This is a genomic window from Pseudoalteromonas arabiensis (assembly GCF_001550155.1).
GTDB classification, from domain to species: Bacteria; Pseudomonadota; Gammaproteobacteria; order Enterobacterales; family Alteromonadaceae; genus Pseudoalteromonas; species Pseudoalteromonas arabiensis.
The window spans coordinates 567173-682515 of record NZ_LRUF01000026.1; the positions used below are offsets into that span (position 1 = coordinate 567173).

The window sequence follows — 115343 nt, forward strand, 5'->3', positions numbered from 1 at the left end:
TAGAATACCGGCCTGTCACGCCGGGGGTCGCGGGTTCGAGTCCCGTCCACTCCGCCACTATTTAAACGCTGTTTTATTACAAAATTTGTATCGCGGAGTGGTAGTTCAGTTGGTTAGAATACCGGCCTGTCACGCCGGGGGTCGCGGGTTCGAGTCCCGTCCACTCCGCCAACAAATTAAGTAATAGCAATGATATCTCTGCGGAGTGGTAGTTCAGTTGGTTAGAATACCGGCCTGTCACGCCGGGGGTCGCGGGTTCGAGTCCCGTCCACTCCGCCATTTGATATCATAAACAAATTAAGTGCATTACCCCATGCACATACCACTGCGGAGTGGTAGTTCAGTTGGTTAGAATACCGGCCTGTCACGCCGGGGGTCGCGGGTTCGAGTCCCGTCCACTCCGCCATTTGTTTTCCTCAAGCAAATGATTAAACAAGTCTATATTTCAATGTGTTCTCTTTTATACTGACGACGTATCTCGTATCTCGTATCTCGTATCTCGTATTGAGCTAAACAAAGGCCCTGTGTGGCTTGAGTTTCTCGGTATCTTATTGGTTGTAATTGGTGCTGGTCTCATCATGTTTGAGAGTAAACTGACAAGACAGCATTAATGTGCTGTAGAACCTGACGCCTGTTAGTTGGCGTCAGATTCTCGGGGAATCAAATGAGCAAACTGTTGCTGGTGGATTTGTTCATATAAGGTTGCAGCATAACTTTGTGCATCATGTAAGCGGCGAGTGCTAATGTGCTTTCGCAAATCGTTTAGGGCTGCTGTGGCTGGTTCATAGCCTTGACTACTTGCCAGCGTTAACCACACTGCACCGTGAAAAACGCTCTGGGGCACCCCTTGCCCTTTGATAAAAAATAGCCCCATATAAAACTGCGCTCTTTGATTCGCTGCCATCGCTGCAAGGCGCATCCATTTGGCTGCTAAAGGGGGCTGATCATTTTTTAAGTAATACAAGGCTTTATTTAGTACATTTTCAACAGAGTCTGTACTTATTGCGGGCTCCCCACCAGTGTCTGGTTGAGTAATGAAGGCAAGTACATTATCGAGTTGTTGTTCTAAATCTAAGCCAACAGGTGTTTTATCAGACATAGTTTAGTTATTTTCTTGAAATAAAAGACCTTATTAGTTTAGAACATTGCAAGGTAAAATGTCCTCTAATTAAGTTAAAATATGATAAAATTAGCCAATTAATCTTAACTTAAAGTTCAACATGTTCGACAGACTCTTCAAATTAAACGATAACGACACCACTATTCGCCGCGAGACCATTGCGGGTATTACAACTTTCATCACCATGGTCTACATCGTATTTGTAAACCCTGCGATGTTAGCTGAAGCGGGTATGGATCAAGGGGCCGCGTTTGTTGCCACTTGTATTGCTGCTGCGATTGGCTGTTTTATTATGGGATTATGGGCTAATTATCCATTAGCTCTTGCGCCAGGGATGGGTCTGAATGCATTTTTCACCTATGGTGTTGTGCTAGGGATGGGCTATAGCTGGCAAGCTGCACTCGGTGCTGTTTTTATGTCAGGCTGTATTTTCCTTTTCTTAAGTTTATTCAAAGTCCGGGAGTGGATTATTGATGCGATTCCTTTAGTTTTAAAGCGTGCAATTGCAACGGGCATTGGGGCATTTTTAGCGCTTATTGCATTGAAGAATGCGGGGATTATCGTGGCAAGTCCTGCAACACTTGTACAGTTAGGGGATATAACGGCTCCGGGACCTTTACTCGCTATTTTTAGCTTTTTTGTGATTGCTGCGCTTTTATATCGCGATATGAAAAGCGGTGTACTTATCAGTATTTTATTAGTCACTGCCATTGCGCTAGGTTTAGATTTAGTTGAATACCAAGGCGTTATGTCTTTGCCTCCGTCAATCGCACCGACCTTTATGCAACTTGATTTTGCCGCTGCGTTTGAAATTTCAATGTTAACGGTTGTTTTTGCATTTTTGTTTGTAGATTTGTTCGATACATCGGGCACACTTGTTGCCGTTACACAAAAAGCGGGCCTTGCCGATGAACAAGGTAAGATGCCACGTTTAGGCCGTGCATTAAGTGCAGATAGCACTGCGACTATCGCAGGGTCAATGCTAGGCACATCAACAACCACGTCGTATATTGAATCAGTTTCAGGTGTCTCTGTTGGTGGTCGTACGGGGTTAACTGCGGTTGTTGTGGGTATTTGCTTCTTATTAATGATGTTCTTTGCGCCACTTGCTGCGATGATCCCAGCTTATGCGACCGCAGGAGCGATTTTGTATGTCGCAGTATTGATGATGCAAAATTTAAAGCTGGTTAATTGGGATGATATGACTGATGCTATTCCAGTGAGTGTTGTACTATTGATGACGCCGTTAACCTTTTCGATTGCGCACGGTATTGCGCTTGGTTTCATTGCTTACACAGCGGTTAAATTTGTATGTGGAAAAAAAGATGAGATCAGTGTGAGTGTGTGGATTTTAACTGCATTGTTTATCATTAAGTTTGCGTTTTTATCTTAAAATACGACTTAAAACTTAAAGGCACAAAGAAAAAGTGGCTTACCACTTTTTCTTTGGTGCAAACAAAACATCTAAATCGTCTTGTTCTTGTTCTGCTTTTTTCTTCAGCGACGTTGCATTTGACGCTTTTAATTCAGTGCTAATTGCTTCTAAATAACCTTCCACTTCATTACGCTTTGCGTTTGTGTATTCGTCGCTGTAAGTAATTGAAGAGAGCGTCGCAAGGGCTTTTTCGAAATATTGTCTTGCAGAGCCAATCATGTTCGCTGAGCGAGCAGAAATTCCTCGTTTGATTTGGCTTTCTACATTGATCCTCAGTTGTAATTTCTCGAGGCGTTTATCTTCAACAACAAACACTTGGCTATCAAGTTTGCCTTTGCCATGCTCAGAACGAAGTACAGAGCGTAATTTTTTTATACCTTGAATGAGTGAAATTAGCTGCTTGTCATTATCTGGTAATACTAAAGACTCTGAATTACTCGCCTCAATTGGCGCACTTAATCGTTCTTTAGATTCATTAAGGCGATTTTTTAACTCTTTTGATGTAGGTGATAATTGTACCATTGAAGCTAACGCATCGTAGACTCGACGTTGAATAATACGTAAAAGATTTTCAGACATAGGAATATTGGTACTATTGATAAGTACATCTTCAGCTTCTTCAATAATCTTTTTTTGTTTGGCTAATTCTTTTCGGCGTTCAGCTTCTTGTTTTTCTTTATGCTGTTGAACCGCACTGACCCAAAGAGCAATGACAATCAAAGCAACAATGAGCATAATGATGATAGAAACGATCATAGCTAAATCTCAGTTTTCACTATCTAATTTTTTTATCTTACATTAAAAATATTACATCTGGGTAGTTTTGCGCATACTAATGTGTAATAAAGTTATAATAACTAGTTATTTTTTACTAACTCAAGACTAAGTTAGCATGTTTATTGAGTATTTTCAGATGAATCATCTCTATCGAGTTAACGTTGGATGTGTTAGCCTTAGATGGAATTGCTATAAAAAGTCAGATTGAAAACAAAAAAATTATAATGTGAGTAAATATTACTTGGCATCCTGCTTAGCAGCCTTTATAAATAAAGAATAACAACATTTACAATGCAGCCATGAAACTACAACAACTCAGATACATCGTCGAAGTCCAAAACCATAAACTGAATGTCTCAGCGACAGCTGAAAGCTTATTTACATCCCAGCCAGGGATCTCAAAACAAGTTCGTATGCTAGAAGACGAGCTTGGTGTACAGATTTTCGGTCGAAGTGGTAAGCATTTAACGCATGTTACGAGTGCAGGTCATGAGATAATTAATATTTCCCGCGAGATACTATCGAAAGTTGAGGGGATTAAAGCGGTTGCAAATGAACATACTCTGCCTGATCAAGGAAAGTTAAATATTGCCACAACGCATACGCAAGCACGTTATGCATTACCTAATGTTATTCAAGGCTTCATGAAAAAGTACCCGGCAGTGTCTTTGCACATGCATCAAGGTACACCACAACAAATTTCGGACGCTGCGGCTCGTGGTGATGCTGATTTTGCAATTGCCACAGAAGCACTTCATTTATACTCTGATTTAGTCATGCTGCCGTGTTATCACTGGAATCGTAGTATCGTCGTGGCAAAAACACACCCCCTTGCGCAAAAAGCTGATAACCTTACGGTTGCTGATGTTGCTAAATACCCACTTATTACTTACGTATTTGGTTTTACTGGTCGCTCAGAGTTAGATAAGGCATTCAATGCCCATGGGCTTGAGCCACATATCGTATTTACTGCAACAGATGCTGATGTGATTAAAACTTATGTACGTTTAGGGTTAGGTGTGGGCGTTGTCGCGTCGATGGCGATTGATCAAGTAACAGACACTGATTTAGTGTGCATTGATGCTAGCCATTTATTTGAAGCGAGCACCACTAAAATCGGCTTTAGAAAAGGCAGTTTTTTACGCAGTTACATGTATGACTTTATCGAGCGTTTTGCACCGCATTTAACTAAAGAGTTAGTAGAGCGAGCAAGTTTATTACGTAACCAAGAAGATGTTGATAAGCTTTTCGAAAACATAGAGTTACCAGTAAAATAAACAATAAAAAAGCCGCTTTAGCGGCTTTTCTTATCGTTATTGTAAATTAACACTCAATGATATTAACCGCTAAACCGCCACGCGCGGTTTCTTTGTATTTGGTTTTCATATCATTACCTGTGTCGAGCATGGTTTTTATTACTTTATCTAGGGTCACTTTTTGCTCACCAGAACCACGCATTGCAAGGCGTGACGCGTTAATCGCTTTAATTGAACCCATCGCATTGCGTTCAATACACGGTACTTGCACTAGGCCACCTACAGGGTCACAGGTTAGACCTAGATTATGTTCCATACCGATTTCAGCGGCGTTTTCAACCTGCACAACGTTACCACCCATTATTTCAGTTAGTGCGCCAGCTGCCATAGAGCAAGCAACGCCCACTTCACCTTGGCAGCCTACTTCAGCACCCGAAATTGACGCATTCTTTTTATATAAAATACCAATTGCGGCCGCTGTTAATAAATAACGTGTTGCAATATCACGGTCTACTTCTTTGATGAAAGTGTGATAATACATTAATACCGCTGGTAAAATACCCGCAGCACCATTGGTCGGTGCAGTAACTACACGGCCACCGGCGGCGTTCTCTTCGTTTACCGCAAGAGCAAATAAATCAACCCAGTCCATCGCACGTAGTGGGTCATTGTTTACCTCAATATTTAATTTAAGGTGTAAGCTTGGTGCGCGGCGTTTTACTTTTAAACCGCCCGGTAAAATACCTTCTGTGCGCATACCACGTTCAATACAGGCTTTCATTACTTGCCAAATATTAAACAGCTCATCTTTGATGTCTTTTTCGCTGCGCAGGGTTTTCTCGTTGTGCATCATAAGAGTTGATACACTAAAGCCTGATTCACGGCACAGTTCTAGCAGCTCTTTTGCTGTATTAAACGGATAAGGCGCAGGGTTTTCTTCGCGTATTTCGAGTGCTTTTTGTTTTTCGTTTTCGAACTCTTCATCACTGACGATAAAACCACCACCGATTGAGTAATACACTTTACTAAATAACTTTTCGCCATTTTGGCTAGCAATGATTTCCATTGCATTAGAGTGCTTTGGTAGTGTTTTACGACGATGGAATACAATTGCACCTTGCTTAGGGAAATTAGCTTTATGACTTTGGTTTAAATAAATAACCTGTTCTTTTTCGATTTTCGCGAGGATATCGTCGACTAAATCTGCATCAATGGTTTCTGGATCATAACCGGCAAGACCTAAGATCACGGCTTTACCTGAGCCGTGGCCAATTCCTGTTTGACCTAATGAGCCAAACAGCTCAACTTTAATATCGGTAACGTTTGCAAGTAAGTTTTTCTCTTCTAATTCGTTTACAAATAAACGCGAAGCGCGCATTGGGCCAACAGTGTGAGATGACGATGGGCCAATACCAATACTAAACATATCGAATGCACTGATCATAATTTGCTACTCATTTTCCTTTTAACGGCATACTACCTGCCTTTGAACGGTGCCACATGATAACGTTTAAACGTGTCTGTGTAACCCTAAAAGCAGGATAATTAAACTGGTAGGGCGAGCTGTTTGATAAAGTTATTAATAATGCTGGCTGTTGCCCCCCACAGTAGACCGTGCGGAGTCATCAAGCCTTGCAACGTAATGGTTTTTCCATCTCGCTCAAAAGGTAGGGATTGCCAGTTTTGTTGATTACTCAAATAAGACAAGGGCATCAAAAAACTGGCAGCAACTTCGTTAGGGTCTGCTTGCCATGTTGTGCCTTCGCTAAGCGTACAAACAAATGGCTCAATCGTGAAACCGGTTAGGGTCGCGTATTGATGCAACTTACCATAGACAGTCACTTGATGTTTGCCAATGCTGAGCTCTTCATTAAGCTCTCGAAGGGCTGTGTGCAGCAAAGATTCATCTTGCTCCTCATACTTACCTCCGGGCAGGCAAATTTCCCCAGGGTGATGAAGTAAATAACTTGGTCGTTTGCATAGTAATAAATGCGCTTTGTCATTCACATCGAGCAGAGGCAGCATCACGGCACTGGCACGCTTTTCGGCATTAAAGCGAATGGTAGCTGGGCGCTCAGTGGTTTGACTTAAACTAAAACGGGCAATTAGTTGCTGACTATTCAAGGCTGTTACTTCAACTTTTACTTTAATAAAGGCAGTATTTTATTTACTTTATCGTAAGTTTCTTGGTACTCCAAGTCGACTTTTGAATCAGCCACAATGCCGCCGCCAGCCCAACAATAGATTGTACCTTGATGACACACTAAAGTGCGAATTGTGATACTGGTATCCATGTTGCCACAGGCACTTAAATAGCCAATTGAGCCACAATAGACACTACGGCGATGTGGTTCGAGCTCTTCTATAATTTCCATGGCGCGAATTTTTGGTGCGCCAGTAATTGAACCACCTGGGAACGCGGCATGAATTTGGTCAACGGCATCTTTGCCATCCGCTAATTCTGCGCGCACAGTACTTACTAAATGATGAACAGCCGGAAAGCTTTCAATAGCAAATAACGAGGGTACGGTGACACTACCTGGGCGAGCAACTTTGCCTAAATCGTTGCGCAAAAGGTCAACAATCATGACGTTTTCTGCACGGTCTTTTTCAGAGTGTTGTAAACGAGTTGCTTGTGCTTGGTCTTGTTCAGGGTCAGCCAAACGAGGGAGTGTTCCTTTAATGGGCTTGGTTTCTATTTGACCTTGATTTATAGAGATAAAGCGCTCAGGTGAGATAGACAAAATAGCGCCATCTGGGTGATTTATATAGCTTGAAAACGGTGCTTTATTCGCTTCTCGTAATTGTTTATAGGCTTGCCATGTTGAACCTGAAAATTCAGCTTTAAAACGCTGAGCAAGGTTAATTTGATAACAATCACCGCTTTTTAAATAAGCTTGAATTTTCTCGAACTTTTCGCTGTAGCTGGCTTTGCTCATATTTGACCGCCAGTCGCTTGTTAGCGCGAACTCTGCACTTGCTGGTGTTTCGTTTAGGTGTTGTTGGTACAGCGCTAAGCGATTTTGATTTGGCTGACAGACGTAAAACCAGCTTTGCTGTTGCTTATCATAAATAAGCGCATCTGGATAAAGGCCGACAGCCATTTGCGGCATATTAATGTCGTTTTCGGCATTATTTGGCATGGTTTCAATCACACGACCTAAATCATAGCCAAAATAGCCAAGCCAACCACCCGTAAATGGAAGCTTATTTGAGCTTGGTGTGTGATTAAACTCCCCAAGACCCGATTTCATCAAGCTAAAACAATCACTTGATTGAGCCTTGCCGTCGACAAAGCATGTATTTTCGCGCACCTCTAATTGCCTTAATGGCGCGATGGCAATGATATCGAAGCGGCTATTTATATGCTCGCTATTGGCTGAATCGAGCAATACAGCATAGGGCAAATGAGCAAAATGACTAAATAGCGCGATGCAGTCACCGCTTAATTCTAATTTAATGCACAAATTTTCATCGTTTATCATCTACATTGCCCTGAATAACTAGCCCGAAACGGGCGAGGAGGGTATCATAAGTTAAATTTGATTGGCAGCGTTATGATTTCCTTTATAGTGATGCCATGACTAACCCGTAGAGTAAATCTTCGTCACCGGTTTACTCAGGATCACGTACAGCGCTACGTGATAAAAACTTAAGGAACCCGTAATGAGCACAATTCGTCAGCAAGACTTCATTGATAGCATTGAAGATGCATTGCAATACATTTCTTTTTATCACCCTCTCGATTTCGTACAAGCCTTAGAAAAAGCTTACAACAAAGAGCAAAGTAAAGCGGCAAAAGATGCCATCGCGCAAATTTTAATTAACTCTCGTATGTCTGCTGAAGGTAAACGTCCACTGTGCCAAGATACAGGTATCATTACTTGTTTCGTGAAAGTAGGTATGGATGTTAAGTGGGATAAAACAGACATGACTGTTCAGCAAATGGTTGATGAAGGTACACGTCGCGCATACTTAAACCCAGACAACCCGTTACGTGCATCAATTGTTGCAGACCCAGCTGGTACGCGTAAAAACACCAAAGACAATACTCCTTCAGTTGTTCACATCGACTTAGTGCCAGGCGCTGAAGTTGAAGTAATGGTAGCTGCGAAGGGCGGCGGCTCAGAAAATAAAACGAAAATGGTTATGCTTAACCCATCTGATGATGTGGCTGCATGGGTTGAAAAAACATTACCAACGATGGGGGCGGGCTGGTGTCCACCTGGCATGCTAGGTATAGGTATTGGTGGTACGGCTGAAAAAGCAGCGGTACTAGCGAAAGAATCATTAATGGATCCGGTTGATATTCACGAGCTTATTGAGCGCGGCGCCGAAACAACTGAAGAAAAAATGCGTATCGATATTTTCGAACGCGCTAATAAATTAGGTATTGGTGCACAAGGCCTAGGTGGTTTAACAACTGTGGTTGATGTAAAAATCAAAACGGCACCGACTCACGCAGCATCAAAACCAGTGGTAATGATCCCTAACTGTGCAGCAACACGTCACGTTCACTTCACGTTAGATGGTTCAGGCCCTGCTGATCTTAAAGCACCGAAACTAGAAGATTGGCCTGAAGTTACGTTCGAAGTAGGTGAAGGTACACGTCGTGTTGACTTAAACACACTGACTAAAGAAGACACACAAGAATGGAAGATGGGTGAAACTGTACTTCTGTCTGGTACTATTTTAACGGGTCGTGATGCCGCGCATAAGCGTTTACAAGATATGATCCAATCAGGTGAAGGTTTACCTGAAGGCGTTGATTTCGATAACAAGTTTATCTACTACGTTGGCCCTGTAGATGCAGTGGGTGATGAAGCGGTAGGTCCTGCTGGCCCAACAACAGCAACGCGTATGGATAAATTCACTGATATGATGTTAGAAAACACAGGCATCATCGGTATGATTGGTAAAGCTGAGCGTGGCCCTGCAACGGTTGAATCAATCAAAAACAATAAGTCTATTTACTTAATGGCGGTAGGTGGTGCGGCTTACCTTGTATCTAAAGCAATCAAGAAAGCACGTGTTGTTGCATTCGAAGATTTAGGTATGGAAGCAATTTACGAGTTTGAAGTAGAAGATATGCCAGTAACGGTTGCTGTGGATAGTGAAGGTGCCAATGCGCACACGCAAGGCCCTGCTATTTGGAAAGCAAAAATTGAAGAACTTGATGGCAAATTAAAATAACCATCTTGCAACGCTTTTAATAAAAACGGCGCACCTGCGCCGTTTTTTTTCAGCTCTGACCAGTCTCAGTTATTTTCTCAACATATCTTTAAAAAGCAGATTCTTCTTGGCTTTATTGCTACATTCTTCTTGTCACTTTTTCTTTACGCTATACTTTACCTTTACGTTCACGTAATAAAGTTGCTGATGTAAATAGTTTATTTTGAATTAACAATGCTTAATATTTGCTTTGGCAGGTATATTTTTCCCTTAAAGCGTTATTTTTTGAGTGGTTGTTTCAACGTGGGAACTTTATCATCTCATTTAGTGGCAAGGGAGCATTCGAAGTGATAGAGTCTCGGCAATTTCAGCGCTCACACCCTTTGGGGTAAGAAAATTTCGGAGTATTTAACTGTGGCTGTATTTAATAAAGTCGACTTTGATAACCACGAGCAAGTGGTGTTTTGTTCAGATAAAGAATCAGGCCTTAAGGCGATTATTGCGGTTCATAATACCAAGTTAGGTCCAGCTGTTGGTGGTTGTAGAATGTGGGACTACGCAACAGATGAAGCTGCCGTAACAGATGCACTTCGTTTATCAAAAGGTATGACGTATAAAAATGCTGTGGCACGTTTACCATTTGGTGGCGGTAAGTCAGTAATTATCGGTAATGCAAAAGAAATTAAATCAGAGCAGCTTTTCCGTGCATTTGGTCGCCAATTAGAGCGTTTAAGTGGTAGCTACTATTCCGCTGAAGACGTAAACATCACCTGTGATGATGTGGCTATCATGAACAAAGAAACTAACTATGTACTAGGCCTTGAAGGCAAAAGTGGTAACCCATCACCATTCACAGCCTATGGTACGTTCTTAGGTATTAAAGCCGCTTTACAACACCAACGTGGTCATCAAGATCTTGCTGGTATCAAAGTAGCAGTGCAGGGCTTAGGTGCAGTAGCATACGGTCTTTGTAAGCATTTGCACGAAGCGGGTGCAACGTTATTTGTAACAGATATTAACGAGCAAGCTGTTGAGCGTGTTGTAAATGACTTCAATGCAACGGCTGTGGGTATTGATGAAATCTACGACTTAGATGTTGATGTGTATGCACCATGTGCACTAGGCGCAACGGTAAATGACACGACTATCCCGCGTTTAAAAGCAACAATTATTGCAGGTTGTGCGAATAACCAATTAGCAGAGTCTCGTCACGGAGAAATTATCCGTGAAAAAGGTATCTTATATGCACCAGATTACGTAATTAACGCAGGTGGTATTATCAACGTTTACTACGAAACTGCACCAGAAGGTTATAGTGCAGAAGCATCAACTAAACACGTTGAAGGCATTTTTGATACGCTAACTGAAATCTTTGCTCGCTCTGAAAAAGAGCAAAAATCGACGCATTTAATTGCCGATGAACTAGCATTAGAAATCATCGAAAACGGTTTATAATTTAGTAAATCGACTAAATTTATAGTTAAAAAAAGGTGCGCAAGTCGCACCTTTTTTGTCTCTGTTATTTATCGCATCAAGGTGACGAAGTAATGCTTGCTAGGTACACTCGGTTTTTAAATCTCGAGGACGCCTAATGAAAACTCTATCTTGTGAAGTCACCCCAATTAACCTTAATACTTGGCCTCGTAAACAGCATTTCGCTTTCTTTAAAGAATTTTCTCTGCCTTTTTTTAATGTGTGTGTGTCGCTCGACATGGCGGCTCTTTACAACAAGTGCAAAGCAGAGCCGTATTCGTTCTTTCACAGCTATGTCTACCTAACGCTTGAAGCATGTCATGACTATGCGCCAATGCGTCAACGTATAGTTGATTCTCTACCTGTGCAGTTGTCATCGGTAAGAGGAAGTGTGGTCGAGCTTGCAGAAGATGAAACATTCCGCTTTAGTTATTTTGAAAAACACGCCTCGATTGAAGACTTCTCAAAACACGCCATTGCAGTGGGTAAAACAAGTAAAGCAAAACCATTTTTCTCTGATGCATTTGCTGCAACAGAAGGGCAACCTGATCTTATCCATATATCAGTGCTACCGTGGTTAAATTTTACTGGTTTTTCTCATGCTGTGAGTGAAGGTCATGGTCTTGGCATTCCTAAATTTGTATTTGGTCAGTTTGACTTACAAACTGGCAAGATGCCGCTATCAATCGATGTGCATCACGCGTTGATGGATGGCTTACATGTCGCACGTTTTGTAAAACTACTGCAAGAAAAAATTAATGATTTTTGTAAATAATTGTTGCTAATTGTGATTAAACTGAGTAAAAATTAGCACTTAGGTAGTATTTGCTCAGTTGGTTGAATTTTCGCTTATTCTGCAAAACTATACACAGTAATAATGATAATAAATATCAAGGTTTTATTTTATGGCGCGGGTAATCTGCTGTGTGTTGTTATTTTTAAGTTTTGGGCTTATAGCCAAACCGGCACGGCTGTCATTAACAGATTACTTCACTGAAACATGGAGCACTCGCTCTGGCCTACCGCATAACAGTATCAATAGTGTTAGCCAAACAAAAGATGGTTATATTTGGGTGGCAACGTGGGAAGGCTTAGCACGTTTTAACGGACGAGAATTTAAACTTTTTACCCGCACAGAACTTCCAGGTTTACCTGACTCAGGTCTACGCAGTTTGATTGCCACAGAGAACGGAGATTTGTACATAGTCGGTGCTCGTGGAGGAATTGCGAAAAGGTCGCAAGGTCATTGGCAGGCACTCCCAGCTTCATCAACAATGGTAAATCATGCCCTTATTACAAAAAGTGGAGAGCTTTGGCTCGCTTTAGAGGGGCAAGGTATACTTTACCGCTCATCTGAACAAGCGCCTGAACAACAGCTACTAGATAAGCTAAGTGTGTATCGATTATTACAAGATAATGATGGTGTTATCTGGGCAGCAACAAGTGATGGCTTATATAAAATTATCAATAAAAAAGTCAGTAAAGTTAGCTCAAATTCAGGTTTACCTGATACATCCGTTTTTACTTTATTACTTACCCAATCAGGTGATTTAGTTGTAGGAACTGAGAGTGGAGCCTGGAAAAAGCAACACGATGTATTTGTTTCCATAAATGATATTTTAAACAATGAATCAATATCGAGTTTGCTTGAAGATGCAAAAGGGGACTTATGGTTTGGCACCATTAATAAAGGTGTTTTTAGGTTAAGTGAGCGAGGGCTCGAGAACCTAGATGCGGATGATGGATTGCCTAACAACCGGATCTTATCTCTTTGGCAAGATCGTGAAAAAAGTATCTGGGTTGGTACTAATGCAGGACTGTTTAGATTACGAGAAGCGCCATTTACCAACTGGAGTCAAAGTCGGGGGTTGGCATCTGATTATGTCAGAACAGTTCTTTCCCACTCCGATGGCAGTGTATGGGTTGGAAGCAGTAATGGGCTCAACCGCATTGAGAAGGGTGAAATTAGCACTTTAAGACAAGCTTATGAACGTGATCCTTTATCGGTGTTGAGTTTAACCGAAGATAAAAAAGGTGATGTTTGGTTAGGCACGTATACAGCCGGCTTAATGAAAGTCGTTAATAATAAAATTTACCCTGTAAAAAATAGAAAAAACGGTTTAATCAGCAATGAAGTTCGTTCGTTACTTTTTGATTCTGAAAATAATTTATGGATAGGTACTGCCAGTGGATTAACAAAGTTAAGCGAAGATGGGCAAGTGTATTCTTATACATCAGAAAATGGTTTAGCGGGTGACTTTATTATAGCCTTGGCGGAGGACACTCAAGGTCGATTATGGATTGGTACCGGAGTCGGTGTGTCAATTTATACACCGTCTGAGGACCGTTTTGCCACTATCACTTTTCCAGAATACTTTAGCACTGAATACGCGTTTGGCTTTTATGTAGACGATACCGATATGTGGTTAGCCACTGACAGAGGGTTGGTTCGTTATAATATGCTAAACGACACAATGGCACTATTTGGTCGTCAAGAAGGGCTACCTGTCGATAAATTATTTCAGATAGTTGAGCAAGGTGGCTCACTTTGGTTGACAAGTAATAGAGGTATTATTCAGGTAAACAAGGCGCAATTAGTCGCATTTTTAGATGAGCCTGACCGCGTTAATCCACTTACTGTGTCCATGCAGCTCTATGATGAAGGTGATGGCATGCTGAGCGCTCAAGCTAATGGAGGCTCAACACCTGCAGCAACACTTCACTCTGATGGGCAAATATGGATTGCTACCGCCCGTGGTGTTGCTGTCGCGACGCCTGAGCGGCTAAAAGAAGCCAGTACACGTCAATTATCCACCGTCATTGAAAGCTTTGATGTGGATGGCAGAGCGGTTACATTGCCACCAAGTAATGAAGTGCTTAACCTGTCGCCAGGTATTTCTCGGGTGTCTTTTAATTATGCGGGGCTGAGCTTTATTATGCCTCAGCGACTTAACTATCAGACCCAACTGAGCGGTTACAATGAACAGTGGGTTGATAGAGGGCGCTTGGCTATTACTGAATACACGAATTTAGCGCCAGGTGAGTATACCTTTAAAGTGCGTGCCGGCTATCCCAACAGCGATTGGCAAGATAACGAGCAAGTTTTACGCTTTAGAATAGCCCCTTATTTTTGGCAGAAGACAAGCTTCAAACTTTTAATCGTTTTTGCCTTTATTCTAATAGCTTACAGTATTTATAAATTTCGTTTATACCACTATAAACGGATTGAAATAGAGTTAACCGAAAAAGTAGAGCAACAAATGCATGACTTGAAAAAGCAAGCGGATGCATTTGCACATTTGGCTAATCATGATCAGTTAACTCAGTTGCCTAATCGACGCGCTTTCGATGTTTGTTTGTCACAAAGTTTTGATAAATTCAGAAAAGAGAATAAATTCTTCTCTATTGCGATCATGGATATTGATCATTTCAAGTCAATTAACGACAATTTTTCTCATCTAATAGGTGATAAAGTAATTTGTGAAATAGCACGCTTACTCACTTTAAATTGTACCCATATAGGTCAAGCTGCTCGCTGGGGTGGCGAGGAATTTACGCTCTTATTCCCAGAAAAAACAGCAAAAGAGGCGGCACGAGTATGTGATGTGATTCGCCTTGAGATTGCAAACTATGATTTCTCGCATATCGCCAGTGGTTTGTCTGTTACGGTTAGCTTTGGTTTAGCTGACAGCCAAAGTGCAAGTGATTACGATCGGCTTTTAGCACAAGCTGATAAGGCATTATATTGCGCCAAATCCGCAGGACGAAATCAGGTTGTTATTTACCGCAATGAATAATTAGTTCCTCAATCAGTTATTGATTACAAAATAAAATGTTTTATTTTTGTACACGTTTTCGGCTTCAAGGTGGTGTTATTAAAGGTACATTACTTACGTTAATGTTTACATAAAAATATAAAATTAACAATTCATTCACTTTTGATCTACATTTTTGTTCCCCGTATGGGGTTTTATAAAAGGGAACAAAAAGATGAATAAACATTTACTAACACTTGCGGTTACGACTGGACTTGGTTTTTCTTCTATAGCGTTTGCCGGTGTGCATAACCATGAAACGTTTGAATTTTCAGACCAAGCAGTAGAACAACTGAATCTTAATTCATTATTAATTATGGATGACCAAACATTTGTATTTAATAATGACCTATTAAATGAAGACTGGGATAACTACTTCGCGTCGTATGCCCCTGAACTTCAAAGTAAACAAGCTTTTATACTACACTGGGCTGGCTATTATAGTATTAACCCAAAAGTGATTTTGGCACTGATTGAACAGCAAAGTGAGGGACTCTCTGATCCTTCGGTTGAATTAGAAAGCGTGTTTAAAAATATCTCTGACAAGCAAGGATTTGAGGAGCAGGTTAAAGACGTTGCATTTAAATTAAGTCAACGTTTCTATGCCTTTAAACACTGGCAAGAGCAAGCCGTAAAGCATGATAAAAACTCAAACTCCATAAAGCATTTAATTAGGCCTTCACAAGTGAGTACTGCCGCTACAGCTGCGCTTGCCAGCATGATGAGTAAGCAGCACAATCTGCATGCTCAGGCAAATGATTCTTTAACTCGCTTCTTAGATATATTCGAGCAACTATCACCCGATCAGTCTCTTATTTTGAACACAGACCAAGTTACGTTTTCAGGGGAAGAGCAGTCGGTTCAAGCCACATTTACTATGAACTTACCTTGGTCTCAAGGGTATTATTGGTATAGTGGTGGAGCGCATTCAAACACTGGCTCAGGTTATCCTTATTCTTCATTAGACTTTAACAATGGTTCTGGTGGATGGGGAAGCAATACGCCTTGGGTTCAAGCCGCACATGGTGGGGTCATCACTCGTTTTTCGTCATGTAATATACGGGTAACGCACTCAAGTGGCTTTGCAACTAATTATTACCACATGTCTAACTTACAATATAATAATGGTGACACTGTGCAGCCAGGAACGTTGCTAGGTCGTTATGCGAATAGTTATAACCAAGCACTGTGCGAAGGCGGACAATCGTCTGGTCCACACGTACACTTCACTTTATTACAAAATGGTCAGCAAGTTTCATTACATAACCGTTATATCAGTAATTACCGTATTGATGTTGGTAATAGTAACTATGATTCAAATTGTAATAACTTTTATTTTGAGCGCAATGGACGTAGAACCTGTGCTTGGCAACCCTTATACCGTTAATGATGGTAAAAGCCGTGTTTAACACGGCTTTTAATGTTCAATTAATTTATCAAGTATTGATCTTTTCTTGTTTGCACACATTTAACTACTAAGACCGTTTTTTAGGCGATGGTAATGCTTAACCTATTTTTGTTACTTTCCTTAGTTATTTTTATTGTGTGTTATTGGCGCTGGGATGATATTAGAAATCATTTTTGGCAAAAAAAATACCATCGTTTTGCTCTTAACTCACAGCAAAAGAATTTGTTGCTAAAGTACATGCCCATCTACCAAAGAATGACCGACGCCGATCGTGAAAAGCTGGAACGACATATCGTTTGGTTTTTAAATGAAAAACGTTTTATTGGTTGTGATGGCTTAAAACTTAACGAATCTATGAAGCTGATAGTTGCTGCTGATGCGTGTTTGTTAGTGCTCAATAAACCCTGGCCTTTGTACCGTAATGTAAGAGAAGTTTTATTGTACCCTAGTGCTTATTATGCGCCCGAGACTTCGCGAGATGGTGCAGGTTTAGTAAGTTATCACAACGCTGTTCGTCAAGGAGAGTCATGGCCTGGAGGTACATTAGTGCTTAGCTGGCATGATGTACTAGAGGGGAATCGCCTGCCAAGCGATGGTCATAATTTAGTGTTTCATGAATTTGCCCATCAACTAGACCAAGAAACGGGTAAAACCACAGGTACACCGCTGCTTGCCAGTAATGAAGATTACCAAAAATGGGCAAAAGTATTTAGTCGCGCGTTTAATCAACTCAAAACCCATTTAGCTTACGGTATGCCACATGTTATTCATAGTTATGGCGCGACCAATGAAGCTGAGTTTTTTGCTGTCATCACCGAAACCTTTTTAGAAAAACCCGCTGAACTGAGACAATTTGATCCTGAGATTTATCGCTTGCTAGTTGGCTATTATCAGTTTGATCCCATTGCGTGGCATTAGTCGACTATTTACGTCTGTTTAACACGAATCACTGGAATCTTGCTATGCTATTTGGTGCAATCTTAAAAGTGTGCAAAAACAATAAAAAGTGAGATTTCAATGAAGAAAATGCTTCATACAGCCCTAGCTGTATCGATTTCACTTGCTCTAACTGGGCAAGTAGTGGCGGCAGAGCAATCAAATGATGACAAATGGCAGGTGGACGCACCAAAAGGCCAATTCCTAGACGCTAAAATTAGTGTTGAGCAGGGCACGTGGATGAATGTGGATATTAGCCCTGATGGTAAAACTCTGGTGTTTGACCTACTTGGCGATATTTATACCATGCCAATGTCGGGTGGTACTGCAACGCAATTAACCAGTGATATTGCATGGCAAATGCAACCACGCTTTAGCCCTGATGGTAAGCACATTGCGTTTACTTCAGACCAAGGTGGTGGCGATAACATATGGGTTATGGATTTAAACGGTGAAAACCAGAAAGCAGTAACGAACGAAACATTTCGTTTGTTAAATAGCCCTGCTTGGAGCCCTGATGGTGACTACTTAGTTGCGCGTAAGCATTTTACTGCAAGCCGCTCTTTAGGGGCTGGTGAAGTATGGCTTTACCACAAAGCGGGTGGTAAAGGTGTACAGCTAACTGCACGCGAAAATGACCAAAAAGACTTAGGTGAACCAATGTTCTCACCGGATGGTCGTTATGTGTATTTCTCGCATGATGCAACGCCGGGTAAAACATTCCATTACTCTAAAGACTCTGTAGCGGGTATTTATAAAATTAAACGCTATGACCGTGAAACCGGTGAGATTGAAACAATTATTGATGGTATGGGTGGGGCTATTCGACCTACACCTTCACCAGATGGTAAAAAGCTTGCGTATATCAAGCGTGATGACTTCCAAACTAGCTTGTATTTATATGATCTGCACACCGGTGAGCATACAAAGCTTTATGGTGAGCTTGAGCGTGATATGCAAGAGACATGGGCTATTCATGGCGTATACCCAACAATTGCTTGGACACCAGATAACGAACAACTGGTCTTTTGGGCGGGTGGGTCAATCCATAAACTAGATGTCGATGATAAGTCTGTCTCGGCTATTCCATTTAAAGTTGAAACTAATAAGCAAATTCAAAAAGCCGTGCGCTTTACACAAAATATTGATAGCGACAATTTTGATGTGAAAATGCTGCGCAATGTACAAATCTCACCGGATGGTGAAACGGCTATTTTTGAAGCGCTAGGTCATATTTATAAACGTGATTTAGAGTCTGGCAAAGTGAAGCGCTTGACTAAGCAAGACGATCACTTTGAATTATTTCCGCAGTTCTCACGTGATGGTAAGAAGATTGTTTACACCACATGGGATGATAACGAACAGGGCTCAATCCGTGTTGTATCTGCGCGCAGTGGCCGTGGCGATACGATTACTAAAGAACCAGGTAAATATGTAGAGCCAACATTTAGCCCAGATGGTAAAACGGTTGTTTATCGTAAAGCGTCTGGCGGCAGTATCCTTAACCCGACATGGTCATTAGAGCCTGGTATTTACTCAGTAAGTGCTAAAGGCGGTGATTCAACACTTATCACTAAATCAGGTTATCAGCCGCAATTTGGTGCAGCGAACGACCGTATATATGTGATGAGTCCTTGGCCAAAGCCAACATTAAGTGTTGTTGAACTTGAATCAAAGCAAGTTCGTAAACTTTATGAATCAGAGCATGCAACAGAGTTTAGAGTATCACCGAATGGTCAATACTTAGCGTTTGCAGAGCGTTTTAAAGTATTTGTTACGCCATTTGTTGAGCGCGGCAAAACCATTAATATTGGCCCGAAAGATAGCCAATTCCCAATTGAGCAGCTTTCTGTTCGCGCGGGTGAGAACATCAGCTGGAGTGGCACAAGCGATAAACTTTATTGGAGCTTAGGCCCTGAGTTATATCATGCAAGTCTAGCGGGTTTATTTGATATTAACCAAAATGAAGAGACTGATTTTAAAGTTAAAAGCGGCGACAACATCGGTTTTACAAAAACCATGGCGGAGCCTAACTCAGTCTTTGCGTTCACTGGCGCGCGCATTATCACCATGAACGGTGAGCAGGTTATTGAAAACGGCGTTATTGTAACTGATGGTAAGCATATTAAAGCGGTTGGCAGTAAAGACAGTGTTGCTATTCCTAAAGGTGCTGAGGTAATTGATGTAACCGGCAAGACGATTATGCCAGGGATTGTTGATGCGCATGCGCATGGCTCGCAAGGTAGCGATGAGATCATTCCACAGCAAAACTGGAAGAACTTAGCAGGTTTAGCGTTAGGTGTAACAACGATTCACGATCCATCAAACGACACCACTGAGATTTTTGCTGCAAGCGAAATGCAAAAAGCAGGCATGATTGTCGGCCCTCGTATTTTCTCCACGGGTACCATTTTATATGGTGCGAATATGCCAGGTTACACGTCGCATATTGATTCGTTAGAAGATGCCAAATTCCACCTTGAGCGCTTAAAGAAAGTGGGCGCGTTTAGTGTTAAATCCTATAACCAACCACGCCGTGAACAGCGCCAGCAAGTGATTGAGGCAGGTCGTGAACTTGAAATGATGGTTGTGCCAGAGGGCGGTTCACTACTGCAGCACAACTTAACCATGGTGGTTGATGGTCATACGGGTATTGAACACTCAATTCCTGTTGCCAATATCTATGATGATATTCGCCAGCTTTGGTCACAAAGTGATGTAGGTTACACACCGACACTGGGTGTCGCATACGGTGGTATTTGGGGTGAAAATTATTGGTACGATAAGACCGATGTGTGGAATCACCCACGCTTAAGTAAGTTTGTGCCAAAGAATCAGCTTTTACCTCGCTCAATGCGTCGTGTTAAGGCGCCCGATCATCACTATAACCACTTTAACAATGCCCGTGTTGCCAAAGAGCTGCAAGACTTAGGTGTTTTAGTGAACCTAGGTGCTCACGGCCAACGTGAAGGTTTAGCCGCACATTGGGAAATTTGGATGTTTGCGCAAGGTGGTATGACACCACTTGAAGCAATTCGTGCAGCAACCTTAGATCCTGCTAAATACATTGGCCTTGATAACAACATCGGTTCACTTGAGGCGGGTAAGCTTGCCGATTTAATCGTTATTGACGGTAACCCGCTAACGAATATTCGTGATACAGATAAAATCGATTACACCATGATTAATGGTCGTTTATTTGATGCAGCAACCATGAACGAAGTGGGTGAAAAAAAACGCGAAAAGTTATATTTTGAAAAAATCTAACATAGCGAAAATCTAAACTGAAAGCGGCCATAGTGCCGCTTTTTTATTGTTTATTCATTGTTTTAAATGAGGAAACTGTTTAATTCCTACCAGTTTTGCTTGGCAGATCATACCCTCAACGAGTGTCATCAAATAGTGGCTGTACGAGCCCAACTGCGAACTTTCCATGTTATTACACGCTGATAAACGCTGTTTTATTAACTGCTGCACTGCCATTTTATGCTCTTTGCAGGCTTGATTAATTGGGTTGGCAGGATCAGCAAATTCGGCTGCAGTGTTAATAAATAAACAGCCATTAAAATCACCTAATTCAGTCACTTTAGAATTAAACCACGCTTCATGGCAGCTGATCAAAGCGACTTTAAATTCTTCAATAGTTGTTTGCTTGCTGGTGGCTTGCGTTAACCAATTTAAAAACCTGTTATGTCGCTCACTAAGGCACGCTAGTAATAGTTCATCTTTACTTACGAAATGGTGGTACATGGTTTTTTTAGCGACACCCGCGACACTAATAATCTCGTTTATTCCCACACTATGAATGCCTTTTTGATAAAAAAGTGACAGGGCGGTCAAAATAATATGTGTTCGTTTATCCATAACAAGATCTCAATTGGCGACTAATGATAGCTTGACAGAAGTAGACCGACTTGTCTACCATTTGCCGAGTAGACAAATCGGTCTACTTTTAGGAGGCGTTATGGAAAATAAGGTGAGTAAAGCGGCTATCGCAGGTGTAATTGCTTGTATGGCAATTTTTGTGTTGGCCTATTTACAGCAATTAGGAAATTACGGTATTTGGTTGATGGCACCATTTGGTGCAACTGCGGTGTTGGTATTTGGTGTACCACACAGCCCGCTTGCGAAAGCGAAAAATGTCATCGGAGGGCACCTTTTGACTGCATTAATTGGCGTTGTATTTGTAAATTATGTCGGTGTAGGGCCTGTTGAAATTGCTATCGCCACAGGGCTGGCAATCAGTCTCATGATGTTGACAGACACAATACATCCCGCGGCAGGGGCAAATCCAATTTTGATTATGCAATCTTTGCAAAGTTGGGATTTCTTAGTAATGCCCGTACTGATTGGCACTATTTTTATTGTGCTATTTGGTTATTTTAGTCAATGGCTATTAAATATTCAGCTGGATGAATATAAAAAAACCACTAACGAGTAGTGGTTTTTAAAATTATTAAGTGTAAGTAAATTACACAACACCACGTGGTAAACGACAATCGTGGTCTTTTTCAGCTAGGTTAACGATCCAAAGTTCTTCAGCTTTGTAACCATCATCGTTTGCTTTAACAACAGTGAATGATGCTTTTTTTGCTGTTTTAGCTGGCGCAGCGGTTTTAGTTTTGGTTTTTTTCGCTGGGGCTTTTGGTGCTTCTTCTGCCTTAGGCTCAGCTGTTTTACCAGAAGTAAGCTCTTCAGTCAGCGCTGCAACATCGGCTAGGCGCAAGTTTTTGCCACCATCGATGCTATACCAACCAGGTTTTGTAGTAATTTCAGGTTTCTTACCATTCGCTGCTTCGTATGCTGCTTCGAAGGCATTTAACACTTCTGTTTTGTCTAGTTTGCTCATCAGAGACCCTATACGTTGTAAACACAGATTAAGAATATATATTTATACCTATTTTCAGCTTACTTTTCAATTTTTTGCGATTTTCCTTCCATTTTTCGCTCATAACCGCCAAAATTTGCACAAAATAGAGGGTTGGAGAACGGTTTTATATGCAACGCAAACAATTTACTCAATTACTAAATGACATTCTTAAGCCTGAATTAATCGCTGATTTCTGCCCCAACGGTTTACAAGTTGAAGGCGCGAGTGAGGTAAAAAAAATAGTAACGGGTGTAACAGCAAGCCAAGCATTGATTGATGCAGCGATAGCCGAAAATGCAGATACAATTTTGGTACATCACGGCTACTTTTGGAAAGGGGAGTCGCAGTCAATTACGGGTATGAAAAAACGCCGTATTGCAGCGCTTTTAAAGAATGATATTAATTTATATGGCTATCATTTGCCGCTAGATATACACCCCGACATTGGTAATAACGCGCAATTGGCAAAGTTACTCGATATTGAGTTTACTGCTGGGCTTGAATCCGGTCCTAATAGTGTGCCGGTAAAAGGGCGTTTAAAAACACCATTAACGGGTGAAGAATTTGCCGACAAAATTGCCCAAGTACTCAATCGCGCACCGTTAACAAGCTTAGTTAGAGAAGAGAAAATTGACACTATTGCTTGGTGTACTGGTGGTGGGCAAGGGTATATTGATTTAGCTGCCTCGCAGGATATTGATGCTTATTTGACAGGTGAAGCATCTGAACAAACGATTCACAGCTCACGTGAACAAGGTATCGATTTTTTTGCAGCAGGTCACCATGCGACAGAGCGCTACGGCATTAAAGCTCTGGGTGAGTTATTAGCTGAGCAGCATGGTTTTGATGTCACCTTTATTGATATCGATAACCCTGTCTGATTCTATGGAGACTACTGCGCCTTTGCATCAAAGCAGTGGCGCATATTTCACGGGCCAATGGACTGAACCAGCAAGGGAGCATAAAAGCCCATGTAACCATGTCAGTTACATGAGCTTTTATTAACGGCCGTTATTTTGTTTACAGGTATTTAAAAAGTGGCGATAAACAGGGTTATCTTTCATATTTTTTTTCATTGCTAAATACATCGGGCGTGTTAACCCTAACGCACCTAACGGAATCGATTTAATAAGCCCTTGGCTTTCATAAGGGGTCACTAACCAATCGGGCAAAGCCGCAACCCCCATACCAGCACTCACCAACTGGAAAATCAATAAGCCTTGGTCAACCGTTTTCAGCGTGCCATCGAATCGTGCATTTTGGATAAAATGTTTAAAGATATCTTGGCGTTCACGTGGAATGGGGTAAGAAATTATCGTTTCGTTTTTTAAATCCAGTGCGGTGACATAGGCTTTTTTGGCCAGTTCATGATCAGGTGAAACAATCAGTTTTAACTTAAAGTCGAATAAGTGTGCGTATTCTAATTTGTCTGGCTCACGGATATCAGAGGTGAGTACTAAGTCCAGTTCATCATTGATTAGATCAGGAATAGCGTCATAACTAAAGCCTCTTTCATAATCGACTTTAATATCTGGCCAAAAGTTGTTGAACTCTTTTATAGTCGGTAATAGCCAGTGAAAGCAAGCATGGCATTCGACACTTAAGCGCAGGTTTGAAATTGGCTGATTAAGGCTTTCTTTTAAACGGCATTTTGTCGCTTCAACACGCGGTAAAACTTCGTTTGCTAACTCCAGTAACAGCATACCTTGTGGCGTGAAGCGCACAGGCTGCGTTTTACGCTCGAAAAGTTGACAGTCTAATTTATTCTCAAGATCTTTAATTTGATGCGATAAAGCCGATTGCGTTAGAAACAACTCTCGGGCTGTATTGACCAAAGATCCTGTTTCTTTAAGGGTTGCTATGGTTTTTAAGTGTTTAATATCGATCATCTTTAAAAAATCTCATGAAAAATGTGAGTCAAACTCAGATTATGGACATAGTACGCCTACAATTATGTTTTTTCAACGTCTAGACGTCTAAAGTTTCAGAGGAATTTTACCTCATATTTACAATATACTTTTATTAATCAAATTGACAGCGTTGTCATTTATATTTTACTTAAATTATTTTTTAAATCCATGAAATTACCTCAAGTTGAAACTGAGAAAGCATCAGTTGAATTAGCTTTATCTCATCGCTAATGTTTTAGACATCTAAACAGCTAAATGGAATGGGTATGGCACAATTACATAATTTAGGCTTTCCTCGAATAGGAAAGAAACGTGAGTTAAAGTTCGCAATAGAATCTTATTGGGCAGGAAAAATAAACCAGCAAGTATTACTCGAACGAGGTAAGTCTATTCGGCAAGAAAACTGGGCACTACAAGCTAATGCCGGTATTGACTTACTGCCTGTAGGTGACTTTGCTTGGTATGATCATGTTTTGAATACATCACTTTTGGTGGGAGCAATTCCAAAGCGCCACTGTAGTGAGGAAGGTAACGTTGACTTAGATACACTTTTTAGAATTGCTAGAGGGCAAGCGCCTACTGGATGTCAATGTGCGGCAAGTGAGATGACAAAATGGTTTAATACAAATTATCACTATATTGTTCCTGAGTTATCGGAAGATCAAACATTCGCACTGACTTGGACTGAACTATTTGAGCATGTGCAAGAAGCTCATCAATTAGGCCACAAGGTGAAGCCTGTGTTGGTTGGCCCTGTGACTTATTTACATTTGGCTAAGCCTGCAGGAAAGCCGTTTGATACGTTATCATTACTAGAAAAGCTTTTACCTGTCTATCAACAGGTATTAGCTAAGCTTGCGAAGCTGGGTGTTGAGTGGGTTCAAATAGATGAACCTGTTCTTGCCTTAGAATTAAACTCTGGCCAGCAAAAAGCACTTAAAACAAGTTTTGCGACGCTTTCAGGACAAGGTGTGAAGTTACTAGTTGCCAGTTATTTTGACTCAGTAAATGATTATGTTGCCGATATAGCTAATTACCCTGTAGACGGTGTGCATTTTGATTGTGTTGCAGGAAATGTCGATATATCAAAGCTTGATACCTTAATCACACAGCAACAGGTACTTTCACTGGGTATTATTGACGGTCGTAATATATGGCGCAGTGATTTAACGCAAAAGTATTCTGTATTGCACGCGTTAGCTAAAAAAAGAGGCGATAACCTGTGGCTTGCGCCATCTTGTTCGTTGCTTCATACACCTGTCGATTTAGACCAAGAGCAGCAATTAGAGGGGGAAATAAAATCGTGGCTTGCTTTTGCCAAACAAAAAGGCGAAGAGTTACAACTATTGCGTAATGCGCTTAACACAGGGCAAACACAGTTGCTGTATGATTACAGTGAGCCAGTTAAGAAACGTTTAATATCAGCGAGAGTTAATAATCAAGATGTGCAAAACCGTCTGAGTACACTAACTAACAAAGATGCTAAACGGTCTAGTCCATTCTCAGTTCGAATAGCCAAACAGCAAAGCGCACTTGGGCTACCTTTACTACCGACCACCACGATAGGATCTTTCCCGCAAACTCAATCGATACGTAAAGCACGTAAAGAATTTAAAGCGGGGGTTTTGCCTGCTGCTGAGTACCGTCAGCAGATGGAAGCAGAAATTCGCTATGCTGTTGAAGAGCAAGAAGCGTTACAGCTCGATGTTTTGGTGCATGGTGAGGCAGAGCGTAACGATATGGTTGAGTACTTTGCGGAGTTTTTGCAAGGCTTTGCATTCACCCAATTTGGGTGGGTACAAAGTTATGGAACGCGTTGTGTAAAACCCCCGATTATTTGGGGCGATGTGTCGAGAGAGCAATCTATGACAGTTGAATGGACGCGCTATGCACAATCTCTAACAACGAAGAAAATGAAAGGCATGCTAACGGGTCCAGTGACTATTCTATTTTGGTCATTTATCCGTGATGATTTAGATAAATCTACCATTGCTAAGCAAATAGCATTAGCGCTTCGTGATGAAGTTGTCGATTTAGAGCAAGCTGGTATAAAGATAATTCAAATTGATGAGCCCGCTTTTAGAGAAGGTATGCCATTAAAATCAAGTGACTGGCAATCGTACTTGGACTGGGCTGCTTATGCGTTTCGTGTTTGTGCATCGAAAGTGGCAGATGAAACACAAATTCATACTCATATGTGTTATGCGGAGTTTAACGACATCATAGCGGGTATTGCAGACACGGATGCAGATGTCATCACGATAGAAACATCTCGTTCAAATATGGAGCTATTAAAAGCATTTGAGGATTTTGATTATCCGAATGATATCGGGCCAGGGGTGTATGATATTCACAGCCCAAATATCCCCGATATTGCTTGGATTAAGAACTTAATTCACAAAGCGGCTAAAAAAGTGCCAGTAGAGAGGCTCTGGGTCAACCCTGACTGCGGTCTAAAAACCCGCGGTTGGGAAGAAACACGCTTAGCATTACAAAATATGGTTACTGCCGCTAAAGAGTTACGCCGAGAGTTAGGCTAACCTCATAAACATACTAAGCCTAAGTAACTCTTAGGCTTTAAAGACCATTTAGAATTATTTTTTCAGCTTCACTGGCTGGCATAGGTTTGGCCTTTAAAAAGCCTTGGCCAAACTTACATTGTGTTTGTTTTAAAATGTTTAATTGTTGCTCTGTTTCAATTCCCTCTGCCACTACATCCAGTTTTAATGATTGGGCTAATGAAAGAATAGCGTCAACAAGTGGGTTATGCTCTTTTCTTAAATGATCAATAAAGCTTTTATCAATTTTTAAAATATGAATGGGCAGTTGATGTAAATAACCAAGTGCAGAGTAACCTGTACCAAAATCATCTAAACATAGTTTGACTTCAAGCGGAGCAAGGCCTTCTATTATTTTTGTTGCCAACTCTAGGTTACCAATTAAGCCTGATTCTGTTATTTCTAAACATAAAGAGCCCAGTGGTAATTGATACTTTTTATATAAGTCATGTATCTGACTCACAAAGTCGAGGCTTGCAAAATGCCTAGATGACACATTGACAGTGACACGTAAAAAAGGTGTTCCTTGTTTATGCCAAGCGAATATCTGCTTTGCGGCAAGTTCTAATAAGTGCAAATCAAGATTAATAATCTGCCCTGTGTCCTCAGCGATCGGAATAAAATCATTGGGGGCCACTAAACCTTTGCTAGGGTGATGCCATCTAACAAGCGCTTCAAAACCAACAACTTCATTACTTTGAATAGTAAAAATAGGCTGGTAGTAAAGTTCAAAGTCGTTATGCTCAATGCCATGTTGTAAGTCATTTTCAATATCTGCATGTGACTTTAATTTTTTGCGCATTGTGTTATTGAAAAATTTGACTTGTCCGCGACCTGAAGATTTTGCTTCGTACATAGCTGCATCAGCATGTTGCAGTAACTTATAAGCCTTGTCTTTTTCACTTGTACAAAATGCAACACCGATACTCGTTGAAGCTTGCAATAGGTGACCATCGATATTGAGAGGCTCTGCAAGTGCCAGTTGGATACGTGCAAGTGCATCATCAATTTGTTGTTTGTCAGTGATGTTTTCCATAAAAATAGCAAATTCGTCACCACCCAAGCGTGCGAATGTATCTGTATTTCTAATTGTTCCTTGTATTAGCTCACAAATTTTGACTAAAAAATGATCGCCAACCTCATGACCGAGCGAATCGTTAATACTCTTAAAGCGATCGAAGTCTAAATAAAGTAGGGCATGTTGACTTTGTTCATCAGAACGAGCCAAGCGTAAGATCCCGTGTTTAACTCGTTCGATAAGTAATGAGCGGTTTGCCAAGCCTGTGAGCTCGTCGTGCAGCGCTTTATGTTCCAGTTCTTGGCGCGAAAGTTGACGGTCAATTGCCATACTTATTTGTCGGCTTACATAAGTCAGAAGAGCACGATCATGTTCACTGTAATGGTAATATTCACTATAGCTTTGAACTGCAATTACGCCACTGATACGCTCATTAACCTTAAAAGGCACACCGAGCCAAGATTCTGCTTGTCTGCCGACCATTTTAAAATGGCCTGCCTTTATATGCTTTGCAAATTCTTCTTTATTAAATAACAGAGACTGGTCTGTTGTTAAAAGGTAATACGAGGCGGTGTCCTTGAGTAATTCTTTGGAAATCTTTTTATGTGCGTTTGAACGAACACCTTCTTCAATAATATAGACTAAATCAAGTACATCTAGTTGTTTGTCATACAGGCCAATAAAGAAGTTATCAGCTCGCAGTAAAGAGGTAATAATACAGTGGAGCGATTCAAAAAAGCTGTCTAGCTCGCTTGATTGATAGGTTAAATTTGCAATTTGCAACATACTATTTTCAAGCTTTTGAGCATCATTTAGCTGTTTTACTGTTTGTTGTAAATTTTCAACGGTGCGAACTTGATTTATTTTTGCACTCAGTAAATGAGCAACAGTTGAGAGCACCTCTAAATGTGCATCTGTATAGTAATGTTTTTGTGGGTGCTCGCAATCAATCACCCCTAAGACCTTTTCTTTATAAACAAGGGGCACACATAACTCAGAAAGAGCAGGGCGGGCATCCGCTATATAACGACTATCTTGAGTGACATCGCCAACCATTAGAGGGAGTCCTGACGATGCGACATAACCGGTGATCCCTTGATCAAAATCGATTTCAGTTCTGTCTATGTGGTAGGTATCTGAAGAACTTGCTGTTCCCATTGAAGCAACTTCTTTTAATGTACGTGTTTCATCATCAGCTAAATAGATAACACACTCAATAAAGCCAAGACGTTTTACAACCTGAGATGTTACGTAATCCAGTAATTCTTCAAGTGTATCAAGCTGCATCAATGAGGATGAAAACTGATTTATTATACGTAGTTGGTCTGTTTTGACCTCAAGTGCAAAAGCGGTATCTAACCTGTTAGACATAAAAAGAAAACTGACTCAAATTAGCTGTTAATTTATTAACTTAACCTACTATTTATATATCCACAAAGTTATTTTTAAAAAAAACCTTAACTGGTGTAAACTAGTCACCTGAATATGCGCTTGAGTAAATAAGCGAGGTTATTTACTCATAGTTTACGCTATCCCTCTAACTTTAGCCGTGGAAACCAGCAATGTCAGATTTAAATTCGATGCAAACTTTAACAATCACTCGCCCAGACGATTGGCACATACACTTGCGTGATGGTGATCAACTTACCGACACCGTTCGTGATGCTAGCCGTTATATGGGGCGTGCGATTATTATGCCTAATCTTGTTCCTCCGGCAACCTGTACAGACAGTGCATTATCTTATTATGAGCGAATTAAAGCCGCTGGTCCGCAAGGTAATTTTGAGCCTTTAATGGTGCTTTACCTTACAGATAAAACAACCCCTGAAGAAATTAAAAAAGCCAAAGCGACAGGTAAAATTGTTGCGGCTAAATTATACCCTGCAGGCGCGACAACAAACTCAGATTCAGGTGTGACCTCTATTAAAAATATTTATCCGGTGCTTGAAGCTATGCAAGAAGTGGGCATGTTGCTACTTATACATGGCGAAGTAACCGATTCATCAATTGATATTTTTGACCGTGAAAAAGTATTTCTAGAAACAATCTTAGCTGATGTAGTCACTGACTTTCCAACACTTAGAATTGTTCTTGAACATATCACTACAAAAGATGCTGTCGAGTTTGTTAACAATGCCCCTGAGAATGTAGCTGCAACAATTACAGCGCATCATTTGCTTTATAACCGTAATCATATGTTAGCCGGTGGTATCCGCCCACATTACTATTGCTTACCAATTTTAAAGCGAAATATTCATCAGCAGGCGCTAATTGAAGCTGCTACAAGTGGAAGTAAAAAATTCTTTTTAGGCACAGACTCTGCACCGCACTATAAAGACAAAAAAGAAGCGGCGTGTGGCTGTGCGGGCGCATATACAGCTCATGCTGCCATTGAATTATATGCTGAAGCGTTTGAAGAGGCGGGCGCTTTGGACAAGCTTGAAGGCTTTGCGAGCCATTTTGGTCCGGATTTTTACGGGCTGGAGCGAAATAAAGACACCATTACACTAGTAAGAGAAAGTTGGACGGTGCCTGCAAGCTATAAGCTAGGTGATTCACAAGTGGTACCAATCAAAGCCGAAGCGCAAATGGATTGGCTAGTTAAGTAGCTTATAAAGCAACCTGCTTCAAAGCCCACTTTTTTTAGTGGGCTTTTTCATTATATTTTAATTGCTTATAAATACTATCGTCATATATTTTTGCTGTGGCAGTTGACCTCAAAATAATTTTCGATTAATAGAGCTAAAATAAAATTAATGTGTTAGTCTGTAGTTGCTTTGAGTTTTTGCGTATTGAATTTACGGATAATGTGCGGCTTGTACGGTTACCGGTTTGGTTATTGGTTCTTCCTGTACTTTACCCCAAGTTTATTGGGCATTCACTCAGGGAGGATAGAGCCATTACGGCTGAATTTTTAATTATTGACTTACAGGAAAATTTAGTATGTCAAACACGGTTACTGGTAAAGTTAAGTTCTTTAACGAAGCTAAAGGCTTTGGTTTCATTGAACAAGAAAATGGTCCTGATGTATTTGTACACTTCAGCGCTATTACAGGTACAGGCTTCCGCACGCTTAGCGAAGGCCAACAAGTATCTTTCGGCATCAAACAAGGTCAAAAAGGCCCTGAAGCTGAGAATGTAGAAGTAGCATAAGTAATTATGTGAACCTGAATATATTTTGGTGAGGCAGTTTCTGTTTCACCAAAATTCCTTCTCCATTTAAGACTAAAGAAACGTCCCGAATTAGATTTCCTCCTAAAGGCTTATTGAAGTAAGTTTTCCTCAGTATTTATCCTGTAACTAGCTAACTATTCCTTAAAAACCTACTTTCTATAATTAAAGTATTATATGCTGTATTGGCAGTTTTTATAAAAATACATTTACTGTTGTATTGGGAATAATAGTGCGATGCGTGAAACGTTCTACGTTTGATTGCATTTATTTCACCAATCGTAAAATAACCCGCTAAACTTAGTTAAACTTAAAACAGAAAAAATCTGAGTTTAGTGACAGTTGTTTGATGAATTATAATGAAGGTTTACTAATTGATGAGCATAGGAAATGATATTTTGCTAGTAGATGATCACCCAATGGTGGCTACTGCAATTAAAATGGTGCTAGCAAAATCAACTCTCGTAAACGAAGTTCAGGCTGTTGCAAGTCAAAAGGAAGCGTTACAGTTTCTAAAAACCAATAATATTGCACTCGCAATTTTGGATATTGAACTTGAAGACTCAGATGGATTTAGCCTCTACAAGCGTGCTGTAAGTAATGGCTTTGCCGGTAAAGTGCTCTTTTTATCCGCAAAACACGATAAGCATATTATTCGCACAGCTGCTAAATTGGGGGCTCAAGGGTTTGTAAACAAGGCTGAAAGCCTTGAGGATATATCCGCTGCAGTAGAAATGATTTTACGAGGTTATACATTTTTCCCGCAAGAGCATCTAATTGCTTCTGAGAAAGATATCGATGAACTACTGACAGAACGAGAGTTGGCTGTCATGAACTATCTATTGCAAGGATTGTCGAACAAAGATATAGGGGAAAAGCTTTTCATAAGCAACAAAACGGTAAGTACTTATAAAGCAAAAATATTTGAAAAGCTTGAAGTTGACTCAATTATTTCATTAGCAAAGCTTGTAAAAGACCGCGCAATTTTTTAGCCATCCAACCTAAATTATGAAGTTTAATCAATACACCCACCCAAGTGGATAGCCTGATATTGTTCGCAAGCTGTCCAGTTTTGCTCACTGAGTGCATAAAAATTCTTCAAAAGAGATTTTTTAGACGATTTAAAAGATTTTTTTTTTCAAGTTAAACAGCCCTTTTCTGTTTTTACAAAATGTTACATTTATGTTTAAGTAAAAATACAAACAAGACCCAATGTTTACCAGTAAAGGGCTATAGAACTTTACTACGAACACCTCTGTTATTTTTTTGTTAATTCGTTGTTTTGGCTATTTTCCCTTCAACGACGAGTAACCAATTTTTTCCGATGAAACCCGAACATCAAGTTGACAGAGCTAGATGCATTTAGCATTATTGGAGGGTTGATATCTATTAAAAGATATCAGGGTTGTCCTCTTCGGAGGATAATTAAATTATAAAAGTAACATTACTTAATTGGTTGGGAACTATGTCTGTTAAAATCAGAAAGAGTCTTGTAGCATCTGCGTTGGTTGGCGCATTTGCATTTGCAAGCAGCAATGTGATTGCAGATCCTTTGAAAGATGTGCAAGATGCAGGTCAACAAATTCAAAAGGCTGCTGTTAAGTCTCAAACTAAAATTGACAATATCTATGGTCAAACTCAAGAGCTAATCGCTGAGTACCGTAGCATTGTTGATGAAACTGAGCTTATGAAAGTGTACAACGATCACGTAGCACGTTTGGTCGCTGACCAAAACGCATCTATCGAATCGTTTGACCGTCAAATCGCGACAATCGATAACACGAAACAAAACGTTGTGCCTTTGATGTATCGCATGATCGATACGCTTGAGCAATTCATCAAAGCGGACGTTCCGTTCAATCTTGAAAACCGTCTTGCACGTGTTGAAAGACTTCGTGACATCATGGCATCAGCGTCAGTGACTACATCTGAAAAATTCCGCCAAGTGCTAGAAGCATACACAGTTGAAGCTGCATACAGCTCAGCAGTAACTGCTTCTCAAGGTACACTTGAAGTTGATGGCAAAAGCATCAACGTTGACTTTGGTCGTTTAGGTCGTATCACATACGTAGCTCAGTCTTTTGACCTTAAGCATGCGTGGGTGTGGGATAACAATACAAAACAGTGGAAAGAATTAGGTGAAGAATACCTTAAACCTGTTAAAGAAGTTATCCGTATGGCGCGTAAACAAGCGACATTAGAACTTGTTAAACTACCAATCTTTGGCGCGGAGTAATCAATAATGAAGAAACTATTTAAAGGTTTTGCTGTTGCAGCAGTACTATCTGTTTCTGCAGGTACCGCGCTTAATGCACACGCAAACACTGGTGCTTTAGACAAAATTCTTGAGCAAGTAAAGCAAGAACGTATCTCTGAAGGTAAATTAAATAAGCAACGTGAACAAGAGTTCCTTTCAGCTCGTGCTGACAAGCAAGCGTTACTTAATAAAGCGAAAAGCGAGCTAGCTGCTGAAAAAGCACGTGGCGACCGCTTATCTAAAGAATATGCGCAAAACGAAAATACTTTAGCAGAAAAAGAGCAAGAGCTTCTTAATGCACAAGGTACGTTGGGCGAAATGTTCGGTGTTGTACGCCGTTCAGCTGCAGATGCAATTGGTACTATCGAAGCATCACTTGTTTCTGCTGAAAAACCAGGACGTGCTGAAGTACTTCGTTCACTTGCAGCAGCTAAAGAGCTACCAACTGTTCGTGAATTAGAAGAGCTTTGGATTGCACTTCAAACTGAAATGACAGAATCAGCTAAAGTTTCAACTTTCGAAACTGAAGTTGCTGGTCTTGACGGTTCAGCTACAGTGAAAAAAGTAACACGTATCGGTAACTTTAACTTAGTAACTGACGACGGTTATTTAATTTACTCTCCAGAAACTAAATCAATTCAACCACTAGGTAAGCAACCTGATAGCTACATCCTTTCTGGTATTTCTGATTTAGAAAACACTTCTGCTGATAACTACACAGGCGTATTTGTTGACCCTACACGCGGCGCAATCTTACGTATCAACACGCAGAAAAAATCGCTTATGGAATACTACGAGCAAGGTGCTGAAGTAGGTTACATCATCACAGTATTATTACTTGTTGGTCTACTAATCTTCGTAGTACGTTTCATTGATCTTGCGCTTACTAGCACTAAGATTAAGAGCCAGCTTAAAAACCTTTCTACGCCGAATACAAACAATCCACTGGGTCGTATTCTTAAGGTTTATGCTGACAACAAGAATCAAGACGTTGAAAACCTTGAGCTTAAACTTGACGAAGCAATCTTACGTGAAACGCCTCGCATCGAAGCGGGTATCAACATCATCAAGATCTTGGCAGCAATCGCTCCATTACTAGGTCTACTAGGTACGGTAATCGGTATGATCCTTACGTTCCAAACAATCACATTGTTCGGTACAGGTGATCCGAAGATCATGGCTGGTAATATCTCTCTAGCACTTGTTACTACAGCGTTAGGTCTAATTGCAGCTCTACCACTTATTCTACTTCACTCAATTGTTGCGGGTCGTAGTAAGTCGGTTCTACATGTCCTTGATGAGCAAAGCGCTGGTATCATCGCAGCTCACGCGGAGAAGGAGAAAGCCTAATGCTAGTCCTGATGGAGATCTGGGAATCTATCAGGGATTTTGTTGGCACAGGCGGCCAGGTTTTATACGTGGTCGCGATAGCACTCTTTCTTATGTGGGTTTTAATGATTGAGCGCTATTGGTTCCTACTAGCTGAGTTTCCTCGTATGACGAAGAACATTGTAGCTCAGTGGGATGCCCGCCAAGACACTACGTCTTGGTACGCACACAGAATCCGTGAAGCATGGATTTCTGAAGCGTCTGAAAAATTAGATCAGCGTATGTTGTTGATTAAGACATTGGTAGCTATTTGTCCTTTAATCGGCTTATTAGGTACTGTAACGGGTATGATCGCGGTTTTCGAAACCATGGCTACCCAAGGTACTGGTAACGCACGTTTAATGGCATCAGGTATTTCAATGGCAACGATCCCAACAATGGCTGGAATGGTTGCGGCACTATCTGGAGTATTCTTCAGCTCACGCCTTGAGGCAAGAGCGAGAATGGCGAAAGCTAAACTTGTAGATAGCATGCCTCATCACTAGAGAGAGAATTAAATATGGCACGTAAACAACGTTTTCGTGAAGAAGAAGAAGCAGCGGTTGATATGACGCCAATGCTTGACATCGTATTTATCATGCTTATTTTCTTTATCGTAACTACATCGTTCGTTAAAGAGGCTGGTATCGAAGTCAATAAACCTAAAGCGGCCCAAGCTACGAAGCAGAAAAATGCTAACATTTTTGTTGCTATTCGTGCTGACGGTGCAATCTGGATTGATAAACAACAAGTTGATGTTGAACGTGTTTCAGCAAAGATTGAAAGTTTATTAGCAGAACAACCTACAGAAGTTGTAATTTTGCAAGCTGATAAAGAAGCAAAACACGGCGTAGTGGTTAAAGTTATGGACCAGATTAAAGCGACGGGTGATAACCTAAGAATTTCAATAGCTGGAGATCAGTAATGATTCGTTTTCTGTTTTCACTGATTGCAGGTGGGGCAGTTACTTTCGGCTTGTTCTACTTCATGGCGTACCTCATCTCCGGTGGAGCTGACCGTGCGACTGAACAAAAAGAGCAGATCGTAGTCGAAATTATGACGAATCCGCCTGAATCTAAGGTGCAGGAGAGGAAGCGTGTTCCGCCTCCGCCTCCACCACCGCCAAAGCAGCCGCCTAAACCGCAGCCGCCTCAGCCGGAAAACAGCAACCCTAACACTGGTGCATTGTCATTTAATATGCCAAGTATCGATGTGGGTGGCACGGCCGGTGGCCTAAGTGGTCCAGGTGCATTTGGACGTGACGGTGATGCGACACCTATCGTTCGTATTGAACCAAAATACCCAACGCAAGCAGCGCGTGATGGTAAAGAAGGTTGGGTTCAACTTTCATTCACTATCAATGAAGTGGGTGGGGTAGAAGACGTTGAGGTAATCGATGCCGATCCTAAACGTATCTTCGACCGCGAAGCTAAGCGTGCACTGCGTAAGTGGAAGTACCGTCCTAAAGTTATTGACGGAAAACCACAAAAGCAATTTGGTCTTCAAGTACAATTAGACTTTAAACTTAACCAAGGCAATTAAGGAGGCGAGTAATGAGAAATTTATCTAAAGTAACTGCACTTGCAATTCTTATGTCACTATCGGGTGCAGCTTTCACTGCACCGGCTTTAGCTGCGCCAGATTACGCGAAAATTGAAGCGCGTAAAAAAGCAAAAACTAAAGTGATGGGTGAGCGCGTTGGTAAAAAAGTTATTAAAGCGTTTGACTTGTACAATGAAGAAAAGCTTGATGAAGCGATTGCACTTCTTAAAGAAATTGATCCTTCGGATGAATTCGATAAGGCAACAGTCGACCGCTACTTAGGTCAAATGTATGCTCAGAAAGAGCAATACGACCTAGCGATCAAGCATATTTCAGCGGCAGTAAAGCCTGATGTTTTAAACTTTGCTGATCAAGAGCAAGGTCTTAAGCTACTAGGTGATATGTACGCGGGTACTGAGCAATACGCAAAAGCAAAAGATGCGTATTATGCTTGGATGGACTTCACAGGTGAGGAAGACGACAAAGTTTATACACGTATTGCACAAGCAAATTACGAGTTAAAACAGTATAAAGACGTACTTCCTGCTGCAGACAAAGCAATCAAATTGGCAAAAGAACCTGCTAAAGCTTCTTACCAATTAAAGTTAGCGGCCTATTTTGAACTTAAACAGTACAAAAATATGGTTGGTGTAGCTGAAGAGATTGTTCGTGTTTGGCCTGAAGACAAAAAAGCTTGGGTTGGTTTAGGTAAATATTACCTACAAACCGAAGACTTCCAAAAAGGTCTAGCGACCATGGAAGTTGCCTATAAAAATGGCTATTTTGAAAATGAAGTCGAATACAAAGTACTTTCAAACTTTTATTCGTTAACAGAAATTCCTTATAAAGCAGCTGTGGTGCTTGAAAAGGCAATTAATGAAGAAAAAGTTAAGCGTACTAAGCAAAATATCAGTGCTGTGGCGTCAAATTACCACCGTTCAAAAGATATTGAAAAAGCAGCTAAATACTATGAAGAAGCAGCTAAATTTGACGACGATGCAGAGCTTTACCGCAAAGCTGGTTCGTTACTTTTACAGTCGCAAAATTATAGTGCAGCCGTTATTCGTTTGAATAAGGCATTAGAGTTAGGTTCTGATAAAAAAGGAACAATCTACTCTGACTTAGCTGAAGCTTACTACTACCAAGAAAAGTACAAGCAAGCTTACAACGCTATTGTTAAAGCAATGGATGATCCGCGCACGCGTAAATTCGCGAAGAGCTGGTCAACTTTCATCAAAGATAAAGCCGCTCGTAACGGTGTAAAAATCTAATTGATGTTGTTTTAAACTAAAAAGCCCCTCTGGGGCTTTTTTTATGGAATTTTAAAATGCTAAGACAGATCGTATTGTTACTTGTTGCGAGTGTAATGTTGGTAGCTTGCTCTGAGCAATCTACAAAATTCCACACGTTTCAAGAAGGGCAACAAGAACTTCGTAATATTAATTATTTATTACTGAACACAGCAAACTCCTCAAAAGCAAGTGTTTGGCCTTTTTCTGAGCACTATTTAGAAGCGCGTCATCTTGCTTATCAAGGTTTAAAAAACACCCAATTAAACGAATCGCAGCAGGCCCAATTAAACTATTTAATCATTGCTGAGCGATATCCTGAGCGTTATTTTGTATGGCCTGTGCAACGGGATGTTGTGAGCCAAGCTAGCTCGCAAGGTGATTACTCAGCGCAGTCATTAGCTAGTTGGTTAGAGCTTGTAGAAACCCAGCTTATTACAGCAGAACAAAGTAATCTAAAGCTTAATAAAATCGAATTAAAGTTTTTACATAAAATGGTAAAATCTCATCTTGGTAATAATGATGAGAGTGTACAAACCGCGCTAAATAAGCTGGATCAATACTTAACTCAATATCAGCCGCGCAGCAAACTTGGTTTAGTTGGCTTAGCAAATGGTAAAGATTGGTATCAAAGTAAATTGAACTATTTTAGTGGTGAGACTAAAGCTCCATTAAATTGGCTTAGTGAGATACAAATGTCACTCAAACAACAGGTAAGTACTGATTTTGTATTACCAGTGTCAGACTCGCATTCGACGCCATTAGTCATGAATTATTTTTCAGATAATCATCAACATAACGGTCTTGACTGGCAGTTAGAATTTGTCGACCCGCGACAAAGTAAACGCGAACTAACTCTCGCTGAGCAGTACTTTTGGCAGGTAATGATGGAAACAGATCTGGGCATTCATTATCACACGTGGAGTGAGCAGCAAGCGCGCGTGAATTTAATGAAGCGTTTAGGTGTCGAGCAAGCACAAGCTGAGTGGCTGATTGAGGATATTGTATTATATCCGGGTATGAGCTTTATTTTCGTAAGTAAAGAAGAAGGCACCGCGCTCTAAGGAGCGCAGCGTCTGCAGCGTTGAGTGGCAGGATCAGTAAGTAATCGCTCATCATCAATTTTTTCCTCACAATCACAGCAATAGCCATATTGACCAATGTCTATTTGACACAAGGCGGCTTCTAATTTTTCCAGTCGTGAGATGAGTATCTGATATTCAGGTCCTAAGTTATTTGCTGTAAGTTCAAGCCAATCTGAGGGAGGGGTATCCTTGAGTTGCGATAGCAGTTGCTGATGATAGCCTTGATCAGAATCTGCCAGCATATCAAGTAAACGTTGTCTTACCTGCGCAAGTTCAGCAGATAGCTTTGTTTGTATTTCAGTATTGTTCATCGCGGTATCTTCCAAGTGGGCAATACTGGCATTATCAAACAAAATGCGTTCGTTAATTATGATTTGTATCAATACTCGGCGCTTTGGCATACTTTCTTAGTACATCAGCGACTTCATCCTTGGCTTTTAAGCGTCTAATTTCATCAAAAAGGGCATTTGCTTGTGGGTACTGACGTTTCAAGTAACCTAGCCATTGCTTAGTACGTGAAGCAAAATATTTTTCACATTTGCTCTCATCTTGGTGCATGGAAGAGTGAATAATATGGTAAATAACATGCTCCCATTGCATTGGAGTATAGGTTTCACCATTCACATGGGCTTTAATTTGCTTTGCCAAGTCAGGCATAGCCAATGCGCCACGGCCTATCATTAAATCATTACACTGACTTCTGGTTTGACATAAGAGAGCATCTTCAATCTGCCAAATTTCGCCATTGGCGACAACCGAAATTGCTTTACCTTTTATTAAAGGTGGGATTTTCTCCCAATAGGCAGGCGGGTTATAGCCATCTCGTTTGGTTCTTGCGTGAATAGCTAAGCTTGAGGCGCCCGCGCTCACAACGGCATCAACAATTTCTTGGCTATTGCTATCATCATCAAAGCCTAGCCTTATTTTAGCACTCACCTGATGAGCGGGATCGACGGCCTCTCTAACCGCTTTAATAATGTTATGCATGTGCTCAGGATCTTTTAAAAGTACCGCGCCGCCTTTACTTTTATTTACCGTTTTTGCCGGACACCCAAAGTTCAAGTCTATCCCGTGCGAGCCAAGGCGGATCGCTTTGACTGCATTATCAGCTAAAGCATTCGCGACTTGCCCCAATAGTTGAATTCTGACCGGTGTGCCAGCACGTGTATAACCACCTGTTTTTAGCTCAGGGCAGTAGCGATGAAATACACGCTCTGGTAGTGTTGCGTCAACGACACGTACAAACTCTGTGACGCATAAATCGAATCCACCTAAGTCTGTTAGGAGTTGTCGCATCTTAAAATCGACAACGCCTTCCATCGGTGCTAAAACTAATTGCATGGATAAATTTTACTTAACAAAAAATGGATGCGTATTCTACCTGTTATTGCCACTATGATAAATCGTAATTTGTATTTGTAGAATGTCGATTAAATTGGAAAAGTATGAAAGTAATTTTTATTTGTCGGGTCTAATCTAATAACCGTTATGAAAAAGAGAGTCATCATATGAACACAATTAAGCAAAATTCAATCGCCTTAACACTAGGTGCCGTTGTTATTGGTGCGTCAAGCTTCGCAGCAAGTGACGCACACGCAAATCCATTTGAGTTTCAGCAAATGCAAGCAGGTTATCAGTTAGATGCTGCTGAGGGGAAGTGTGGCGAAGGGAAATGTGGCGGCGATAAAAAAGCTGGCAAAGAGGGTAAATGCGGCGAAGGCAAGTGTGGCGGCGATAAAAAAGCTGGCAAAGAAGGCAAATGCGGCGAAGGCAAATGTGGCGGCGATAAAAAAGCTGGTAAAGAAGGCAAATGCGGCGAAGGTAAATGTGGCGGCGATAAAAAAGCTGGCAAAGAAGGTAAGTGCGGCGAAGGCAAATGTGGCGGTGATAAAAAAGCTGGCAAAGAAGGTAAGTGCGGCGAAGGTAAATGTGGCGGCGATAAAAAAGCTGCAAAAGAAGGTAAGTGTGGCGAAGGTAAATGTGGTTCAAACCACTAAGCGTTCACTTAGCTTTTAAAAGGGCCATTTAGGCCCTTTTTAGTAGGAGGTAGTATGTCATTTGAAACAACATCTGTATTTGGGCAAATAGGATTAGGCCTGCGCCGAGAAATGCTTGATGAAATGTTAAAAGGTGTCCCTAAACCAATTGATTTTCTGGAGGTAGCACCTGAAAATTGGTTAAAGTTGGGTGGTCGGTTTGGAAAACAGTTTAAGCAATTAACTGAACGCAACGCGTTTGTTTGTCATGGTTTATCTTTGTCTATAGGTTCACCTGCTGAACTTGATGTAGAATTTGTGAAATCACTAAAGGCTTTTTTTAAAGAGCATAATATTCGCTTTTTTAGTGAGCATTTAAGTTATTGTTCAGGTGAAGGGCATATGTATGATTTAATGCCTATTCCATTTACAGAAGAAGCTATCAAACACGTTGTTGCGCGTATTAAACAAGTTCAGGATATCCTTGAGCAGCAGATTGCAATAGAAAATGTTTCATATTACGCTGCGCCAGGTCAAGAAATGACAGAGCTGGAGTTTACTAACGCCGTATTAGCAGAGTCTGATTGTAAGCTTTTAATTGATGTAAATAATATTTATGTTAACTCAATTAATCATGGTTATGATGCGGAGCAATTTTTAAAAGGTTTACCAAGTCAGCGAATTGCTTATGGGCACGTGGCAGGACATTACACAGAAGCTGAAGACTTGCTGGTTGATACACATGGTTCCCCTGTCATTGATCCTGTTTGGCAGCTGCTTGAAAAAGCGTATTCTTTTCACGGGGTGTTTCCAACTCTTCTTGAGCGGGATTTTAATATTCCACCGATGGCGGAGTTGCTAACAGAGCTAAGCACCATTGAAAAATTACAACTTTCAGCAAGTAAGGTGAAATACAGTGCCTAGTCATTTTATAGAAGTTCAGCAACAATTTATGGCCTATATTCGTGACCCAAAACACAATAAAAAGCCAATAAATATTGAAGGGCGTAGAATGGCGATTTATCGTGATCTGTTTTTCAATAATGTTGAAGGTTTTGTAAGCTCTGCCTTTCCCGTTCTAAAGAGCCTGTATACACCAAGTGATTGGCAAAATATAATTCGCCTCTTTTTTAGTCAGCATAATTGTAAGTCTCCATATTTTCTTGATATTGCTGGTGAGTTTTTAGAGTTTATTGCTACAAGTTACTCAAAGCAGCCTACAGACCCTGATTTTATGTTAGAGTTGGCACATTATGAGTGGGTTGAATTGGATGTATCTGTTGCACAACCGCAGGAACACGAAACAGCTTTACAAACAAATCAGGTTACAAATGCGGGTTTGTTTTTAAGTAGTTTGGCACGTAATTTAAGTTATACGTACCCCGTTCATACAATCAGTGTAGACTACCAACCACAAAGCCCGCTTACGGAGCCATGTTATTTCGTTGTTTATCGAGATAGTGATGATGAGGTACAGTTTTTATCAACAAATGCGATGACAGCATTGTTATTAAGTATCATTGAAACGAAACCGGGTATAAATTTAAATTCGCTCTGCCAAGAAGTTGCTAAACACGCTCCTCAATTTAGTCAAGAACAGTTATACCAAGGCGCACTTAATACCTTAAGTGCAATGGCTGAACGTGGTGTGATCGTTACTAAATCATTGCTCTAAAATACCGCAAAAAGCCTTTATTGATAGGGATACATCGACTATCATGTGCGCCTTATTGTGTCGTGCTTAAATAAAGGTAGTAACTATGTCGAATGATAAAGACTTTAAAGATCCGTTCAATGCAACTTATTTTATTGCGTTTTTAGCCGTATTTGCTGGCATTGGCTGTCTAAACGCTATCCTTGGTTGGATCACTGCTTTATCTTAATTTGCGCAAGTAAATTTAAGACACTAGGCTGCATTATGCAGCCTTTTTTATTACTGTTGATACAGTTCAAGGATTAATTTTGGATCTTGCTACCGACTTTCTACGAAGGTGATGTTATACTCTCGAGCTTTGTTAGATAAAATTTTTGAGCAGTATAATTATGACTCAAGCAACTTCAACGCTCATTAAACAGAGCATTGCAACAATTGCTGATTACCCTAAACCGGGTATTATGTTTCGTGACGTAACAACCCTAATGGCAAACGCAGACGCGTTTAAAGCAACCATTGACAGCTTTATTTCAGCGTATAAAGATCAAGGTTTTACAAAAATAATTGGTACAGAATCTCGTGGTTTTATTTTTGGTGCACCACTTTCATATGCACTAGGTATTCCATTTATTCCAGTTCGTAAGCCAGGTAAACTTCCTCGTGAAGTCATTTCACAAAACTATCAATTAGAGTATGGTGAAGATACATTAGAGCTTCATACCGATGCTATAGTTGCTGGTGATAAAGTGTTATTAGTTGATGATTTACTTGCTACAGGTGGCACAATTGAAGCAACAGCAAAACTAGTTGCTAAACTGGGTGGTCATGCAACCGATGCTGCGTTTGTTGTATCTTTACCAGAGCTGGGTGGTGAGCAACGTGTTGCTGATATGGGCATCAAAATTTTAAAGTTGGTTGAATTCGAAGGCGAATAATTAATGAGTTATCAGGTTCTAGCAAGGAAATGGCGACCACAAACCTTTCACGAGTTAGTGGGGCAGTCTCATGTTAAGCAAGCATTGGTTAATGCATTAACACAAAATAGACTCCATCATGCTTATCTCTTTACTGGAACCCGTGGGGTGGGTAAAACAACCATCGCACGTATATTCGCAAAAAGCCTCAACTGCGATAAGGGTATCTCTGCAGAGCCGTGCGGGCAATGTTCAAGTTGTACTGACATTGAAGCCGGCCGTTATATTGATTTATTAGAAATCGATGCGGCTTCACGCACAAAGGTAGAAGATACCCGCGAAATTCTTGATAACGTGCAATACGCACCAACCCGAGGTCGGTATAAAGTTTACCTAATCGATGAAGTTCACATGCTGTCAAAGCATAGTTTCAATGCTTTGCTAAAAACACTGGAAGAGCCACCAGAGCATGTGAAGTTTTTATTAGCAACGACCGATCCGCAAAAATTACCAGTGACGATTTTATCGCGTTGTTTACAGTTTAATTTAAATGCGTTGTCGCAATCAGAAATTCATGAGCAGCTTGCCCATGTTTTACAACAAGAGCAACTCAGCTTTGATGATAAATCATTACAAGCACTTGCGAAAGCCGCTGATGGCAGCATGCGCGATGCGCTCAGCTTAACTGACCAAGCGGTGGCACAAACGAATGGCAATATAAGTTATCAAGCCGTACAGAGTATGCTTGGTTTAATGGATATACACTATAGCCAAACGATGTTAGCCGCAGTACTTTGCCAAGATGGGGATGCGCTGTTAGCTGAGATAAAAAACTTAGTCAGCCGTAATCCTAATTTTGTTGCTTTGCTTGATGATCTGATTGCACTTACTCATTTAATTCAGCTAGTACAGCTGGTGCCCAGCGCAGCAGCACTTGATGAGAGTAATCGTGAGTTTATAGAACAGGTTGCGCAAACAACGGATGCGCAGCAGATACAAGTTTATTACCAGCTACTTTTGAATGGTAAAAAAGATCTGCAATGGGCGCCGGATGCCAAACTAGGTTTTGAAATGATCATGCTGCGTTTGCTCGCATTCCAACCAACGCAATTTGCGCAAAGTCAAACACCAACAAATAGCCAACAGCAGGTTAAACCTAGCGGTGCAGGCGCATTGCGTGATATTTTGAAAAGATCATCGACGCAACGTGAACAAGCAGCTTCAGAGCAAGCACTTTTAGCACAAAGCTCTGCTAAGACAACGGCTGTACCTTCAGAGCCTCAGCCAACACAAGCTGAACCTGTTGAAGCAGAGCCTATTCAAGCTGCTACAGCAGAAATGGCGCAAAGCCCTAAGTCTGCTCAGAAAATTGAAGCAACAGCAGTAGAACAGCTAGATGCTAACCAGCAGCCCCAGCAATCCGCTACAACTGGATTGACCGCAGAAGTTAAAGCTGCGCCACAACAGCAAGAGCAAAGCTTCTCAGAGCAAGTACCTGCAGCTGAATACTCATCACCAGAGTATTCTTCGCAAGATTACATGATTGATCATGATGCGCAAATGGACCCATCACTTGCTGCGCAATACGATGATGTGATGAATAGCGCCTATGATCAGGGCTTTACTGCCAATGAAGTACCTGCGCCTCAGCAACAGCAAACAGCACCAGCACAATTACAACAGCAGCAAAGTCATGCGCAGTCGGCCATTGCTCGTATTTTACAAGACCGCAATATTTCAGGTGCAGGGCGTTTAAGTGGTGCAGCAACGCAAACTAATGCTAAAGCAGAACCACAGCCTGAAGCGAAGCCCAAAGCAGAGCCGCCAGCGCAACAAAGCGCAGTTGCTACGAATCATCAACCTCAGCAGCGACAAGTGGCTGTTGAAGTAAAAAAGCCCAGCCCCCAGCTGACGGGGGAGAGTCATAATAAAGTAAAAAAAGTCGACTTTAGAGAAAAGCATCAAACAATCACCGAAAACTTAGCGCCTGAGTTGCTTGAGCAAATCAACCCACAAAAAGCGCCAGAGCCTGTGATTGAAGAAGCCAGTATTCCTGTACCTGATGATTTTGAAAGCCCGATCAGCAGTATTAAATTTGCACACGAACAAGATGAATGGGCGTATTTAATAAAACGTATGGGGCTAGGTGGTCGAATGCGACAATTTGCATTGCACTCGATTTTCACAAAGAATAATAATCAAATGCACATTGAAGTTGACTCATCACAGCGTCACTTAGACAGTGCAGTACTAAGGCAAAAGCTCAATGCTGCATTAAGTGAAATTTACGGTCATAATGTAGAACTGAGTATCGAGTTTGCTGATGGTGTTATTGACTCTCCGTATTTGATCCAACAAAAGATTGATGCAGGTCGTCATCAACAAGCCATTGATGTAATAAATAGTGATGAAAACATAGTGCAATTTCAGCAGTTATTTAGCGCTATAATCGATGAAAACAGTATTCAGGCATTGTAATTAGTTACAATAGCCCTTATCTTCATGCCAATTAAAGTAGTTTTAGAAAGAGAGACAGTTATGTTTAAAGGTGGAATGGGTAACATGATGAAGCAAGCGCAGCAAATGCAAGAGCGCATGCAAAAAGCCCAAGACGAAATCGCTAACCTAGAAGTAGTAGGTGAAGCTGGTGCAGGCCTAGTGAAAGTAACTATGCTTGGTAACCACAATGTACGTCGTGTTGAATTAGATGAAAGCCTAATGGAAGACGACAAAGACATGATCGAAGATTTGCTTGCGGCAGCGTGTAATGATGCTGTACGCCGTGTTGCAGAAGAAACACAAGAGCGCATGAGCAAAGTAACTGGCGGTATGCAATTACCACCAGGTATGAAAATGCCTTTCTAAGTGACTCTATATGCAACTATCGCCTAGTTTAACACAGCTGATTGAAGCATTGAGATGCCAACCTGGCATTGGTCCTAAGTCGGCACAGCGCATTGCTTTTCATTTGCTTGAACGAGACCGTCAAGGTGGCAAGCAGCTTGGTCATGCATTGACTAAAGCTATGGATGAAGTAGGACATTGTCAGTCGTGTCGTACTTTTACAGAGCAACCCGTGTGCGATATCTGTTTAAGTGTTAAACGTCAAGATAGTGGTTTATTGTGTGTGGTAGAATCACCAACCGATGTGCTGGCTATTGAGCAAACCGGTCAATACCAAGGGCTTTACTTTGTATTAATGGGTCACTTGTCGCCAATTGATGGCATAGGACCAAAAGAGATTGGCCTTGATATTCTTGAAAGCAGGTTGCAACAAGGTGGCATTAATGAGGTGATCCTCGCAACCAACCCAAGTGTTGAAGGTGAAACCACAGCCCATTACATTGCAGAGCTTTGTCATAAGTACCAAGTAGGTGCATCTCGTATTGCTCATGGTGTCCCTGTTGGTGGTGAGCTCGACTTACTTGATGGTATGACACTGATGCATGCATTTAGTGGGCGACGCGCCGTAAACCAAAACTAAGCATTTAGCGCTAACCTGATTTTTCATTAGTTTGTATCTTCAAATAAGGTTAACTGTTTGGTTTTTAGAAGGATATAAAATAACAAACATGAGCAATTTAATTGTTCCTCTACCTAAAGCATTTGATGCGAAGGTAAAAGATGGGAAGGTTTATGTAGAAAGTCCTAAAGTTATGTGTGTCTATAGTGCTGAAAGTGCATATATGACTTATGAATTTTTGAGTCTTATTGAAAGTTATGTTTTTGATTACAATGTTGGAGTGACTATAAGCTTTGAAAATTTAGAGTATTTCTCAGCTGCAGCTTCATTACTAATTTTCGCAACAGTTAGTAAGTGTCAGATTGGCGTTAAAGATCACTCTAAAATTGAAGTGTTATTTCCTAAGAATGATGCAGTGTTAAAGTTGATGGCAAGTTCAGGCCTGAAGCTTGCACTCAAGCAGGGAGGAATTGCTAAAGTTAGAAAGCTGATTGATAGCAATAATCAATATTTGAGCGGAAGTGAAGTAAGTATTGAAAATTATCAAAAGGTGTTGACAGCGACATTGCTAAACTTGGATAAGCACGGTGTAAATTTTTCTAATACAAAATCACAAATTTTTGTTAAAGGTATGCAGGAAGCTATACTCAATGTTAAATATCATGCATATAATGATGAATTTATACGCGACTTTTTATTAACAAAACAGGTGAAGTCTAAATTTTCGTTTCATGAAGAAACAGGCCGAGGGCGATGGTGGCAATGCTGTTGGCATGATGTGTCAAATAATAAGTTGATTTTTATAATTTATGATGATGGAGAAGGAATTGTAAATTCGATAAAACGCTATTATAGGAATAGTCCAGAACATTCTGATAAATTGAATTTACCAGATTCTACTCTATTAGGAAATGCAATGAAGCTAGGTGTTTCGCGGACTGGAATCAAAGAGAGGGGGAAAGGTTCTGCTGATATTATTAACACAGCTTGTACATTCCCTAGTTCGCACTTGATAGTTATGAGTGGTTTAGGGCACTATAGGCATGATTCAGCTGGAATTAATACCACTCAGCTACCATTTGAAATAAAAGGAACCTTAGTTCAATGGGTGATAAATTATGTTGAAGAGAACCAAGATGATATATGACTTAAGAGACTTTTCAAAAGCTCCATTTGGCCGTTATAAGTCAGATGGTGAGTTTAGTGGAGAAGCGTTTAGAGAAATTTTGGCAAATAAGCTTAAATATTCTCAGGAGCATAATGAACCACTAATCATAAAGTTGGATAATGTTTATGGTTTAGGTTCATCATTTTTAGAAGAGTCATTTGGCGGGCTAGTCAGGAAGGGACTTTTTACCAAAGAAGAGCTTTTAGAAAGTAGTCCTAGGCTCCTTCAGATTGAGACAGAGTTTGACTTTTACGCAATAGAAATTGAAAGCTATATTCGCGAAGCTCAAAGCTGATGTTGATATTTTTGCGAGAGTGGCAACCGCTGATAACTCCCGTACTAATTTTTGTTGGGTGGCTAGTAATTAGAAAGAATGGACTTCACTTTGCGAAGCGGAGCGAAGTCAATGGAATAGTGAAAGATATTCAATTAACCTTAGACTCAATTTTAAATGAATGTAAGGACTATTGGTTGGAAGATGATTGCTTTTTAGTCGAGCAATCTTTTCAGGTTCACATAACCCAAAAGCTCCAAAAACTAGATGAAAAAAATAAGTCTTTAGAAGCTTATGATGTTTTTGTTTCCACAGATCTAGTAGTTTCTCTTCGAAAATCAATATCATTAGATTTCAAGAACACTTTACTAGATAAACAAAATGGATATAACATAGATACTAAAAGAAAAATAAGACTACAGAAGTACATAGAGATAAGTACATCTGTTTCTGAATTTTATATCCATCTTGATAAGCTTCTTTGTGATATTAATCAGAGGAAGAAGTATAATATATATCAGCCTTTTAACGGATTTCTTTTCGGCTTTTTAATTTTTTTACTTTTCTACTGGCTTTCCTGATACTAGTCCGTTTATTAATTTTTATGTATCGTAAATACACAAATTTGAGATAGCTTTTAAAAATTACTCTCCGTTTTACCCGTAAATTTAATTTTTTGCCTTGAAGTTCAAAAAGCCTGCCCCATATAAAGAGTCATAGTGCAGATAAGACACTTTGTTAATTGGAGATTTACACAATGACTGCAGCACAAAAAGAAACATTAGGCTTTCAAACAGAAGTCAAACAATTATTAAACCTGATGATTCACTCTCTTTACTCTAATAAAGAGATTTTCCTACGTGAGCTGGTATCAAACGCGTCAGATGCGGCAGATAAATTGCGTTTTCTAGCGCTTTCAAATGGCGATTTATACGAAAATGATGCGGATTTAAAAGTACGTATCAGTGCCGATAAAGACGCAAACACGGTAACCATTACTGATAACGGTATTGGTATGAGCCGTGAAGATGTGATCAATTCATTAGGTACGATTGCAAAATCTGGCACCGCAGAATTTTTCCAAAACCTAACAGGTGACCAAAGCAAAGATTCACAATTGATTGGTCAATTCGGCGTCGGTTTTTACTCAGCATTTATCGTGGCTGATAAAGTAACAGTGCGCACGCGTAAAGCGGGTGAAAGCCAAGGTATTGAATGGCAGTCAGCGGGCGAGGGCGAGTACACGTTACAAGAGATTGATAAGCCTGCGCGTGGTACGGAAATCATCCTTCATCTTCGTGAAGACGAAACAGAGTTTGCTGATGAATTCCGTTTACGTAGCATCGTAACTAAATACTCAGACCACATTTCTATTCCAGTTGAAATGTATAAAGCAGAAGTACCTGAATCTGAAGGGCCTGATGGTGAGAAAATTCCAGCACAGCCAGGTGAGTGGGAAGGTATTAACCGCGCGACTGCACTGTGGACTCGTGACAAGTCAGAAGTCACAGACGAAGAGTACAAAGAGTTTTATAAACACATTGGTCATGATTGGGAAGAGCCACTAAGCTGGGCACATAACAAGGTTGAAGGTAAAACAGAATACACGAGCTTGTTATACATCCCGAAAAAAGCACCTTTCGATTTGTGGAACCGTGAGCGTCAATCAGGTTTAAAACTGTATGTACAACGCGTTTTCATTATGGATGACGCTGAGCAATTCATGCCAAGCTACTTACGTTTTGTGAAAGGTTTACTTGATTCAAACGACTTACCACTAAACGTGTCGCGGGAAATCTTGCAAGACAACAAAGTAACGCAAGCAATCCGTAAAGGTTGTACATCGCGTGTACTTAAAATGCTTGAGCGAATGGCGAAAAACCGTGAAGAAGATTATCAATCTTTCTGGAACGAATTTGGTCAGGTGTTAAAAGAAGGCCCTGCAGAAGACATGGCAAACAAAGAAGCCATTGCTAAGCTACTGCGTTTCGCTTCTACACACACTGATGAAAGCACACAAAATGTATCGCTTGAACAATACATTGAGCGTATGAAGCCAGAGCAAGACAAAATCTACTATGTAGTTGCTGATTCATTCGCCGCAGCGAAGAGCTCACCGCACTTAGAGATTTTCCGTAAGAAAGGCATCGAAGTATTGCTATTAAGTGACCGTGTTGATGAGTGGATGATGAGCTACTTAACTGAGTTCAACGAAAAATCATTCCAGTCAATCACCCGTGGTGACTTAGATTTAGGCAACATGGATGATGAAGAAACCAAAAAAGCGCAAGAAGAGTCAGAAAAAGAAGTTGCTGGCCTAGTTGAGCGTATTAAAACAGCCCTAGGTGATAGCGTTAAAGACGTACGCTTTACGCACCGTCTAACTGACTCGCCAGCATGTGTTGTTGCTGATGAGCACGATATGAGCTCACAAATGCAAAAGTTAATGGAATCTGTTGGTCAGACAGTGCCTGAACAAAAGCCAATTTTTGAGCTTAACCCAGAGCATCAGCTTGTTAAACACCTTAATGTTGAACAAGATGAAGACAAGTTTGCTCAGTGGTCACACGTATTGCTTGATCAAGCGTTACTAGCAGAACGCGGTACTTTAAAAGACCCTGCTGGCTTTGTAACTCGCTTAAATAAACTTATGCTAGATATAAGCAAATAAGCGTTATAGCTGAATGAGTTGGGAAAGGGAGCAAGGCTCCCTTTTTTATTGCTGCTAATATAGGCAATTGGTATAAGTTACTTGAGGTATAGCCTCAGTTGTGGAAGAATTCAGGCTTTAAAAACAAAACTCCACTGATCGACCATTTTTAAGATTAGTATCACACAGAGGACAATGATATGCGCATTATTCTTTTGGGCGCGCCGGGTGCAGGTAAAGGTACTCAAGCTCAGTTTTTGATGGACAAATACGGTATTCCACAAATTTCTACGGGCGATATGCTGCGTGCAGCAATTAAAGAAGGTACACCACTTGGTCTTGAAGCTAAAAAAGTAATGGATGCAGGTCAATTAGTATCTGATGAAATTATCATCGGTCTAGTTAAAGAGCGCATTGCTAAGCCAGATTGCGAAAAAGGTTTTTTACTAGATGGTTTCCCTCGTACTATTCCTCAAGCAGATGCAATGAAAGAAAATGGCGTGGTAGTTGATCACGTTATCGAATTTGACGTTGCTGACGAAATCATCGTTGAGCGTATGGGCGGTCGTCGCGTACACCCAGGTTCTGGTCGTGTATACCATGTTGTTTACAACCCACCTAAAGTTGATGGTAAAGACGACATAACTGGTGAAGATCTAATCATTCGTGATGACGACACTGAAGAAACAGTGCGTAAGCGTTTAGGTATCTACCATGACCAAACTAAACCATTAGTTGATTACTACCAAGCTGAAGCAAAAGCAGGTAACACGCAGTACCATAAATTAGACGGTACACAAGCTGTTGAAACAGTAAGCCAACAACTTGGTGAGTTACTTGGTTAATCTTAGGATTAACTGAGCAATAAAAAACCGCCTTTTGGCGGTTTTTTGCTCAATGAGGCTTTAAAGCTTTTTTAAAGCCTCAATTGCACCACTGTAATCAGGCTCTTTCGATAAGTTATCAACAAGTTGTTTATAGACGATTTTGTGCTCGTCATTTAAAACAAATACGGCGCGGGTTAATAAACCCATATCTTTAATAATTAAACCATATTGCTCGCCGAAATTACGCCACACAGAGTCCGAAAGTGCCGTCACTTTGTCTATATTCTCCGCTTTACAAAAGCGCTTTTGCGCAAACGGTAAATCAGCACTTAAAGTCAGCATCGCGATACTAGGGTATTCGGCAGCTACTTTTTCATTAAAATGTTTAGTCTGAATACTACACACACCTGTATCTAGGCTTGGCACCACACTAATAAGTACCGCTTTGCCTTTGTAGTCATTTAGGGTGACTGGTGTAAAGCTATCATCTACTACTTTAAAATTAGGTGCTTGTTGACCAACTTCAACACCTTGACCTAGTAAAGTAACTGGTTTTGATTGAGCAGATACTTTACCCGCATCAAGGGTGTTTTCTGGTAACTCGCTTGCGTAACTAAATGTACACAGTGAGCCAATTGCAAATATCAATGGGCGTATCATAACTTCATTCCTTCAAATTAACGCATTTTACATCAGTGTATTATACTGAGTTAATAGCGCCAAGGTTTACAGTAATTTAAAATTGTAAATAAAGGGTAGTTTGATTAACATGTGTACGCAGCTCGATTTTTATTAATAATAACAATAATAAAGTTAGTTTTTTGTGTTTGTGACTAGTTAAAAAGTGCGGATTTAGAGAGAGTGTATGTCGACATCGGTATTAGTGTGTGATGATTCAAAATTAGCGCGTAGGCAATTAGCGCGCTCTTTACCAGATGATTGGGATATCAAAATTGAATTTGCAGAAAATGGAGTTCATTGCATCGAGCAAATCAAGGTACTCCAGCCAGAAATATTATTTCTGGATTTAAATATGCCTGAAATGGATGGCTATGAGGTTTTACAAGCCATTCAAGAGCAAGGGCTACATGTCCTGACTGTCGTCGTGTCTGGCGATATTCAACCTAATGCACATCAACGTGTCCTTGAGTTAGGGGCTATCGACTTTATTCAAAAGCCTTGTTCACCTGAAAAACTCGCAAGTATAATTGAGTATCATGGCATTAAAGATAAAGCCATGCGTGAGCGTCTAGCAAATAAGTTGGGTGAGCAGGTCGATCCTGATGTACGAGATATATATCAAGAACTCACAAATGTGGCGATGGGTCAGGCAGGCGACTTACTCGCGCGCTTACTCAATGTGTTTGTCAAGTTGCCTATTCCTAATGTGAATGTATTAGAAGTGAATGAGCTAGATATGGCACTTCGCTCTATTGATGCAAATGCTTCAACGTCTGGTGTTTGCCAAGGTTTTATTGGTGGGGGAGTATCAGGAGAAGCTCTGCTACTTTTGAATGATTCAAGCTTTAAAGAAATCGCCTCATTAATGAACTACGAAGGTGAGTTAAACAATAAAGTTGAGCTTGAATTGTTAATGGATGTCAGCAACATTTTAATTGGTGCTATTTTATCAGGGCTCTCTAAGCAGCTTGATATGCGCTTCAGCCAAGGCCATCCTGTTGTTCTAGGTCAGCATTGTGATGTCTCTGACTTAGTCAAAGCTAATAAATCTCGCTGGCAACGAACGCTGGCCATCGAGATCAGCTACGGCATTGAAAATCATAATATCAATTGTGATTTGATGTTGCTATTCACCGAGGACTCGTTGAAGACCTTAAAATATAAAGTAGCTTATTTACTAGAAGATTAAACTTATGCCAGCAGCCGACTTTAATATGAATGAACTCCATTGGTTAATGGATATGTTTAATACTGTTGATGTAGGCCTTGTGGTGCTCGACAGGGACTATAAAGTGTGTATTTGGAATGGCTTTATGGAGAACCATTCAGGGCTATTACCAAGTGCGGTGAAAGATAAAGATCTGTTCGATTTATTTCCATCAATTGATGAAAAGTGGTTTCGAAGTAAATCCGAGTCGGTATTTATTCTTAATAATCGCTCATTCACCATATGGGAACAGCAACCATATATTTTCCGCTTTAAGAACTACCGACCTATTACTGGCAAAGCGGATCATATGTATCAAAACGCGACTTTTATACCGCTAACCACGACGACAGGTGAAGTTTCTCATATTTGTATCATTATTTACGATGTTACCGACGAAGCTGTGAATAAAAAAGAACTTGAAGAAGCAAACTCAAAACTTGAGCTAATGAGCCGTACGGATGCATTAACACAACTGACAAACCGCGGGTTTTGGGAGCAAAAACTTCGCAAAGAATACATGCGTATTGTGCGAAGTGGTGGTTGCAGTACATTATTGATGTTCGATATTGATCATTTTAAAAACGTTAATGATGAACACGGACACAGCGGGGGCGATGAAGCGTTACGCCATGTTGCAGACTTGCTGCGTAAAACCCTACGAGAAACCGATTTAGCAGGTCGCTACGGTGGGGAAGAGTTCGCCATTACGCTACTGGATACCGACTATGATGGTGCCGTTATATTTGCAGAAAGGTTACGTGAGTTAATTGAGAACTCGTCAATCTACTACAAAGAACAGCAAATCAAATTAACGGTAAGCATTGGTTTTGCTTGTTTTGACGAAAAATTTGATCGTTATGAAAAATGGATTGAAGCGGCAGATAACGCGCTTTACCATTCAAAAGAAAATGGTCGAAACAAAGTAACAGCCTATTCAGATTTAAAAGACTAAAGGTGTTTAGCACTTTAGTCTTTTTAAGATTCAAACTATTCAGTAGCGTGTCTTGTATCACTTGCTGGGCACTCGCCTATTACAGAGATCTCACCAGTTGCTGACTCTTGTTCTAGTTTTACCTTAAAGCCCCATAATCTATAAAGATGTTTTAATACTTCATCTTTAGATTTAGCAAGGGGGATACTGTTATGAGGCACGTAACGCAATGTGAGTGAGCGATCGCCTCTTATATCAACATTATAAATTTGTATATTAGGCTCGTGATTACTTAGGTTGTATTGGGCTGAAAGCGTCTCTCTTACTTGGTGGTAACCTATTTCATCATGAATAGCTCCGACATTAAGCGTTGGTTCTTTTTCGTGATCGATAATGGTAAAGAGCTTAAAGTCACGAATAATTTTTGGTGATAAAAACTGGCTTATAAAGCTCTCGTCTTTAAAGTTTTGCATTGCAAAGTGGAGTGTTTCCAGCCAATCACTGCCAGCATATTCTGGAAACCACTTTTTATCCTCCTCGGTCGGGTTTTCACAAATGCGGCGAATATCAACCATCATGTTAAAACCAAGGGCATAAGGGTTAATCCCTGAATAATAATTACTGTTGTAGGGCGGTTGATACACTACATTGGTGTGGCTTTGTAAGAACTCGAGCATAAAGGCATCAGTGAGCTTACCTTCATCATATAGGTGGTTCAAAATGGTGTAATGCCAAAATGTTGCCCAGCCTTCATTCATCACTTGGGTTTGTTTTTGAGGGTAAAAATATTGCGAAATTTTACGCACAATACGAATGATTTCGCGCTGCCATGATTCAAGCAGCGGGGCATTTTTTTCTATAAAATACAGGATGTTTTCTTGCGGCTCTTCTGGGAAGCGGCGTTCGCGTTTTTTAGATTCTTGCTGTGAGGTTGGAATGGTACGCCACAGTTCATTAACTTGAGATTGCAAGTAATCTTCACGTTCTTGCTGGCGCTTTTGCTCTTCGTATAGCGAAATACGTTGTGGGCGTTTATAGCGGTCAACACCATAATTCATCAAGGCATGACATGAGTCGATGAGGTTTTCGACCTCGTTGATACCGTATTTCTCTTCGCACTTAGCAATATAATTTTTGGCAAATAATAAGTAATCAATAATTGAACTGGCATCAGTCCAAGTTTTAAAAAGGTAATTGCCTTTAAAAAATGAGTTGTGACCATAGCAAGCATGGGCCATCACCAAAGCTTGCATTGGTAGCGTGTTTTCTTCCATTAAATAGGCAATACACGGGTCTGAGTTAATTACAATCTCATAAGCGAGGCCCATTTGCCCACGTTTATAGTTTTGTTCGGTTTGAATGAACTTTTTACCATACGACCAGTGACTATAACCAATCGGCATACCCACACTCGAATAGGCATCCATCATCTGCTCAGCGGTTATTACCTCAATTTGATTCGGGTAAGTATCGAGCTTATAAATATTCGCTACCCGTTCAATCTCAGTTTGATATTCTGCTAATAAGTCAAATGTCCAATCAGGACCGTCGCTAATACGTTTATCGGCCATACTTTACCTCACTCGCAAGGCTATGCGGCGCCTTGTTGCTGACGATTCTTTTTAAATAATTCACGGAAAATAGGGTAAATGTCCTCAACGCCACGGATATGTTGCATTGCAAAATTGTCGTGGGTTTGCGCTATAGATTGATACTCACGCCATAAGCTTTGATGAGCACGGGCAGTAATTTCGATATAGGCGTAATAGCGCACCGCCTTTAACAGTTTATTACGTAAAATTTCGCCACAGTTTGGCGAGTCATCGGCCCAGTTGTCACCATCAGAGGCTTGTGCTGCGTATATGTTCCACTCTTCAGGGTTATAACGCTCGGCGATGATTTCGTTCATCAGTTTCAATGCACTTGATACTATAGTGCCACCCGTTTCCTGAGAATAGAAAAACTCCTGTTCATCCACTTCTTTAGCTTGAGTGTGATGGCGAATATAGACGACTTCTATATTTTTGTAGCTACGGGTTAAAAATTGATAAAGCAAAATATAAAAGCGTTTTGCCATGTCTTTGGTCACTTGATCCATCGAGCCTGACACATCCATTAAACAAAACATCACGGCTTTGCTTGTAGGGTGTGGTCGTTTTTCATAGTTACGAAAACGTAAGTCGTAATTATCAATAAAGGGCACTGCTCTAATACGACTTTGCAGCTCCTCGATTTGCCGTTCAAGTAAAGCAATGGCCGCCTTGTCTGGTTCTTCCTCTGCTTGTAGCAGTGCTAGTTGACCCTCAAGCTCAGCAAGGTGGCGCTTTTTGCCTGCGGTCATTGCTACTCTACGAGCAAGTGAACCCTGCAGTGAACGAACAATATCAATATTACTGGGCATGCCATCATTACAAAAACCAGCACGATGGGTTTTCATTTGTACGAGTTTATCGAACTGATTTTGTTGTAGATTAGGCAACTCAAGATCTTCGAACAACAAGTCTAAGTATTCGTCTTTAGAAATAGAGAACACAAAGTCATCTTGCCCCTCACCGGAGTCACTGGCTTCACCTTCACCACTGCCACCCCCTTGGCCGCCTCCCTGCGGGCGCTTGATTTTGTCGCCCGTAGAAAATTGGTCATTACCTGGGTGGATCTGTTCACGGTCGCCACCACGTCCTTGATGAAAAATAGGCTCACTAATATCACGTTGCGGAATAGAAATACTCTCGCCGCTGGTGGTATCGGTGACGCTGCGCTTATTAATGGCATCAGATACCGCTTCTTTAATCTGTTTTTTATAACGCCTGATGAACCGTTGACGATTCAAGGTACTTTTGTTTTTTCCATTCAGGCGTCGGTCAATAAAATGCGCCATAACAACCCCCTTAAAACAAACGTTTTTTACTGCGATTTTCTAACGCGTAAATACCATTCAGAAAGTAAACGTACTTGTTTTTGGGTATAGCCTTTCTCAACCATACGATTGACAAAGTCTTCGTGTTTTTTCTGATCTTCAGCCGAAGTTTTCGCATTGAAGGAAATAACCGGTAGGAGATCTTCAGTATTTGAGAACATTTTCTTCTCGATAACCGTGCGAAGTTTTTCGTAACTGGTCCAAAGTGGATTCTTGCCTTGGTTGTGTGCACGAGCACGCAGTACGAAATTGACTATTTCATTACGGAAATCTTTCGGATTTGAAATACCCGCAGGTTTTTCAATTTTCTCAAGCTCTGCGTTCAGTGCCGCACGGTCAAATAACTGGCCAGTATCAGGGTCACGGTATTCTTGATCTTGGATCCAGAAATCTGCATAAGTGACGTAGCGATCAAAGATGTTTTGCCCGTATTCAGAGTAAGATTCTAAATAGGCTGTTTGTAGCTCTTTGCCAATAAACTCAACGTATTGTGGAATAAGGTAGCCTTTTAAGTGGCTTAAGTAACGTTCTTCAACATCGGCAGTAAATTGCTCACGCTCAATTTGCTGCTCAAGTACATAGAATAGATGCACAGGGTTTGCAGCCACTTCTGTGGTATCGAAGTTAAATACCCGCGATAGAATCTTAAACGCAAAGCGGGTAGAAAGCCCTGTCATGCCCTCGTCAACACCGGCATAGTCACGGTACTCTTGATACGACTTAGCTTTCGGATCGGTGTCTTTTAAGCTTTCGCCGTCATATACCCGCATTTTTGAATAAATACTTGAGTTTTCAGGCTCTTTCATTCGCGAAAGCGTGGTAAATTGCGCCAGTGTTTTTAATGTGCCTGGTGCGCATGGTGCATCATGTAGTTCACTGTTTTCAAGCAGTTTATTGTAAATTTTAACTTCTTCAGAAACACGTAAACAATAAGGTACTTTGACGATGTAAACACGGTCAAGGAATGCTTCATTGTTTTTATTGTTTTTGAATGTTTGCCACTCAGACTCATTTGAGTGAGCTAAAATCATGCCGTTAAACGGCAGGGCACTAATACCTTCAGTCCCATTATAGTTACCTTCTTGGGTTGCAGTAAGTAGTGGGTGTAGCACCTTGATGGGTGCTTTAAACATTTCCACAAACTCCATTAAACCTTGATTTGCTAAACAAAGCGCACCCGAGTAGGCATATGCATCGGGGTCATTTTGTGCAAAGTTTTCAAGTTGGCGAATATCGACTTTACCAACGAGTGCTGAAATGTCCTGATTGTTTTCATCGCCAGGCTCTGTTTTAGCTATTGCGACTTGATTTAAAATTGATGGGTAGCGCTTAACCACTCTAAATTGGCTAATGTCCCCGTTAAATTCACTTAAACGTTTTGCAGCCCATGGCGACATTACGGTTTTTAAATAACGTGGTTTAATTCCGTATTCTTTTTCTAAAAGCTCAGCGTCTTCATTTGGGTCAAATAATGCTAGAGGATGATCGTTAACAGGCGAGCCTTTAATTGAATAGATAGGTACTTGTTGCATCAAGTATTTAAGCTTTTCGGCGATTGATGATTTACCTCCACCCACCGGACCAAGTAGATAGAGAACTTGCTTGCACTCTTCTAAACCCTGAGCTGCGTGTTTTAAGTACGCAACGATTTGCTCAATTGCATCTTCCATCCCATAAAAATCGTGGAAGGCAGGGTAGCGTGCGACCACGCGATTTGAAAACAGCCTGCTTAAGCGGGCATCGGTTGATGTATCGATAATTTCAGGCTCACCGATAGCCATTAAAAGCCGCTCAGGCGCGCTGGCATAAGCTGATTTATCCTTCTTACAGATTTCGAGAAACTCCTCAATACTGTATTCTTCTTCTTGCGCTGCTTCGTATCGTGATTGGTAATGCTCAAAAATACTCATAGAGACCTCCGAAAACCCGCTAAAATGACGTGTAATTAGATTAAGAGAAAAGCAAAGGTTATTTAAAGCTTAGTCAGGATTTTGACTTTTTGCGCAAGAAAATTAAGAATTTAATTGAAAAAAGCTCATCTTGATTAGGGTTTTTGAGTGAGGGCTTGGCTGCGGCTTAGGAAGGGCGTGCACTAGCAATAAAAAAGACGCCGAAGCGCCTTTTTTTGATTACTGTTTGTTACAGAAGATTAAGCGAAGTTAGCGTTCGCGAAGTCCCAGTTAACAAGTGCCCAGAAACCTTTTAAGTAATCTGGACGAACGTTACGGTAATCGATGTAATAAGCGTGTTCCCACAGATCCACAGTAAGGATTGGTGTTACACCTTCATCAGTTAACGGAGTTGCAGCATTTGATGTGTTTACGATATCAAGTGTGCCGTCAGCTAGTTTAACTAACCAAGTCCAGCTTGAACCAAAGTTGTTTACAGCTTTATCGTTTAATGCGTCTTTGAATGCTTCGAAAGAACCCCATTTAGCGTTGATCGCATCAGCGATAGCGCCAGTAGGCTCACCACCACCGTTTGGAGATAGGCTGTTCCAGTAGAAAGTGTGGTTCCAGATTTGTGCAGCATTGTTAAATACACCACCTTCTGAAGAACATACAATTTCTTCTAGAGATTTATTTTCGAATTCTGTGCCCGGGATCAGGCCATTTAGTTTCACAACATATGTGTTGTGGTGTTTACCGTGGTGAAACTCTAGCGTTTCTTTTGAAATATGTGGCTCTAATGCATCGATTGCGTATGGTAGTGACGGTAGTTCAAATGCCATTTTTTATCTCCATCTTCTTGGTTGATAGTCCACCTAGTTATAGGTAATAGCAAGCTAAACAGCGTACTCACCTATACCAAGTGGTATTATAGTGTTACTATAATTGTTGAGTATTTTACTCAAGTTTTAGCAAACAGCAATGCTCTTGCTACGACTATTTAAAATTGTGGCTGTGTTTGCCATTCTAAGTAATATATCTGAGGCCACAGTGAATCTTTTTCAAGGCCAAAGTAGTAAGCCAATGTATTTTGAGGTTGTAAATGGAAACCATCGATAAAATTAAACAGCAAATTTCTGAAAACCCAATCCTTTTGTATATGAAAGGATCACCAAAATTACCTAACTGTGGTTTTTCTTCTCAAGCATCACAAGCACTAATGTCGTGTGGTGAACCATTTGCTTACGTTGACATCTTACTAAACCCTGATATCCGTGCAGAGTTACCTGCATACGCTAACTGGCCAACCTTCCCACAGCTTTGGGTTGAAGGCGAGCTTATCGGTGGTTGTGATATTATTATTGAGATGTTTCAGCGTGGTGAATTACAACCACTGATTGCAGAAACTGCTGCAAAGTACAAAGAAGAAGACGCTGAATAATCGAATTTAGTGTAGGAAAGAGCCGCATTTGCGGCTTTTTTTATAGCAATTTTATTAAGCAGGCAGCAAAACATGCACGCTCAAACCACCTTGCTCACGGTTGTGTAAGCTAATTTGCCCGTGGTGTGCCTCTACTATTTCCCTGCAAAGTGCTAAACCTAGACCACTGCCTGTCGCTTTGGTTGAGTAAAAGGGAATAAGCGCATTGGCCATTACGGCTTCACTCATGCCTTTGCCTTTATCACTCACTGTGATGTGGGTGCCGCTAGCTTCTTGTTGCACCGTTAAACTGACCTCTTCTGGGTTTGAGCCTGACTCATGGGCATTTTTTAACAGATTTATCAGCAGTTGTTCCAGGTGTGTATGATCGGCCTGAGTTGATACATCCTCATTAAGAGTCACATTGACCTGCCACTGATTTTTTAATTGCTCAATTAAGTTAGTCCAATTTATTGTGATTAATTGCGGGGTGGGCAGTTTGGCAAATTTACCATAACCTTGTACAAATTCATTTAAGTGCTTGATACGATCTTCTATTGTTGTAAACACTCGTTTTAAACGTGGCTCATCAACTTCTTTTGTGAGTAGTTGGGCACTATGTAGCATGGATGACATAGGACCAAGCGAGTTATTAAGTTCATGGCTAATAATGCGGATGACCTTTTTCCACACTTCGACTTCTTGACGACTGAGCTCTCTCGTTAATTGCTTAAAGACAAGTAATTGGTGAAATTGGTTGTTTAGTAATAATCGGCCGGTAGCCATATGCCAAGTTTGTGATTCTTGATCTACTCTATCTAAAGTGAATAATCCATCAATGCCTTTGTTGACGGCGCGTGTAAGCTGCTCAGAACAGTGCGTAAGCAAGCTTTTGAGTGTTAATCCTTCAAGTGCTGATTTTTTTTCAAATAGGCTGCGTGCGCTGTGGTTGCTGTATACAATAAAGTCTTGGTCGTTTACCAGCAGTACCGCTTGCGGCGAGCTTTGTAATACTTTATCGAGCATTAATTCGCGTTGGTAAATCCATTGTTTTTCTTGGCGAAGTTGTTTGGCGGTTTGATTATAAAGGTGGCATAAATGACCCAATTCGTCCTTGCCGTTATATGCAAGTAATGAAGCAAGTTCGCCATCTTTAAAATTCAGCAAGCCAGTTTCAAGGGCGGCCATGCCATTGACTAATGGCGCACTTAACTTATAAGCAAGAAAGCCAGATATAAAAGCACAAAGTAAAGAAGCGAGTACTATATTTGCCCAAGGTATAGCCAAAAAGTAGCTAGTGGCCAGTAGCGGCAGAATTGCTGCCATAATGCATAAAGCAATAATTTTATAGCGAAGCATTAATATTCTATCTTAAATTTATCAAGTCTACGGTATAGAGCTTGTCTGCTAAGACCAAAATGGCGTGCTACCTTAGCAATTACACCTTGGTATTCTCGCATCGCTAGTTCAATGTCTTGTTTTGTTGGCTCCGTTTTGCTCTTCAGTGTATTTTCTTTTTCAACTTGTAAGCCAAAATCGGCAAGTTCAATGGTGCCCGTGGGTTTCAATACCGCTGCGCGCTTACAAGCATTTTCAAGTTCACGCACATTACCAGGCCAATTATGGGCGAGGAGGGCTTTTTCAGTGCTAAGTGACAGTGTGCGCTCAGGTAAAAAGTGTGCAACTAAGGCTAAAATGTCATCTGGGCGATGAGCTAAGCGTGGTAAATTTAACTCAATCACATTTAAGCGGTAGTAGAGGTCTTCACGAAATTGACCTGTTTTAATTGCGTGGCTTAAATCTTCATTGGTTGCTGAAATAACTCTAACATTCACTTTACGGGTTTGCGTTGAACCTAAACGTTCAAATTCGCCGGTTTGTAAAATGCGTAATAGTTTCATTTGCCCTGATAGCGGCAAGTTACCAATTTCGTCTAAAAATAAGGTGCCACCATCGGCCGCTTCAAAACGACCAATACGTTGTTTAGTAATGCCGGTATACGCGCCCGCTTCTGCACCAAATAGCTCAGCCTCTATAAGTTCGCTTGGTAGGGCTCCTGCATTCACAGTGATAAAAGGTTTATCAGCCAATAATGAATTTGCTTGAATTATTTGTGCAATCCGCTCTTTACCACTGCCGTTAGGGCCTGTGATCAAAACCGAAATATCCGACTTAGCAACCTGAATGGCAAGGTTGACGATATGCTCCATGGCCGTACTTTTATAAACTAGGCCAACTAAATTGGCATTATGTACAGATGCTTCACGTTCTTGCTGGTGGCGGGCAAAGGTTTCGTTTTGTTGTTTTGCCTTACCCAGTTCTATCAGATTATTTACACAGGTAAGCAGCTTTATATCGTCCCATGGTTTTGGTAAATAATCAGCAGCGCCTGCTTTGACGAGTTCAACGGCCGTGGAAAGCTCTGTCCAAGCGGTGATTAAAATGATCGGTAAATGAGGGTTAATCTCTCGTAAGGCATAAAAGAGTTCTTTGCCTTCTTCGCCTGAGGTTGTGTCGGCGGTAAAGTTCATGTCTTGAATAACAAGTGCAATACGCTGGTACTGTACAGCCTGAGTTGCCTCAAAAGGGTTGCTTGCTGTAACAACCTCAAAGTTATGAATTTCGAGTAATAATGACAACGCATCTAAGATAGCAGGGTTGTCATCAACGATAAGTATTTTTTCCATATTGTTGTTTTAGTTATTTTCCTAATCAGGTGCAAGGTAAATGCTACACTGTTAATCCAGTGTAGCATAGGTTGGGAGAACTAAATTGTTCGAGTTGCAATGCTCGGTGAGATGTTCGCCGCACGTTTTGCTGGAGCTAGTACAGCCAATAAGCTCATAACAAACACACACAAAGCCGTACCAAGTACATAACTAATCTCTAGTTGTGCAATAGAGAAGTGCTGCATAAGTAGCTGCCCTAAATAAACAGCAGCAATGATGCCAATGACTAAACCAACACTACAAATCATGGCGTTTTCAACTAAGAAGTAGCTGATGATGGCAGATTTTCTTGCACCTAATGCACGGCGAGTACCGATCTGTTTTGTACGTTTACTAATATTGAATAGAGTCAGGCCAAAAATACCCAGGGCAGTCACCAAGACTAAGATAGTAATAAGTACAATCAGCATACGCATCATTAATGTATCTTCTGCCATATATTGTTCTTTGTCTTCATCAAGGCCACGAATGCGAGAAATAACACGTTTGTTGTAGTTTTTTAACATGGCCTCTTCAACACGGTTCATTACAGATTGACGTTGGCCTGGTTCAGTTCTTACTACAAATCGTGCATTACTACCTGCTTTAATAAAAGGGAGCAATGCGACATTATCAGGGCGGCTATCTTTAAGCCATGGGCCTTTCATTAAATCAATCACGCCGATGATTTTCATTGGGATATCACCAAAATAAATGGTTTGCCCAAGGCCGTTGCCATCAGGGAATAACTCATCAAGCAGGGTTTTTGTCACAACAGTGACCTTTGAGAGCTCATCGTAATTGTCAGTGACAATCACCTCATCCTCTGTGTAGTTGCGCCCAGCAATGAGTTTCACACCATAAGTATTGAGACCATGTTCATCGATAAACATATAAGAAGTACGCGCTGATTTACCCTCTTCAGGCGCTGGCTTTAAACTAAAGTCAGATGATGAGCCACTGCCTGAAAGCGGTGTATTACTTGAATACGCAGCATCGACTACGCCAGGTATTTGGCGAAGCATGGCTTCATCGAGTTCATACTGTTGAGACAGTGATACGTCTTGACCAAACATCATTACATGGAATACGAAGATATCTTCTTCAGGGTAGCCGGTTTGTTGGCTTAAATAACCAATTCTGTCTTGGATAATAAATGCAGCATTACTGACAATGGCTGTGGTAATGGCTATTTGTATAAGTAATAAGACTGCGCCAACCTTTGAGCGGCATAAGGCGTTAAAAATAGGTTTAATTTCAAACATGTTACTTTCCTTATTGGCTCTTCAGGTAAATAGCAGGGTTGGTTTTGCACACCAGCCAAGCAGGGTAAAGTCCAGCAATAACGCAGGTACTAATGGCTATAACAGGAGCGCTCAAAAGCATGCTTAAATCCATGGTTGCTAGGCTTTTATAATAGCTATAGCTTTGACGCACACCTAACAAGCCAACTTGAGCAAGAATGATCCCCAAAATACCGCCTAAAAATCCTAGCATGGCTACTTCGACGATGTGCTGGTAAAAAATTTGTCGTTTACTTGCGCCAAGAGCTCTTCGTACACCCACCTCTGAAGCTCTTCGTAAAAATTTCGCAAGCAGTAAACCAAGAATGTTCGCAAGGCATACAGCCAAAAACATAAAGCTAAGACCAACAAGAATCTCATTATCTTCACTGACTACATTGTTGTATTGCATCCACTCATTTACATCCCGTAGCTTGGCCTCTAGTTGCTTACGATTGAAGCGACCTAGCTTTTGCTGTTCTTGCATGTAAGCCATCAAGAAATCTTGGTAAGCCTGTTTTTCCTCAGGCGTTTTAAGTTCAACCCAAAATTGTAGCCACACTAACTCTGAATTTAACTTATCGTTGAATGTATTGGTTTTTTCGTGTTTCCATCCATTTGTGTTACCCCAGTTTTCCAGCTGGCGAGCTTTCATAAGGCTAAAAGGGAGGAATAGCTGCTCTGTTTTATTGAATGAGCCGTTATTTAAATCGTAATACTTAGTTGTAATATCCCAATCATCAATAACACCCACCACCTCGTAACTGGCATCGTCAAGGTAGATAATTTTTCCAATCGAATTTTCGCCGGCAAATAATTTGTCATTAAGTTCTTTGCTGATCACGACAACGGGTGCGGCATTTGCCTCTTGTTGCTCGCTCCAAACACCTCCATATAGAAATGACAAATTAAACATATCGAAAAAGTCAGGTGTAGTGAGGCGAGCTTGACCTATAAAGGGTTTTATTTTGTCTGAGTCTAAATAAACTGAAAAACCAGTGCGTACCATAGTTACACGTTTGCCACCTGCATCCGCTTTATTTAAATTCACAGCGTCTTGGTAGGTCAATTGTAAGGGGAGGTTGTCCTTAGTCCACCAAGTGCTGCCATCGTCCATAATTTGAAGCTGTACGCTGTAAAGTTGGCTGCTTTTTTCAGGGATCGGATCCGCCGACATCATGTGATAAACAGAGAGGCTTGTCATCGTGACACCAATACCAATAGCAATGGCTAGCACCATTAAAAAGCTCACTAATGGCGTGCGCTTAAAGCTACGCCAGCTTAAATCTAAATAATGAAGGAACATGACTATACCCCTGCCGCTTTTAAGTTTTGAGTGCCTTGATATAAGGTTAGATCTGCGAGTTGACCATCAACGACCTGAATGTTCCGAGGTGCTCTGCGAGCAAGTTCAGGATCGTGAGTAACCATCACAATAGTTGCACCATCACGATTTATTTGTTCAAGTAGTTCCATTACTTGGCGAGCCATTAAGCTATCAAGGTTACCCGTTGGCTCATCGGCAAGTAAAAAACGAGGTTCACCAGCAAGGGCTCTAGCAATAGCTACACGTTGCTGTTGTCCGCCAGAGAGCTGTTGAGGAAGGTGTTTTGCACGTGACGCTAGACCAACTTGCTCTAAACATTGCTCAATTCGGCGTTTACGCTCGGCTGCTTTAATCCCACGGTAACGAAGGGGTACTTCGATATTTTCGTATAGGTTCAAGTCAGGGATGAGGTTGAAACCTTGGAAAATAAAACCGATTTTTTGATTACGAAGGTCGGCACGTTGATTGTCATTGAGTTTACCGACATCAATTCCGTCTAATAGATATTGGCCCTCATTAAATGGCTCTAGCATTCCTGCAATGTTTAAAAACGTGGTTTTACCTGAGCCGCTTGGGCCTGTCACTGCAATAAATTCACCCTCATCTACTTGTAGGTTAAAATCACGAAGTGCATGAGTTTGTACCATTTCAGTTTGATACACTTTATTGATGTTATTCATTTTAAGCATAATTATAATTCCTTGTTGTTAACGTAAAACGAGTACCGGTGCTTGTTTATAACGGTCGTAGTTAGAGATGATTAATTGATCGCCAGCTTGAACGCCTTCTAAGAGCTCCACAGCGTTAATACTGCTAGCGCCTGTTTTTATATCGATTAAGTAAGCCATATCACCATCGATTCGATAAGCACGCGTCCCACCTTGTTGTAAAAAGGCGCCGCGCTTTACTTGTAAAACATTGTCGCGATTTTCTAAGAGAATGCGGGCTGTGAGACGTTGATTTTGGCGAATTCCAACCAGTTCATCATCAAATCGTACTCGTGTTGTCACTTCGCGGTTGTTTACTTCCGGAGATATAGCTGACAATGTTCCCGTCACATGACGAGCACCGAGCGTTAGTTCGACTTGCATCCCTAAACCTAATTCATTAGCATAACTTTCTGGCACTTGAAGCTCGGCTTCAAAGTTACTTAAGTCCACCAAAGTCATTAATGGCTGACTTTGAGTTACGGCCTCTTTTTGTTGCACAAGTAAATTCCCCACGATGCCGCTCACACTGGCTATGATAGTTAGGTCATTTACTTGGCGAAATAAATCATCAACGATAAGCTGCTGTCTTGCTAGATCTCGCTCTGCGGCTTTTAACTCAAAGGCAAGGGTATCTTTTGCAAGCGCAACCTCTTGCTCAGCATGTTTATAAGAAAGTTTTGCTCTTGCTAAATCATCGACTGCTTTTTCTAAATCAATTTGGCTTATTAAGTTTTTCTTTATAGATAATTGGGCACGACGGTTTTCACGGTCCGCAGCATTAAGTTCAACCTGAGCAAGGTCGAGCGCTTTCGTTAAGCTTAATTTTTGTCTACGTGCTTCGAGTTGCTTGCGTTGAAGCTCACCATCAAGCCTTGCAAGTACAGATTGTTGCTGTTTTAGCTCATTTGTTAGCTCAGGGCTTTTTACAATTGCGATGACGTCATCTTTTTTTACGCTGTCACCTGCTTTTACTTTCAAATCCACAAAGCCGCGTTCAGGGCTGTATACTTTGGGCGCATTTGCAGCAACGATTTTGCCACTGGCAGCGACATCTCTAATGAGAGGTTGCTGAGTTACTTTGCTGATTTGTAGGCTTGCCTTCTCAACGGAAATACTGCCTTCGGTGTCTGCAAAAATACTGCCTATAGCAACCGAGCCAATTAATAATACACCGATAATTAGTGCAACTGGTTTTGCAAAGTTATTCTTCTTCGTCACCGAGATATCCTGAGCACTGGTATCTTTTATCATCATAGTTCCTTAATGTTCTCAACTAACATAATCATGAAACCCACTACTAGCATGGTGAGTGGCGATGCAATAAATAAACTAAAAGTGAACATGTCCTGTCCTTAAATCTGCTGATGTAATTTTATATACCAACAATATGCCAACTTTTATTCTTTTGATTTATAAAGGTTTATTTATCTTATTGATGTTATTTCAATGTCCGCGGACAGAAAAAGTGTCCGCAGCGGACACTTTTTAATAAGTGGGTTTACGTGCGCGTAAAGAGCAAGCTTTTAGGAGTGTAAGCGTAAATAGTTATCTAAAGAGTTACAGTAAGTGCCTAGCGAGTCTGGTTTATGTGAGTAGGTGATATCTAAATTCTGCATTACCATTCAAAAAATGAATATTTATTCATTTTGGTTGTCAGTTTACGTTAACGTAAAGAGTGGTTTTTGAAATTTTTCTTTTACAAGTTGTTAAATATGACACCAGTGTCATAAAAAAATAACGGTGAAAATACGCCTAAATGTAAAAAATTAGCATAGAATTTACTAAGTGCATTTAAATGAGAAATATTCATGAATATGAATATGTATTCAAAACTCTATTGACTCAGAGATTATTTGGCGATAGTTTTGTTCGTCTGCTAGCCCTGTCACAAGAGACTAAAGGGCTGGTCGTTGTAGCAAGGGGAGGGGTCTATGTTATACGACTCAAAATTAGAAAAAGATAATTGTGGCTTTGGCTTGATAGCCCAAGTCAATGGACAAGCGAGTCACCGCTTGATCCGAACAGCAATCACAGGGCTTGATCGTATGGAGCACCGTGGCGGTATTTCTGCCGATGGTAAAACCGGTGATGGTTGTGGTTTATTAATGCAAAAACCCGATAGTTTCTTTCGTGCTATTGCTAGCGAACATGACTGGCACCTAGGAAAGAACTACGCCGTAGGCATGGTATTTTTGAATGCCGATCCTGTACTTGCGCAAACAGCTAAAGATGTGTTGAGTGAAGAACTCGAAAAAGAAACCTTGAGCATTCAAGGCTGGCGCGTTGTACCGACTGATGCGTCATGTTTAGGGCCAATTGCAAAAAAACAACTACCAGGCTTTGAACAAATTTTTGTTAGCGCCCCAGAAGGCTGGCGTCCGAAAGATTTAGAGCGCCGTTTATATGTTGCGCGTCGTCGTGCAGAAAAGCGCCTTGAAAACGATGAACATTTTTATATTGCCAGCTTATCTGGTTTGGTCACTGTCTATAAAGGCTTAATGATGCCAGTTGACTTACCTAACTTTTATTTAGATTTAGCTGACATTCGCATGACCAGTGCGATTTGTGTATTTCATCAACGTTTTTCTACCAATACACAACCTCGTTGGCCATTAGCGCAGCCATTCCGTTATTTAGCACACAATGGTGAAATTAATACCATTCAAGGTAACCGCCAGTGGGCCCGTGCTCGTGCGTATAAGTTTGCCTCACCACTTATCCCTGATTTGCAATCAGCTGCACCGTTCGTAAATGAAAGCGGTTCTGACTCTTCAAGCTTAGACAATATGCTTGAGTTGTTCTTAGCGGGTGGCATGGATTTATTCCGTGCAATGCGTATGCTTGTACCGCCTGCATGGCAAAAAAACCGTGCTATGGATGAAGACCTACGTGCATTCTACGACTTTAACTCAATGCATATGGAACCATGGGATGGCCCTGCTGGTATTGTCATGTCTGACGGTCGTTTTGCAGCCTGTAACCTTGATCGCAACGGTTTACGTCCAGCGCGTTATGTGATCACCCAAGATGGTTTTATAACACTCGCCTCAGAAGTGGGTATTTGGGACTATGCACCAGACGAAGTGGTTGAAAAAGGCCGTGTTGGCCCTGGCGAGCTGTTAGTTATTGATACTCATCAAGGTAAAATTTGGCATTCAGATGAAATTGACCAAGATCTTAAGTCACGTCATCCATACAAAGCATGGCTCGAAGCAAATGTTAAGCGTTTAATACCGTTCGAGCAGCTCTCTGAAAAAGATGCGGGTAATCGTTCATTTGATGACGAAACATTGCTTAAATATCAAAAGATGTTTGGTTTCACTAACGAAGAGCTTGATAGTGTTATTCGTGTGATGGGTGAAAACGGTCAAGAAGCGACAGGTTCAATGGGTGATGACACTCCATTTGCCGTACTGTCAGAAGGTCACCGCTCGTTATTTGATTACTTTAGACAGAAGTTTGCGCAAGTAACGAATCCACCGATTGACCCGCTTCGTGAAAATCACGTTATGTCACTGGCAACCTGTATTGGTAGTGAGCAAAACGTATTTAACGAAACCACTGGTCACGCTAAGCGTTTGCAGTTTGATACACCAATCTTGATGTATGCAGATATGCAGCAGTTACTTAATGCTGATGATAAATATTACAGCTACTGCAAAATTGATATCACTTACACAGTAGAAGAGGGGCTTGAAAGCGCTATCACACGTATTTGTGACGAAGCGCAAGAGAAAGCGGCTGCTGGTTGTGTGATGTTAGTGTTAAGCGACCGTAACTTCAGCGAAACACAGTTGCCTATTCCTGCTGCGATGGCGGTAGGCTCTATTCAGAAACGTTTAGTTGATAATAACTTGCGCTGTGAATCAAACATTATCATTGAATCAGGCAGTGTTCGCGATGCTCATCAATTCGCTGTATTACTCGGCTTTGGTGCAACAGCAATTTACCCATACCTTGCTTATGAATCACTGGTTGCTATGAGTGATAGTAAGGTGATCAATAAGACTTATTGTGAAGTAACGCTTGCGTATCGTAATGCGATAAACAAGGGTCTTTATAAAATCATGTCGAAAATGGGTATTAGCACTGTTGCATCATACCGCTGCTCGATGTTATTTGAAGCCGTTGGTTTGTCTGAGGCTATCGTCGAAACCTGTTTTAATGGTGTGGCAAGTCGTATTAAAGGGGCGTGTTTCACTGATTTTGATGACGATCAACGCAAGCTTCATAAATTAGCATTTAGTAAGCGTAAATTGTTAAGCCATGGCGGTTTATTGAAATATGTGCATGGCGGTGAGTATCACGCGTATAACCCAGATGTTATTCAAACGCTACAAAAAGCAGTGCGTTCTGGTGAATACAGTGATTATGTTGCCTATGCTGATTTAGTAAATAATCGTCCGATCACTAATTTGCGTGACATGTTGGCAGTAAAAGTGCCAGATGCAGGTATCAGTATTGATGATGTTGAACCGGCAACTGAGCTATATAAGCGTTTTGACTCGGCAGCAATGAGTATTGGTGCGTTATCGCCAGAAGCACATGAAGCGTTAGCGATTGCAATGAACCGTTTAGGCGGTTGTTCAAACTCGGGTGAAGGTGGTGAAGATAAACTTCGTTACGGCACAGAGAAAAACTCGCGTATTAAGCAAGTTGCTTCAGGTCGTTTTGGTGTAACACCACATTATTTACGTAGCGCTGATGTAATTCAGATTAAAGTTGCGCAAGGTGCAAAACCAGGTGAGGGTGGTCAATTACCAGGTGAAAAAGTAACGCCGTATATTGCAAAGTTACGTTACTCAGTGCCTGGTGTGACCTTGATTTCGCCTCCGCCGCATCACGATATTTACTCGATTGAAGATTTAGCTCAGCTTATTTTCGATTTAAAACAAGTGAATCCAGATGCACTGATTTCTGTGAAATTAGTCTCTGAACCAGGGGTTGGTACGATTGCAACGGGCGTTGCTAAAGCGTATGCCGATTTAATCACCATTGCGGGTTATGACGGTGGCACAGGTGCAAGCCCGCTTACTTCTGTTAAGTATGCTGGTAGCCCGTGGGAGCTTGGCCTTGCTGAAACACAGCAAGCATTAGTTGAAAACGGTTTACGTCACCGTATTCGTCTGCAAACAGATGGTGGTCTCAAAACAGGCCTAGACATCATCAAAGCAGCTATTTTAGGTGCTGAGAGCTTTGGTTTTGGTACGGGTCCTATGGTGGCACTTGGTTGTAAATACTTACGTATTTGTCACTTAAACAACTGTGCGACCGGTGTTGCGACACAAGACGATACACTGCGCCAAAAGCACTATCATGGCTTGCCAGAAATGGCGATGAACTACTTTAAGTTTATTGCACAAGAAGCTCGCCAAATCATGGCAAGTTTAGGTGTAACACGCTTAACAGATTTAATTGGTCGTTTGGATTTACTTGAAGCGATTGAAGGCAAGACAGAGAAACAAAAGAAAGTGGATTTGTCGTCTGTGATTGCTGCGCCTAACAACCCAACAGGTGAAACCCTGTATTGTAGTGTGCCAAATAGCTCACACTACTTAGGTCAGCTAAATGAAACCTTGCTTGAAAAAGCCAAGCAAGCAATTGACGAAAAGTCGGGTACCTCATTAGTAAGCCGTATTTGTAATACCGACCGTTCTGTAGGCGCGATGTTATCAGGCTATATTGCCTCAAAACATGGCAACCAAGGCATGGCTGCTGACCCAGTTTCTATTGAGCTTCATGGTACAGCGGGTCAATCATTCGGTGTATGGAATGCGGGGGGGCTAGAAATGACCCTGGTTGGTGATGCCAATGACTATGTTGGTAAAGGCATGGCTGGCGGTAAGCTGGTAATTCGTCCGCCGCTCGGTTCATCGTTTGAAAGCCATAAGGCCACGATTGCAGGTAATACCTGTTTATATGGAGCAACAGGCGGTAAGTTATTTGCTGCTGGCTCTGCAGGTGAACGTTTTGCTGTTCGTAACTCAGGTGTGCAAGCTGTTGTAGAAGGCGTGGGTGATAACGGCTGTGAATATATGACAGGCGGTGTGGTTTGCGTACTTGGCAAAGTGGGTATTAACTTTGGTGCGGGTATGACAGGGGGCTTTGCGTATATTCTTGATGAAGGCAAAGACTTTGAAAAACGCATTAACCCAGAGCTTGTTGAAATCGTTACGCTTGAGGGCTTAGCATCTCACCAAGAACATTTACGTGGTCTAATTGCTGAGCATCTAGAGCTGACTGGCTCAAACCGCGCTGAGCAGATTTTAGCTAACTTTGATTTATACATGCCGATGTTTAAATTGGTCAAGCCAAAATCTAGTGATGTAAAAAGTTTACTCGGACACCGAGCGCGCAGCAGCGCAGAGCTTCGTGTTCAGGCTCAGTAGGGGGTAGTATGAGCGAAAATGTATACCAGTTTATCGATGTACAACGTGTAGATCCGCGCAAAAAGCCAATTTCTGCACGTAAACAATCTTTCGTAGAAATATACGAGCCGTTTTCTGAAACACAAGTTAATTCACAAGCGGACCGTTGTTTAGATTGTGGTAACCCATATTGTGAATGGAAATGTCCAGTCCATAACTATATCCCACAGTGGTTAAAGTTAATTCGTACCGGTCGTATTTTAGAAGCAGCTGAGCTTTCTCATCGAACCAATAGTTTACCGGAGGTGTGTGGCCGGGTTTGTCCACAAGACCGCTTATGTGAGGGCTCATGCACACTTGATGAAGAGTTTGGTGCTGTTACTATCGGTAATATCGAAAAGTACATCACTGATACGGCCTTTAAGATGGGCTGGAAGCCAGACATGTCTTATGTCGTTTGGTCTGACAAAAAAGTGGCTATCATTGGTGCAGGCCCAGCAGGCTTAGGCTGTGCGGATATTTTAGTACGTAACGGCGTAAAACCCGTGGTGTTTGATCGTCATCCTGAAATTGGTGGTTTACTTACATTTGGTATTCCTTCATTCAAACTTGAAAAAGAAGTGATGCAAAAACGTCGTGAAATTTTCACTGAAATGGGTGTCGAGTTTAAGCTAAATACTGAAGTGGGTGTTGATATTACCCTTGATGAAATTTTGGCTGAATATGATGCCGTGTTTTTAGGCGTGGGTACTTATCAAAGTATGCGAGCAGGTTTTGAGAACGAAGACGCCGATGGTGTGTTTGATGCATTGCCTTTCTTAATCGGTAACACAAATCGTGTTATGGGTTATGCTGAGGATAAGCAAGCCTACATTGATATGGCTAACGAAAAAGTAGTCGTGCTTGGTGGCGGTGATACTGCGATGGACTGTGTTAGAACCTCAATCCGTCAAGGCGCAACGAAAGTAACCTGTGCGTATCGTCGTGATGAAGAAAATATGCCAGGTTCAAAACGCGAAGTTAAAAATGCCCGTGAAGAGGGCGTTGAGTTTACTTTTAACGTACAACCTAAAGGTATTGTTGTTGACGAACATGGTAAAGTCGCTGGCGTTAAGATGGTGAAAACACAACTTGGTGAGCCGGATGAAAATGGTCGTCGTCGTGCTGAAGAAGTTGCCGGTTCTGAACATGTTATTGAAGCCACCAAAGTGCTCATGGCGTTTGGTTTTAAACCTCATAAAATGGACTGGTTAGAACCTTATGGTGTTGAAATAAACCATTGGGGCGGCATTAACGCACCAGAAAAAGGCGAGTTTACGCATCAAACAACTAATCCGAAAATATTTGCTGGTGGTGACATCGTACGAGGCTCAGACTTAGTCGTGACTGCTATATTTGAAGGCCGTAATGCTGCTGAAGGTATTATGGATTACCTAGAGGTTTAATTAAGCTGTCTTAGTTAGTAAAAAAGCAAGCGCTTAGCTTGCTTTTTTACTTTAGGCTAGTTGTTTTATTTATTACGCTATTGGTCATTACCAACATCCAATCAAGGCATTCCTTACTTTCATTTTATGACGTTTTAGGAGTAAATAGGCTGTGCCAACTACTATGAGATGGCTACCCATAAACAACCAAATCATGGTCGATAATGCTTGGCTAAAGTAGCCTAAAATACCGCCCAATGCGATCACCAAAAAAGCAGACACATTTAGAACAGCTTGTAGCTGTAATTTAAATTTTAAGTGTTTCCAGCGACTAAATACCAGTAAAAGTAAAGCAACAATAGGCAAAGCAATCACCAATACTTCGACTAAATACAGCCAAACAGATATAAAAGGGCTTGCTGTATCCATAGACTGTGATGCACTTACTGGGGTTGATGTCATCGCTATTGAACCTGTCACAAATATAGCTAATTTGCGAAATATCATTATTTTAATGTCCAATTTACGAGCGCTTAAGCGCCCATTACTTCTCTTAACAAATTATGCATGTGCGCTTATTAACTCTTTCGCATTTGCTCTTGCTGTTTTGCTAATATTATCGCCACCCAGTAGACGTGCAATTTCGTCTATACGACCATCTTTTGACAGTGTATTCATTTGCGTAAAGGTTTCGCCATGAGCAATTTCTTTGGCAACAAAAAACTGTTGATGTCCAGAGCTGGCAACTTGAGGTAAATGTGTAACGCATATAACCTGGGTTGATTTCCCAAGTTGGCGCAGCAGCTTTCCTACGGCGGATGCTGTCGGGCCTGAAATGCCCACATCCACTTCATCAAAAATTAAAGTTGGCGTGGTCACGCGCTCTGCAATAATCACTTGAATAGCTAAACTAATACGCGATAATTCACCACCGGATGCAACTTTTGATAGAGCTTGTAAAGGTTGACCTGGGTTAGTCGATACCAAAAACGAGACTGTGTCAAAACCCATTGCGCTAGGTGTTTTGTCGGGTGTTTGTTGTATATCAATCGCAAACTTGCCATTTTCCATTGATAGATTAGCCATGCTATCGCTAATTAGCTGATTAAGTGTATCAGCGTAACGATGGCGACTTTCACTTAATAATTGAGCCGCTTGCTTGTATTGTTCAAGCGCGTCGCTAATTTCGCTTTCAAGTGCGCCAAGGCGGTCGCTGTTATAACTAATTGATGCTAATTCTTCTGCGATTGATTGATGGAACTCAACAAGTTCTTCAGGCTTAATGTGATGCTTACGCGCCAAGTCCATGATGCCTGTTAAACGAGTTTCTACATCGTCTAAACGGGCTGGGTCTAGATCTGTCATGTCAACATAACCACGGATCTCTCGGCTAGCTTCTTCGACTTGTACTGCGGCTTCATTTAAAAGCGTGGCGATACCCGTGAGGCTCTCATCATACCCTGCAAGTTCAGTAAATTGCTGTGCACTGTGCTGTAGCAGTGAGCATGCACTTTGTTCATCAGCTTCATATAAATGCTGTAATTCACGCTGGCATGATTCTAAAATAGTTTGGCTGTGGCTTAATTTGTGATGCTCGGCTTCTATTTCTTCAAACTCACCAGGTAGTAAAGCAAACTCATCTAATTCGGCAACTTGATACTCAAGTAACTGCTTTTGCGCAGCTTGTTGCTGTTGTTGTTGCTCAAGCTGGTTAAACTCTTTTAATAATGCTTGATAGGCTTTGTAGCGCTCTTTAACATCAGCAAGCAATGTCGTGTGACCAGCATACGCATCGAGTAAATGCAGTTGATGATCAGATTTTAATAGATGCTGGTGGGCATGTTGACCATGAATCGATATTAAGTACTGGCCAAGCTCTTTGAGTTGTGCAGCAGTCACTGTGCTGCCATTGATGTAGCTTTTACTACGACCATTTTTGCAAATCACACGACGTAATAGACATTCGCCATCAGCATTCGATAACAAATGATGCTCTAGGAATTGCTGCGCTAAAGGAAGCGTTGAAATATCAAACTGCGCACAAATTTCTGCACGGTCAGTGCCAGGGCGAACGGCTGTTGCATCGGCTCGTTCACCTAAACACAATGAGAGTGCATCTATTGCAATTGATTTACCGGCACCTGTTTCACCGGTAATGGCTGTCATACCATGATGCCATTCCGTACTTAAACTACTCACAATGGCAAAGTTTTTAATTTCTAACCCAATTAACATACTGTTTATCCATCCAGCTAATTAACTGTTAATTTATACAGTGTTTTTGGGTTTTGCAAACTAAATTTGTATTTTAGGTTAATTCTGTGAGCTGTTCTTGTCGGTTTAAATCTTCAATCTCTTGGGGGGCAATACTTTGCTGGTGATCATCAATTGATTCTATAGAAGGGTAGAACTTGATAGTCTCAACCAATGAAGGGAATGTTTCTTGATAAAAGGTTTTATTAAACTCGATACCATTACGAGGCAGTTGCGCCATAAAATACTGTAAACGGTCTGCAAGTTGGTCGTGTTCAGCTTCACTCTGTAAACGACTTGCTTCTGCAATGACCGTATTGATAAATAGATCACTGATATATTCGAGCTGGTTCAAATTCTCTTCGTTATGTGCTTGCACGACGAAATAGTTACTTGTTATTTGATGTAAGCTGCCTATATTTTTAGGGCGAATGAGCTTGGCTTCACTAAATTCAATTAACTTGATTTTGAAGTCATTGTTGATTTTTTTTACGCGTTGATTGAAGCGCTTTTTTTCTGCTTCGATTGCTTTTTGACGATTACTTTCGATGATCCAGTAACAACCTAGCAAGGTGATCAGCAACAGTAGAGCAAGAAAAACGATATAGCCCATTTCGGATTAGATTCCTTAAATAATTACAGCTTTAAGTCTGAATATTTTGCGCTAATCACTTTGACTTGGCAATTATTTAAAGCAAAAAATGTGTTTTAAAATAACCGACTTCCCCAATTCAGTTTTTTTCTCAGAACATTGTAGTAAGAATAGTCTTTAGGGTGGATTAGCCGTAAACGTTTATCTGCTTTTTTTATCACCACTTCATCACCAGGTAATACTGCCAGCACCACATGACTGTCACAACTAACTTGTAAACTGTCTGTGTTTTCAAGGCTCAGTTTCAAACGCACTTCGTTATCGGCATCAACAACCAAAGGGCGACTTGAAAGAGTATGAGGAAACATAGGCACAAGTGATATTGCGTTCAGCTCAGGGGTTAAAATTGGCCCGCCTCCAGAAAGAGAGTATGCCGTCGATCCAGTAGGGGTTGACACGATTAAACCATCTGAACGCTGTGAAAAAACGAAATCGTTATTAATAAAGGCCTCAAACTCTATCATATGAGCGACTTTATCAGCATGAAGCACCGCTTCGTTTACGGCTGAATTCGCGCTTTTTAACTCAGCGTGGCGATACACTTCTACTTCTAACAGAAAGCGTTTTTCTTCAATATATTGCCCACTAAGAACTTGTTCTAAGCTGGCTTCAAAGCCTTCTGGGTTGAGGTCTGTTAGAAAGCCTAAATTGCCACGGTTAACGCCAATAACAGCAACATCAAAGCGTGCTAAAACTCTTGCCGCACCCAGCATATTTCCATCACCACCTACTACAATGGCTAAATCTGCCCGTTCGCCTAAATCGACTAGCTTGACTAATTGCTCACTGGGCACATCTTCAAGTTGTCTTCCTGTACGTTGTTCAACAAGCACTTCAAAACCTAATGCGAGCAAAAAAGTATGAAGGCGTTGTAGTGTGTTGGCTGCACCTGAGTGGTTTGGCTTGCCGATTAAGCCGATAGTTTTGAACGGAGAATCCATATTGTGTGCACTTAGCGATGTCATACGGATAGAGTACATTAAAAATTAAAGCTTTGAAAATACCTTGAAATAAACATGCTATGCCCAGATATTAACTGGCAAGAGATAAGATGTATGAATTTATGAAATTAAACCCTCGCGACCAACAAATTTTTTCAGCTGTGATGAGCCTCTACTGTAATGGTGAAGGCCAACCGGTAGCATCTACGCGCATTGCAAAACAAAAAGGCATGGCAGTGTGTTCTGCAACGATACGAAATGCAATGTCGAGACTCGAAAAAGAAGGGTTACTTTATTCTCCTCACACATCGGCAGGTCGGGTGCCAACGAATGCGGGCTTCGATTACTGGTTGTCGGAGTTTTTTGCATTGTCAGAAGTGGCAGCATATTGGCAGCCTGAACAATCTCAGTTAGTTGAGCTTGCACATGGTTTAAGTCAGCGTTACAAAGTGTGCTGTTGTGTTGGGTTACCTCAGGTCAGTTCGCAGTTAGTATTTCGAGTTGAAGTGTTAGATTTTGACGGCTCTAATTGGCTTATTCTATTAATAGACCGTGCAGGACAAAGTAACAATATATGCATTTCTAAGCCACAAGATGCCAGCGATACGGTTCGCTACCAATTTGCTACTTGGTTGAATACGGTGTTTAGTCAACAAACGCTTATGGAAGGTTTGTATCGTATGCAAGCGATGGCGAATACCGCTCCCCATAACTGCCATGACTCTTTAACGCAATGGACGCGAGAGTTGAGTCAGAAGCTCGGTTCTGATAACAGCATAGTGGTCGGGGAAAATTATTTATATCGTCAAGTTGATTGCCAAACGAGCTTAAACATCGGGGTCTCGTTTTTGGACTATGTTGAAGATAAGCTGGCGTTCAGAAATGGCTTATCGGTATTAAATACCGAGCAATTACCTTTCACTGACTGTGATGAGTTAATGGTATTAAGTGTGCCGTACTTTAATAACCAACAATATCAAAGTAGATTTTGTGTTATTTGTCCAAAATCAGCACAAATTGAAGCAATCATCCAAGAATTTAAGTCAATCGGGTCACGTGCCTCTTGAATCTTTTGATTCTATCCCCATAATTACCGCAGTTGTAAAGAATTGGAGCATTTAAGCTATGTCAGAGCAGACAAAATCACCAGAGCAAGAAGTTGAATTAAACGAAGAATTTGAACAGATGCAAGCGGACGTTGATGCAGCTGTAGAAGCAGCAGAGCAAATGGAAGGCGAAGAAATGAGCCCTGAAGCAGAAATTGCATTACTGCATAGTGAACTTGAAGCTGCAAAACAGACTATTAATGATCAAAAAGACAGTGTTGTACGTGCTGCCGCAGACGTTGAGAACATGCGTCGTCGCGCTGCTCAAGATGTAGAAAAAGCACATAAATTTGCACTAGAGAAGTTTGCTAATGAGTTACTTCCAGTGATTGATAATTTAGAGCGTGCAATTGAATTTTCTGATAAAGAAAATGAAGAGCTTAAGCCTGTACTTGAAGGCATTGAGATGACAGTTAAGAGCTTTAATGACGCAGTTGCTAAGTTTGGTGTTGAAATTGTCAACCCACAGGGCGAGCAATTTAACCCAGAGTTCCATCAAGCGATGTCAATCCAGCCAAGTAACGATGTTGCACCTAATACGGTATTAGCTGTGATGCAAAAAGGTTACACACTAAACGGTCGTTTACTTCGCCCTGCGATGGTGATGGTATCGAAAGAAGCTGAATAAGCTTTAAAATATATAAAAAATGCCTGTTAATCACAGGCATTTTTTTTGATAAGTTACCAACCATTTAGCTCCTAGAATGATTAAATATTTAAGTCGATTGGTATCGTTTTCTGTGCCACAGCTGTACGAGTAAGATAAGTATCAGTGCACTGAACATCATCGCAGAAAATGGAATGGCACTTTGTGGATGAACAAACGCAAGGATAGGGCCGACTAAAGCACCACTGCCAAATCGAAGTGTACCAATCACCGCCGTTGCCGTACCTGACTTTTCTTCAAATTGCATCAATATTAATGAGTCTGCATTACTTGCTACAATACCTAAACTCATCATTAGTGGCGCTATTGCCGCAACGATAAAGTAAAGTGATAAATGCATCACACTGAATAACAGCAATGCCCCACCAGAAACAAAACCAATACCAAGGCCGATAAATAATAGCTTACGAGAACCTAAGCGTGGTACCAAACGGGTATTCATAAAGTTACCAAACATTAATGCTAAGACATTAAACGCAAACAGCACACCGAATAGCTGCTCATCAACGTTAAAAAAATCGAGATAGACATAAGGCACTGATGTTAAAAAGCAGAAGAACGCAAACGAAGCAAACATCGAGCTGGCAATATCTGCTAATGCACTTTTACGTGAAAACACGGTTTTATAACTATTAAAAAATAGTGCAAAACCACGTTGTTGACTTTTAAAAATGGGGATATCTATTAAGTATACTTGTACTAAGGCTAAAATCGCAAAGCTGTATGACGCTAAAGCAATAAAAATCACTTGCCACGTTGAAATTCCCATGATCAAAGAACCCAAGGTTGGTGCGATAAGTGGTGCAACCATCATGATCATTGAAACATACGACATACCTTTGGCTGTATGCTCACGGTAGATATGGCGAATAATACCAGGAACAACCACTGTTGCAGCTGCACCTGTAAATGCTTGTATGGCTCTGAGCGTCCAAAACAACTCAATATCATCACAAAAAGCTAAGGCCAATGATGTTATTCCAAATAGCACTAACCCCACTTTTGCAAGTAGCCGCCTGCCCAGCTCATCTGCAATAGGCCCAAAAAATAACATACCTAAAGCATAGCCTGCCAAATAGATACTCAGAGATATCTGCACATTTGGCATCGTGGTCTGTAAATCGTTAGCAATAACAAGCATTGCAGGTAAATACAAATCTATCGCCAGTGGTGTAATAGCAACAATACTTGCGAGTAAAGGTAATAAAATGCGTTTATTTATCGAGTCAGGGGAAGGCATTGCATACTCATTAATCATTTAATAGGTCACTATTGTAGCAGCGTCGAACGCAGGGGTGAACTTAGTTTGCCTGCTAAGTAAAAGAATTAACTAAATAATAACAACTGAGTGGGTGATTGTTCATTTTCATATAAAATTAAGCAATGCTTTGCTATATTAATCTAAATTACACTAAGTATTTGAAGGATTAGTATGAAAAAGTTAGTTATGGCAGTGCTCGCTACGACTATTTTAGCTGGCTGTAAAACATCTCCAACGGGACGTACGCAAATTGCACTTTATTCAGACCAGCAAATGAGTCAAATGGGTCAAGCAAGCTTTGCAGAAATGAAAAAAACACAGCCGATTAACTCCGATCCTCGTGTAAATAATTACGTGAAATGTATTGCCAATGATGTTATTGCGGTGCTACCTCAAGAATATGCTAACCAGTCATGGGAGGTGGTTGTATTTGAAGAGGACTCTGCAAATGCATTTGCATTACCAGGGGGTTACATAGGTGTGCATACCGGTTTATTAAAAGTCGCAACTAATCAAGATCAATTAGCGACGGTACTTGGCCACGAAGTCGCGCACGTTATCGCTGAGCACTCAAATGAACGTGTATCGCAAAACTCTCTCTTACAAACGGGCCTGCAAGTCGGTGGCGCAGCACTTGATATGGGTAATGTGCAGTATCGAGGTGAAATCATGCAAGCCTTGGGATTAGGAGCGCAATACGGTGTGGTACTACCATTTAGTCGCTCACATGAATCAGAGGCGGATATTGTTGGCTTAGATTTAATGGCAGAAGCGGGCTTTAACCCTGAGCAGTCGGTATCTTTATGGCAAAACATGAGTGCAGCAGGGGGCAGTGGTACACCAGAGTTTATGTCGACTCACCCGTCTCCTGGTAACCGTATTAAAGAGTTGCAAAAGCATATGCCAGATGCGTTAAAAGCCCAACAAACGGCTAGAGCAAAAGGCAAAACTCCTCAGTGTAAACTGTAATCGAAATAATTAAAAAAGCCTGCTGTTAATGATTACAGCAGGCTTTTGTTATTCTGTAATTGCTAGCTAATTAAAACGTCCACTCAACGTGCAGCTGTGGGACTGATTCAGTTGTATTTGTACCTAACTTGTTGTGCCAGTATTGCCACTCAAGGCCCAGCAGTAGGGTGTTTTCTTTCATGCTCATTGCATGACCTAAATCCCACGTGATGATTGGCTGTGCTAATATCCACGCTTTAACGTCTTCGCCAAATTCATTTTCACGCTCAGCAATGTATTCAACATGGCCCGTTACGTTGAACTTTTGTGAGCCGATAGTGAATGGGTAGCCCCATGCAACATCAATCATCCAACTGTTTGTTTCAGTCGGTGCACCACCACGCGCTACGCCTTCACTGTCATCAATGTAAGCGGTAAACAAAGTAGATAAAAAACTAAACCCAGGTGCTTGCCAGCTAAGTTTTACACCAGGTAAATACTTTAGAACTTTTGAGTCACCTGCAGCGTTAAAACCTGCCGTTAAACCCACATCACTGATTGCGCCAGAGGAAAAGTCACTACCTGATATTTTTGATAAACTGAAGGTTGAATACCACTCACCATAAAAATCTTTATCTTGATAGCCGTCTTGTAAGCCATCATCACTGTAGTCGATAAAAAAGAAGTTATCGCCGTAGTCATAGCCTGATGCATGCTGTAGCGATACCACAGTGGTATTTGATTCGGCTAGTGTGAACGGGTTTTTTTGATCGCCGTTATTAATGTGTAATTGTGTAGAGCTCCAATTAGCGGCATAGCTCGAAGTACTTACTGCACAAAGCGCAGCAACAGAAAGGATCTTTTTCAAGTTCATATCTCAATATTGATGGTGTAAAGGGGTTATATACCCAAGCCACCTCAAGATGCAGAATTCAGCGTTTCACAGGCGCTTAATATCAAGGCGTTACTTTGCAAGAATGGCAGTCCCTTTTAAGAAGTAACAACGATGAGAGTGAGTGCCTGTGAAGCGCCCAAAGGGTTGGTTTAAAAGCGACTTATACTGCGTTATTGATTTTAACAATAGAACCACTATTACTTGCAATCAATGCCTTGCCTAAATCGCTTTTAATTCCAACTGAAACTCGCACTTTGAGGTGGTTTGGGTATATACAAGAGGATTATAGCAGATACGCCCATATTTGGGCGTATCGAGAGAAAAATTTATTTAATTTATGCTTTATTTCGGCGTAAGCAAATGACTGCTATCGCAGTGAAAGCAAGAATAAAGCAGTAGTAAGATGAGGTAGATACTTGCCATGGGCTAATTTTGAAAGTAGCGCCGAGTAAAAGCGCTTGTGCGCCATACGGTAGCGAACCTTGTGTTACGCAAGCAAAAATATCAAGTAAGCTAGCTGAGCGCTTTCCTGTAATGTCGCCATCATCCGCTAATTTTTTAGCAATCGGGCCTGCTACAATGATTGATACTGTATTATTGGCAATACATAAGTTACTAGTCATAACGAGAGCAGCAATCCCTAATTGATCCGCAACTTTACGGTGCCACTTTGCAATGATTTTAGTGATTGCTTGAATTTTGTTAGCAATGTAATCAAGGCCACCATTAATGCGGATAAACTCAGAAAGACCACCAATAAACATCGATAGCAAGAAAATTTCCTGCATATCTGTGAAGCCTTTATAGATATCTTTAACAAAACTTGCACCTTCATAGCTGCCAGTAAAGCCCATGAGTGCAGCGAAGATAATACCGCTAAACAGCACCACAAAGACATTAAAGCCCATAACTGCTAGCACTAAGATAAAGGCATAAGGTAACACTAATAAAATGTCGAAGTCTTGCGTCTCTACAGCTTCTGCAGCAGGCGTTAAGAAGAATAATAAACCGATAGTTAATGCCGCAGCGGGTAAGGCGATTTTTAAGTTCTCACGGAATTTATCTTTCATTTCACAGCCTTGCGTGCGGGTTGCAGCAATGGTTGTGTCAGAGATGATTGATAAGTTATCACCAAACATGGCACCCGATACAATCGTACCAGCCATCAGTGATGGATCAATCCCCGTTTTTTGCGCAACTGCATAAGCAATCGGGCCAATGGCACCGATAGTCCCCATTGAAGTACCCATCGCAGTCGATACAACCGCAGCAATTAAAAATAACCCAGGGAGTAATAAAGCAGGTGGAATAAGTGATAAGCCTGCATTAACAACTGCATCGACACCACCGGTTGCACCGGCAACGGCAGAAAACGCACCGGCAAGCAGATAAATCAAACACATAGTGATGATGTTGCTATGGCCAGCACCTTTAATAAATGTTTCAACACTGTGGTTGATGGTATTTTTATTTAAAATAAATGCCAGCATGATGGCAGGTAAAATAGCCACTGGAGCAGGCAATTGATAGAAGGCGTAATCGACACCTTGAGATTGTAAGTATAAGCCAGCGCCTAAAAATAAGCCGACAAACACCAAAAGCGGCAGCAAAGACAGTTTTGCTTTTGTTTTATTAAATGATGGCTGCATCATATTCCTCGTTAGATAACCAATAACACAGCCAAATACTTCTTTTAGCTGTATTTAGTTGCCCGCATTATGAAAAGACAATGCTGTGCAACAGCGCCCGCAAGCCAAAGACCAAATCGGCGCAAAGGAAGAAGTTTAAATGTATAGATGGCTAAATGCAAAGACTATCTGTTATTATTGTTGTTATTTAATAAAATCTAAAATTAGCTCTGTATTTTTTATAAGCTAACCTGACTATTACATGAGTTTTCGATAAAATCCAGCCAGCTAAGAAGAATAGATAAGGTAATTATATGAACCGCATAGGTGTATTTGGCGCAAATGGCCGCATGGGACTTGCACTTTTAGAAGCCGTCTCAAAAAAAGATGACGCAACATTAACCGGCGCGTACGTGCGTAATACTTCGCCACTTATAGATATAGCGGTTAATCAATTAAACAGCGCTGCATCAGTGGATGTATTATTTAGTAAAGAAACAGACGTAAAAGATGCTGATGTATTGATTGATTTCACTTTACCAGCAGGAATGCGCAACCACCTAAAAACAGCGCTCGAAAAAAATATCGCCATGGTCATAGGTACCACGGGACTTAATCAAGATGACATTGACGCCCTAAATGAAGCGGCGAAGCACATTCCGATTGTTTTTGCTCGCAACTATAGCGTAGGTGTGAATTTACTGCTTAACTTAGTGCAGACTGCGGCTGTGAAGTTTGGCGATGACATGGATATCGAAATATTTGAGGCTCATCATCGCCACAAAATCGATGCGCCATCAGGGACTGCATTGGCAATTGGTGAAGCGATTGCCGAGGCAAAAGGCTGGCAGCACGAAGAAGTCGCGCGTTTTGATAGAAACGATGACGAACACGCAAAATCGCAAAATGAAATCGGTTATTCGGTCATGAGGGGTGGAGATATAGTAGGTGAACACACCGCATATTTCGCAACTTCTGGCGAAAGGCTAGAATTAACTCATAAAGCAAGTTCAAGAATGACCTTCGCGTTAGGTGCAGTAAGAGCTGCGGGCTGGTTGAAAAATAAACCAGCTGGACTTTATGACATGCAAGATGTGCTTGACTTGAAGTAGTTTAGTTTCTTTTTTGGCAGTTTCAGTGAATTTTTCGTTAATAACGCTTATTTTCACTATTTTATTAATTAAGGTTAGATCTAAAAGCTAATTTACTGTAGAATAGCGCCAATTTGCCAAAAATTCATAAATGCGTGTTTCCAATCGCTTTAAACGGGCAGTAGAGCAAATGACTTTACTCCCGTTTTTTACTGTTAGGAGGTTAACTTGACTAAATCCGCTCTGTTAGTCCTAGAAGACGGCACAGTGTTTCGCGGTACTGCAATCGGCGCTGACGGCATGTCAGTCGGTGAAGTAGTATTCAATACGTCTATGACTGGTTATCAAGAAATTTTGACTGACCCTTCATACGCGGAACAAATCGTAACTTTGACGTACCCACATATCGGTAATACGGGTACTAACAGCGAAGACGAAGAAGCGGGTCAAATCTGGGCTAAAGGCCTAGTGATCCGTGATTTGCCACTGCTAGCAAGTAATTTCCGTAACGAGCAATCGTTAAGTGATTACTTAAAAGAACGCAATATCTTAGGTATTGCTGACATCGACACTCGTAAATTAACACGTATCTTACGTGATAAAGGCGCTCAAAATGGTTGTATCATTGCAGGCGACGAGTTAGATGAGAATAAAGCGCTTGAAGCTGCGCAAGCCTTCCCAGGCTTAAAAGGCATGGATTTAGCAAAAGTTGTCTCAACCAAGGAAAATTTTGAGTGGCGCGAATCAAGCTGGACGTTAGGTTCAGGCTTTAAAACGCTAGAAGCAGCAGACGAGAAGTTCCACGTTGTTGCTTATGACTTCGGTGTTAAACGTAACATCTTACGTATGTTAGTTGACCGTGGTTGTAAATTAACCGTCGTTCCTGCACAAACATCTGCAGAAGACGTACTGGCATTAAACCCAGACGGTATCTTCTTATCAAATGGCCCAGGCGACCCTGAGCCGTGTACTTACGCGATTGAAGCAATCAAAACTTTCCTAGAAACAGACACGCCAATCTTTGGTATCTGTTTAGGTCACCAATTACTTGCACTTGCCTCAGGTGCACAAACGGTGAAAATGAAGTTTGGTCACCACGGTGGTAACCACCCAGTTAAAGACCTTGACCGCAATGTTGTGATGATCACAGCGCAAAACCACGGTTTCGCAGCTGACGAAGCAACATTACCAGCGAATTTACGTGCAACTCACGTTTCATTATTCGATGGCACGCTACAAGGTATTCACCGCACAGATAAGCCTGCATTTAGCTTCCAAGGTCACCCTGAAGCAAGCCCTGGCCCACATGATGCGGCACCATTATTTGACCACTTCATCGATTTGATGCAAGCACGTTCTAACTAATTTAACCGGAGTAACAATGCCAAAACGTACCGACATAAAAAGCATTCTTATCTTAGGCGCAGGCCCGATCGTAATCGGTCAAGCTTGTGAATTTGACTACTCTGGTGCACAAGCGTGTAAAGCACTACGAGAAGAAGGCTTTCGAGTAATTCTTGTCAACTCGAATCCTGCAACTATCATGACTGACCCTGAAATGGCGGATGCGACGTACATCGAGCCAATTCACTGGGAAGTGGTAGAGAAAATCATTGAAAAAGAAAAGCCTGATGCAGTACTGCCTACTATGGGTGGTCAAACAGCATTGAACTGTGCGCTTGATTTAGATAAGCACGGCGTACTGGCAAAACACGGTGTTGAGTTAATCGGTGCAACTGCTGATGCAATCGATAAAGCTGAAAACCGTGAGCGTTTTGACGTAGCAATGAAAAACATTGGCCTTGAGTGTCCGCGTGCAGAAATCGCTCACTCAATGGAAGAAGCGCATGACGTGCTGAGCCGCATCGGTTTCCCATGTATCATTCGTCCATCATTCACTATGGGTGGTACCGGTGGTGGTGTTGCATACAACCAAGAAGAATTTGATGAAATTTGTGAGCGTGGTTTAGACTTATCACCAACAAATGAACTTTTAATCGATGAATCATTAATCGGTTGGAAAGAATACGAAATGGAGGTTGTTCGTGACAAAAACGACAACTGTATCATCGTATGTTCTATCGAAAACTTTGACCCTATGGGTGTTCACACGGGTGACTCAATCACGGTTGCACCAGCGCAAACTCTGACTGATAAAGAATACCAAATCATGCGTAATGCATCGATGGCGGTACTTCGTGAAATCGGTGTTGAAACAGGTGGCTCAAACGTACAGTTTGGTGTGAATCCAGTTGATGGCCGTATGGTTATCATCGAGATGAACCCTCGTGTATCGCGTTCATCTGCACTCGCATCAAAAGCAACGGGTTTCCCAATTGCGAAAATCGCAGCGAAACTAGCTGTAGGCTACACGCTTGACGAGCTACAAAACGACATCACTGGCGGTAAAACACCAGCGTCTTTCGAGCCGTCAATTGACTACGTTGTTACTAAGATCCCACGTTTTAACTTCGAAAAATTCGCAGGTTCAAACGACCGTCTAACAACACAGATGAAGTCTGTGGGTGAGGTTATGGCGATTGGTCGTAACCAACAAGAGTCTCTGCATAAAGCATTACGAGGTCTTGAAGTTGGCGCAACGGGCTTTAACCCAATTGTTGCTCTTGATGATCCGAAAGCAAAAGAAAAAATCATCCGTGAATTACGTGAGCCAGGTGCTGAGCGTATTTGGTATGTTGCTGATGCAATGCGTCACGGTATGAGCGTTGAAGACGTTTTCGAACTAACGAAGATTGATCCTTGGTATCTAGTGCAAATCGAAGACATCTTAAAAGACGAAGCAACAATCAGCGAAGTAGGTATGGCTGGTTTAAATGCTGAGTTCTTACGTAAGCTTAAGCGTAAAGGATTTGCTGATGCGCGTATCGCAGAAATTGCCGGTGTTTCTGAAGCAGAAATTCGTAAGAAGCGTCATCAGTTAGATATCGTGCCAGTATACAAGCGCGTTGATACGTGTGCTGCAGAGTTTAGTTCAGATACAGCTTACATGTACTCATCTTACGATGAAGAGTGTGAAGCGAATCCATCTGACAAAGATAAAATCATGGTAATCGGTGGTGGCCCTAACCGTATCGGTCAAGGTATCGAATTCGATTACTGTTGTGTTCACGCAGCATTAGCTTTACGTGAAGACGGCTATGAAACAATTATGGTTAACTGTAACCCTGAAACAGTTTCAACTGACTACGACACATCAGATCGTTTATTCTTCGAGCCAATCACGCTAGAAGATGTATTAGAAATCGTACGTGTTGAAAAGCCAAAAGGTGTTATCGTTCAGTACGGTGGTCAAACACCACTGAAACTTGCTCGTGAGCTTGAAGCGAATGGCGTGCCAGTTATTGGTACTTCACCAGATGCAATCGACCGTGCAGAAGACCGTGAGCGTTTCCAACAGCTTGTTGAGCGTTTAAACCTTCTTCAACCAGAGAATGCAACGGTTACTTCTTTAGAAGAAGCGATTGTTAAGTCTGCTGAAATTGGCTTCCCACTGGTTGTACGTCCTTCGTACGTACTAGGCGGTCGTGCGATGGAAGTGGTTTACGATGAAGACGATTTACGTCGTTACATGACTGAAGCAGTATCCGCGTCAAATGAAGCGCCAGTACTACTTGACCACTTCTTAGATAACGCAATCGAAGTTGACGTTGACGCTATCTGTGACGGTGAGCAAGTAATTATCGGTGGTATCATGGAGCATATCGAACAAGCCGGTGTTCACTCAGGTGACTCAGCGTGTTCATTACCAGCTCACTCACTAACTGCTGAAGTACAAGACATAATGCGTAAGCAAGTGACTGATATGGCACTAGAGCTTGGCGTAGTCGGCCTGATGAATACGCAGTTTGCTGTGAAAGACGGTAAAGTTTACTTAATCGAAGTAAACCCGCGTGCTGCGCGTACAGTACCGTTCGTTTCAAAAGCGACAGGTATCGCACTTGCAAAAGTTGCGGCACGTTGTATGGCGGGCCAGTCGCTGGCAAGCCAAGGTATTACAAAAGAAGTAATTCCTCCTTACTACAGCGTAAAAGAAGTGGTTCTGCCATTTGCTAAGTTCCAAGGTGTTGACCCAATCCGTGGCCCAGAAATGCGCTCAACGGGTGAGGTAATGGGTGTTGGTGAAACTTTCGCCGAAGCATTCGCTAAAGCACAATTAGGTGCAAGCAACACTTTACCACGCGGTGGTCGCGCGTTACTATCGGTACGCAACAGTGACAAACCACGTATTGTTGAATTAGCTAAAACCATGACTGCTTTAGGTTTTGAGCTAGATGCAACGGGTGGCACTGCAAAAGCGCTAGAAGAAGCGGGTATTGCAGTTCGTCGCGTGAACAAAGTATACGAAGGCCGTCCTCATATTCTTGATAGAATTAAAAATGGTGAATACAGCTACATTGTAAACACTACTGAAGGTCGCCAAGCGATTGAAGATTCGAAGGTGTTACGTCGTGGTGCGTTACAGCACAAAACTAACTACACAACGACACTGAACGCGGCATTTGCTAACTGTACTGCAAACCAAGCAGACGACCGTAGCAAGGTGACGTCAGTTCAGGAACTACATCAGCGAATGAACTAAGGAAATGTGCCAAGGGCGAGGCAATCGCCCTTGGGATTAAGTGAGAATAATATGCAATCAATTCCGATGACGGTTCGTGGTGCAGCATTACTGCGCGAAGAACTTAACGAATTAAAAACAGTTACCCGTCCTAAAATCGTTGCTGATATCGCTGAAGCACGTGAGCACGGTGATTTGAAGGAAAACGCAGAATACCATGCTGCTCGTGAGCAACAAGGTTTTTGCGAAGGCCGTATTCAAGAAATTGAAGCAAAGCTTTCAAATGTACAAATCATCGATGTAACTAAGATGCCAAAAACTGGTAAAGTTATTTTTGGTACGACAGTGACTATCGTTAATGTTGACACTGACGCTGAGGTTAAATACCAAATTGTGGGTGATGATGAAGCAGATATCAAAAACAACTTGATCTCTGTTAATTCGCCAATCGCGCGTGGTTTAATTGGTAAAGAGGTCGATGATGCCGTTACCATTAAAACGCCAAATGGTGAAGTAGAGTACGAAATCATTGAAGTTGAGTATATTTAGTAGCTTAACCAAGCATTGATGAAAACCGCAGTTTTATACTGCGGTTTTTTTATGCCTGTTTACTTCTGGTATATTATTCGGTACGTTGGCTGCTAGGTTCTTTACAAGAAGAGGTAATAGTGGTGAAAATTCAATATCCTAAAGCGCTATCTTTAGGCGATAGCATCGCCATTTGTGCTTTTTCTTCTGGTGTCGATAAGGCATATCATAAAAGATTAGATGTTGTACTCGAAGGGTTAAGTGCGAAGGGTTTTAATGTTGTTGAAGGAGACTGCTTACGTCAACAACACAATAGTGCAAAGGAGCGTGCGGCCGAATTGATGCAGTTTTTAACCGATGACTCGATTGCTGCGATTATGCCGCCTTGGGGAGGGGATCTCACCATGGAGATTTTACCTTTGTTAGATTTTAGCGCTATCAGTAACGCAAAACCTAAGTGGTTAGTCGGTTTTTCCGATATCAGTACGTTTGCTTGCGCACTCACTACGCGATGTGGCTGGGCTACACTGCATGGTGCCAATTTAATGCAGATTCATCCCGATGATAAAGATCCACACCTAGCGGCTTTATTTACCGCCATGGGTCTTGAAGAAACAGCATCCTTTAAGCAACTTGCTGCGCCTTTTTATCAGCAAGATCAGATTGATTACGCAACTAAACCTGATGCGAAATTCAACTACACAGCTGAAAGCCAATGGCGTTGTATTAACTATAAAGATAAGCGACAAATAGAAGTATCAGGTCGTTTGATTGGCGGCTGTATTGACACACTAGGCTTATTACTGCCTTCAAATTACTATGCATTGCATGAGTTTAAAAAGCAGTATGCACCGGAGGGATTAATTCTTTATTTAGAAAATGCAGAACTGAGTCCGATGGCGTTAGCACGGTGTTTATTATCTTTAAAACTTAATGATGTGTTTACTGATGTCAATGCCGTTATATTTGGCCGTAGCCCAGCAATTAATAACGACTGTTACTTTGATGAATATCAGGCAATTGAGTTAGCATTTCAAGGTAACTTATTCCCTGTTTTGACCGATGCTGATATTGGCCATGTTGCACCAAACCTTGCGTTGATCAATGGTGCATTCGCCACCATAACCGCAGATCTTTGTGAAGGTATGGCGACGAATGTTCAAATAGACACGGTGTTAAGTTAACTCAAAAGAGTTTAACTAAATAAACAGTACTCATACCAATGAGTAATGTCACAGAAACGCTCAATAAAGTGCCAAGCATGACATACTCAGTGAGCTGTTTTTCTTCGCTCGCTTTTAAATCACCAAAGCGAAAAATTGACTTTGCAGCGAGTAGGAATCCTACTCCTGCGTATTCCCCCATAAGTATAAAGCTTAACATCAGTCCTCGCTCTAAAAGGCCTATACTGTGGCCTGCCGCAGGGATGCTGCCAGATGTAGCAAAGCCTTGTGTTATTTTTTCAAGCATCATGCGAATAAATACTGAGCTTGGATTTAATACGAGTATGTAAGCACAGATAACAAAAAGCGTATCTATAGCAATCAGTTTTTGCCAAATAAGCGCATAAAATTCATCATAATCGGTTAACCACACAGCTAGCATCACCAGCACAATACTATGTGCAAGTTGATCAAGCAGAAAAGGAATGACCCCTTTATTGGAATAGGATTTTGCTAAATCAATGAGGAAGTGACTAAGCATAATTAGCAGTGTTGCGTAGACAACACGTGCAAGCTCACTCCAGCCATAATTAAACTCCCAAAGAGCTAAAATGATAAACGAAACAATGCCGTGCGTTAAAACATGCAAATACAGTTTTGTCGCGCGAAAGTGTCGGCTGTTTCGCTCATTAACCCAGCTCATTGGCTGTAGATAAAAGTCAGCAACTAAGTGCGCTAAAAATAGGGCGATAAGTAATAAGGTAAAGCTCATGCTATCAATCCTTTGAGTATTGTATGGCTGTACTTGATAAAACGTTCGACTAATTGGTACTGAGCAAGGTTTAGTAATTTGGTCACATTTTCTCTGCTTGTATTGAGCTCTTTTGCTAGTTCTGCGTGACTATTATTGCTTGCTGTAAGGTAATTAAATAAAGCATTCGCTTGTTTTTGGCTCATTTTTTCTAGCAATACCTCTATGAAGGCAATATTGAGTAAAAATCCTTCATTGAGATGATTATTTTCCACTTTTATTGTTAATAGCTGATGAGTCATATTATCTAAGCCTTGACCGGATAACGTATACGCACTTCCTGTGGCTGTTTTAATATCGGCGCGAGGATTCTCGACTGTGCCAATGGCCATACTTTGACGTAATTCATAGTTAGCTGCTTTCATTTGTAAATATAAGAGTATTGCTACATGACAGACAGATTCAGGTGTTTGTAGCTGTAATTGCAAAGCATCACCACGATAAATACTAAAACTACTTTCAAAGCGTTGAGTAATAAAACGTAAGCTTTGATCGAGTTGGTATAGCATTGCATCATATTCTTGTTGTGGGATTCTTTGTGATTTAATTAAATCCCCAGTGATCACTGCTATCATAGCGCATCCTCTTACTGTAACTAAAACTAGTTACTTGTCCAGATGTAACCAAATTTGGTTACTGTTGTTCATGTAACCAATTTAGGTTACTTTTGAGTGAATTACAAGTAAGTCGTGCTCCAGTAGCAAGATATAAATTATACAAGGTGTATTATGCAAACAATTGAAAAGCCGAGAATTGCTATTTTTGTCGACGTACAGAATATTTATTACACCTGTAAAGAAAGTTATGGAAAAAACTTCGATTACAACGCCTTTTGGGCAAGGATGCAGGAGCTGTATACAATTGATAGTGCTATTGCCTATGCAATTTATCGTGGCGATGAAAAGCAATCACAATTTCAAAATATTTTGCGAGCAATAGGCTTTGAGGTAAAACTTAAGCCATTTATTCAGCGCCGGGATGGCAGTGCAAAAGGGGATTGGGATGTAGGTATTACTATTGATATGCTTGAAAATGCACGTAAAGTAGACAAAATGGTGTTGCTGTCTGGCGATGGTGACTTTGCATTGTTATTAGGGCATCTAGCACACAACTATCAAATTTCTTGTGATGTGTATGGGGCAGAACACTTGACTGCTGATGTACTAAAAAATGCGGCTGAGAATTTTTACTGTATCGACGACGGATTGTTACTTAATAACCGCAGAGAATAGCAATAAATATTCCTATTTAAATAAATTGTTTAACTAAAGTATTATTTCGGCTAAGCTAATATGAACTAGACTCGTTCATAGTTACAGTAATATGCGCTTGGAATGGCTCTTTTAATTCAAATAAACAATAAGAACAAGACATACCAAGTAATTGCTAGGTCTGTTTCAAATTTCTTTTCTGTTAATAAAGCTTTTTAATTCAACAAATTAGAAATAATTATGAAAGTTATACGAATTTTTATGAAAAATGTAATGACAACGCTGTCATTTATTGTGTAACATTAAATCAACATGGGTTGAGATGATTTCGCATTCTGATAAGAAAAAATAGTGCGATTTATACAAAAACTAAACGAAGGTTAGGGGTCGTTAAATGATGGCGAAGAGTGTGAGTGAGGACCAATTGTTTATTGGTATCGATGGTGGCGGAACAAAGTGCCGAGCAACCATTTACTCTGTAAAACATGGCGTATTAGGGACAGGCTTAGGCGGTCCGGCAAATCCACTACATGGTTTGGAGCGCACACTTGAATCTATAATGGTCTCAACTCAATTAGCGTTGCGTGATGCTGGGTTACCGTTAGAGACGGTACACCAACTCTATGCAGGTTTAGGCCTTGCAGGTGTTAACTTGCCGAGCCTTTACGATAAAATTATGGAGTGGGAGCACCCGTTCAAACAAATGTTTTTAACGACTGACCTACATACGGCTTGTATAGGCGCTCATGAAGGCAGTGACGGTGCAGTCATCATCACAGGCACGGGCTCATGTGGCTTTTCTTGTGTGAATGGGCAAACCAGCAATTTTGGTGGCCATGGTTTTGCATTAGGTGACAAAGGCAGCGGTGCTTGGATGGGACTTGAAGCGATAAAAGCAACGCTGTTGGATTTAGATGGGTTAGGCTCAAAGACCTGTTTAACCAAAGTCATTACTGAACATTTCTCGGCTGATAACGCAATGGCGATTGTTGAGCAAATGTCAGGTCAACCATCTAGTAGTTATGCAAAACTTGCTCGCTATGTGTTTAATGCTGCAAATGAGCAAGATGCGGTGGCACTTGCTATTGTTAAAGACGGTGCAGAGTATGTGAGTAAACTTGCACACCGTTTATTAGAGAACAAACCACCACGTTTGTCTATGATAGGTGGTTTAGCAGAGCCGTTAAATAAATGGCTAGACCCTGATATCGCTAAGCTTGTAGAAAACCCAATTCAACCACCTGAAATGGGAGCGGTATATTTCGCACAACAGTCTGTGTTAGAACAAAGCCAAGAGGTAGCAATTTAATGACGATTTTTCATGCTCAGTCACTATTTACCGGCGAAGAATTTTTAAACGATCGTTATTTTAGTGTAGATAATGGGGTATTCACCTTAACTGAAGCAAGTACCGATGCGGTTAAGCTAGATGGGCTCGTGGTGCCTGGTTTTATTGATGTGCAAGTAAATGGTGGTGGTGGTGCATTTTTTAATGCAGAGCAAACCCCACAATGTTTGCACAATATTGCGAAAGCGCATGGTCGATTTGGTTCAACTGCGATAATGCCAACTCTCATTACTGATAAAGTAGAGGTGATGGCGCAAGCTGCTGATGCAACGGCAGAGGCAATTGCCCAAGCAGTGCCAGGTGTGTTAGGTATTCATTTTGAAGGCCCACATTTATCCTTACCTAAAAAAGGTACTCATAGTGAACAGTTTATAAGGCCTATTTCAGAACAAGAGTTTGCGATCTATGCACGTCAAGACTTGGGCATAAAAATGGTGACGCTGGCACCTGAAAATGTCAGATCAGAAGATATAACGCGATTAGTTGAATGTGGCGTGAAAGTAAGTATTGGCCACACTAACGCTGATTTTGCAACGACTAATAAAGCATTGGCCGCAGGCGCTGACGGTTTTACACATTTATTTAATGCAATGTCGGCATTTACCTCGCGAGAGCCTGGTGTAGTTGGCTCTGCCCTTTGGGATGATAACAGCTGGTGTGGCTTAATTGTTGATGGTCATCATGTTCACCCATCGTCAGCCAAATTAGCGATTCGTACTAAGCAACGCGGTAAAGTTATGTTAGTAACTGATGCAATGCCTCCTGTGGGCACTGACGATATGGAGTTTGATTTCTTTGACGGTCGAAAAGTTATTCGTACCGGTGACCGTTTAAATTCGACAACAGGCGAACTTGCGGGCAGTGTGCTTGATATGGCAAGTGCTGTACGCAATACCGTTAATACATTGGATGTGAGTTTAGCTGAAAGCTTGAGAATGGCGTCTTTGTATCCTGCACAATATCTTGGTTTGAACAAAAAGGGCCGTCTGGTAAATGGCTTCGATGCTGATTTTGTTGTACTTGATGAGCATCAGTATGTAAAAGCAACTTATATTGCAGGTAACGCAGTTTAGAACTTCCCTGTAAAAACCCCGCCGTTGTATCGCGGGGCTTTTTGTATTAAAGGTAATAAAATGACAACAACACAACCTACAAAAAAACGTTTAGCTTCTCTAGATGCATTACGCGGCATGGATATGTTTTGGATCTTAGGTGGTCAGTCAATATTTGCAGCACTTTTTGTGCTAACAGGCTGGACAGGCTGGAAGCTATTTGAAGCACATACAGTGCACAGTGAATGGCACGGTTTTACTTTTTACGACTTAATATTCCCGCTATTTATTTTCCTATCTGGCGTTGCGATGGGGCTTGCACCAAAACGCATTGATCACTTAAGTTGGGATGAGCGTAAAGTCTATTATCGCAAAGCTATTAAGCGCTTATTACTGCTTTGTTTTTTAGGTATTTTATATAATCACGGCTGGGGTACAGGCATGCCGATGGCGTTTGATGAGATACGCTACGCCAGTGTATTAGCTCGAATAGCCATTGCGTGGTTTTTCTGTGCCATGTTGGTTTGGCATACAAGCTTACGAACCCAAGTCATAACAGCGGTATCTATTTTACTTGGCTACTGGTTACTGCTTAGCTTTGTGCCTGTACCAGGAGGCAGTGCCGGAGACTTATCTGCTGCTGGAAGTTGGAATGCATGGTTCGATAAGTATTTACTACCAGGGATTAGTTATCAAAATCGCGTTGTAGACCCTGAAGGCGTGTTGTCTAATGTGCCAGCGATTGTTAACGCACTTATGGGGGTGTTTGCAGGACAGCTTATTGCACGAGCACAACAAATTGGTGAATGGAAAATGTCTGGTGTGTTATTTATTTCAGGCATTGTTAGCGTAAGCTTGGGTTGGCTCTGGGATTTACAGTTTCCGGTAAATAAAGAGTTATGGACGAGCTCTTTTGTATTGGTGACCGTAGGGTGGAGCGCCATTTTATTAGCCGTGTTTTATGCTTTGGTTGATATATTGCCAGGGCAGCGAGTTGCGTATCCATTTGTTATTATAGGTGCTAATTCGATCATTATCTACCTAGCCTCGAGCTTAGTGAACTGGGGTTATGTAAGCCAAAGTGTTTTTGGTGGTGTTATTCGCGCGGTTCCTGATTTATGGCAGCCATTAATAGCCGTGGTAGCATTACTTGCTGTACAAATGCTTGTGTTGCATTGGATGTACCGTAGAAAAATCTTTGTCAGTGTTTAGTTAACGCTGATTGAAAACGTTATTTTTTATTCACTTTTACTTTACAAAGTCAAATCGAAAAGTGATAATGACAGCGTTGTCATAATGGTTATAACTACTGTACCGTATCCTGGCAGTGGTTTGATCTAAAACTCGATTCGATTGCACGTGGGGTCGGGTTTTAGATCCCATTTTTTTTCAATTTATAATTAGAGCTAATCAATATGCAAATAGTCATTCTTGATGATGCCGCACAAGTGGCAGCCTACGGGGCTAACATCTTTGCTAAACAACTTATAAAAAAACCAGCATCAGTACTTGGCTTGGCAACTGGCTCAACACCTGTTGCGTTATACCAAGAGCTTATCGCAAAAAATAAAGCGGGTGATATTTCATTTAGCCAAGCGACAACATTTAATTTAGATGAATACTTAGGTCTTACAGGTGAGCATCCGCAAAGTTATCGATACTTTATGAATGAGCAATTATTTAATCACGTTGATATTAACAAAGATAACACGCATGTTCCGCCTGGAGATGCAATTAACCCGTTAGTTGCGTGCAATGAATATGAGCAAAAAATTGCAGCATCAGGAGGGGTTGATGTGCAATTACTTGGTATTGGCCGTAACGGTCATATAGGTTTTAACGAGCCGTCTTCAGGTCTTACCTCGCGCACTCGGGTAAAAACACTTACCAAAGCAACCATTGATGATAACGCACGATTCTTTGACGAAGGCGAATATCAACCGCATTTATCAATCACTATGGGGATTGGGACTATCTTAGAAGCCAAAAAAGTAGTGCTATTAGCGACGGGTGAAAGTAAAGCTGATGCGGTACAGGCAATGGTTGAAGGTCCGCTCATGGCAAAGTGTCCAGCCTCTGCATTACAAATGCATAAAGATGCTGTCATTATCATTGATAAAGCAGCTGCAAGTAAATTAGAAGATTTAGCGTTCTACCAGCACATTGAAGCTGAGAACCAAAAACTACAAGCGCACCTAGCGACCTTGTAAAATTGTGAGAGAGAGCAAAAAAGCCCATTTGGGCTTTTTTTATGCCTGTTATAAATTGGGTTTATCATCAGCTTATGGTAGTTTTAGGGGGTAAATAATTTCAAAGGAACGCCATGCTGAATTACTCTCAAATGCCACTGGACCGTGCCTCTAATCATCGAAAAGATCCTAAGTGGCTAAAGGCGAAAATTAATTCTCAGAGTCGCTGGTTACTTGTTAAAAATAATCAGAGTCTATTTGTTAAAGGGTGCCCTGAGGTGTGTTACTTACGCCTATCTCAGGTTGATCATCTTGATTTATCGAAAGGTATTTTACTTGGCCTTGACGAGCAAGGAATTGCTCATTTTGCGTTAGATGTAAGCAATGTGCCTGATTCACTTATTGACCCTGTTCTTGATGGTACTGAGTTTGTTGATATACGCAAGTTAGGCCCTCAAGTTGAACTAAAGCAAGGCTCGATTGCTGCACTTGCTCGTGGTCTTTGTTTTTGGCATGCAACCCATCGTTTTTGTGGTCGATGTGGCCATGAAAATAATATGGTTGAAGCAGGGCACTCTCGCCTATGTGAGAACCAAACGTGTCAGCATCAAACGTTTCCTCGCACTGATCCTGCCGTCATTATGATAGTGAAAAAAACTTTTTCAGATGGGATTGAGCGCTGTTTACTCGGTCGTCAAGCAAGCTGGCCTGAGGGCGTATTTTCAACATTGGCGGGGTTTGTTGACCCAGGTGAAACACTCGAGCAAGCTGTCGCCCGAGAAGTCATGGAAGAAGCTGGTATTGCTGTCACTGATATTCAGTATATAGCTTCACAACCTTGGCCTTTTCCATCTTCAATCATGTTCGGTTTTATGGCAACAGCAGTGTCAGAAGACATTCAGGTTGATAAAGATGAATTAGATGATGCTAGGTGGTTTAGTCGTGATGATCTTAATCAATTTGGCCAATGGCATGAACAGGGCAGTCACCTAAAATTAACCCGACAAGACTCTATTTCTCGATTCTTGGTTGAGCATTGGCGCAACCTGTAAACTAGATTGGAATAACGATGACAAAGACAAATAAAAATACTCAAATAGTGAGTGCAGGGCGTAAAAAAGCATATACCCAAGGTGTGGTGAATCCGGTCGTACAGCGCGCATCAACCGTGGTTTTCGACTCGGTTTCTGAGTTAAAAGAAGCCGCTAAAAAACGGGGTGATAAAACGCTTTTTTATGGTCGCCGTGGTACCACCACACACTTCGCACTACAAGAAGCGATTGCTGAACTTGAGGGCGGTGAAGGTTGCGCACTTTATCCATCGGGTGCGGCTGCAATAAGCAATGCGTTGTTATCGTTTGTGAAAACGGGCGATCATATTTTGATGGTTGATACGGCTTACGAACCAACTCGTGATTTTTGTGACAAAATATTAGCAGGCCTTGGAATTGAAACAACCTATTACCCACCAGGTATCGGTGCAGGCATTGATGAGTTAATAAAAGAAAATACCCGTGTATTATTTTTAGAATCACCAGGCTCGATTACCATGGAAGTGCAAGATGTACCCGCTATGGTCGCTAAAGCGAATGAGCGTGGTGTCATGACGATGCTAGATAATACTTGGGGTAATGGTCTGCATTATAGACCGCTTGAGCATGGGGTGGACATTAGTATCCAAGCTGCGACTAAATATATTGTTGGCCATTCCGATGTAATGATGGGAGTGGCGGTTGCTAACAAAAAATACTGGTCAACACTGAGAGAAAACTCATATCTATTAGGCCAATGTACGTCTGCTGATGATGCATATTTAGCATTACGTGGCTTACGCACTATGGCTGTGCGTTTAAAACAGCACGAGCAAGCCGCCATTGAAGTTGCTAAATGGCTTGAAACACACCCATTGGTTGATCATATTCGCCATCCGGCCTTTGCGAGCTGTCCTGGCCATGAGTTCTTTAAACGTGACTTTGACGGGAGTAATGGCTTATTTTCGTTTGTAATGAAGCAAGGAAATCAACAAGCGATAGATGCGTTTTTAGATAGTTTGCAGCATTTTAAAATGGGCTTTTCTTGGGGCGGATACGAAAGTTTAGTTACTGCAAATTTAACGATGAAAGGGCTCCGCTCTGAAACAGGTTGGACGCAAGGCCCAGTGATCCGCTTGCATATAGGCTTGGAAGATGTAACAGATTTGCTAGCCGATCTAGATCAAGCTCTTGGTGTTTACGAGAACCATCTGTAGTTCAAAAGTTTATACTTTGTTACATAAGAGCCGCAATGCGGCTCTTTTTTTTCTGGTAATTCAAGCTGTTTCACCTTAGTGTAATTCCAATAATAATATTCATTAAGGATTGTGAGTGACGCAGTTACACCCTAAACGTCTTGCGCAAATTGCTCAATTTGAACTTGTACGACTATTTTTGACCAAACGTGGTTTGCTAGCGGTTGCTGCATTCGCCATTTGTTGGTTACTTATTTTACGCTATCCCATAGCTGAATCTGTGAATTTGATTAGCTCCCCTGAGTTTGCTGACTTTGCTAGGCAGGCGTTTGGTGCTATCGGTATCAGCCGGTTGCTAGATTGGCCTGAATCAGAGCTAGCGATGTACTGGCTAATCGCTTTATATAGCTTCCCTTGCTTTTGCTTGTTTTTATGTAGTGACCAAACTGTTGGAGACCGACAGCGTGGTACGCTACGCTTTTTGTCACTACGGGCAACCCGTTCAGAGATTATAATTGGCCGCTTTTTAGGGCAATTATTAATCTTAGCAGCATTGTTATTTGTTACTCTGATGGCAACGCTTGCTATGTTGACGTATCGTGAGCCAAGTTTATTTCTTTCTGGTTTTTCAAGAAGCCTGACACTCTTAGTGTTTCTGCTAATTACTGTAATGCCGTTTATTGCTTTAATGAGTTTTCTAAATACGTTTGCGCGCTCATCTCGTCTTGCATTTGTGTTAGCTATTTTATTTTTTGCTGGCGGCAATATTATTATTGGTTTGCTTACTTGGCAGCTGCCTTTACTTGACGTTCTATATTATTTATTTCCTGGCTACCAAATCGATGTAGTCGCGGGACAAAGAGCAGGCATGATGTTAGGGGTCGGTTTACCTGTTTTACAAACAGTTGTGCTGCTTGCGGTGGGTGAACGAATTTTTGCAAGGAGCTCACTATGACAGTATTAATTCAGGCACAAGGTTTATCAAAAAACTATGGAGCTAAGCGAGCGCTTGATAATGTCAGCTTTGAAATAAATAAAGGAGCGCCAGTTGCACTTGTTGGCCCTAATGGTGCTGGTAAAACAACCTTATTTAGTTTGTTATGCGGTTATATTTTACCAAGTTCTGGGCAGTTATCAGTGTTGGGCCACGCCCCAGGTAGTGCGGCTTTATTTGGTAAGCTTACGGCATTACCACAAGATGCACAGCTTGATCCGCGTTTTAGTATTGCGCATCAATTAAATTTTTATGGTCAACTGCAAGGTTTAAGTGGCACGGTTCGTAAAAAAGAAACAGCACGTGTTCTAGAACTTGTGGGTTTATCTGAAGTGGCTAAACAGCGCCCAGACGATCTTTCTCACGGGATGCGTAAGCGAGTCACAATTGCGCAAGCACTTATAGGTGAACCTGAAATTGTAATGCTTGATGAGGCGACTGCAGGCCTGGACCCTATCCACGCGCGTGAGGTTCGTGAGCTTGTGAGCTCTTTAAGCAATGAAGCCACATTTATTTTAAGCTCCCATGATCTAACCGAACTTGAGCGTTTATGTTCGCAAGTATTACACCTAGATAAAGGGGTATTGAGTGAGCATCAAGCGCGTTCTAGCACACAAGATAATAAGCATTATATAACACTACAATTGAATCAACGTTATGATGATGTAGAAGCTAAGCTTGCAAGTCTTGCCCAGGTGCATCATGTTTATATGAGCCAGGCAAAAGAATATGTCATTGAATTTGAGCAGACTGTCGAACCATTTGATATCAATCTATTACAGTTTTGTTATCAACAAGGTTGGCAGTATCGTCAACTAGTGAATGGTCACACACTCGAAAACCAAATTTTTCATAAGGAGAGTTAGTTATGGGTTTACTAAGTGGATTAATGGGTAATGCTAGCGAAGTTGATAATGATGATCTAGAAGAATTACTTGCCAACACGCTTATCGCGGGTGAAACAGTGCAAAAGGCCTATAAGGTTATCCGTGATATGTTTATCTTCACCAATAAAAGATTGATTATTATTGATAAACAAGGTGTTACGGGGTCTAAAGTGGAAATGCTAAGTATTGCTTACTCAAAAATTACTAAATTTAGTAAAGAAAGCGCGGGGCATTTTGATTTAGATGCAGAGCTGAAAATCTGGGTAGGGTCAGATCCTACTCCGATCAGCAAAGACTTCAAAGCAGGTGATAACATTAATGAGGTTTATAGAATAATTAGTGAGTTTTCATTATAACACACTGAAAATAAAGTGATTTATAATATGGTTGGTGTTGAATTGAAAATTCGGGCCAACTTTTTCTTTACATTTGCCGACAATTTATTACAATTAGTTGATTAAAAACAAGGAGTTAGTTAAGTTCCCGTTCAGTTTTCTCGCGTTAGCATGTGCCCAACTTAGCCATTTGGCTAGTTTTGTAGCAATTAAAAAAATGTTTATAGGGAAATCTGTTTATGAAAAAGTTAGCAGTTATTATTTCGAGTATGCTTCTTTCAACTGCCGCGACTGCTGCGGACAGTTATCAATCAATCAGCCACTTAGGGTATACGGACACCGATGGCAATGACACAGTAAGTGTTGATTCAATTTATTACTTTGCACCAAAGAACACTATGGGTCCTTACGACCAGTTTGAGTACATCAACAAAACGACTAACGTTTATGGTGCTTATTCAGACGATGATTTTGGTGATGTATTAGGCTTAGGTGGTGAGTACTTTGTAGAAGATTTTGTATTCGGCGCTGGCTACAACAACTATGACTCTGATTTTGGTTCAAGCACAGATGTATTTAACGTTTCTGCTGGTTACTTCTTCAATCCAAACTTATTATTAAAAGCGACTTTCGTTGACGTTGAAGACGGTGACAACTCAGTGATGTTTGATCTTAAGTATAACCATCAGTTAAACAGCACTGATTACATTGGTTTTACTCTAACTGCTGATGACGAGTTTGATTACCGCGCAGTAAATGCTAAATACTTCGTAGATCTGCAACAAGGTAACTACCTTACAGTTGAAGGTACAATCTCTGATACAGATGATAACGGCAGCTCATGGGAGTTAGGTTCTAACTACTATTTCTCTAAAGCAACGTCAGTATTTGTAACGTTTAACAAAGAAGATGATTACAGCTTTGGTGCTCAACACTTCTTCAATAAAAACGTTGGCTTAAAAGCGGGTTACGGTAACAACTGGGATGACTCAGATTACGATGCATACTTTGCTAACGTAAGCTTACAGTTCTAATCATTAATTTGATTGTAAAAAAGCCCGCATCATGCGGGCTTTTTAGTTTTTAGTATCTTACCATCCGCACTGACGGTCTTTATTTTGCTCATCAAGGTATTTTTGTAATGGCGCAAAGTAATCTAAGATTGCTGTTGCATCCATTTCTTCTTTCCCCGTTATTGTAGCAAGGGCTTCTTGCCATGGGCGACTTGAACCCATTGCTAACATCGCATTCAGCTTTTCACCAGCCTCTTTTGAGTTATACACTGAACAGCGATGAATCGCTTCTTTGTTACCAGCAATTTCACATAAACTTCTGTGGAAGTCGAATTGTAAAATATGCGCTAAGAAATAACGCGTGTAAGGGGTGTTACCCGGTACGTGATACTTAGCACCTGGATCGAAGTCTGCTTCGCTACGTGCGATAGGCGCTTGAACGCCTTGATATTTTTCACGTAGTTCCCACCAGGCTTTGTTGTAATTTTCGGGTGTTACTTCACCTGAGAATACTTTCCAGCGCCATTGGTCAACTAATAAGCCAAATGGGATAAAGGCGACTTTATCCAGTGCCATTTTCATTAATAGACCGATATCTTTTGATTCATCAGGCACTTCGTCTAATAAACCAATTTCTTTTAAGTAGTCAGGTGTAACAGACAGCGCAATAGTGTCACCAATGGCTTCATGGAAACCATCGTTCGCACTTTCTTGATAATAAATAGGTTGCGTGTTGTAGGCGCGCTGGTAGAAGTTATGGCCTAACTCGTGGTGAATAACAGAAAATTCCTCACCGGTACGCTGAATACACATCTTGATACGTAGGTCATCTTTGCTATCTATATTCCATGCTGAAGCGTGACACTGTACGTCACGATCTTGTGGTTTAGTGAATAGTGAGCGTTCATAGAAAGTGTCTGGTAATGGCGCAAAACCCATTGAAGTAAAGAACTTCTCGGCGCCACGCACCATTTTCAGTTCGTCGTAATCATGTTTTGCTAATAACTCTGTTACGTCGTAGCCAGGATCTGCATCTTCCGGCGCAACTACATCGTAGATATTCCCCCAAGTTTGTGCCCACATATTACCTAACAGATGCGCAGGAATTGGTTGGTCTTGAGGGACCTTATCTTCGCCATACTTTTCACCGAGCTTGGCACGAACATGGCAATGTAATGAATCATAAAGCGGTTTAACTTGACCCCAAATACGGTCAAGCTCTTTTGCAAAATCGTCCGCTGGCATATCGTATTTACTACGCCACATAGCACCAGTATCTGCATAGCCAAGCTCTTTAGCACCTTCGTTAGTCAGTGCAACTTGCTGCTCATAAAGTGGGCGCATCGGTTTGGAAACTTGGCGCCAACCTTGCCATAAATCCAGTAGTTCATTGTAGTCGCGGCTTGTCGCCATTTTCGCGGTCATCTCGCCAAGGCTTAAGCAGCTACCATCTTCTTTACAGTATTTACCTTTACCATAAATACCACCTAGTTCAGCAACTAACTGTGAGAGTTTTGCTGTTTTTTCAGCATCCTGTGGGGCAGGCAAAGTTAGCGCTAGTTTTAGCTTGTCTAGCTTACGACGCGCATCGTAATCCAGTTCTAAACTATCGAATTTTGCAGCTTCATTAGCAAGACGAACAACAGCTTCGGTCATCTTACGATTAACCTCAGCTGATAACTCTGCGGTATCGTGCGTGATGAAGTTGGCATAAATCCACTCAGCGCGACTTGCTTCTAAATAAAGCGCACTTAACTCTTTTTCTGTATCGGCGATAAATTTAGCAGCATCTTGCGGTGTCACCTGACTTTTTTTGATTTCAGCCGTAGCTGTTTTGGTATTTGTAGCGTCATCATTACAGCCTGAAAGTGCAAGTGCACTGGCCACCATGAGAGCGCTCATACTGAGTTTAAATGGAGTCTTTTTCATAACATTCCCTAGAAGTTTATTGTTATTTATTGCCCCTGCATAATAGCAGCGTCTTGATAAACAACAAACTATGTAGATGAGAACAATTTACGAGATGTGGCTTACGTTGTATTTATTGCACGATCAGTCATACTTGAAGACAGTTAATTTAAATAAAAGGATTGCATAATGACGACCGTAATCATTCTGTTACTGGTTGCTGTGATTGTGATTTTTGCTGTAAAAGATATTCGCATTAATCTGATCACTCGACCAACGTTTAGTATGTTTAAAAAAGTATTGCCACCCTTATCACAAACAGAACGTGAAGCCATGGAAGCGGGCGACGTGTGGTGGGATGGTGAGCTATTTAGTGGCAACCCTGACTGGCAGAAACTACATAGTTTTCCTAAACCTGAACTCAGTGATAAAGAGCGCGCATTTATGAGTAAGCAGGTTGAGACGTTACTTGCTATGCTTGATGATTATCAAATTGTCCAAAAAGATAAAGACCTACCAAAAGAAGTCTGGGAATATTTAAAGAAAGAAGGCTTTTTTGCGTTAATCATTCCTGAAGAATTTGGTGGCCGTGAATTTTCAGCCATTGCTAATTCGACCATCGTATCAAAAATTGCCACTAAAAGTTTAACTGCTGCGGTCACCGTAATGGTACCAAACAGTTTAGGCCCTGGTGAGCTACTGCTTCATTACGGAACTAAAGAGCAACAAGAGCGCTGGTTGCCAAGCTTAGCTAAAGGTGATGATGTCCCTTGTTTTGCGTTAACAGGTCCAGAGGCAGGGTCGGATGCCGGTAGTATTCCCGATACTGGCGTTGTTTGCATGGGCATGCATAATGGTGAAGAAGTAATCGGTTTAAAGCTTAATTGGTCAAAACGCTACATTACCCTTGCACCAATTGCTACAGTGCTAGGTCTTGCATTTAAGATGTACGATCCTGATGGTCTGTTGGGCGATAAAAAAGAGTTAGGTATTACCTGTGCGCTTATTCCGACTGATCACGAAGGTGTGCAAAAGGGTGAGCGTCATTATCCTCTCAATATGGCATTTATGAATGGCACAACCTATGGTAAAGATGTGTTTATTCCGCTTGATTGGATCATTGGTGGCGAAAAGGGGGCTGGTCGAGGTTGGCGCATGCTGGTTGAATGCTTAAGCGCTGGTCGTGGTATTTCGCTACCGGCACTCAGCACTGCAACAGGCCACCTTGCATCACGTATGACATCGGCGTATGCGACCGTAAGGCAACAATTCGGTGTGTCAATTGGCCAATTCGAAGGCGTGCAAGAAGCGCTTGCGCGTATCGGTGGGTTAACATACACCCTTGAATCTGCAAGGTTAATGACCGCTGGCGCCATAGATTTAAAGCTGAGTCCATCAGTAGTGACAGCCATTGCTAAGTACCATATGACAGAAATGGGTCGCACTGTAATGAATGATGCCATGGATATTCATTCAGGTAAGGGTATTCAAGTAGGTCCTAATAACTATCTTGCCCATGGTTACATGGGGATCCCTGTATCGATCACCGTTGAAGGGGCAAATATTCTTACTCGTAATTTGATGATTTTTGGTCAAGGTGCGACTCGTTGCCACCCATTTGTTTTAAAAGAAATGGCAGCCGCTGCCATGGAAGATCATGATCTTGCACTGAAAGAGTTTGACTCATTACTGCTACAGCATATTTTGTTTGCAACAAGCAATGCGGGTATGGCTTTTGTACATGGTTTAACACGCAGTTACTTTGCTAAATCTCCAGTGTGTGGAGTGACAAGTCACTATTACAAACAGTTGAGCCGAATGAGTCGAGGCTTAGCATTTTGTACTGATGTTGCTATGTTGGTATTAGGTGGCGAGTTAAAACGCAAAGAGATGATTTCGGCGCGTTTAGGCGATGTGCTGAGCCACTTATATCTTGCCTCATGCGTTCTGAAACGCTACGAGGATGAAGGGCGTCAACAAGCCGATTTACCGTTTGTTCAATATGCAGTAGAACATTCGCTTTATAGTATTGGCCAAGCATTTGACGGCTTTTTCAAAAACTTTTCGAACCCGATTGTTAACTTTTTACTGAAGCGTATCGTTTTCCCATTGGGTAACCATTACCATCGCCCAAGTGATGAGCTAGCACAGACTATGTGTGAGCACATGACTAACCCTGGTGTATTTAGGGACAGATTGACCCATTTATGCTACGTAGACGATAAAGCGGGAACTGGTGTAATGGAAAATGCTTTCTTAGCCATGATAGATACGCAGGAAGACTTTAAACAATTACGAAAATGGCAAAAAGAAGGCTCGATTTCCCGTAATCTAGAGCTTGAGGATGCTATCGTTGAAGCTGCTGAGAAAAACTTAATTAATGCAACCGTCGCTGAGCGCATGAGTGAAGCAAATGCGCTACGTAAGCAAGCAATCGCTGTGGATAATTTCGCGCCTGGTGAACTCTAATCAACGCATTAAAAAGCCTTGCTTAGCAAGGCTTTTTTGTCTTCACTTATCTAGCAAAAGGGTCGGGGTTAATTTTTTCAATATACCAATCACCTTTTTTACGTATCATTTTAACACTACGCATATCATCAATTTTTTTGCCATTGAAGTAGCCAGTGAAAATAAGGTTGATATTGGCTTTATCACCGTACTGCTCTCGCAAACTCATATTCGTCATGTCGACTTCGATCACGACTTCATCGTACTGCATATTAACCAAATTACGGGCAAACTGGTTAGCGGTACCATAAGATTTCATAATTCGCGCCATCTTTGGCGTTGCATATTGGGTCGCTAAGTTTAAATCTTGTTTATTATATAAAGCGTCAAAGAAGAGCGTCGCCGTTACTCCTGGGGTATTCTTTTCACCTTTCGGGGCATCTTCAGGTCCGCATCCGAGTAGTAAAACATTGCTTAGCAGGGCACAAATAAAAAGTATTTTTTTCATTGTTCATAGTTTAGAAAATATAATTTGCGTTTAGTGTGTGACTAAATAACTTTCTTGTAAAGGTGGTTAGCTGTTTCAGATTGGTTTATTTTTATTTTATAATAAAAAAGGATGCAATATGCATCCTTTAATAGCTTAATTAAGCTATTTATTGAACAAGCTCTTTGTCACTGAATTCTTCAGCAAATAATGGGCTTGATAAATAACGCTCTGTCGCACTTGGTAAAATTACCACAATATTCTTACCTGCATTTTCAGGTTTTTCTGCAAGTCGTTTTGCCGCAACAACTGCTGCACCAGATGAAATACCTACCAAGATACCTTCATTTTTCATTAACTCATGCGCCATTGCAATCGCATCTTCATTTGATACTTGCTCAGCAGCGTCAACAACTTCTAGGTCTAAGTTACCTGGGATAAAGCCGGCACCGATACCTTGAATTTTGTGAGGACCTGGTTTGATTTCTTCACCTGCTAGAGTTTGGCTAATAACAGGTGAGTTTGTTGGCTCAACAGCAACAGATTGAACATTTAAACCTTTTTCTAGTTTAAGGTAGCGGCTTACACCTGTAATAGTACCGCCCGTGCCTACACCAGCTACGAAAATGTCGATTTTACCATCCATTGCTTCGAAGATTTCAGGACCCGTTGTTTCAAAGTGAATTTTCGGGTTAGCTGGGTTTTCGAATTGTTGTAAAAGAATGTATTTTTCAGGCTCACTTGCTTGAATTTCTTTTGCTTTTTCAATAGCGCCATTCATGCCTTTAGCGCCATCTGTTAAGACTAAGTTGGCGCCTAAAGCTTTTAATAGTTTACGACGCTCTAAGCTCATCGTATTGGGCATAGTCAGTGTCAATTTATAACCACGAGAAGCTGCAACAAAGGCAAGAGCAATACCTGTGTTACCAGATGTTGGTTCGATTAACTCTTTTTCTTTCGTTAAAACACCTGACTTTTCTGCTTCCCAGATCATTGAAGCGCCAATGCGGCATTTAACACTGAAGCTTGGGTTACGAGATTCTACTTTAGCGAAAACATTACCTGAGGTAACGCGATTAAGCTTTACAATTGGCGTATTGCCAATCGTTAATGAATTATCTTCAAAAATGTTAGACATAGTGTTCCCTTGGAAGCAATTTATCAATCGTGATCAAATAGCTTAGGCTACCGATCTGTAATAGTCACACTTTACTTCGCCAAATAAAAAACGAAAGTAAAGTTTGGCTATAACATATAGCGAATAGGCTTATAGCTTTTAGGAATAAGCCAAAAATCATCAGAGCTGCCACATAGTCGGGGGAGTTTTTACGCTTAAAGAATTAAGTGAGTGATGTGTTCGGCTTCTTCAAAAAGGTAATCACTCGGCATGTATTTAATGCAATAATTATAACGGAGATCAATTTTCAAATTAGATTCTTGTCAGTTGTGATGGTAAATTGCGCAATCAAACGTAAATTTGGCTGTTTTATAACAAAAGTAAATCAAAACGTGGTAAAAGATTACCACCTAAAAATTGAAGTGATCGTTATGAATTTAATTCTAAAGTTAATTGCTGGCATTGTTGCTGGTATCTTAGTGGGACTATATGTGCCATTAACAGGTGTTGAACTCCTTTATACAATAAAAGAAATAATAGGTCAGTTGATTACCTTTACGATACCGTTGATCATTTTATTCTTTATTGCATCAGGTATTGCAGGCTTACCAAAGGGCTCAGGTCACTTGCTTGGTAAAACAGTAGGGTTTGCTTATGGCTCGACTATTATTGCGGGCACACTTGCTTTCTTACTGGTTAGTACGATTATCCCGTTGTTTGACGGTGGCTTAACCTACGAAGCTGAAATTGCGACTGAAGTAGGAAGCTTTATCGATTTAGAAATTCCTCCTCTTATGGGGGTTATGACAGCCTTGGCTACAGCATTTGTGTTTGGTATTGGCATGAGTCAACTGCAACTTGATACATTAAAAAAAGTGTCGGACCAAGGACGCGATGTAATTGATGGCTTGTTAGCAAAAGTTATTATCCCTGCGCTTCCTTTTTATATTGCAGGTGTTTTTGCTGAAATGACCGTTGCAGGCACAGTCGTTGATACACTACAAACGTTTGGTATTGTCTTACTTGCTGCACTGATTATGCACTGGTTATGGTTAACAGTTTTATATGTTAGTACGGGTCTTTTATTAAAACGTAATCCAATAGAACTTGTAAAAAATATGCTTCCAGCTTATTTTACTGCTTTAGGGACAATGTCGAGTGCTGCAACGATCCCAGTTTCATTACGTGCGAGCAAAGCAAATAATGTAAAAGAAGATGTTGCAAACTTTACTGTACCATTATGTGCAACCATCCATTTATCAGGCTCAACTATTACGATAGTTACTTGCGCATTAGCCGTTATGTTTTTGTCACCAAATATGGATGTGCCATCATTATTCGGCATGTTGCCATTTATTATGATGTTAGGTGTCGTCATGATTGCAGCACCGGGTGCACCTGGTGGCGCAGTTATGTCAGCATTGGGGCTTTTAACTAGTATGCTTGGCTTCAATGAAGGCGCTGTTGCATTAATGATTGCACTATATTTAGCGCAAGATAGCTTTGGTACTGCTTGTAATGTTACAGGCGATGGTATTATTGCATTGTGGGTTGATCGCTTTAGCGAGAAAGCCTCGTCATAAAATTAATTTGCGAGACGATATTTGATTTATCGTTTCGCTGTTTCTGTGCTAATGTGGCACATTAAATTGTGCGAAAGCATATATTTGGGTTATTCGAGGGTGTTCCATTGATTAATGTACTTTTAGTTGATGACCATGAACTTGTACGGACAGGGATCAGACGTATACTTGATGATGTTCGTGGTTTTAAAGTGGTTGGTGAAGCTAAAACCGGTGAAGAAGCAGTACAGTTTTGCCGTCAAAATTCACCTGATATAGTGTTAATGGACATGAATATGCCAGGTATAGGCGGGTTAGAAGCAACGAAGAAAATCTGTCGTTATTGCCCAGATGTAAAAATAATCGTGCTTACTGTGCATTGCGAAGACCCATTTCCTAGCAAAGTGATGCAGATAGGTGCTCATGGTTATCTAACCAAAGGGGCAGGCTCAGATGAAATGGTGAATGCGATTCGTGCTGTAAATGCAGGTCAACGTTATATTGCACCAGAAATAGCACAGCAAATTGCACTTGCACAGGTTAGTGGTCGAACAGATGAAAACCCGTTTCAGAGTTTATCTGAGCGTGAGTTACAGATTATGTTAATGATCACTAAAGGTGAAAAAGCGCAAGATATCGCTGACCGTCTTAACCTCAGTTCAAAAACAGTGAATAGTTATCGCTACCGCATGTTTGAAAAGCTCAATGTGGGTGGTGATGTAGAGCTAACTCATTTAGCGATCCGCCATAAAATGATCGATATTGATAGTTCGCATTAATTTGCTCAATGTCTGATTTCGATTCTGCCCGCTTTCTTAAAACATTATCAAGCGAACCTGGTGTCTACAGGATGCTTGATAATGAAGGGCAAGTAATTTATGTAGGGAAGGCTAAAAGCCTAAAAAAGCGTGTCAGTAGTTATTTCCGCAGTAATGTTACTGATAGTAAAACCCGTGTCTTAGTAAGTAATATTTGTGGTATTGAAGTCACTCTAACTAATACCGAAACCGAAGCTCTATTACTTGAAAATAATCTAATAAAAAAATACCAGCCTCGCTACAATATTTTACTGCGAGATGATAAATCATATCCATATATTTTACTGACTGATCATAAACATCCACGCTTAGCTTTTCACCGTGGTAGTCGCAAAATTAAAGGTGAGTATTTTGGGCCTTTTCCCAGTGCAGGTGCCGTATCCGAAAGCTTGCGGTTAATGCAAAAGATCTTCCCTGTTCGCCAATGTGAAGACGCTTATTATCGAGCTAGAAGTCGTCCTTGCCTTCAATACCAATTGAAGCGTTGTTCTGCACCCTGTGTCAATAAAGTTTCAGATGAAGAATACAAGCAAGAAGTTGATTTTGTTCGTAAATTCTTACTGGGTAAATCACATGAAGTTATTGCTGATTTAATTGCCAAGATGGAGCAAGCCAGTAAAGAGCTGAAATTTGAATTAGCTGCAAAAGTGCGCGATCAAATAATGCTACTTAGAAAAATGCAGGAACAACAATCTATTTCAGGTAATCATGCTGAAATGGATGTTGTGGGCTTTGCTCATCTGAATGGTTTAAATGCAGTTCACTTATTAATGATCCGCGACCATAAAGTGCTGGGCAGTAAAACCTACTTTCCGAAAGTGCCAAAGGATTCAGGGCAAGAAGAAATTTTGACTTCTTTCTTAGGCCAGTATTATTTAGCGCCCGGTGCAACAGGGCGTATCGCCAAAGAAATTATATTACCGTTTAGTATTGAAGAGGGTGAGCCTTTAAGTGAGGCACTTACGGCTATTTCAGAGCGTAAAGTCAGTTTAAAAGTTGCTAATCGAGGTGAGCGGGCACAGTATCTAAAGCTAGCTAACAAAAATGCATTAAATAGCATCAGTGTAAAACAAAGTACCCAAGACTCAATTAATAAACGCTATGCGCAATTAAAAGAAACGCTACGTCTTGATGATATTAATCGCATGGAATGTTTTGATATCAGTCATACAATGGGTGAAAACACGGTTGCGAGTTGTGTTGTGTTTGATTCGCAAGGACCTAATAATAAAGAGTATCGCCGTTTTAATGTTACGGGGATTACTGGTGGAGATGACTATGCCGCCATGGAGTTCGCATTAAATAAGCGCTACAACAAAGTAGTCGACGAAGAAAAAATACCCGATGTTATTTTCATCGATGGTGGTAAAGGTCAACTGTCTCGTGCTGAACAGTATTTTGAAACGTGGCCGCATAATAAAATGCCACTGTTAGTGGGTGTCGCAAAAGGGACTAGCCGAAAACCAGGGTTAGAAACTTTACTCATAGATGGAGGACGCAAAACAATTCCACTTGATTCAGATGCGCCAGCTCTTCATTTAATTCAACATATTCGTGATGAATCACACCGTTTTGCTATTGCAGGTCACCGTAATAAAAGACAAAAACAGCGAACTCAATCACTACTCGAAGAGATTTCTGGGGTAGGGCAAAAGCGTCGTCAATCAATTTTAAAATATTTAGGGGGCATGCAAGGGGTAAAAGCTGCTAATATAGAACAATTAAAACAAGTTCCTGGGATCAGCCCTGAAATGGCTGAGAAGATATTTAATCATTTGCATGACAAGGCGTAGCCTTCATGCGAATATAGAAAAAAAGACATCTCCAAGTAGTTATGTGGAATATTCCAAACACACTCACAACCTTTAGACTTTTTCTAATCCCTATTTTTTTGGTGATTTTTTATTTGCCATTCTCATGGGCGTTTTTCGCAGCGGCATTTGTATTCTGGCTTGCGTCAATCACTGATATTCTTGATGGCTACTTAGCTCGTCGACTTGATCAGTCAACACCCTTTGGTGCTTTCTTAGATCCTGTTGCCGATAAAGTAATGGTTTGCGCAGCACTTGTAGCGCTTTCTAGTCACTATCAGAGCTTATATATGACAATACCTGCACTTGTTATTATCAGTCGTGAAATTGTTATTTCTGCACTGCGTGAATGGATGGCCGAGCAGGGTAAACGCGACAACGTGGCTGTATCAAATATGGGCAAATTCAAGACCGCCGCACAAATGCTAGCGATTATTGGCTTAATTTGGCAATTTGACACTTGGATGATCTACTTAAGTTATGGGCTTTTATATATTGCGACACTGTTAACGCTTAGTTCTATGTTGCAATATTTGATGGCTGCGTGGTCAGAGTTGACCAAAAATTGATCCTAAACGTCTAATTACACACCGTTTTAGATAAAAAATAAGCAAACAGTTCAAAACTGGCATTTTTTATATTGACGCGTTTAATAATCTCTGTAGAATGCGTCCGTGTTGAGAGGGCATAGCCCCCAAGATAAAGAAAGCGGCACTAGCTCAGTTGGTAGAGCGCAACCTTGCCAAGGTTGAGGTCACGAGTTCGAGCCTCGTGTGCCGCTCCAATTATCTAGCTTGGCGGAATGGCAGAGTGGCCATGCAGCGGATTGCAAATCCGTCCACCTCGGTTCGACTCCGGGTTCCGCCTCCATTCAACACTCCACGCGCTCTAAGAGCAACCCGATGCCCGGGTGGTGGAATTGGTAGACACAAGGGATTTAAAATCCCTCGTTCGTAAGGACGTGCCGGTTCAAGTCCGGCCCCGGGCACCATTTGTGGTTAACTGCAACACCAAGTGTAGTTTTAAAATTTTTTAGATTTAACCTTAGAGTTAATATGATGCGGCACTAGCTCAGTTGGTAGAGCGCAACCTTGCCAAGGTTGAGGTCACGAGTTCGAGCCTCGTGTGCCGCTCCATATTAGCTTTATCCACTTGCTTT

Annotated in this window: 98 protein-coding genes and 7 tRNA genes; 71 read left to right on the forward strand and 34 right to left on the reverse strand. The window is 41.2% G+C overall.

Features of this window, described 5'->3' with window-relative positions:
- Positions 1–94: 94 nt before the first annotated feature.
- The 3 genes from PAARA_RS19770 to PAARA_RS19780 all read left to right on the forward strand — a co-directional run bounded on the left by PAARA_RS19770 (position 95) and on the right by PAARA_RS19780 (position 406).
- Positions 95–171, forward strand: a tRNA-Asp gene (locus PAARA_RS19770).
- A gap of 31 nt (positions 172–202) precedes the next feature.
- Positions 203–279, forward strand: a tRNA-Asp gene (locus PAARA_RS19775).
- A 50-nt stretch (positions 280–329) separates the two neighbouring features.
- Positions 330–406 (forward strand) — tRNA-Asp (locus tag PAARA_RS19780).
- A gap of 228 nt (positions 407–634) precedes the next feature.
- Here PAARA_RS19780 and PAARA_RS19785 read toward each other — a convergent pair.
- Entirely contained in the window at positions 635–1099 is a 465-nt protein-coding gene (locus tag PAARA_RS19785; RefSeq protein ID WP_062570692.1) for an SEL1-like repeat protein, read from the reverse strand.
- A gap of 121 nt (positions 1100–1220) precedes the next feature.
- On the opposite strand from PAARA_RS19785, the gene PAARA_RS19790 reads away from it, so the two are divergent.
- Positions 1221–2513 carry an NCS2 family permease gene (locus tag PAARA_RS19790; protein WP_062570693.1) on the forward strand — a complete coding sequence of 431 codons (1293 nt, stop codon included), beginning with the start codon at positions 1221–1223 and terminating at the stop codon, positions 2511–2513.
- A gap of 39 nt (positions 2514–2552) precedes the next feature.
- Here the strand turns inward: PAARA_RS19790 and PAARA_RS19795 are convergent, their stop codons facing one another.
- Positions 2553–3311 (reverse strand): hypothetical protein, encoded by a 759-nt coding sequence (locus PAARA_RS19795; RefSeq protein WP_062570694.1) that lies wholly within the window; start codon positions 3309–3311, stop codon positions 2553–2555.
- Between the two features lie 320 nt (positions 3312–3631).
- Between PAARA_RS19795 and cysB the strand changes: the two genes are divergently transcribed.
- Positions 3632–4609, forward strand: a complete 978-nt coding sequence (gene cysB / locus PAARA_RS19800; RefSeq protein ID WP_062570695.1) for an HTH-type transcriptional regulator CysB — start codon at positions 3632–3634, stop codon at positions 4607–4609.
- Positions 4610–4655: 46 nt separating this feature from the next.
- Here cysB and PAARA_RS19805 read toward each other — a convergent pair whose 3' ends face one another.
- From PAARA_RS19805 to pabB, 3 genes are all read right to left on the reverse strand, one after another.
- Positions 4656–6032: an L-serine ammonia-lyase gene (locus PAARA_RS19805; protein WP_054551617.1), complete on the reverse strand. Its 1377-nt coding sequence runs from the start codon at positions 6030–6032 to the stop codon at positions 4656–4658.
- Between the two features lie 101 nt (positions 6033–6133).
- Positions 6134–6712, reverse strand: a complete 579-nt coding sequence (locus tag PAARA_RS19810) for an NUDIX hydrolase (RefSeq protein ID WP_062570696.1) — start codon at positions 6710–6712, stop codon at positions 6134–6136.
- A 17-nt stretch (positions 6713–6729) separates the two neighbouring features.
- Positions 6730–8073 (reverse strand): aminodeoxychorismate synthase component I, encoded by a 1344-nt coding sequence (pabB, locus tag PAARA_RS19815; protein ID WP_062570697.1) that lies wholly within the window; start codon positions 8071–8073, stop codon positions 6730–6732.
- A 181-nt stretch (positions 8074–8254) separates the two neighbouring features.
- Here pabB and PAARA_RS19820 point away from each other — a divergent pair, with 181 nt between their 5' ends.
- The 7 genes from PAARA_RS19820 (at position 8255) to PAARA_RS19850 (ending at position 20659) form a co-directional block, all read left to right on the forward strand.
- A complete protein-coding gene (locus PAARA_RS19820) occupies positions 8255–9781 on the forward strand; it encodes a fumarate hydratase (RefSeq protein WP_062570698.1) in 1527 nt (508 codons plus the stop codon).
- 393 nt (positions 9782–10174) lie between these two features.
- Positions 10175–11215 (forward strand): Leu/Phe/Val dehydrogenase, encoded by a 1041-nt coding sequence (locus PAARA_RS19825; protein ID WP_062570699.1) that lies wholly within the window; start codon positions 10175–10177, stop codon positions 11213–11215.
- A 136-nt stretch (positions 11216–11351) separates the two neighbouring features.
- Complete coding sequence (locus PAARA_RS19830) at positions 11352–12008, forward strand: CatA-like O-acetyltransferase (RefSeq protein ID WP_062570700.1); 657 nt, start codon at positions 11352–11354, stop codon at positions 12006–12008.
- A gap of 130 nt (positions 12009–12138) precedes the next feature.
- Positions 12139–15030 carry a ligand-binding sensor domain-containing diguanylate cyclase gene (locus tag PAARA_RS19835; protein ID WP_062570701.1) on the forward strand — a complete coding sequence of 964 codons (2892 nt, stop codon included), beginning with the start codon at positions 12139–12141 and terminating at the stop codon, positions 15028–15030.
- Positions 15031–15223: 193 nt separating this feature from the next.
- Complete coding sequence (locus PAARA_RS19840; RefSeq protein WP_062570702.1) at positions 15224–16435, forward strand: elastinolytic metalloprotease pseudoalterin; 1212 nt, start codon at positions 15224–15226, stop codon at positions 16433–16435.
- A 114-nt stretch (positions 16436–16549) separates the two neighbouring features.
- Entirely contained in the window at positions 16550–17374 is an 825-nt protein-coding gene (locus PAARA_RS19845; RefSeq protein WP_062570703.1) for a M90 family metallopeptidase, read from the forward strand.
- A 99-nt stretch (positions 17375–17473) separates the two neighbouring features.
- The gene (locus tag PAARA_RS19850; protein ID WP_062570704.1) at positions 17474–20659 is read left to right on the forward strand and encodes an amidohydrolase family protein; all 3186 of its coding nucleotides are present in this window, start codon (positions 17474–17476) and stop codon (positions 20657–20659) included.
- A gap of 54 nt (positions 20660–20713) precedes the next feature.
- Here the strand turns inward: PAARA_RS19850 and PAARA_RS19855 are convergent, their stop codons facing one another.
- On the reverse strand, positions 20714–21256 hold the full coding sequence (locus PAARA_RS19855) for a TetR/AcrR family transcriptional regulator (RefSeq protein ID WP_062570705.1): 543 nt from the start codon (positions 21254–21256) through the stop codon (positions 20714–20716).
- A gap of 100 nt (positions 21257–21356) precedes the next feature.
- On the opposite strand from PAARA_RS19855, the gene PAARA_RS19860 reads away from it, so the two are divergent.
- A complete protein-coding gene (locus tag PAARA_RS19860) occupies positions 21357–21833 on the forward strand; it encodes an HPP family protein (RefSeq protein ID WP_062570706.1) in 477 nt (158 codons plus the stop codon).
- Between the two features lie 30 nt (positions 21834–21863).
- On the opposite strand, the gene PAARA_RS19865 is transcribed toward PAARA_RS19860, so the two are convergent.
- Positions 21864–22241, reverse strand: coding sequence for a hypothetical protein (locus PAARA_RS19865; protein ID WP_062570707.1), 378 nt, complete (start codon positions 22239–22241; stop codon positions 21864–21866).
- Positions 22242–22390: 149 nt separating this feature from the next.
- Here PAARA_RS19865 and PAARA_RS19870 point away from each other — a divergent pair, with 149 nt between their 5' ends.
- Positions 22391–23143 carry a Nif3-like dinuclear metal center hexameric protein gene (locus tag PAARA_RS19870; protein ID WP_062570708.1) on the forward strand — a complete coding sequence of 251 codons (753 nt, stop codon included), beginning with the start codon at positions 22391–22393 and terminating at the stop codon, positions 23141–23143.
- 120 nt (positions 23144–23263) lie between these two features.
- Here PAARA_RS19870 and PAARA_RS19875 read toward each other — a convergent pair whose 3' ends face one another.
- Positions 23264–24151, reverse strand: a complete 888-nt coding sequence (locus PAARA_RS19875; protein WP_062570709.1) for a LysR substrate-binding domain-containing protein — start codon at positions 24149–24151, stop codon at positions 23264–23266.
- A gap of 287 nt (positions 24152–24438) precedes the next feature.
- Between PAARA_RS19875 and metE the strand changes: the two genes are divergently transcribed.
- A complete protein-coding gene (gene metE / locus PAARA_RS19880; protein WP_062570710.1) occupies positions 24439–26712 on the forward strand; it encodes a 5-methyltetrahydropteroyltriglutamate--homocysteine S-methyltransferase in 2274 nt (757 codons plus the stop codon).
- Between the two features lie 37 nt (positions 26713–26749).
- Here the strand turns inward: metE and PAARA_RS19885 are convergent, their stop codons facing one another.
- On the reverse strand, positions 26750–29119 hold the full coding sequence (locus PAARA_RS19885) for a bifunctional diguanylate cyclase/phosphodiesterase (RefSeq protein ID WP_062570711.1): 2370 nt from the start codon (positions 29117–29119) through the stop codon (positions 26750–26752).
- Between the two features lie 191 nt (positions 29120–29310).
- Between PAARA_RS19885 and pyrC the strand changes: the two genes are divergently transcribed.
- The 10 genes from pyrC to PAARA_RS19935 all read left to right on the forward strand — a co-directional run bounded on the left by pyrC (position 29311) and on the right by PAARA_RS19935 (position 38439).
- A complete protein-coding gene (gene pyrC / locus PAARA_RS19890; RefSeq protein ID WP_062570712.1) occupies positions 29311–30357 on the forward strand; it encodes a dihydroorotase in 1047 nt (348 codons plus the stop codon).
- 334 nt (positions 30358–30691) lie between these two features.
- Positions 30692–30901 (forward strand): cold-shock protein, encoded by a 210-nt coding sequence (locus PAARA_RS19895; RefSeq protein ID WP_036967526.1) that lies wholly within the window; start codon positions 30692–30694, stop codon positions 30899–30901.
- 395 nt (positions 30902–31296) lie between these two features.
- Positions 31297–31911: a response regulator transcription factor gene (locus PAARA_RS19900; protein WP_062570713.1), complete on the forward strand. Its 615-nt coding sequence runs from the start codon at positions 31297–31299 to the stop codon at positions 31909–31911.
- 473 nt (positions 31912–32384) lie between these two features.
- Positions 32385–33155, forward strand: a complete 771-nt coding sequence (locus PAARA_RS19905; RefSeq protein ID WP_062570714.1) for a DUF3450 domain-containing protein — start codon at positions 32385–32387, stop codon at positions 33153–33155.
- Positions 33156–33161: 6 nt separating this feature from the next.
- On the forward strand, positions 33162–34526 hold the full coding sequence (locus PAARA_RS19910) for a MotA/TolQ/ExbB proton channel family protein (RefSeq protein WP_062570715.1): 1365 nt from the start codon (positions 33162–33164) through the stop codon (positions 34524–34526).
- Entirely contained in the window at positions 34526–35050 is a 525-nt protein-coding gene (locus PAARA_RS19915; protein WP_062570716.1) for a MotA/TolQ/ExbB proton channel family protein, read from the forward strand. Before PAARA_RS19910 ends, PAARA_RS19915 begins: the two co-directional genes overlap by 1 nt.
- A gap of 14 nt (positions 35051–35064) precedes the next feature.
- On the forward strand, positions 35065–35469 hold the full coding sequence (locus PAARA_RS19920) for an ExbD/TolR family protein (protein ID WP_058585247.1): 405 nt from the start codon (positions 35065–35067) through the stop codon (positions 35467–35469).
- On the forward strand, positions 35469–36086 hold the full coding sequence (locus tag PAARA_RS19925) for an energy transducer TonB (protein WP_062570717.1): 618 nt from the start codon (positions 35469–35471) through the stop codon (positions 36084–36086). The genes PAARA_RS19920 and PAARA_RS19925 overlap by 1 nt, the downstream gene beginning before the upstream one ends.
- Positions 36087–36097: 11 nt before the next feature.
- The gene (locus PAARA_RS19930; RefSeq protein ID WP_062570718.1) at positions 36098–37357 is read left to right on the forward strand and encodes a tetratricopeptide repeat protein; all 1260 of its coding nucleotides are present in this window, start codon (positions 36098–36100) and stop codon (positions 37355–37357) included.
- 56 nt (positions 37358–37413) lie between these two features.
- Positions 37414–38439, forward strand: coding sequence for a hypothetical protein (locus PAARA_RS19935; protein WP_062570719.1), 1026 nt, complete (start codon positions 37414–37416; stop codon positions 38437–38439).
- Here the strand turns inward: PAARA_RS19935 and PAARA_RS19940 are convergent.
- Both PAARA_RS19940 and PAARA_RS19945 read right to left on the reverse strand, forming a co-directional pair.
- On the reverse strand, positions 38436–38771 hold the full coding sequence (locus PAARA_RS19940; protein ID WP_062570809.1) for a TraR/DksA family transcriptional regulator: 336 nt from the start codon (positions 38769–38771) through the stop codon (positions 38436–38438). The genes PAARA_RS19935 and PAARA_RS19940 overlap by 4 nt on opposite strands.
- 52 nt (positions 38772–38823) lie before the next feature.
- Positions 38824–39801 (reverse strand): tRNA-dihydrouridine synthase, encoded by a 978-nt coding sequence (locus PAARA_RS19945; RefSeq protein WP_062570720.1) that lies wholly within the window; start codon positions 39799–39801, stop codon positions 38824–38826.
- Positions 39802–39968: 167 nt separating this feature from the next.
- On the opposite strand from PAARA_RS19945, the gene PAARA_RS19950 reads away from it, so the two are divergent.
- From PAARA_RS19950 to adk, 13 genes are all read left to right on the forward strand, one after another.
- Positions 39969–40457, forward strand: coding sequence for an HvfA family oxazolone/thioamide-modified RiPP metallophore (locus PAARA_RS19950; RefSeq protein ID WP_062570721.1), 489 nt, complete (start codon positions 39969–39971; stop codon positions 40455–40457).
- A 54-nt stretch (positions 40458–40511) separates the two neighbouring features.
- The gene (locus tag PAARA_RS19955; RefSeq protein ID WP_062570722.1) at positions 40512–41360 is read left to right on the forward strand and encodes an HvfB family MNIO-type RiPP peptide maturase; all 849 of its coding nucleotides are present in this window, start codon (positions 40512–40514) and stop codon (positions 41358–41360) included.
- Entirely contained in the window at positions 41353–42111 is a 759-nt protein-coding gene (locus PAARA_RS19960; RefSeq protein ID WP_276325285.1) for an HvfC family RiPP maturation protein, read from the forward strand. Before PAARA_RS19955 ends, PAARA_RS19960 begins: the two co-directional genes overlap by 8 nt.
- A gap of 85 nt (positions 42112–42196) precedes the next feature.
- Positions 42197–42319: a hypothetical protein gene (locus PAARA_RS20930; RefSeq protein ID WP_256213662.1), complete on the forward strand. Its 123-nt coding sequence runs from the start codon at positions 42197–42199 to the stop codon at positions 42317–42319.
- Between the two features lie 160 nt (positions 42320–42479).
- Positions 42480–43025: an adenine phosphoribosyltransferase gene (gene apt, locus PAARA_RS19965; RefSeq protein WP_062570723.1), complete on the forward strand. Its 546-nt coding sequence runs from the start codon at positions 42480–42482 to the stop codon at positions 43023–43025.
- 3 nt (positions 43026–43028) lie between these two features.
- Positions 43029–45482, forward strand: coding sequence for a DNA polymerase III subunit gamma/tau (dnaX, locus tag PAARA_RS19970; protein ID WP_062570724.1), 2454 nt, complete (start codon positions 43029–43031; stop codon positions 45480–45482).
- 60 nt (positions 45483–45542) lie between these two features.
- On the forward strand, positions 45543–45869 hold the full coding sequence (locus PAARA_RS19975; protein WP_016707773.1) for a YbaB/EbfC family nucleoid-associated protein: 327 nt from the start codon (positions 45543–45545) through the stop codon (positions 45867–45869).
- A 10-nt stretch (positions 45870–45879) separates the two neighbouring features.
- Positions 45880–46488: a recombination mediator RecR gene (recR, locus tag PAARA_RS19980; RefSeq protein WP_062570725.1), complete on the forward strand. Its 609-nt coding sequence runs from the start codon at positions 45880–45882 to the stop codon at positions 46486–46488.
- A gap of 88 nt (positions 46489–46576) precedes the next feature.
- On the forward strand, positions 46577–47614 hold the full coding sequence (locus PAARA_RS19985; protein ID WP_062570726.1) for a hypothetical protein: 1038 nt from the start codon (positions 46577–46579) through the stop codon (positions 47612–47614).
- The gene (locus PAARA_RS19990; protein WP_062570727.1) at positions 47604–47930 is read left to right on the forward strand and encodes an STAS-like domain-containing protein; all 327 of its coding nucleotides are present in this window, start codon (positions 47604–47606) and stop codon (positions 47928–47930) included. Before PAARA_RS19985 ends, PAARA_RS19990 begins: the two co-directional genes overlap by 11 nt.
- 119 nt (positions 47931–48049) lie before the next feature.
- Entirely contained in the window at positions 48050–48490 is a 441-nt protein-coding gene (locus tag PAARA_RS19995) for a hypothetical protein (RefSeq protein ID WP_157066245.1), read from the forward strand.
- Positions 48491–48666: 176 nt separating this feature from the next.
- A complete protein-coding gene (htpG, locus tag PAARA_RS20000; RefSeq protein WP_062570729.1) occupies positions 48667–50580 on the forward strand; it encodes a molecular chaperone HtpG in 1914 nt (637 codons plus the stop codon).
- Between the two features lie 179 nt (positions 50581–50759).
- Positions 50760–51404, forward strand: coding sequence for an adenylate kinase (adk, locus tag PAARA_RS20005; protein WP_058585238.1), 645 nt, complete (start codon positions 50760–50762; stop codon positions 51402–51404).
- Positions 51405–51464: 60 nt separating this feature from the next.
- Here the strand turns inward: adk and tpx are convergent, their stop codons facing one another.
- The gene (gene tpx / locus PAARA_RS20010; protein WP_062570730.1) at positions 51465–52046 is read right to left on the reverse strand and encodes a thiol peroxidase; all 582 of its coding nucleotides are present in this window, start codon (positions 52044–52046) and stop codon (positions 51465–51467) included.
- 205 nt (positions 52047–52251) lie between these two features.
- On the opposite strand from tpx, the gene PAARA_RS20015 reads away from it, so the two are divergent.
- Together PAARA_RS20015 and PAARA_RS20020 are read left to right on the forward strand one after the other, a co-directional pair.
- Entirely contained in the window at positions 52252–53256 is a 1005-nt protein-coding gene (locus PAARA_RS20015) for a response regulator (protein WP_062570731.1), read from the forward strand.
- Positions 53257–53260: 4 nt separating this feature from the next.
- A complete protein-coding gene (locus tag PAARA_RS20020) occupies positions 53261–54229 on the forward strand; it encodes a sensor domain-containing diguanylate cyclase (RefSeq protein ID WP_062570732.1) in 969 nt (322 codons plus the stop codon).
- A 35-nt stretch (positions 54230–54264) separates the two neighbouring features.
- On the opposite strand, the gene PAARA_RS20025 is transcribed toward PAARA_RS20020, so the two are convergent.
- The 4 genes from PAARA_RS20025 to PAARA_RS20040 form a co-directional block, all read right to left on the reverse strand.
- Positions 54265–55779 carry a SpoVR family protein gene (locus tag PAARA_RS20025; protein ID WP_062570733.1) on the reverse strand — a complete coding sequence of 505 codons (1515 nt, stop codon included), beginning with the start codon at positions 55777–55779 and terminating at the stop codon, positions 54265–54267.
- A 20-nt stretch (positions 55780–55799) separates the two neighbouring features.
- Entirely contained in the window at positions 55800–57086 is a 1287-nt protein-coding gene (locus PAARA_RS20030; RefSeq protein ID WP_062570734.1) for a YeaH/YhbH family protein, read from the reverse strand.
- Positions 57087–57112: 26 nt separating this feature from the next.
- A complete protein-coding gene (locus PAARA_RS20035; protein WP_062570735.1) occupies positions 57113–59035 on the reverse strand; it encodes a PrkA family serine protein kinase in 1923 nt (640 codons plus the stop codon).
- 239 nt (positions 59036–59274) lie between these two features.
- Entirely contained in the window at positions 59275–59856 is a 582-nt protein-coding gene (locus PAARA_RS20040; RefSeq protein ID WP_036967613.1) for a superoxide dismutase, read from the reverse strand.
- Positions 59857–60116: 260 nt separating this feature from the next.
- Between PAARA_RS20040 and PAARA_RS20045 the strand changes: the two genes are divergently transcribed.
- A complete protein-coding gene (locus PAARA_RS20045; protein WP_062570736.1) occupies positions 60117–60455 on the forward strand; it encodes a Grx4 family monothiol glutaredoxin in 339 nt (112 codons plus the stop codon).
- A 54-nt stretch (positions 60456–60509) separates the two neighbouring features.
- On the opposite strand, the gene PAARA_RS20050 is transcribed toward PAARA_RS20045, so the two are convergent.
- The 6 genes from PAARA_RS20050 to PAARA_RS20075 all read right to left on the reverse strand — a co-directional run bounded on the left by PAARA_RS20050 (position 60510) and on the right by PAARA_RS20075 (position 67713).
- Complete coding sequence (locus PAARA_RS20050) at positions 60510–61793, reverse strand: sensor histidine kinase (RefSeq protein ID WP_062570737.1); 1284 nt, start codon at positions 61791–61793, stop codon at positions 60510–60512.
- Positions 61793–63121, reverse strand: a complete 1329-nt coding sequence (locus PAARA_RS20055; protein ID WP_062570738.1) for a sigma-54-dependent transcriptional regulator — start codon at positions 63119–63121, stop codon at positions 61793–61795. Before PAARA_RS20055 ends, PAARA_RS20050 begins: the two co-directional genes overlap by 1 nt.
- 80 nt (positions 63122–63201) lie before the next feature.
- A complete protein-coding gene (locus tag PAARA_RS20060) occupies positions 63202–64407 on the reverse strand; it encodes an ABC transporter permease (protein WP_062570739.1) in 1206 nt (401 codons plus the stop codon).
- 10 nt (positions 64408–64417) lie between these two features.
- A complete protein-coding gene (locus PAARA_RS20065; RefSeq protein ID WP_062570740.1) occupies positions 64418–65731 on the reverse strand; it encodes an ABC transporter permease in 1314 nt (437 codons plus the stop codon).
- Between the two features lie 2 nt (positions 65732–65733).
- On the reverse strand, positions 65734–66441 hold the full coding sequence (locus PAARA_RS20070; protein ID WP_062570741.1) for an ABC transporter ATP-binding protein: 708 nt from the start codon (positions 66439–66441) through the stop codon (positions 65734–65736).
- An 18-nt stretch (positions 66442–66459) separates the two neighbouring features.
- Positions 66460–67713, reverse strand: coding sequence for an efflux RND transporter periplasmic adaptor subunit (locus PAARA_RS20075; RefSeq protein WP_062570742.1), 1254 nt, complete (start codon positions 67711–67713; stop codon positions 66460–66462).
- Positions 67714–68393: 680 nt separating this feature from the next.
- On the opposite strand from PAARA_RS20075, the gene gltB reads away from it, so the two are divergent.
- Together gltB and PAARA_RS20085 are read left to right on the forward strand one after the other, a co-directional pair.
- The gene (gene gltB, locus PAARA_RS20080) at positions 68394–72851 is read left to right on the forward strand and encodes a glutamate synthase large subunit (protein ID WP_062570743.1); all 4458 of its coding nucleotides are present in this window, start codon (positions 68394–68396) and stop codon (positions 72849–72851) included.
- A gap of 8 nt (positions 72852–72859) precedes the next feature.
- Positions 72860–74275, forward strand: coding sequence for an FAD-dependent oxidoreductase (locus PAARA_RS20085; protein WP_062570744.1), 1416 nt, complete (start codon positions 72860–72862; stop codon positions 74273–74275).
- Between the two features lie 87 nt (positions 74276–74362).
- On the opposite strand, the gene PAARA_RS20090 is transcribed toward PAARA_RS20085, so the two are convergent.
- The 4 genes from PAARA_RS20090 to nadK form a co-directional block, all read right to left on the reverse strand.
- Positions 74363–74761: a hypothetical protein gene (locus tag PAARA_RS20090; RefSeq protein ID WP_062570745.1), complete on the reverse strand. Its 399-nt coding sequence runs from the start codon at positions 74759–74761 to the stop codon at positions 74363–74365.
- 54 nt (positions 74762–74815) lie between these two features.
- Positions 74816–76489: a DNA repair protein RecN gene (gene recN, locus PAARA_RS20095; protein WP_062570746.1), complete on the reverse strand. Its 1674-nt coding sequence runs from the start codon at positions 76487–76489 to the stop codon at positions 74816–74818.
- A gap of 73 nt (positions 76490–76562) precedes the next feature.
- Positions 76563–77120, reverse strand: a complete 558-nt coding sequence (locus PAARA_RS20100) for a hypothetical protein (RefSeq protein ID WP_062570747.1) — start codon at positions 77118–77120, stop codon at positions 76563–76565.
- A 95-nt stretch (positions 77121–77215) separates the two neighbouring features.
- The gene (gene nadK, locus PAARA_RS20105) at positions 77216–78100 is read right to left on the reverse strand and encodes an NAD(+) kinase (protein WP_062570748.1); all 885 of its coding nucleotides are present in this window, start codon (positions 78098–78100) and stop codon (positions 77216–77218) included.
- Positions 78101–78222: 122 nt separating this feature from the next.
- Here nadK and PAARA_RS20110 point away from each other — a divergent pair, with 122 nt between their 5' ends.
- Together PAARA_RS20110 and grpE are read left to right on the forward strand one after the other, a co-directional pair.
- Entirely contained in the window at positions 78223–79167 is a 945-nt protein-coding gene (locus tag PAARA_RS20110) for an HrcA family transcriptional regulator (RefSeq protein WP_157066246.1), read from the forward strand.
- Between the two features lie 58 nt (positions 79168–79225).
- Complete coding sequence (gene grpE, locus PAARA_RS20115; protein ID WP_062570750.1) at positions 79226–79834, forward strand: nucleotide exchange factor GrpE; 609 nt, start codon at positions 79226–79228, stop codon at positions 79832–79834.
- Between the two features lie 88 nt (positions 79835–79922).
- On the opposite strand, the gene PAARA_RS20120 is transcribed toward grpE, so the two are convergent.
- Positions 79923–81113 (reverse strand): Bcr/CflA family efflux MFS transporter, encoded by a 1191-nt coding sequence (locus tag PAARA_RS20120; RefSeq protein WP_062570811.1) that lies wholly within the window; start codon positions 81111–81113, stop codon positions 79923–79925.
- 192 nt (positions 81114–81305) lie between these two features.
- Here PAARA_RS20120 and PAARA_RS20125 point away from each other — a divergent pair, with 192 nt between their 5' ends.
- Positions 81306–82103, forward strand: a complete 798-nt coding sequence (locus tag PAARA_RS20125; RefSeq protein ID WP_062570751.1) for a M48 family metallopeptidase — start codon at positions 81306–81308, stop codon at positions 82101–82103.
- 70 nt (positions 82104–82173) lie between these two features.
- Here PAARA_RS20125 and PAARA_RS20130 read toward each other — a convergent pair whose 3' ends face one another.
- On the reverse strand, positions 82174–82956 hold the full coding sequence (locus tag PAARA_RS20130) for a hypothetical protein (protein ID WP_062570752.1): 783 nt from the start codon (positions 82954–82956) through the stop codon (positions 82174–82176).
- Positions 82957–83312: 356 nt separating this feature from the next.
- Complete coding sequence (locus tag PAARA_RS20135; RefSeq protein WP_062570753.1) at positions 83313–84626, reverse strand: Na+/H+ antiporter NhaC family protein; 1314 nt, start codon at positions 84624–84626, stop codon at positions 83313–83315.
- Between the two features lie 293 nt (positions 84627–84919).
- On the opposite strand from PAARA_RS20135, the gene dapB reads away from it, so the two are divergent.
- The 5 genes from dapB (at position 84920) to PAARA_RS20160 (ending at position 91987) form a co-directional block, all read left to right on the forward strand.
- Positions 84920–85717, forward strand: coding sequence for a 4-hydroxy-tetrahydrodipicolinate reductase (dapB, locus tag PAARA_RS20140; protein ID WP_062570754.1), 798 nt, complete (start codon positions 84920–84922; stop codon positions 85715–85717).
- 207 nt (positions 85718–85924) lie between these two features.
- Positions 85925–87061 (forward strand): glutamine-hydrolyzing carbamoyl-phosphate synthase small subunit, encoded by a 1137-nt coding sequence (gene carA / locus PAARA_RS20145; protein ID WP_055020805.1) that lies wholly within the window; start codon positions 85925–85927, stop codon positions 87059–87061.
- 16 nt (positions 87062–87077) lie between these two features.
- Positions 87078–90296 carry a carbamoyl-phosphate synthase large subunit gene (gene carB / locus PAARA_RS20150; RefSeq protein ID WP_062570755.1) on the forward strand — a complete coding sequence of 1073 codons (3219 nt, stop codon included), beginning with the start codon at positions 87078–87080 and terminating at the stop codon, positions 90294–90296.
- Between the two features lie 51 nt (positions 90297–90347).
- Complete coding sequence (greA, locus tag PAARA_RS20155; RefSeq protein WP_062570756.1) at positions 90348–90824, forward strand: transcription elongation factor GreA; 477 nt, start codon at positions 90348–90350, stop codon at positions 90822–90824.
- 119 nt (positions 90825–90943) lie between these two features.
- Entirely contained in the window at positions 90944–91987 is a 1044-nt protein-coding gene (locus tag PAARA_RS20160; RefSeq protein ID WP_062570757.1) for a S66 family peptidase, read from the forward strand.
- 1 nt (position 91988) lies between these two features.
- On the opposite strand, the gene PAARA_RS20165 is transcribed toward PAARA_RS20160, so the two are convergent.
- Both PAARA_RS20165 and PAARA_RS20170 read right to left on the reverse strand, forming a co-directional pair.
- On the reverse strand, positions 91989–92738 hold the full coding sequence (locus PAARA_RS20165; protein WP_062570758.1) for a DUF3307 domain-containing protein: 750 nt from the start codon (positions 92736–92738) through the stop codon (positions 91989–91991).
- The gene (locus PAARA_RS20170) at positions 92735–93352 is read right to left on the reverse strand and encodes a hypothetical protein (protein ID WP_062570759.1); all 618 of its coding nucleotides are present in this window, start codon (positions 93350–93352) and stop codon (positions 92735–92737) included. Before PAARA_RS20170 ends, PAARA_RS20165 begins: the two co-directional genes overlap by 4 nt.
- A 153-nt stretch (positions 93353–93505) precedes the next feature.
- Here PAARA_RS20170 and PAARA_RS20175 point away from each other — a divergent pair, with 153 nt between their 5' ends.
- The 11 genes from PAARA_RS20175 to PAARA_RS20225 all read left to right on the forward strand — a co-directional run bounded on the left by PAARA_RS20175 (position 93506) and on the right by PAARA_RS20225 (position 104054).
- Complete coding sequence (locus PAARA_RS20175; protein ID WP_062570760.1) at positions 93506–94009, forward strand: LabA-like NYN domain-containing protein; 504 nt, start codon at positions 93506–93508, stop codon at positions 94007–94009.
- 373 nt (positions 94010–94382) lie between these two features.
- Positions 94383–95297: an N-acetylglucosamine kinase gene (gene nagK, locus PAARA_RS20180; protein WP_062570761.1), complete on the forward strand. Its 915-nt coding sequence runs from the start codon at positions 94383–94385 to the stop codon at positions 95295–95297.
- Positions 95297–96409 (forward strand): N-acetylglucosamine-6-phosphate deacetylase, encoded by a 1113-nt coding sequence (gene nagA / locus PAARA_RS20185; RefSeq protein ID WP_062570762.1) that lies wholly within the window; start codon positions 95297–95299, stop codon positions 96407–96409. The genes nagK and nagA overlap by 1 nt, the downstream gene beginning before the upstream one ends.
- A gap of 60 nt (positions 96410–96469) precedes the next feature.
- Entirely contained in the window at positions 96470–97600 is a 1131-nt protein-coding gene (gene nagX, locus PAARA_RS20190) for a transmembrane glucosamine N-acetyltransferase NagX (protein ID WP_062570763.1), read from the forward strand.
- 203 nt (positions 97601–97803) lie between these two features.
- Positions 97804–98598, forward strand: coding sequence for a glucosamine-6-phosphate deaminase (nagB, locus tag PAARA_RS20195; protein ID WP_062570764.1), 795 nt, complete (start codon positions 97804–97806; stop codon positions 98596–98598).
- A 113-nt stretch (positions 98599–98711) separates the two neighbouring features.
- Positions 98712–99629: an NAD(+) diphosphatase gene (gene nudC / locus PAARA_RS20200; RefSeq protein ID WP_062570765.1), complete on the forward strand. Its 918-nt coding sequence runs from the start codon at positions 98712–98714 to the stop codon at positions 99627–99629.
- Positions 99630–99646: 17 nt separating this feature from the next.
- Positions 99647–100825: a cystathionine beta-lyase gene (locus PAARA_RS20205; protein WP_062570766.1), complete on the forward strand. Its 1179-nt coding sequence runs from the start codon at positions 99647–99649 to the stop codon at positions 100823–100825.
- A gap of 115 nt (positions 100826–100940) precedes the next feature.
- Positions 100941–101759, forward strand: coding sequence for an ABC transporter permease (locus PAARA_RS20210; RefSeq protein ID WP_062570767.1), 819 nt, complete (start codon positions 100941–100943; stop codon positions 101757–101759).
- Positions 101756–102664 carry an ABC transporter ATP-binding protein gene (locus PAARA_RS20215; RefSeq protein ID WP_062570768.1) on the forward strand — a complete coding sequence of 303 codons (909 nt, stop codon included), beginning with the start codon at positions 101756–101758 and terminating at the stop codon, positions 102662–102664. The genes PAARA_RS20210 and PAARA_RS20215 overlap by 4 nt, the downstream gene beginning before the upstream one ends.
- Before the next feature lie 2 nt (positions 102665–102666).
- Complete coding sequence (locus tag PAARA_RS20220; RefSeq protein WP_062570769.1) at positions 102667–103041, forward strand: PH domain-containing protein; 375 nt, start codon at positions 102667–102669, stop codon at positions 103039–103041.
- Between the two features lie 218 nt (positions 103042–103259).
- Complete coding sequence (locus tag PAARA_RS20225; protein ID WP_062570770.1) at positions 103260–104054, forward strand: putative porin; 795 nt, start codon at positions 103260–103262, stop codon at positions 104052–104054.
- A gap of 57 nt (positions 104055–104111) precedes the next feature.
- Here PAARA_RS20225 and PAARA_RS20230 read toward each other — a convergent pair whose 3' ends face one another.
- Positions 104112–105962, reverse strand: coding sequence for a M2 family metallopeptidase (locus PAARA_RS20230; protein ID WP_062570771.1), 1851 nt, complete (start codon positions 105960–105962; stop codon positions 104112–104114).
- A 168-nt stretch (positions 105963–106130) separates the two neighbouring features.
- On the opposite strand from PAARA_RS20230, the gene PAARA_RS20235 reads away from it, so the two are divergent.
- Positions 106131–108410: an acyl-CoA dehydrogenase gene (locus PAARA_RS20235; RefSeq protein WP_062570772.1), complete on the forward strand. Its 2280-nt coding sequence runs from the start codon at positions 106131–106133 to the stop codon at positions 108408–108410.
- 46 nt (positions 108411–108456) lie between these two features.
- Here PAARA_RS20235 and PAARA_RS20240 read toward each other — a convergent pair whose 3' ends face one another.
- Together PAARA_RS20240 and cysK are read right to left on the reverse strand one after the other, a co-directional pair.
- Positions 108457–108897: a hypothetical protein gene (locus PAARA_RS20240; protein WP_062570773.1), complete on the reverse strand. Its 441-nt coding sequence runs from the start codon at positions 108895–108897 to the stop codon at positions 108457–108459.
- A gap of 148 nt (positions 108898–109045) precedes the next feature.
- Positions 109046–110014: a cysteine synthase A gene (gene cysK / locus PAARA_RS20245; RefSeq protein ID WP_062570774.1), complete on the reverse strand. Its 969-nt coding sequence runs from the start codon at positions 110012–110014 to the stop codon at positions 109046–109048.
- 410 nt (positions 110015–110424) lie between these two features.
- On the opposite strand from cysK, the gene PAARA_RS20250 reads away from it, so the two are divergent.
- The 8 genes from PAARA_RS20250 to PAARA_RS20285 all read left to right on the forward strand — a co-directional run bounded on the left by PAARA_RS20250 (position 110425) and on the right by PAARA_RS20285 (position 115320).
- A complete protein-coding gene (locus PAARA_RS20250; RefSeq protein WP_062570812.1) occupies positions 110425–111576 on the forward strand; it encodes a dicarboxylate/amino acid:cation symporter in 1152 nt (383 codons plus the stop codon).
- Between the two features lie 107 nt (positions 111577–111683).
- Positions 111684–112334 (forward strand): UvrY/SirA/GacA family response regulator transcription factor, encoded by a 651-nt coding sequence (gene uvrY / locus PAARA_RS20255; RefSeq protein ID WP_062570775.1) that lies wholly within the window; start codon positions 111684–111686, stop codon positions 112332–112334.
- Between the two features lie 8 nt (positions 112335–112342).
- On the forward strand, positions 112343–114166 hold the full coding sequence (gene uvrC / locus PAARA_RS20260) for an excinuclease ABC subunit UvrC (protein WP_062570776.1): 1824 nt from the start codon (positions 112343–112345) through the stop codon (positions 114164–114166).
- A gap of 41 nt (positions 114167–114207) precedes the next feature.
- Entirely contained in the window at positions 114208–114753 is a 546-nt protein-coding gene (gene pgsA / locus PAARA_RS20265) for a CDP-diacylglycerol--glycerol-3-phosphate 3-phosphatidyltransferase (RefSeq protein WP_062570777.1), read from the forward strand.
- A 139-nt stretch (positions 114754–114892) separates the two neighbouring features.
- Positions 114893–114968, forward strand: a tRNA-Gly gene (locus PAARA_RS20270).
- A gap of 12 nt (positions 114969–114980) precedes the next feature.
- Positions 114981–115054, forward strand: a tRNA-Cys gene (locus PAARA_RS20275).
- Between the two features lie 34 nt (positions 115055–115088).
- Positions 115089–115175 (forward strand) — tRNA-Leu (locus PAARA_RS20280).
- Positions 115176–115244: 69 nt separating this feature from the next.
- Positions 115245–115320 (forward strand) — tRNA-Gly (locus PAARA_RS20285).
- Positions 115321–115343: the final 23 nt, after the last annotated feature.

What these genes read in the sequence shown, in the direction of transcription:
- PAARA_RS19785 (WP_062570692.1), bottom strand. Translation starts at nt 1,099, where the DNA reads ATGTCTGATAAAACACCTGTTGGCTTAGATTTAGAACAACAACTCGAT.
- PAARA_RS19790 (WP_062570693.1), top strand. Translation starts at nt 1,221, where the DNA reads ATGTTCGACAGACTCTTCAAATTAAACGATAACGACACCACTATTCGC.
- PAARA_RS20165 (WP_062570758.1), bottom strand. Translation starts at nt 92,738, where the DNA reads ATGAGCTTTACCTTATTACTTATCGCCCTATTTTTAGCGCACTTAGTT.
- cysB (WP_062570695.1), top strand. Translation starts at nt 3,632, where the DNA reads ATGAAACTACAACAACTCAGATACATCGTCGAAGTCCAAAACCATAAA.
- PAARA_RS19840 (WP_062570702.1), top strand. Translation starts at nt 15,224, where the DNA reads ATGAATAAACATTTACTAACACTTGCGGTTACGACTGGACTTGGTTTT.
- PAARA_RS20250 (WP_062570812.1), top strand. Translation starts at nt 110,425, where the DNA reads ATGAATTTAATTCTAAAGTTAATTGCTGGCATTGTTGCTGGTATCTTA.
- PAARA_RS19805 (WP_054551617.1), bottom strand. Translation starts at nt 6,032, where the DNA reads ATGATCAGTGCATTCGATATGTTTAGTATTGGTATTGGCCCATCGTCA.
- PAARA_RS20930 (WP_256213662.1), top strand. Translation starts at nt 42,197, where the DNA reads ATGTCGAATGATAAAGACTTTAAAGATCCGTTCAATGCAACTTATTTT.
- PAARA_RS19930 (WP_062570718.1), top strand. Translation starts at nt 36,098, where the DNA reads ATGAGAAATTTATCTAAAGTAACTGCACTTGCAATTCTTATGTCACTA.
- PAARA_RS19940 (WP_062570809.1), bottom strand. Translation starts at nt 38,771, where the DNA reads ATGAACAATACTGAAATACAAACAAAGCTATCTGCTGAACTTGCGCAG.
- PAARA_RS20065 (WP_062570740.1), bottom strand. Translation starts at nt 65,731, where the DNA reads ATGTTCCTTCATTATTTAGATTTAAGCTGGCGTAGCTTTAAGCGCACG.
- PAARA_RS20075 (WP_062570742.1), bottom strand. Translation starts at nt 67,713, where the DNA reads ATGATAAAAGATACCAGTGCTCAGGATATCTCGGTGACGAAGAAGAAT.
- PAARA_RS19985 (WP_062570726.1), top strand. Translation starts at nt 46,577, where the DNA reads ATGAGCAATTTAATTGTTCCTCTACCTAAAGCATTTGATGCGAAGGTA.
- tpx (WP_062570730.1), bottom strand. Translation starts at nt 52,046, where the DNA reads ATGATACGCCCATTGATATTTGCAATTGGCTCACTGTGTACATTTAGT.
- recN (WP_062570746.1), bottom strand. Translation starts at nt 76,489, where the DNA reads ATGTTAATTGGGTTAGAAATTAAAAACTTTGCCATTGTGAGTAGTTTA.
- PAARA_RS19910 (WP_062570715.1), top strand. Translation starts at nt 33,162, where the DNA reads ATGAAGAAACTATTTAAAGGTTTTGCTGTTGCAGCAGTACTATCTGTT.
- metE (WP_062570710.1), top strand. Translation starts at nt 24,439, where the DNA reads ATGGCACAATTACATAATTTAGGCTTTCCTCGAATAGGAAAGAAACGT.
- nagX (WP_062570763.1), top strand. Translation starts at nt 96,470, where the DNA reads ATGACAACAACACAACCTACAAAAAAACGTTTAGCTTCTCTAGATGCA.
- greA (WP_062570756.1), top strand. Translation starts at nt 90,348, where the DNA reads ATGCAATCAATTCCGATGACGGTTCGTGGTGCAGCATTACTGCGCGAA.
- PAARA_RS20125 (WP_062570751.1), top strand. Translation starts at nt 81,306, where the DNA reads ATGAAAAAGTTAGTTATGGCAGTGCTCGCTACGACTATTTTAGCTGGC.
- gltB (WP_062570743.1), top strand. Translation starts at nt 68,394, where the DNA reads ATGTTATACGACTCAAAATTAGAAAAAGATAATTGTGGCTTTGGCTTG.
- carB (WP_062570755.1), top strand. Translation starts at nt 87,078, where the DNA reads ATGCCAAAACGTACCGACATAAAAAGCATTCTTATCTTAGGCGCAGGC.
- PAARA_RS19830 (WP_062570700.1), top strand. Translation starts at nt 11,352, where the DNA reads ATGAAAACTCTATCTTGTGAAGTCACCCCAATTAACCTTAATACTTGG.
- PAARA_RS20040 (WP_036967613.1), bottom strand. Translation starts at nt 59,856, where the DNA reads ATGGCATTTGAACTACCGTCACTACCATACGCAATCGATGCATTAGAG.
- nagB (WP_062570764.1), top strand. Translation starts at nt 97,804, where the DNA reads ATGCAAATAGTCATTCTTGATGATGCCGCACAAGTGGCAGCCTACGGG.
- dnaX (WP_062570724.1), top strand. Translation starts at nt 43,029, where the DNA reads ATGAGTTATCAGGTTCTAGCAAGGAAATGGCGACCACAAACCTTTCAC.
- PAARA_RS19900 (WP_062570713.1), top strand. Translation starts at nt 31,297, where the DNA reads ATGAGCATAGGAAATGATATTTTGCTAGTAGATGATCACCCAATGGTG.
- PAARA_RS20110 (WP_157066246.1), top strand. Translation starts at nt 78,223, where the DNA reads ATGAAATTAAACCCTCGCGACCAACAAATTTTTTCAGCTGTGATGAGC.
- PAARA_RS20130 (WP_062570752.1), bottom strand. Translation starts at nt 82,956, where the DNA reads ATGAACTTGAAAAAGATCCTTTCTGTTGCTGCGCTTTGTGCAGTAAGT.
- pgsA (WP_062570777.1), top strand. Translation starts at nt 114,208, where the DNA reads ATGTGGAATATTCCAAACACACTCACAACCTTTAGACTTTTTCTAATC.
- PAARA_RS19865 (WP_062570707.1), bottom strand. Translation starts at nt 22,241, where the DNA reads ATGAGCAAACTAGACAAAACAGAAGTGTTAAATGCCTTCGAAGCAGCA.
- PAARA_RS20060 (WP_062570739.1), bottom strand. Translation starts at nt 64,407, where the DNA reads ATGTTTGAAATTAAACCTATTTTTAACGCCTTATGCCGCTCAAAGGTT.
- PAARA_RS19875 (WP_062570709.1), bottom strand. Translation starts at nt 24,151, where the DNA reads ATGATCGATATTAAACACTTAAAAACCATAGCAACCCTTAAAGAAACA.
- PAARA_RS20045 (WP_062570736.1), top strand. Translation starts at nt 60,117, where the DNA reads ATGGAAACCATCGATAAAATTAAACAGCAAATTTCTGAAAACCCAATC.
- PAARA_RS20035 (WP_062570735.1), bottom strand. Translation starts at nt 59,035, where the DNA reads ATGAGTATTTTTGAGCATTACCAATCACGATACGAAGCAGCGCAAGAA.
- recR (WP_062570725.1), top strand. Translation starts at nt 45,880, where the DNA reads ATGCAACTATCGCCTAGTTTAACACAGCTGATTGAAGCATTGAGATGC.
- PAARA_RS20175 (WP_062570760.1), top strand. Translation starts at nt 93,506, where the DNA reads ATGCAAACAATTGAAAAGCCGAGAATTGCTATTTTTGTCGACGTACAG.
- PAARA_RS19990 (WP_062570727.1), top strand. Translation starts at nt 47,604, where the DNA reads ATGATATATGACTTAAGAGACTTTTCAAAAGCTCCATTTGGCCGTTAT.
- PAARA_RS19905 (WP_062570714.1), top strand. Translation starts at nt 32,385, where the DNA reads ATGTCTGTTAAAATCAGAAAGAGTCTTGTAGCATCTGCGTTGGTTGGC.
- nagA (WP_062570762.1), top strand. Translation starts at nt 95,297, where the DNA reads ATGACGATTTTTCATGCTCAGTCACTATTTACCGGCGAAGAATTTTTA.
- htpG (WP_062570729.1), top strand. Translation starts at nt 48,667, where the DNA reads ATGACTGCAGCACAAAAAGAAACATTAGGCTTTCAAACAGAAGTCAAA.
- PAARA_RS20050 (WP_062570737.1), bottom strand. Translation starts at nt 61,793, where the DNA reads ATGCTTCGCTATAAAATTATTGCTTTATGCATTATGGCAGCAATTCTG.
- pabB (WP_062570697.1), bottom strand. Translation starts at nt 8,073, where the DNA reads ATGATAAACGATGAAAATTTGTGCATTAAATTAGAATTAAGCGGTGAC.
- PAARA_RS20220 (WP_062570769.1), top strand. Translation starts at nt 102,667, where the DNA reads ATGGGTTTACTAAGTGGATTAATGGGTAATGCTAGCGAAGTTGATAAT.
- PAARA_RS20215 (WP_062570768.1), top strand. Translation starts at nt 101,756, where the DNA reads ATGACAGTATTAATTCAGGCACAAGGTTTATCAAAAAACTATGGAGCT.
- PAARA_RS19945 (WP_062570720.1), bottom strand. Translation starts at nt 39,801, where the DNA reads ATGCAATTAGTTTTAGCACCGATGGAAGGCGTTGTCGATTTTAAGATG.
- PAARA_RS19925 (WP_062570717.1), top strand. Translation starts at nt 35,469, where the DNA reads ATGATTCGTTTTCTGTTTTCACTGATTGCAGGTGGGGCAGTTACTTTC.
- PAARA_RS19920 (WP_058585247.1), top strand. Translation starts at nt 35,065, where the DNA reads ATGGCACGTAAACAACGTTTTCGTGAAGAAGAAGAAGCAGCGGTTGAT.
- PAARA_RS19820 (WP_062570698.1), top strand. Translation starts at nt 8,255, where the DNA reads ATGAGCACAATTCGTCAGCAAGACTTCATTGATAGCATTGAAGATGCA.
- PAARA_RS20070 (WP_062570741.1), bottom strand. Translation starts at nt 66,441, where the DNA reads ATGCTTAAAATGAATAACATCAATAAAGTGTATCAAACTGAAATGGTA.
- PAARA_RS20135 (WP_062570753.1), bottom strand. Translation starts at nt 84,626, where the DNA reads ATGCAGCCATCATTTAATAAAACAAAAGCAAAACTGTCTTTGCTGCCG.
- apt (WP_062570723.1), top strand. Translation starts at nt 42,480, where the DNA reads ATGACTCAAGCAACTTCAACGCTCATTAAACAGAGCATTGCAACAATT.
- uvrC (WP_062570776.1), top strand. Translation starts at nt 112,343, where the DNA reads ATGTCTGATTTCGATTCTGCCCGCTTTCTTAAAACATTATCAAGCGAA.
- PAARA_RS19860 (WP_062570706.1), top strand. Translation starts at nt 21,357, where the DNA reads ATGGAAAATAAGGTGAGTAAAGCGGCTATCGCAGGTGTAATTGCTTGT.
- PAARA_RS20225 (WP_062570770.1), top strand. Translation starts at nt 103,260, where the DNA reads ATGAAAAAGTTAGCAGTTATTATTTCGAGTATGCTTCTTTCAACTGCC.
- PAARA_RS20235 (WP_062570772.1), top strand. Translation starts at nt 106,131, where the DNA reads ATGACGACCGTAATCATTCTGTTACTGGTTGCTGTGATTGTGATTTTT.
- PAARA_RS20205 (WP_062570766.1), top strand. Translation starts at nt 99,647, where the DNA reads ATGACAAAGACAAATAAAAATACTCAAATAGTGAGTGCAGGGCGTAAA.
- PAARA_RS19915 (WP_062570716.1), top strand. Translation starts at nt 34,526, where the DNA reads ATGCTAGTCCTGATGGAGATCTGGGAATCTATCAGGGATTTTGTTGGC.
- PAARA_RS20025 (WP_062570733.1), bottom strand. Translation starts at nt 55,779, where the DNA reads ATGGCCGATAAACGTATTAGCGACGGTCCTGATTGGACATTTGACTTA.
- PAARA_RS19895 (WP_036967526.1), top strand. Translation starts at nt 30,692, where the DNA reads ATGTCAAACACGGTTACTGGTAAAGTTAAGTTCTTTAACGAAGCTAAA.
- adk (WP_058585238.1), top strand. Translation starts at nt 50,760, where the DNA reads ATGCGCATTATTCTTTTGGGCGCGCCGGGTGCAGGTAAAGGTACTCAA.
- PAARA_RS20055 (WP_062570738.1), bottom strand. Translation starts at nt 63,121, where the DNA reads ATGGAAAAAATACTTATCGTTGATGACAACCCTGCTATCTTAGATGCG.
- PAARA_RS20230 (WP_062570771.1), bottom strand. Translation starts at nt 105,962, where the DNA reads ATGAAAAAGACTCCATTTAAACTCAGTATGAGCGCTCTCATGGTGGCC.
- cysK (WP_062570774.1), bottom strand. Translation starts at nt 110,014, where the DNA reads ATGTCTAACATTTTTGAAGATAATTCATTAACGATTGGCAATACGCCA.
- PAARA_RS19845 (WP_062570703.1), top strand. Translation starts at nt 16,550, where the DNA reads ATGCTTAACCTATTTTTGTTACTTTCCTTAGTTATTTTTATTGTGTGT.
- PAARA_RS20240 (WP_062570773.1), bottom strand. Translation starts at nt 108,897, where the DNA reads ATGAAAAAAATACTTTTTATTTGTGCCCTGCTAAGCAATGTTTTACTA.
- PAARA_RS20020 (WP_062570732.1), top strand. Translation starts at nt 53,261, where the DNA reads ATGCCAGCAGCCGACTTTAATATGAATGAACTCCATTGGTTAATGGAT.
- PAARA_RS19950 (WP_062570721.1), top strand. Translation starts at nt 39,969, where the DNA reads ATGAACACAATTAAGCAAAATTCAATCGCCTTAACACTAGGTGCCGTT.
- PAARA_RS19855 (WP_062570705.1), bottom strand. Translation starts at nt 21,256, where the DNA reads ATGGATAAACGAACACATATTATTTTGACCGCCCTGTCACTTTTTTAT.
- PAARA_RS19975 (WP_016707773.1), top strand. Translation starts at nt 45,543, where the DNA reads ATGTTTAAAGGTGGAATGGGTAACATGATGAAGCAAGCGCAGCAAATG.
- PAARA_RS19885 (WP_062570711.1), bottom strand. Translation starts at nt 29,119, where the DNA reads ATGTCTAACAGGTTAGATACCGCTTTTGCACTTGAGGTCAAAACAGAC.
- PAARA_RS19935 (WP_062570719.1), top strand. Translation starts at nt 37,414, where the DNA reads ATGCTAAGACAGATCGTATTGTTACTTGTTGCGAGTGTAATGTTGGTA.
- PAARA_RS19870 (WP_062570708.1), top strand. Translation starts at nt 22,391, where the DNA reads ATGCAACGCAAACAATTTACTCAATTACTAAATGACATTCTTAAGCCT.
- PAARA_RS20100 (WP_062570747.1), bottom strand. Translation starts at nt 77,120, where the DNA reads ATGGGCTATATCGTTTTTCTTGCTCTACTGTTGCTGATCACCTTGCTA.
- PAARA_RS19835 (WP_062570701.1), top strand. Translation starts at nt 12,139, where the DNA reads ATGGCGCGGGTAATCTGCTGTGTGTTGTTATTTTTAAGTTTTGGGCTT.
- PAARA_RS20015 (WP_062570731.1), top strand. Translation starts at nt 52,252, where the DNA reads ATGTCGACATCGGTATTAGTGTGTGATGATTCAAAATTAGCGCGTAGG.
- PAARA_RS19955 (WP_062570722.1), top strand. Translation starts at nt 40,512, where the DNA reads ATGTCATTTGAAACAACATCTGTATTTGGGCAAATAGGATTAGGCCTG.
- PAARA_RS20120 (WP_062570811.1), bottom strand. Translation starts at nt 81,113, where the DNA reads ATGCCTTCCCCTGACTCGATAAATAAACGCATTTTATTACCTTTACTC.
- grpE (WP_062570750.1), top strand. Translation starts at nt 79,226, where the DNA reads ATGTCAGAGCAGACAAAATCACCAGAGCAAGAAGTTGAATTAAACGAA.
- nadK (WP_062570748.1), bottom strand. Translation starts at nt 78,100, where the DNA reads ATGGATTCTCCGTTCAAAACTATCGGCTTAATCGGCAAGCCAAACCAC.
- dapB (WP_062570754.1), top strand. Translation starts at nt 84,920, where the DNA reads ATGAACCGCATAGGTGTATTTGGCGCAAATGGCCGCATGGGACTTGCA.
- PAARA_RS20170 (WP_062570759.1), bottom strand. Translation starts at nt 93,352, where the DNA reads ATGATAGCAGTGATCACTGGGGATTTAATTAAATCACAAAGAATCCCA.
- pyrC (WP_062570712.1), top strand. Translation starts at nt 29,311, where the DNA reads ATGTCAGATTTAAATTCGATGCAAACTTTAACAATCACTCGCCCAGAC.
- PAARA_RS20085 (WP_062570744.1), top strand. Translation starts at nt 72,860, where the DNA reads ATGAGCGAAAATGTATACCAGTTTATCGATGTACAACGTGTAGATCCG.
- PAARA_RS20030 (WP_062570734.1), bottom strand. Translation starts at nt 57,086, where the DNA reads ATGGCGCATTTTATTGACCGACGCCTGAATGGAAAAAACAAAAGTACC.
- nagK (WP_062570761.1), top strand. Translation starts at nt 94,383, where the DNA reads ATGATGGCGAAGAGTGTGAGTGAGGACCAATTGTTTATTGGTATCGAT.
- nudC (WP_062570765.1), top strand. Translation starts at nt 98,712, where the DNA reads ATGCTGAATTACTCTCAAATGCCACTGGACCGTGCCTCTAATCATCGA.
- PAARA_RS20090 (WP_062570745.1), bottom strand. Translation starts at nt 74,761, where the DNA reads ATGATATTTCGCAAATTAGCTATATTTGTGACAGGTTCAATAGCGATG.
- PAARA_RS19850 (WP_062570704.1), top strand. Translation starts at nt 17,474, where the DNA reads ATGAAGAAAATGCTTCATACAGCCCTAGCTGTATCGATTTCACTTGCT.
- PAARA_RS19795 (WP_062570694.1), bottom strand. Translation starts at nt 3,311, where the DNA reads ATGATCGTTTCTATCATCATTATGCTCATTGTTGCTTTGATTGTCATT.